This is a genomic window from Candidatus Uabimicrobium amorphum (genome assembly GCF_009002475.1).
Taxonomy (GTDB): domain Bacteria; phylum Planctomycetota; class Uabimicrobiia; order Uabimicrobiales; family Uabimicrobiaceae; genus Uabimicrobium; species Uabimicrobium amorphum.
In genome coordinates this window covers 7240996-7356338 of sequence record NZ_AP019860.1, presented here as the reverse complement: position 1 = coordinate 7356338, position 115343 = coordinate 7240996, and the positions used below count along the sequence as shown (strand labels likewise).

52 protein-coding genes, 1 tRNA gene and 4 pseudogenes (2 of these 57 only partly in view) are annotated in these 115343 nt (G+C 42.0%); 21 read left to right on the top strand and 36 right to left on the bottom strand.

What is annotated here, in order from left to right; genetic code table 11:
• From lepB to UABAM_RS25560, 11 genes and pseudogenes are all read right to left on the bottom strand, one after another.
• On the bottom strand, positions 1-830 hold the 5' portion of the coding sequence (lepB, locus tag UABAM_RS25610) for a signal peptidase I (RefSeq protein ID WP_151970846.1). The gene continues 469 nt to the left of window position 1, outside the view; 830 of the gene's 1299 nt are visible here — the first part of the coding sequence; its start codon is at positions 828-830; the stop codon falls past the left edge of the window.
• Positions 827-1615: a hypothetical protein gene (locus tag UABAM_RS25605; protein WP_151970845.1), complete on the bottom strand. Its 789-nt coding sequence runs from the start codon at positions 1613-1615 to the stop codon at positions 827-829. Before UABAM_RS25605 ends, lepB begins: the two co-directional genes overlap by 4 nt.
• Before the next feature lie 14 nt (positions 1616-1629).
• The gene (locus UABAM_RS25600) at positions 1630-3201 is read right to left on the bottom strand and encodes a serine/threonine protein kinase (protein ID WP_151970844.1); all 1572 of its coding nucleotides are present in this window, start codon (positions 3199-3201) and stop codon (positions 1630-1632) included.
• A gap of 288 nt (positions 3202-3489) precedes the next feature.
• Entirely contained in the window at positions 3490-4491 is a 1002-nt protein-coding gene (locus tag UABAM_RS25595; protein WP_151970843.1) for a tetratricopeptide repeat protein, read from the bottom strand.
• Positions 4488-5993, bottom strand: coding sequence for a hypothetical protein (locus tag UABAM_RS25590; RefSeq protein ID WP_151970842.1), 1506 nt, complete (start codon positions 5991-5993; stop codon positions 4488-4490). Before UABAM_RS25590 ends, UABAM_RS25595 begins: the two co-directional genes overlap by 4 nt.
• Positions 5994-6024: 31 nt before the next feature.
• The gene (locus UABAM_RS25585) at positions 6025-7068 is read right to left on the bottom strand and encodes a hypothetical protein (protein WP_151970841.1); all 1044 of its coding nucleotides are present in this window, start codon (positions 7066-7068) and stop codon (positions 6025-6027) included.
• A 108-nt stretch (positions 7069-7176) separates the two neighbouring features.
• Positions 7177-10293 (bottom strand): efflux RND transporter permease subunit, encoded by a 3117-nt coding sequence (locus tag UABAM_RS25580; RefSeq protein ID WP_151970840.1) that lies wholly within the window; start codon positions 10291-10293, stop codon positions 7177-7179.
• Between the two features lie 9 nt (positions 10294-10302).
• A complete protein-coding gene (nagB, locus tag UABAM_RS25575; protein ID WP_151970839.1) occupies positions 10303-11097 on the bottom strand; it encodes a glucosamine-6-phosphate deaminase in 795 nt (264 codons plus the stop codon).
• Positions 11098-11673 (bottom strand): annotated as a pseudogene (locus UABAM_RS25570) (peptide-methionine (S)-S-oxide reductase); the annotation flags it as partial. It lies immediately after the preceding gene.
• An 80-nt stretch (positions 11674-11753) separates the two neighbouring features.
• Positions 11754-12572, bottom strand: a complete 819-nt coding sequence (locus UABAM_RS25565) for an SDR family NAD(P)-dependent oxidoreductase (protein ID WP_151970837.1) — start codon at positions 12570-12572, stop codon at positions 11754-11756.
• A gap of 1 nt (position 12573) precedes the next feature.
• Positions 12574-15330, bottom strand: a complete 2757-nt coding sequence (locus UABAM_RS25560) for a protein kinase domain-containing protein (protein WP_151970836.1) — start codon at positions 15328-15330, stop codon at positions 12574-12576.
• Positions 15331-15453: 123 nt separating this feature from the next.
• On the opposite strand from UABAM_RS25560, the gene UABAM_RS25555 reads away from it, so the two are divergent.
• The 3 genes from UABAM_RS25555 to UABAM_RS25545 are packed head-to-tail and all read left to right on the top strand — an operon-like array spanning position 15454 to position 18811.
• Positions 15454-16734 (top strand): hypothetical protein, encoded by a 1281-nt coding sequence (locus UABAM_RS25555; RefSeq protein ID WP_151970835.1) that lies wholly within the window; start codon positions 15454-15456, stop codon positions 16732-16734.
• Between the two features lie 8 nt (positions 16735-16742).
• Complete coding sequence (locus tag UABAM_RS25550) at positions 16743-17768, top strand: zinc-binding dehydrogenase (RefSeq protein WP_151970834.1); 1026 nt, start codon at positions 16743-16745, stop codon at positions 17766-17768.
• Between the two features lie 35 nt (positions 17769-17803).
• Positions 17804-18811: a DUF1573 domain-containing protein gene (locus UABAM_RS25545; RefSeq protein WP_151970833.1), complete on the top strand. Its 1008-nt coding sequence runs from the start codon at positions 17804-17806 to the stop codon at positions 18809-18811.
• A 424-nt stretch (positions 18812-19235) separates the two neighbouring features.
• Here UABAM_RS25545 and UABAM_RS34280 read toward each other — a convergent pair.
• The 3 genes and pseudogenes from UABAM_RS34280 to UABAM_RS25535 form a co-directional block, all read right to left on the bottom strand.
• Positions 19236-19496, bottom strand: a pseudogene (locus UABAM_RS34280) (LLM class flavin-dependent oxidoreductase); the annotation flags it as partial.
• Positions 19432-19737: pseudogene (locus tag UABAM_RS25540) on the bottom strand (sodium:solute symporter family transporter); the annotation flags it as partial. The pseudogenes UABAM_RS25540 and UABAM_RS34280, both read right to left, overlap by 65 nt.
• Positions 19734-21077, bottom strand: a complete 1344-nt coding sequence (locus UABAM_RS25535) for an APC family permease (RefSeq protein WP_173013573.1) — start codon at positions 21075-21077, stop codon at positions 19734-19736. The gene UABAM_RS25535 and the pseudogene UABAM_RS25540, both read right to left, overlap by 4 nt.
• A 172-nt stretch (positions 21078-21249) precedes the next feature.
• Here UABAM_RS25535 and UABAM_RS25530 point away from each other — a divergent pair, with 172 nt between their 5' ends.
• Positions 21250-22212 carry a serine/threonine protein kinase gene (locus UABAM_RS25530; RefSeq protein WP_151970830.1) on the top strand — a complete coding sequence of 321 codons (963 nt, stop codon included), beginning with the start codon at positions 21250-21252 and terminating at the stop codon, positions 22210-22212.
• 16 nt (positions 22213-22228) lie between these two features.
• Positions 22229-22963, top strand: coding sequence for a DUF7873 family protein (locus UABAM_RS25525; protein WP_151970829.1), 735 nt, complete (start codon positions 22229-22231; stop codon positions 22961-22963).
• A 664-nt stretch (positions 22964-23627) separates the two neighbouring features.
• Here UABAM_RS25525 and UABAM_RS25520 read toward each other — a convergent pair.
• Genes UABAM_RS25520 through UABAM_RS25510 form a run of 3 tightly spaced genes read right to left on the bottom strand, consistent with a single transcriptional unit; the run spans position 23628 to position 28557 of the window.
• Entirely contained in the window at positions 23628-25538 is a 1911-nt protein-coding gene (locus tag UABAM_RS25520) for a serine/threonine protein kinase (RefSeq protein WP_151970828.1), read from the bottom strand.
• Positions 25539-25551: 13 nt separating this feature from the next.
• Positions 25552-27678, bottom strand: a complete 2127-nt coding sequence (locus UABAM_RS25515) for a serine/threonine protein kinase (protein WP_151970827.1) — start codon at positions 27676-27678, stop codon at positions 25552-25554.
• A 45-nt stretch (positions 27679-27723) separates the two neighbouring features.
• Positions 27724-28557: an SDR family NAD(P)-dependent oxidoreductase gene (locus tag UABAM_RS25510; protein WP_151970826.1), complete on the bottom strand. Its 834-nt coding sequence runs from the start codon at positions 28555-28557 to the stop codon at positions 27724-27726.
• Positions 28558-28876: 319 nt separating this feature from the next.
• Between UABAM_RS25510 and UABAM_RS25505 the strand changes: the two genes are divergently transcribed.
• From UABAM_RS25505 to UABAM_RS25495, 3 genes are all read left to right on the top strand, one after another.
• On the top strand, positions 28877-30310 hold the full coding sequence (locus UABAM_RS25505; protein WP_151970825.1) for a hypothetical protein: 1434 nt from the start codon (positions 28877-28879) through the stop codon (positions 30308-30310).
• Positions 30311-30386: 76 nt separating this feature from the next.
• A complete protein-coding gene (locus UABAM_RS25500) occupies positions 30387-32852 on the top strand; it encodes a GAF domain-containing protein (protein WP_229759437.1) in 2466 nt (821 codons plus the stop codon).
• An 8-nt stretch (positions 32853-32860) separates the two neighbouring features.
• Positions 32861-33466 (top strand): FHA domain-containing protein, encoded by a 606-nt coding sequence (locus UABAM_RS25495; protein ID WP_151970823.1) that lies wholly within the window; start codon positions 32861-32863, stop codon positions 33464-33466.
• 1 nt (position 33467) lies between these two features.
• Here the strand turns inward: UABAM_RS25495 and UABAM_RS25490 are convergent, their stop codons facing one another.
• Entirely contained in the window at positions 33468-34100 is a 633-nt protein-coding gene (locus tag UABAM_RS25490) for a TetR family transcriptional regulator (protein ID WP_151970822.1), read from the bottom strand.
• Between the two features lie 140 nt (positions 34101-34240).
• On the opposite strand from UABAM_RS25490, the gene UABAM_RS25485 reads away from it, so the two are divergent.
• Positions 34241-35941 (top strand): carcinine hydrolase/isopenicillin-N N-acyltransferase family protein, encoded by a 1701-nt coding sequence (locus UABAM_RS25485; protein WP_173013571.1) that lies wholly within the window; start codon positions 34241-34243, stop codon positions 35939-35941.
• 142 nt (positions 35942-36083) lie between these two features.
• Here the strand turns inward: UABAM_RS25485 and UABAM_RS25480 are convergent, their stop codons facing one another.
• Positions 36084-38024 (bottom strand): serine/threonine-protein kinase, encoded by a 1941-nt coding sequence (locus UABAM_RS25480; RefSeq protein WP_151970820.1) that lies wholly within the window; start codon positions 38022-38024, stop codon positions 36084-36086.
• A gap of 15 nt (positions 38025-38039) precedes the next feature.
• Entirely contained in the window at positions 38040-39941 is a 1902-nt protein-coding gene (locus tag UABAM_RS25475; protein WP_151970819.1) for a diguanylate cyclase domain-containing protein, read from the bottom strand.
• A 271-nt stretch (positions 39942-40212) separates the two neighbouring features.
• Here UABAM_RS25475 and UABAM_RS25470 point away from each other — a divergent pair, with 271 nt between their 5' ends.
• On the top strand, positions 40213-41433 hold the full coding sequence (locus tag UABAM_RS25470; RefSeq protein ID WP_151970818.1) for a hypothetical protein: 1221 nt from the start codon (positions 40213-40215) through the stop codon (positions 41431-41433).
• A gap of 58 nt (positions 41434-41491) precedes the next feature.
• On the opposite strand, the pseudogene UABAM_RS25465 reads toward UABAM_RS25470, so the two are convergent.
• Positions 41492-42456, bottom strand: a pseudogene (locus UABAM_RS25465) (NAD-dependent epimerase/dehydratase family protein).
• Positions 42457-42586: 130 nt separating this feature from the next.
• On the opposite strand from UABAM_RS25465, the gene UABAM_RS25460 reads away from it, so the two are divergent.
• The 3 genes from UABAM_RS25460 to UABAM_RS25450 are packed head-to-tail and all read left to right on the top strand — an operon-like array spanning position 42587 to position 48020.
• Complete coding sequence (locus UABAM_RS25460; protein ID WP_151970817.1) at positions 42587-43699, top strand: DUF819 family protein; 1113 nt, start codon at positions 42587-42589, stop codon at positions 43697-43699.
• A gap of 22 nt (positions 43700-43721) precedes the next feature.
• On the top strand, positions 43722-45158 hold the full coding sequence (locus UABAM_RS25455) for a pyridoxal phosphate-dependent decarboxylase family protein (RefSeq protein ID WP_151970816.1): 1437 nt from the start codon (positions 43722-43724) through the stop codon (positions 45156-45158).
• 24 nt (positions 45159-45182) lie between these two features.
• Positions 45183-48020 carry a bifunctional serine/threonine-protein kinase/formylglycine-generating enzyme family protein gene (locus UABAM_RS25450; RefSeq protein ID WP_151970815.1) on the top strand — a complete coding sequence of 946 codons (2838 nt, stop codon included), beginning with the start codon at positions 45183-45185 and terminating at the stop codon, positions 48018-48020.
• Between the two features lie 24 nt (positions 48021-48044).
• Here the strand turns inward: UABAM_RS25450 and UABAM_RS25445 are convergent, their stop codons facing one another.
• The 6 genes from UABAM_RS25445 to UABAM_RS25420 form a co-directional block, all read right to left on the bottom strand.
• Complete coding sequence (locus UABAM_RS25445; RefSeq protein ID WP_151970814.1) at positions 48045-49763, bottom strand: Kelch repeat-containing protein; 1719 nt, start codon at positions 49761-49763, stop codon at positions 48045-48047.
• A gap of 117 nt (positions 49764-49880) precedes the next feature.
• A complete protein-coding gene (locus UABAM_RS25440) occupies positions 49881-51728 on the bottom strand; it encodes a serine/threonine-protein kinase (protein WP_151970813.1) in 1848 nt (615 codons plus the stop codon).
• A gap of 3 nt (positions 51729-51731) precedes the next feature.
• Complete coding sequence (locus UABAM_RS25435) at positions 51732-54659, bottom strand: tetratricopeptide repeat protein (RefSeq protein WP_151970812.1); 2928 nt, start codon at positions 54657-54659, stop codon at positions 51732-51734.
• A 181-nt stretch (positions 54660-54840) separates the two neighbouring features.
• Positions 54841-55455 (bottom strand): ATP-dependent Clp protease proteolytic subunit, encoded by a 615-nt coding sequence (locus UABAM_RS25430; RefSeq protein WP_151970811.1) that lies wholly within the window; start codon positions 55453-55455, stop codon positions 54841-54843.
• Positions 55456-55467: 12 nt separating this feature from the next.
• Positions 55468-56892, bottom strand: coding sequence for a trigger factor (tig, locus tag UABAM_RS25425; RefSeq protein ID WP_151970810.1), 1425 nt, complete (start codon positions 56890-56892; stop codon positions 55468-55470).
• A gap of 119 nt (positions 56893-57011) precedes the next feature.
• Positions 57012-57084 (bottom strand) — tRNA-Gly (locus UABAM_RS25420).
• Positions 57085-57360: 276 nt separating this feature from the next.
• Here UABAM_RS25420 and UABAM_RS25415 point away from each other — a divergent pair.
• Complete coding sequence (locus tag UABAM_RS25415) at positions 57361-63399, top strand: hypothetical protein (RefSeq protein ID WP_151970809.1); 6039 nt, start codon at positions 57361-57363, stop codon at positions 63397-63399.
• 41 nt (positions 63400-63440) lie between these two features.
• On the top strand, positions 63441-64172 hold the full coding sequence (locus UABAM_RS25410) for a small multi-drug export protein (RefSeq protein ID WP_151970808.1): 732 nt from the start codon (positions 63441-63443) through the stop codon (positions 64170-64172).
• Here the strand turns inward: UABAM_RS25410 and UABAM_RS25405 are convergent.
• The 9 genes from UABAM_RS25405 to UABAM_RS25365 all read right to left on the bottom strand — a co-directional run bounded on the left by UABAM_RS25405 (position 64169) and on the right by UABAM_RS25365 (position 74754).
• Positions 64169-64666 (bottom strand): CopD family protein, encoded by a 498-nt coding sequence (locus UABAM_RS25405; protein ID WP_151970807.1) that lies wholly within the window; start codon positions 64664-64666, stop codon positions 64169-64171. The two genes, UABAM_RS25410 and UABAM_RS25405, sit on opposite strands and share 4 nt — an antisense overlap.
• A 223-nt stretch (positions 64667-64889) precedes the next feature.
• Positions 64890-65942 carry a M14 family zinc carboxypeptidase gene (locus UABAM_RS25400; protein WP_151970806.1) on the bottom strand — a complete coding sequence of 351 codons (1053 nt, stop codon included), beginning with the start codon at positions 65940-65942 and terminating at the stop codon, positions 64890-64892.
• 286 nt (positions 65943-66228) lie between these two features.
• Positions 66229-66486, bottom strand: a complete 258-nt coding sequence (locus UABAM_RS25395) for a hypothetical protein (protein ID WP_151970805.1) — start codon at positions 66484-66486, stop codon at positions 66229-66231.
• Positions 66487-66494: 8 nt separating this feature from the next.
• The gene (locus UABAM_RS25390; RefSeq protein WP_151970804.1) at positions 66495-68123 is read right to left on the bottom strand and encodes an ABC transporter permease; all 1629 of its coding nucleotides are present in this window, start codon (positions 68121-68123) and stop codon (positions 66495-66497) included.
• A gap of 12 nt (positions 68124-68135) precedes the next feature.
• Complete coding sequence (locus UABAM_RS25385) at positions 68136-69467, bottom strand: ABC transporter permease (protein WP_151970803.1); 1332 nt, start codon at positions 69465-69467, stop codon at positions 68136-68138.
• Positions 69468-69616: 149 nt separating this feature from the next.
• The gene (locus UABAM_RS25380) at positions 69617-71959 is read right to left on the bottom strand and encodes a vWA domain-containing protein (protein WP_151970802.1); all 2343 of its coding nucleotides are present in this window, start codon (positions 71957-71959) and stop codon (positions 69617-69619) included.
• 11 nt (positions 71960-71970) lie between these two features.
• A complete protein-coding gene (locus UABAM_RS25375) occupies positions 71971-72999 on the bottom strand; it encodes an ABC transporter ATP-binding protein (protein WP_151970801.1) in 1029 nt (342 codons plus the stop codon).
• A gap of 115 nt (positions 73000-73114) precedes the next feature.
• Positions 73115-73678, bottom strand: a complete 564-nt coding sequence (locus tag UABAM_RS25370) for a cysteine dioxygenase (protein ID WP_151970800.1) — start codon at positions 73676-73678, stop codon at positions 73115-73117.
• A 254-nt stretch (positions 73679-73932) separates the two neighbouring features.
• Positions 73933-74754, bottom strand: a complete 822-nt coding sequence (locus tag UABAM_RS25365; protein ID WP_151970799.1) for a M48 family metallopeptidase — start codon at positions 74752-74754, stop codon at positions 73933-73935.
• 334 nt (positions 74755-75088) lie between these two features.
• On the opposite strand from UABAM_RS25365, the gene UABAM_RS25360 reads away from it, so the two are divergent.
• The 6 genes in view from UABAM_RS25360 to UABAM_RS25335 are tightly spaced (at most 43 nt apart) and all read left to right on the top strand, a layout consistent with a single transcriptional unit that may run on beyond the window.
• A complete protein-coding gene (locus UABAM_RS25360; protein WP_151970798.1) occupies positions 75089-76921 on the top strand; it encodes a fatty acyl-AMP ligase in 1833 nt (610 codons plus the stop codon).
• A gap of 43 nt (positions 76922-76964) precedes the next feature.
• Entirely contained in the window at positions 76965-77219 is a 255-nt protein-coding gene (locus UABAM_RS25355) for an acyl carrier protein (protein WP_151970797.1), read from the top strand.
• Positions 77216-87997 carry a type I polyketide synthase gene (locus UABAM_RS25350; RefSeq protein ID WP_151970796.1) on the top strand — a complete coding sequence of 3594 codons (10782 nt, stop codon included), beginning with the start codon at positions 77216-77218 and terminating at the stop codon, positions 87995-87997. Before UABAM_RS25355 ends, UABAM_RS25350 begins: the two co-directional genes overlap by 4 nt.
• Entirely contained in the window at positions 87990-94376 is a 6387-nt protein-coding gene (locus tag UABAM_RS25345; RefSeq protein WP_229759306.1) for a type I polyketide synthase, read from the top strand. The genes UABAM_RS25350 and UABAM_RS25345 overlap by 8 nt, the downstream gene beginning before the upstream one ends.
• The gene (locus UABAM_RS25340) at positions 94366-113109 is read left to right on the top strand and encodes a type I polyketide synthase (protein ID WP_173013570.1); all 18744 of its coding nucleotides are present in this window, start codon (positions 94366-94368) and stop codon (positions 113107-113109) included. Before UABAM_RS25345 ends, UABAM_RS25340 begins: the two co-directional genes overlap by 11 nt.
• On the top strand, positions 113096-115343 hold the 5' end (the start) of the coding sequence (locus tag UABAM_RS25335) for a type I polyketide synthase (RefSeq protein ID WP_151970793.1). It continues 4637 nt past the right edge of the window; 2248 of the gene's 6885 nt are visible here — the first part of the coding sequence; it begins with the start codon at positions 113096-113098; its stop codon lies off the right edge, out of view. Before UABAM_RS25340 ends, UABAM_RS25335 begins: the two co-directional genes overlap by 14 nt.

Sequence of the window (115343 nt, the reverse complement as noted above, 5' to 3'; positions counted from 1 at the left end):
TTCGCGACCTCTTTGCTGTCGATCTCCAAAGTAACCAAGTCGTCGATATTGGAAAACACTAGTGAATGCCAGCTATTTTTTTGCCAGTTGGCTTTGAAGTGAACGGATTGTTTTTTTGTATCGTCTTCACCAATGTATTTGTGAAGTTGTCCCGCTTGCGCGGTATCAATCGTACATAAAAACCGATACTCCCCTTCGCGTAGTTCCAAACGAATGCTTCCTGTATCACTGCGCATTTTGAAACGTATGGCAAAACGGATTTCTCCTACACGCAGGCCTCCGCCCACAGGATATGCGTATTGTTGGCGATGAAAGAAGCGTCTATTATTGATCGGTTCGTAGCGATTGGTGACAACATGCTTGTATTTACACCACTCTAGTTTATTGGTGTTTATGCTATATTGCTGTTTGTCAATTTGCCATTTTTCGCTGTATTGCCAGTTCTCTTTAAAGGGCTGTTGGGGCTGGTATACGGGATAGAGTAGTTGGTTAACAACACTACTAGGTTTACGAGCAAGAATATTGTTTATGTATATTTCACCATTGCGAATGTGTACTTTTTCTCCAGGCAGGCCAATTAAACGCTTAATAAAAATTTGTTGGTTATTGTGCGGGTAAAAAAACACGATGGCTTCCCAACGCTTAGGTTTTTTAAACTCATAGGCGTATTTTTTGACCAATATACGGTCGCCACAGTTCGGGTCGCCAATGAGTGTTGCTTCCATGGAGCGCGTCATTACTTTGAAAGACTGAAAACAAAAATGATGAATCATTAGAGAAATAATGAGACCGTATATGGCGATTTCGGTGATGAATTCTGCTAGTTTCATGTAATAACTTTGTCGATAAGAGATAAAATTCCGTGTAAGAGGGGAAAAAAGTATATGACAACGACAGCGATGAGTTGACTGCTAAAAATATAACGGCGCGTTTTCCAAAAAGAGTCGTCTATTTCTCCGATTTCCAAATAGTGTGCGGCAAAGTATAGTATTCCAATGAGTTCGATGTTGATTGCGATGATGATGATGAATGTGAGAAACGTCGCCTGGCCACGTGATGTTTGTTCATGGAGAAGAGACCAAATGAGAACGGCCATGCCTATACTAAAAAGGGCATCAATGGCCATCGTCGCGTGTTCATCTTCAAAATAGTACGAAATGAACAGCACGAGTGCTGCAGTAATGAGTTGTGTCAGAGCTATTACGATGAAGAAGGTGATCTTTCCAGAGAATAACTGCGGGATACCAATGGTGGCTCCTAGACCACTGGGGAGAAAACATAGAAATAGTATCCATGCTGTCAGTAAAGGAAAAGTTACTGGTAGAGGAATATCCTCTTCTCCCCAACCGAAAAAGTAATCTAAAACTTTCGGAAGTCCCCAGGAAATGATAAGGCAAATAGCACTGAATATAGAGGCCAAAAACCAGCAAACAATGGGAGAGGCGCCTCGTGGTAGCAAGGTGAAATAGTAAACAACACAAGTCAGCGTACTTAAGGCAAATTCTCCATAGTATGTTACTTCCTCATCGAGAAGTAAGACCTCTGCTGCGACCTTTCCCAATGTTATTAGCGATTGCAAAACTATAAATAGTATGGTGATGGATGTAATGCTCATAGTCTATGCTTATATCAGTTGCGTATTTTTGTGAGTAAATACCATCCACACGCCCAACCCAATATAATGGCACTTATGGCCACTAAAATAAACCACTTGTGGCGTTTGAAAAAACGTCGTAGCTTTCGCCACCACATAGGGGTTTCGCGGATAGCAATCGGTTTACCATCTAGATAATTCTCGATATATGTTGCTAAAGCTTCTGCCGAGGGGAAACGATCTTCGACATCTTTGGAAATGCATCTTAGTACAATGTAGTCTAATTCGCGTGTTAAAAGTGGATTTATTTTACTCGGGGGAATTGGGTCGAGATTATTAATTTTATGGTATAGTTCGATACTCGAACGCCCGACAAAAGGTAATTTTTTGGTGATCATTTCATAAAGAATTACCCCTACACCCCATATATCTGTAGTGGCGCGAATGGAGTGATTTTCTCCACGAGTTTGTTCTGGTGCCATGTAAAAAGGTGTACCGATGATGGTATCGCTTTTTGTAAGGCGTGAACGCGAATCCATTATTTTCGCAAGACCAAAGTCGGTAATTTGCGGATGACCTTCCATATCGATAATGATATTTGCGGGTTTTAGATCGCGGTGGATAATCCCCTGCTCATGAGCGTAGTGAATAGCCCGCGACAATTCCGCGGCAATATTTAGCAAATCTTCCAAATCGACATTTTTGCGCTTTTGAATCAGTACGCTAAGAGGCACACCATCGATATAATCCATCGAGAAAAAATGGCGGCCTTTGAAGTCTCCTGCTTCATATATACTCACAATATTTGGGTGTCGTAAACGGCTTGCCGCATCGGCTTCGCGTAAAAATCTTTTTATGCGCTCAGGAGTTTCGTTTTCTTCGTTGAGAACTTTTAACGCCAGAATACGATCGAGTTTTTTATGTCGCGCTTGGTAAACAGTTCCCATTCCTCCGCTGGCAATTTCGCCTAAAATTTCGTAAGCACCAAACTCTTTGGGAAGAGATCTTCCTCTTTTGCGCTTTGGCGCAGGAGAAGCTTGTTTTTCAGCTCTCACATCGCTTAATGCTTTTTGTATCGCTGCGGAGCGGCGTGAGGACGATTGTTTTCCCTGTTCTTCAAAACGACCAGGTGAAAGAAATACTTTGGTTTTTTCTTTCCCTCTTGCTAGAGCCACGATGCGTCTATGGTAAAAAATTTGTTCTGCCGCTCTTTTGAGTTCGATAAAATCTTTACCTGTTAACACATTGTCTTGAACAAGTAATTCTGATGTGGAAAGTCCTTCACGTTTCTTTCCGGTTAGTTTTTTGCGATATTCCGTCACGACCTCTGGAGTAGTGAAGTTTCTTTTTATTGCTATTTGACAAAGTATAAAATCTATTTTGTCTAGGTCGTCTTGGTGTTCGACTCTTTCTGTCAGTTTGTCGATACAAACCGTCAATCCCTGTCCTTCTTCATCGGTAACAAGTCCGTCATCGATGATGGTTTGTAGTAGAGATTTGGGAGAATTGACATGCCATTTCAACAAAATATTGGAAAGATTTTGTGGAGAAACGGTGCCATCTGTCAGTAGCATTCTACTTAATAAGTAATCTTCTCGCCTTGCCATAATTTACTCGCATAAGGTTTACATTCATACAATAACCCCAATTGCATTGCCGATCATAATTTTAAATTTTTTGTTGCTACAACACTAAAGTAATTCTAAGTTGTCATCCCTGGCTTGACCAGGGATCCAGGCAATTACAATTTCAACTTTGTACTGTGGATTCCTGCGAAAGCAGGAATGACAACTCTGGGCTGTTAGTTTCCCGTGGAAGCGGGAATGGCATTGTCCACAACCTCATAACTATGAGTAGCTACATGGTACTTGCAATAGGGCACTTATTCGTGGAATTTAGCTAGATTCCCATTTCGCTGCTTGCTGTTCCATTTGTCGCGCTTTATTTGCGTTTTTCATTAGTTTAAAGCAAACCGCGGCACCTCTATATGCACGTGCCATATCATCGCTCGTTCCCGAATACATGAGAATAACGCGCATGTAGCAAAGCAAAGATTTTTTTGAATCATTTTCTGCGTTACCTTCGCGATAGTAATCACCCATTCCCACGTAGGCAGCACTTAAGACAAACGGGTCCTTGATGTTTTTGTCATTAATGATTTTCAATAGATGACGTTTGGCATCGCGATATTTTTTCTCACCAAGTAAACACAAACCGATGCGTACATTGGCCTTGTTATACATTTTGTGATCTTTTTCCAGGCCACCGATTAGAGACTTATACATTTGGACTGCTTTACCATAAGCCTTGCGTTTTTCCTCGCAAAAGGCTACTTTGTATTTGGCGTCGTATGCTTGGTCTTTCTTTTTGATCTGCGAATAGAATTTCGCGGCTTTAAAATAAGCTCCTGCAGCTCTACGCCAATCTTTGGCAGCAAAAAAAGCTTCTCCTTGGTAAAAGTAACATTCTGGTAGGTAACGTCCTTTTGGAAATTTGCTAATCACGTTTTTGTATGCACTTATCGCGTCTCTGGTTTTGCCTTCTAGACGGTAACTTTCGGCGATGCGAAATAAACAATGTTGCTCTGTCCAATCACGACTTCGCATGGCACGTTGGTAATCTCTACGTGCTTGTTCATATGCTTTTTGCGAAAAATACCCTTCGGCGATCTGAAAATCGTTGGGTACCTCTGATCGCTGAACTTCTTTGACACGGTGCTGTCCGACTTGTTGTTTGCTCCCTGCTCCAGCATCTTTAAAGTAGTATTCTACTTTGTCATAGGTTTCCTTGGTTACAACGACGTTTTTGCGCGTTGTACCATCATTGAAGAAAATGGTGTCACCAAAAACAAAGCTACTAAGTAAAACACATAATAAAATTGTCATTAACTTTTTCATGATTTTGACTTTCCATTAAAATTTTGTTTTTTTTCACACAAACGTCGGTGGTGAAAACAATTGGGTAAACGTAAAGTGTAAAAACAACACCGCTTATGTAGGCACTTGTTTTTAGGACAAAACATATCGGGAAGTTTTTTTTCAAATTCTATTTCTGATAGTATAAGTTCGGTCGTGACCGCAAATGGTATTTGCGAAGGTTCGCGATGTGCTTTGGGAGAACCGTGTATAAGTAATTTCTCTGATTGATGTAAAAACCACCCCGCGATTTCACCTATTGCTTGCAAGTTATCTGTTCTTACGTCCGCAAATTCTTTGTTTATGTTTATTTCTGCCATACGTATTTTGGAAGCTAGACGTCCTAATCTCAATTTTCGTAGTTTTCCAGTGCGATTTACGGATACGCTTATGTGCTGTTTATCTTCGTCGTGAAATACGGTTAAATCTGCTTTATCTAGCCACCTTGCCACTTTGGCAACAGCACCTATTTTTGCCGAAACAACCACCACTTTAGCATCGCGTAGTGTAAAGAGTTGTCTCTTTTCCTGATATTCGGCAATGGCATTGTACCAGTTTTCTTCGTGTGCGACGATATAGTCTAACAATAGAAAAATTTCATCAATGCACTGTGCTAGATCATCGCTGTGTTGTGCATAAAAACCACGAATGATATTAATGAGACTTACCGTTTCATCCATGGGAAACTTGGAGCTTAGCAAAAAACGTTGCGGTTTAATTTGTTCGACAAAATCAATAATTTTTCCCAGAGATTGTTTTTCTTGTAGCTGACAATAGCTAATCACCTCGGCAATAGTGTGCCATTGTTGTGTACCATCCTTAGGTTTGTCAAAGCTATAATTGTATTCTTTTTCTCCATATCTTTTGAAAAGATAACAAGCAAATAAAGTGCGTAGGTGAGCTTTTTTAGGTAAAAAAATAGTGTTCTCGTGAACGCTTAATACGCAAGAATCATTGTCAAAGAAGTCTTCACGTGTTGCGCTGTGTGCATGCTCTATTGCTTCAAAGATCTTGAAAAAAAATGTCGTAATGTTCTCAAACGAAGTTCCGAAATGAAAGGATGCTCCGCGGATTAAGTTCGGAAGCGCCATCAAGTGATCGATTGGATTTCGCGAACGTAAGGATTTTCCCAAGCTATCATGAATTCGTGCAAATTCTAGTAAACTTTCCAGTCGTTCTTCGTCGTGAACCCCTAAGTCTTTTGCGACTAAATTTGCGGCTGACAAAGTTTTTTTTTCTTCGCTGATACTATGTCCGGAGGGGTGTGTATCTAAACGTCCACCACCGATATCTACGGCTAAAATTCCCTCCGCCTCTAATTCGTCAGGAGTTTTACCACCAGGTAATCGTCCTGCGGGGCAAAATAAAATTTTTGCCTCTTGTAAGCCTTGGTAGCGATTGCTACCATACTTTTTGAGAAGATAACAACATAGCATTGCATCTAAATCAGGGTGTTCATGTGTAACTATTGTGTGAAACATCATGATTGTCAGCCTTCTAGTTTAAAGGATGAAATTAAAATACATCTTTTCTCGTTACGCGAATAACGTATTTACCTTTATTGAAAGGCAAAAATGGTATTTGTGAATTTACATCGCGATTGATATCGAAATAGGTCACAAAAGTGGCAATACTATAACGATGTCCATTTCCACTTTCTAAGGTTCCCAGTTTTACGATACCTTCAAAATAACCTTCGGTATCTACGATGGCCTTTGATTGTAATGTCCAAGCATCTTCATACTCACTGCGTGTCATGATATACATGCGCAGTGAATTGCGATCGTCTTCTGGTAAACTGTTGTACTGGGCAATTTTTCCCTTTACTCTAGCGCGTACACGGTCAATCGTACTTTCGGTTTTCGGTTGATCGACAATGACACCCACTTTAGGAAGTGATTCAAAATTGTTATCCCACCACTCGCTCCCGTTGTAGAGTTTATAGCCAATAAATACATTGTAGCCAATTTGTTCGTCTTTGCGATGTACAGAGACGCCGGTCTTACCTCCTACCTTTAGCATGGAAAATGGGCGATATTCTGCACCAAATTGTCCCATAACTTTTTCGTAGGCACGTATCGTAAAGCGCGATACCTTGATCATGGATACCACAAAATCTTTGCGGATAAGTCCGAGACTATTTTTTCCCATATACTCCACAAGTGGTTGGATGTCCACAAGCTCATATTTGCGAATGTCTTCTAAATCAACATTGACATGATGAACACTTTCTAAGCTCGGCCCTACGTTAAAGTTGTCTCCCAAAAATAACTTTAGCTTGTCGAAATCTTTGCGAGTGTATGTTAGAGTAATCGACTGGCCAGTATGTGATTCTGTTTTTTTGCCACCCCAAATATTTTTGATAAAAGTTCCCTGATCAAAGACATAGCCAAGTTTATCCTGCTTTTCATATAAACTCATTAGTTTGTGACCAGTGGCAACTTCAAAACGGTCTCGCTTTTCTTCTTCCAAATCTGGTTTAAAAATCGTACTGAGAAGCGAACACGACGTCAAGAAGATAAAAGACGTACATAAAAATATAAATTTGCGGCTAAACACTATTTCACCTTCCACTATAAATTACCAATATGATGCATGAGATTCATGGGTTATTCTATACGACATAGCAAGCAAGCGCAAGTTTTTTTCAAGCGGTGTAGTTAAACCTTACTTTTTTATGAAGACTCCTGTAATTAGACGTAAAAAAGTATTGCGTAGGTCATCAAAAAATACATAAAATATTGGCACGATTAATAATGTCAGAAGAGTTGACATTGTCAAACCACCAATAACCGTTCTTCCGAGAGGGTAATAAGGTGTGCCTGCAAACTCTGAAGTTCCTACGGCCATAGGGAGTAACCCAAACAATGTTGTTAGAGACGTCATCATGATGGGACGAAATCGCGCAAAGCTGGCTTCTAAAATTGCCTGCGAGCGCTCCATTCCTTCGTTGCGTAAACGATTTATGTAATCGACAAGTACAATTCCATTGTTCACCACAACTCCAGCAAGGATAATATTCCCCAGATAAACCATCATACTAATCGGTGTACTGGTGAGATATAAAGTCCAATATACACCTATAAAGGCAAAGGGAATGGACAGTATGATGGAAAATGGCAGTACGAAGGATTCAAATAAAAAGCCCATGAGTAAAAAAACAAGAACAACCGCTAAACCCATCGATTTCATAAAAGAGTCCTGGTTTTCCTCCAATTCAATAAAACGTCCTTCTTTGTTTATGGTATAACCGCGTGGTAATTTCAAGGTTTTGAGAGCTTTATCTATTTTTTCTCCCAAAATACCTAAATCACTTTTATTGGCGGTAGCGTTGATTGTGTAGGTCGTTTTGCGATCCGTCCTACGTATTGTGGCGAAACCTTTTTCGTATAGTATTTTGCCTAAGGTTCCGAGGGCCACTTCTTCTTGGTCGCGATTATACACCTTAACATCGCGCAACATGTCGGCATTGGCAACGAGCGATTGTGAAAATTGGATCTCGATGGGGATTTCATTGTCGTCTATCTGAAACTGTGAAATGATAGATCCACGTAATGCATAGGAAACGGTCGTTGCTGTTTGCCGTGGAGAAACATTGTAGCGTTCTGTTCTGTCGCGGTTTAGGTAAAGAATAATTTCTTCGGACTGTTCACTTTCTTCTACCCCTACATCTAATAATTCTGGAATATTGACTAGGAGTTTTTCTACTTCTCTGCCTATGTCACGTAAGGTTTCCGGATTTTCGCCGCGTAGTACAATGGGGACATCTCCTTCTTCTTGGTCCCCCCCACCACCACCGCCAGATTTTCGCCAATTACCACGTACGGCAACACCAGGTAACGGCGGAATGAGTTTCTGTATATCTTGGGCGATTTCGTTCGTAGTGCGTTTTATGTCGTCTCCTTTTGTAAACCAAAAACGAATGCGTGCCGAATCATCACGTGAAAAAGAGAGAAAATTGATGATTTCTAACTCATTTTTTTTGGCGAGAATGGCTTTTTCTATTTTAAGGAGAAGTTCACTATTTTTGTTGATGTCTTGGCTATCCGTAAATGAAAAGTGCACACGCATTTCTCGTTGAGAGCCCTGTTGTTGGTTGGTTACACCTATCTTTTCACTTATGTGCCATGTAGAATAAGCGAGTGGAATCAATATAAAACACAGTGTCTCAAAACGATGGGCCATTACCCAAGACAATGTGTGGTAGTAGGCACGACTACTTTTATAGACAATCTTTTCAAAAATAAAAAAGCGTTTTACTGTTTTTTTGCGCTTTTCCATCGTATATACCGCGGGAGGTATAAATACAAGGGCGACAATGAGGGAAGCGACCAAAGAATAACACACAGCTCCTCCCATTTCGATCATGAATATACTATCAGATCCGTCGGTCATTACCATGGAGGGGATAAAAACAACCAGGGTTGTCGAGGTCGCCAGTAAAATAGCAAGCCCCACTTCATTGACACCTTTTACGGCGGCGTCCAATAACGATAATCCGTTTTCGAGATGACGATAAATATTTTCCACGACAACAACGGCGTTGTCGAGCAACATCCCAACGCCCAGAGTAAACCCCATAAGCGAAATAAGGTTTAGCGTACCGCCGTAGGCATGCACCACCACTAATGCCATCATAAGAGAAACAGGGATGGAGAAAGTAATGACAAATGTCATACGTACACTGCGCAAGAAAAAAAATAATACCAGCACAGCAAAAAAAGCGCCCCACAGCAACGTTTCTTGCAAGTTGGTCAATGCTTCTTCGATCGCATCCCCCTCACTGTGCAAAAAAGTAAACGCAAATTTTTCAAAGCGAGGATCTTGTTCGTAGCTGGCAATAATTTTTTTTACTTTGCGACATACCTCTACGGTGTTGGCTCCTGATTCTTTGGAAATTTCGCAAAACATCGCTGGAAGAGTATTGATGCGTACTCGGAAACTGCGCAGACTACTGGCAAGAAATATATCGGCAATATCTTTTAGCTTTATTCCTTCTTTTACCGGAAAGTCGCGAATATCATTTAGCGAGGTAAATTTGCCTAGAGAACGTACCAAAAAGGTTCCGCGATCATCGAGTAGTTTTCCTTGGGTAAGGTTTAAGTTTGCATTGCGCAAACGCTGTACCAGTTGAAAAACATTGACATGATATGCTGCCACTTTGTCGGGAATTAGGTCTATATATATTTTTTTACTGTACGTTCCATGCAACTCGACGTTGGCAATGCCATCTTCTTGCTCTAAACGCATCAGAACCGTTCTCTCGAAAAGAGCGGAATAGTCTACTAGCTGTTTGAGAGACTCTTGGGGACTTAACGATTTGTCTTCATTCTTTAATGAGATTCCCAGATATTGAATGGGAAAATCTTGAAAATTGAATTTGCGAATGCGGTAGCGTGTAACATCTTCCGGAAAATCGACCATCAGTCGTTCCATGCGGTCTTGTAATTGATTGTACATTACATTTAGATCAGCGCTAGAATCAAAAAAAAGTCGCACCCGTGAGCCTGAACTCGAAGAACGCGACCGAATTTTTTTTACCCCTTGAATTGTTCCGGCCATTTCTTCAATGGGGCGTGTAATTTTTTTCTCTACATCGGAAGGGTTTGCGTTGTCATAACTTACGGAAATTGTTAATACCGGCCACGTGATACCATCGGGCATCATTTGTAGTGGAATACTTTTATATGCAATGACTCCGGCAACGCTAAATGCGACAAAAAACATGGTTACAGTTACTGGACGAAATATACTCCAGGACAAAAAAGAACGTCGCTCACTCATAAGATTTTCCTATTTTTCGTTGTGTAATTTTTGCAGTAGTTGCTGTTGCTGTTTGTAAACCCAGTGGTAGTAGTCTTTCATCTGTAAAAACTGCGCCGCTTCTTCGTCGATGATAAAAGTAGTATGCGGATGCATTTGTAAGGCGGAAGCTGGGCACCACGCACTTATTGGTCCCTCAATGGCTTGTTGGATAGCACGTGCTTTTTTTTCTCCAATGGCCAATAGGACAACGCGTTTTGCAAACATAATGGTACCAATCCCCATGGTGATGGCTAACGTGGGTTGGAACTCATCTGCGGAAAAGAAGCGACTATTATCTTCGATGGTTTGTTGTGCAAGTGTTTTTATTCGTGTCTGCGATCCGAGGCTCGATGTTGGTTCATTGAAGCCGATGTGTCCATTGCTGCCAAGACCGAGTAATTGTAAATCAATGCCGTATTCGCGTATCTTCTCCTCGTATTCACGACTTTCGCGAATGGGGTTTTGGGCAATTCCGTTTGGTAGATGTGTGTTTTTAGAGGAAATGTTTATGTATTTAAATAGATGTTGCTGCATAAAATAAGAATAACTTTGTGGATGCTCAGGGGCTAATCCAACGTATTCATCTAGATTAAAAGTAACCACATTTTCAAAAGACAATAGTTGCTTTTGGTATCGATCAACTAATTCGCGATACAATAAAATTGGCGTACTTCCGGTCGCCAATCCCAAAACAGCATTGTGTTTTTGGCAAATGGTTTCCTGGAAAATATCCGCACATTTCTTTGCGATTTGTTGTGGTTCTTTGAGAATAATCACTTCCATTTATAGATCTCTTTTTTCAAGAAAGGCAAGTATTTCTTGTTGTTTTTCCTGTGGCCAATTAAATTTGGGAAATTCAGCTTGTATTTGAGAAAATTTACCATAGCCGCGGATGTAACCATTTACTCTCGCCGCGACAGTAGAACGGAACAATGTTGGCATTAGATCGTCTTTATACACTTTGTAAAAGAGCATGAGCAAAAAAGGCGTGTGCTGCAACCAATATTTTTGATGGTAGTCTTCTGCCATGTAAAACGTAAACTTTTCGATGACTTCGACATACGACACCTGATATTTTTTTTTGTATGCCTTTTGTGTCTCTTGTACGATATGCGATTGTTCCTGTGTATGTGGAAAAATAGCGCTTTTGTATTGTCGCGAATATGGTGGACGGTCATGGCGACGACTTTTCCAAAAAACTTCGAGCAGGTCCGCGAAAGAAACTACTTGCGAATCGTAGTCCACTTCAAGTGTTTCAATGTGGTCTCCCATATTGCGATACGTTGGATCATCGATAGTTCCTCCGGCATAGCCTACTCGGGTACTGACAACTCCAGGGATACACCCAAACTGGGCATCAGGACCCCAGAATCAGCCCAAGGCGAATGTCGCTGTTTGTATACTGCTTTTCGCAGTGGTATCATTGACAGTGATAATGTTCATGTTTTTTCCTTACTTTTTGCCCATTTGGCACCAATAGCTAGACAACGCAGAACAACACTGGGACAAAGACGATATAGCCACCAAACGAATCTGCTAGAAAAGGGAAGCAAGATCACTTTTTTTCCGCGCGCAACTTTGCGTAGCATTAAAAAAACAAAGCGGTCCGGACTCATTTTCGGTATTTTTCGCCACATTTGTTCGACAAATTCTTCCGACATACCGACATATTTACTATTATGAACGATTTCGGTGTCGACAGCACTGGGGCATACCATGGTAACGCGAATTCCGTATTTTGCTGCTTCAAAAGCCAAAGCGCAAGAAAAGCCTACGATTGCGTGCTTACTCATCGAATACACCGTTACATCGGGAAAGGGAATGAGGCCTGCTAAACACGCAATATTTATTATGTGGCCTTGTTTTTGTTGTAGCATTTTTTGATATACCAGATGTGTTCCGTGGATAACACCTTTGATATTGGTGTCGATGATTCGATACCAATCGTCGATATTTAGACTTTTTATTTCTCCCGCAATTCCAATACCGGCATTGTTGAATAAGATATCTATGCGTAAAAACCTAGCGTAAATCTTTTCGATGACTTGCGAAAAATGATCAAAATCAGAAACATCGCATGCAAATGCTTGTTGCAAATTTTGGTTGATTTCTTGTATCGTTTTTTTGCAGGCATCGTAATTTATATCAATGGCAATCACAATGGCGGAGGTCTCTTTGCCTAGTATTTGGCAAACGGCTTTACCAATTCCTGAGCCTGCACCAGTTACCACGACTATTTTGTCGTAAAAATATTTCATCTTAACGGATTTTATCTAAGGCTTTTTGAGCTTCTTTTCCTGCACGTCCTTTTAGTAAAGCTTCGAGTTCAGGAATAAGTGGCACTGCCATTCGTCGCATGCGTCCAGCACAAATGGCTCCCCATTTACGAACGCTAACATTTGGATCGCGTAAAGCTTTTTCGAGAAGAGGTATGATCGTTGGGCATTTATAATCGTTTTCTGCTAAACCACGCAAGATCCACTCTTTGTCTGTTTTTATAGCGCGGTTATAAGCGTCTTCCAGCAAGTACTGTGTTGTTTGCGCATAACGCAAATCAATTTGAGCAAAGGCTTGCTGCGCATATGTATTGACGTAACTGTTTTTTTCCCGCAGAAGCTCTACAAAATATGCAGAGTTCTTTGGATGTATGGGGGTTATGCGCCCTAATATTTCATATATATCCTGACGCATTTCAATATTTGCTTTGCGCAGTTTGGGTACCAACGCTCGAATCCACTTTTCTTCATTATTGATTTCTTTTTTCAGAAAAGAAATCGCCAATCCGCGATTATATGAATTGTAATCGTCGAGAAATTCAATGGACAATCGAATAATATTTTCTTTGTCCACAGCAGAGGAGGCCAATACCTTTTTCAAAACCAGACGTTTTACATGAGTGGTACGATTTCTTAAAAGTTTGGTGAACGTTACGAAATTATTTTCAGTTAATTTGATTTTTTCTAAAATGGACTTTGCTTTATCGCGAATGTGACTGGAAGCATCAAATGAGGCGATAGACAGTAGACTTTCAATGATGGGGTTTTCTACTTTTTCTAATTTTTCCACGGCATCTAAACCTTGCCGTCTCTTATCAGAAAAGCGATTTTGCAACATTGCGAGAATTTCATCACTATCCAAGTTTTGTAATTCACCACCATTTATTTTTTTGCGAATCGCGGCGATGGCATCGTGTGCGTTTTCACTAATTACGGCCTCATCACGCCATGTTAAACGCTGCAATAGAGGAAGTACGTTTTTGGCCGATTCTCCTAACTCCGCCGCTTTTTTAATGGCGAGAACACAAGTTACCTTGTCATTACTTTGCAAGTCCTCGATAAGCTCGGCAATAATTTGTTCTTCCGCCTTAGCGTTTGGATCAAACATCGAAGGTACCTTCAAATTTGAAGGTACAAGCCACAAACTCATAAATATTGCGATGCCAATAAAATATACATTGGCGCGATCGCGATGTTTACCCCACCATGTTTTCAGACGATATGAATAAAATCCCCACTTTTCATCGTGATGATCATTTTGTAGTAAAGAATTGATCTCTTCCTTTAAGTCATGCAATGTTTCGTAACCGTAATCGGCACGAGTGTCTACCGATTTTAAGCAAATAAATTGCAATTGTCGCGGGATGGTTTTTTGTAAATGTTTTGGAAAAGATACTTCTTGTAAATCGGAACGTCGACGCAGTTTATTCATTGTGTCGCGGCGTAGGGCTGCTTTACCGGTGAGTAACTCAAAAAGTATATAACCTATGGCTACTAGGTCGTTGCGTTTATCTTTTTTGGAAATACGCAGTCGATTTGGCAAAGCAGAACTTAGTTGCTTTAAGCCATTTGCAGGTATGTGCGTTGGCTTGGTTTTCCTTACCGCAAATCCCATTATTTTTGGACAACCTTGAGGGTCCATAAATATATTTGACATCGACAAATTTCCGTGGCGAATGTTATAACTATGTGCATATTCAATCGCTGTGATCAGCGCTTGCACTAAGTATAATTTTTGTTGAATAGACAGATCATTCTCTTTGATATACATACGTAGAGGCGTAATTCTATCTACAGCCATGAACACAACGGTGTGTCCCTTGTGTAGCCCAATATCCTTTACGGGCAAGATATAGCGATGGCGTAATTTTGCCAAAGACTGAAGTGTGGATACACTGGCAAAAGAATATTGTCGGTGTAAGATAAGCGCTAGATGTCGATCATTCGTGTTGCGATTTTGGCAAAAATAAAGATTTCCGAGTCGATTGCGTGCATATAGTCCTTCAAAACGATATTGGTAAGCGATGCTCGAATTCATTGAGGTCCGCGAAGTTTGTCGTAGATGTGGATGTAAAACATGGGCATTATTTACCGGTACTTTTGGGGGCTGCGAATTGTGTATTTTCGAATCTTGAGAGTGCGGGACGTTCTGTGATGGGGGTGTCACAAACTCATTATTAAATAAATCTACCTGCTTTTCCTGTGGTTTCCATAAGTTATTCTTGGCGGGTTTTTCGCCAATATGAATTATTTGTCTTTGAGATAGTTTTTTCGGTTTTTCGATATTGGGTTGAATAAAATCATTTTTGGATAGAGGCCCTCTTTCCTCTAATCCCTCATCATAAACAAAGTTTTTCGCATCGGTGATAATAGCTTTCTCACACGATAAGTTCTCAACATTAGCACCTATCCAAATGGCATTGCTGACCTGCTTTTTTAATACTTGTTTCGCAGGCGGAGCTACCTCTAATGATTTCATTGTGGAAGATATTTTTGGTGTGAGTACTAAAAAATCATCGGGAAGTATCATTTGCCTATTCGCTACAACGATCTCTCCCACTACTTTGCATTGGTATACGGGAGATATTTTACTTTGTGCCGTATTTTTTTCTTTCGCAGTCCACAATAAATCACTAATATCTACAACTATAATTTCTGTTGTTGCAAACGAGTGCTTGGCAACTTCAGATCGGGTATCCATGTTTTGAATGGAGGCCAAAAAACGATTATTAACGGGCATTTTAGTATTATTCCCTTTTGCTTGAATGGTAGTTCTAAGCTCGAAAAACAGATGAGGGTCCTATTGTAAATAAGTAAAAGCTGCTGATTTATGTATTTAATTATAACATCAAAGGAATGAATAATGAAGTATAAAGTAGAACATTGCATTGATACAATGCATTACCAATCGACAGAATTTGTACAATTTGTACAACAAGATGTACGCCAATACCGAATCCAGCTCGAGGAAAAAATTCTAGACGACTTGATCAATTTAAAGGATATGGTGAGTCAATCGCAACTATATTACGAAGATCCGGATTTTAAAATTTCTTTTGACAGTATCGCTACGACACTCGACTACATTCATGAAGCAATCGGTAAGCTAGTTGAAAGTCGTATGATTCCAATGTTGCGTACGGAATTTTCCACAAAAGTCAATGCTTATGGAAAAAAAATTGCGGAAAATGATTTAAAAGAGGCTGTGTGCAGCATTGTAGATTCTTTTGCGCAACAAATGATCGAAAAACTCGATCATTTTATACAGCAAATAGATCACAGCAAAGAACAAACAAAAAATCGTTTTGAGAATTTTGAGCATGAATTAAAAATTTACAATAAACTCAACAAAGATATTCTAGAAGGCCAATTTATTGAAGAGGTATCTTTGCTTCATGCTCTAAGTAGTATGTTACAAGAATTAGCGATGGCGTTAGATATCTTTAAACAAGGAATTGAAAATTTAAAAAATACGCTAGAAAAATATGGAGAGCATGTCTACACAACATTCATAAAAGAAGTTGGAAAACGCCATACTAGTTTCATGTCATTTTTTGGCAAAAACAAAAAAGAAGAGAATAGCGAAAGTAAAGGGCAAACTCCTGTATCAAAGCGCGCGAAACGAAAAATTTCGGCGATTAAAAACATTGATACGATGCCCATGCCGGACTTTACCAGCAAAAAAGGTAAGAATTCTGCACAAATCGCTGTTGACTTTCCTTACAACAATAGCAAAATAATAGAAGTGATTATGCAATTTACCGTGGGCAAATACACGGCGCAAAAAGTAAAACTCGAATTGGAAACTATATTTCAAAAGAAAGCCATTTTCATATTGAGTGCTGCCGCAGGTGTGGACCTTGAACCTTTTAAAAAAGATGTGGTACACGATGTCATTTCCACAATGCAATTGGTGGTAAAGCGTCGTAGGGTACAGGTGCAAGTCCAAGAGGGTTTGCAAGTGCATTATTTATCAAAAATTGTTCCCAAAATACCATTTGCTGACGGCAACTTAAATTTTGTAAGCTATGAAAAAAATGGTAATTTGGTTTTGGAATATGTCGATTTGGCAGAAGAAACTGAAAAATTGGATGAAAGTAAGTTGCAAAAAACTCTTACAGAGTGTTTTGCAATCTTTGAATAGGTTGTTTGATGAAAAAAATAGAAGAGATTCCCCAAAAAGCACAGGCGGTTGTTCTAAAGAGTTATAACGAAGACCAAGCGGATGTCGAAGTTCAAGAGGTAGAAGTTCCGTTGCCTAAAGACGGAGAAGTGCTTGTCAAAATGATTGCTTCGCCAATAAATCCCTCGGACTTAATGTTCACTAAGGGACTGTACGGAGTAAAAAAAGAACTTCCCGTTGTTCCAGGTTTTGAAGGGTGTGGCATTGTTGTTGCCGCAGGAGGAGGTTTTACATCCAAATTCTTGTTAGGAAAACGCGTGGCATGTGGAGCAACAGAAACCGGTGGCGGTACATGGGCAAACTATATGCTAACAGGCAGTGATTATTGTATGCCGCTGAAAAAATTTGTCGCTGATCATGAGGCCGCGATGATGATCGTAAATCCAATGACGGCGTGGGGCATGGTTGATGAAGCGTTGGCTGGCCGCCACAAGGCAATTGTACAAACAGCAGCTGCCAGTGCACTGGGAAAAATGGTGATACGTCTTGGTAAACGTTTTTCCATACCGGTCATTAACGTAGTACGTCGTGAGGAGCAGGTGAAACTACTGCAAGAAAAAGAGCAGGCGGAGTATGTAGTCAACAGTAGTCGTGATGATTTTGACGAAGCATTGAGCGAATTGTGTCATAAATTGCATGCGACCATTGCTCTTGAAGCCGTTAGTGGAGAACTTTCGGCACAAATAGCCGCGGCGATGCCACGTAAATCGGAATTATTGGTTTATGGCGCTCTATCACGCGAAGCCGTAAACATCCATCCCGGAGATCTTATTTTTCAAGAAAAAACTGTGCGCGGTTTTTGGCTCAGTAAGTGGTTAAAAGAAAAAAGTTTGCTGCAAAAAATTAGTATTGCCGGTAAAGTGCAAAAACTTCTCAGTAGTGATCTCAGTACTCATATCCAACAAAAATCTCCGTTGGATGATATCCAGAACGCTTTAAAAACATATGAAGACAACATGACTGCGGGGAAGGTTCTATTGCAGTGCTCTCCATAATTTTTTTACTAACTAAAGAGAAATGCAGGGGTTTTATGAATAGATTACTTATTACGTTACTGTTTTTTCCGTTGTGTGTTTTTGCGGATGGAATTGTCGATATTACACCTAAAATTCTTCACCTAAAAACCATACGCGATACCGATGAGGTTACCGGTACGTTTACATTGCGCAATGTCAGCGGAAAAATGATGAACATTACTCAAGTGAAAACATTTTGTGGTTGTACATACATTGAGCCAAACACACGTAATGTTTCACCGGGCAAAAGCACAAAAATCACAGTGAAATACAGTCCTAAAGGCAAACAAGGTCCGCAAGAAACAGAGGTACACGTCTATACGAATTTGCAATCAAATCCTTTGGTACTACGTTTCGATGCCCATGTACTGCGCAACCATCACTTATCCGATGATATACTTTCTTTTGGTGAATTTCGCCGTGGTAAGCAAGTAGAAAAACAAATATGGCTTTCGCCGCTCAACTATCCCAATTTTCAAGTAAAAAATGTAACACTAAAAATTAATGAAGCAAATATGCGCAATCGTTTTACGGTCTCTTCCGGTTATGGTACCTATGATAAGCTTTATCCGGGAAAGCGACGTGCCTTTTGGGTAAAAGTAAGCGTATCCAAAGAGGTTTCTTTTGGCAAAGCTACCGGAAACTTGGTCTTTACCACTGACATTCCGCAAAAAGAAGTGATTAGTTTGCCATTCTTCGCCAAAATAGCGGGAGATATTAGCTTGAGCCGTGAACACATTGCTATGGGAATGCTGAGAAAAGGCAAGAAAGCATCGCGCAATTTAATGGTATATCCCACAGAGGAGAACGAAAGAGTCGTGGTTACATCGGTGAAGTGTTCTCTTCCGTTTATTTCCGCAAAGATTTTTCCAATTATTGAAAACCAGTACTATGAAATAAAATTCTTTTCGAAAGTTTCCGGAAGAGAAAAACGCGGGGAGTTTCGCGGTACGGTGACGATACAGACTTCAAATAAAAATCAGGCGGTGATTACGCTTCCTATACAGGGGTTTATTCGTTAGAGATTTCGGTAAGGTGGTGGTTCGTTTTGCGATTGGTGCCCTCACCATCGCCTTGTAGCTTTCAGCGGTGGAATGGTTGTGGTTGTAGGACTTTTGTTGTTGGGATTCGTTTTGTGATTGGTGCCCTCACCATCGTCTTGTAGATTTCAGCTGCGCTGAAAGCAACAAGTCTCATGCCTCTCCCACGGGAGAGGCGTAACACGTCTTAATTTGTTTCCATTTGTTTCCTGTAATGCATGTCACAAACACAACATTAATGGAGTAGTATATTACATCACTACTCTTGTTTCGCAACTCAAACGAATTTTGTTTTTATCAAAAGAGAAGCATTACACCTCTCCCTGTGGGAGAGGTATGAGAATAGCAGGTTACAGCACAGCTGTAACTGCTTATTCGATGGTGAGGGCACCAATATGAAAACGAACTACTTACGTTTGCCTGCCGCCAGTGGCGTTAGAGGTGGCTGTTTAGGAATGCGATTTTGGGCTTCAGGAAGTGAAATTGTTTTTAAATGCGGCAACACTTTTTCTGCGAAAATCTTACATTCGTCGATATGTGGATAGCCAGAAAAGATAAAAGCACGCATTCCCATATCTACATAGCGTTGTATTTTTTGTAGAATTTGCTGCGGTGTTCCTACCAATGCGGCACCACAGCCAGATCTTGCCCTTCCAATTCCCGTCCACGGCATTGATTTCAAGATTTGCCTGTGCTAGTCCATAAATATAGGCCGAGCCCATCATTCCCAAAAATTGGTATCCTTGAATGTTGGTGGCAATACTGGAAATCGCAATAGATGGCCAACGCAAACTACGCGAACATACAAAAAACTCTTCACTTGATATATCACCACTGTCCTTGGTGCGCAAAGCAACAAAAAATACTGCGGCAAAATAAGCAATAACTATTAAAATATCGACTGTCATACACTACTCCCGTGAGGTTTATTTTTTATCAAAAAATACAAAGGAAAGGTCAATAACACAATAAGTAAACCGACGATGGATTCCATAAAGCTATAATAACAGGTATTTACTGCGAGACCAATGGAAGACAACGTGAAGAAAACGGGGATCCATGGATACGCCCAGGCTAAGGCAATGGGTTGTTTTTTGCGAATGACAATGACGGCGATTCCCGCCAATGAGGTAAAAAGTAATCCGGTAAACATTACGTAAGTAAAAAGGGCATTATAACTTCCTTGCCCTAAAATAATCAGACAAATCGCCCACAAGCCTTGTATGGTAATAAAGTTGTGAGGTGTATTGTGCTTGGGGTGGAGTTTCGCCGGTAGGATGGGAAAAAGGCCATCCTTGGCCATCGCAAAGTAGGCTCTTGGACTAGCAAAAATGAGACCGTTTAATGTTCCGAGAGCAGAAATAACAATAGCAACGGAAATAAATATGCCACCATCGGCGATGAGTACATTCATTACTGTGTATGCAATTTGTGTTTCTTTTTGAATTTGTTGTATAGGTAGAGTGGTTAGGTACACGACATTGACCAAAAGATATAGGAATGTAACTACCGCCATACCTGATAGTAGAGAGATGGTAATGGTACGCGAGGTATTTTGTACTTCTTCTGCGGCAAAATTTAAGTTATACCAGCCGGAAAATGTCCATAAAATAGGGATCATTGCGAGTGAAAATTTACTAAAATCAGGGGCATTTACTAACGAGAGTGTTAAAGTTTGCGGCTTAGGCACAGTAAATGCGATGGCGAGAAATACCAAAATAGTTACGATAGATAATACAGTGAGAAGTACCTGGACTATGGAGCCTAAGCGTGCTCCAATATAGTTGATGTAGGTTAAAACAAGCACAGCGAATATGGCTGTGACTTGTCCTGCGGTTAAGGAGAAATCGTAAAAGTGCAACCACACCACATCGGCCCCAAAAAAGGACGGGAATATGTTGCCAAAATAATACGCAAATCCCATTGCTACAGCAGCAATGGAACCACATTGTAGGACTAAAAACAAAATGCAGCCATACCAAAAGGCCATCAATTCCCCAAAAGCTTCGCGTATATATATGTACAAACCACCAACGCGCGGTATTAACGAAGACAACTGTGCCATGGTAATGGCTCCCGTTGTGGCAATGGCTCCTCCCGTGATCCACGCAATTAAAATCCAAGTAGGAGACTCGATATAGGTAGCAATTTGCCCGGCAGTTAAGAAAATACCTGTGCCGATAATAATACCCACTACCATGGAAGAGGCGCTGCAAACACCCATCACTTGATCAAATTGTTTTTTCATATTTTTTTCCTCAAAAAATCGCATTATTTTAACACTTTGTGTTGTTAAGTAAACGCAATTTTTTTGTGTGATTATCACGGCAAAATTACTATAATTTAAATAAAACAATAGCAAGTTGCTGGGCATAGTCGTGTGTATTTTGTAGGTCGACTTTCAAAAAACGAGATAAAAAATGGATGGCAAATTTAAATTTGAGCAGCTAGGTCCTTACAAAGTTATCGAAAAAATAGGCTCTGGAGGGATGGGCATTGTTTACAGGGTAGAACATGCCGAAACACAAAAAGAATTCGCAGTAAAAGTTCTCAACATCCACCAAAAATTAGACCGCAGCGCCATTGAACGCTTTATTCGTGAAATTAACGTAACTTCGCGTTTACAGCATAAAAATATCATTAAACTACATGACAAAGGTGTCCACGACGGACGGGTACCGTACTTTGTGATGGACTATATCGATGGCGTTACCTTGACAGAGTTTTTGAATAACTCTCCGAGCCCCAACGCCATTGCGCGTATATTTGTGCACATTGCTTCGGCTGTTCACTATGCCCACCAACAAGAAATTATCCACCGCGATTTAAAGCCAGCAAATATCATGATGGACAAAAGAGGCAAACCCATTATCATGGACTTTGGTTTGGCAAAGTCATCCATTAGTGAAACGTTAACAGCCACAGGAGTTGTGATGGGAAGTATGCCGTATATGCCACCAGAACAAGCCGATGGGCAAAGACATGAAATTGACGAAGTAAGCGATGTATACTCACTAGGAGCTATTTTATATGAATGTTTGGCGTTACGGCCACCTTTTGTGGGGAACAGTTCTCCCGAAATTATCGCCAAAATATTCAATCAAACTCCCACGCCACCGCATAAAATCAATAAAAAAGTACCAAAAAAACTTTCGGCGATTTGTCTCAAAGCCATGGCGAAGAACAAACAGGATCGTTACCAGAACGTCGAGGCTTTTTCTCAGGATATTTATAATTTTTTAACAAACAAAAACACATCTGCTTCGTTAGTATCTACATCAACTGTACAACCTTTTGTTTTATGGATAAAAAAAAATCGAAAAGCTTTCATCATAAATATGATTGTAATTATTGTGATCATTGTGTTTATGATGCTACGCTAAAAATTACGAGGTTACTATGCCAAAATTAAATCAAATACTTGCCATCGAAAAAGGAATCAAAAGTCGCGTTACGGGTGCGGTTACCAAACTGCGCAAAATGATTTTGAAACCTGCCTTACTGAATGGCTTTAGTAAAACTTATGTAAAAAAAGATGAGGATGGTGACAATTTCCCTCCCGAAAATAATAAGGTACAACTTGTCGCGAGTGAGGCCATTGCCGATTTACAAAAACATCTCACCGAATTACTCGACGTGACATTGACAAAAGATGTTGCCAATTGTAGCGCGGTTGCGGATGTGGTTGTGGAAGGCAATGTGATTATGGAAAAGGTACCTGTTACCTATTTGTTGTTTTTAGAAAAAGAATTGGCAAATTTACAAAGCTTTGTCGCGCAAATACCCGTTTTAGGTTCGGAGGACGATTGGTTTTTCGATGAAAATAGCAACCTATACAAAACGCAGCCTACACTGACAAGTAAAACCAAAAAAGTACAAAAGCCCATAGTACTGTACGATGCCACTAAAGAGCATCCTGCACAAACGCAATTGATTACCGAAGACATTGTCGTTGGTCATTGGAGTACAGTAAAACAAAGTGGGGCGCTACCGATGCCGCGCAAGAAGCAAATACTCGAAAAAATTGAGAAACTAAGTAATGCGGTAAAGTTTGCTCGTGAAGAGGCAAACTCCACAGAAGCCAAACAGTTGTATATCGCCAATAAAATTTTTCAATTTATTTTAGATAAATAGTGCAATGATGGGCTATAATGAATCAAGAGTACAAGCTAAAATTTAAATTCAAGTTCAGAAAATAATGAGTAATAACATATCACAGAGACTCTTATTTTCCACAAGCTCAAACTATTACTCTAAGTTGAGCATTACTATGGTTGCATATGGCAATACAAGTAGACGATTTCTTTGAGGCAGGGGTTCGAATCCCCTCTTTTGCTCCATACAGAAGCAAAAAAGAAGCAAAAGTAGCTTAGAGGTAGAGCGCAACGATATAAGCTGATCTATATTGTTTAAACGCATATGGCAACAAATCATAGCACAGATACTGACGATATCATGCGAAGGCAGCATGAAGGATACTCCTGCTGCTCTCAAGACACGTTAATATACATGTGGGAGGAAAGGACGAAATAAGATTTCGCCTTTTCTCCCCTTTTTTTATGGGAATGTTATTTACTGATTGTTATGTACCTTTAACGGCAACAACTGATTTTTTCGTTCACGGTCACGGTCACGGTGACGATTACGATTTTCGACTTCACACGAGCTTTTAGAAACTTTATAGTACAAACCTACCTCATCAACTATGGGAGAGGCTTGTTGCTTTCAGCGCAGCTGAAATTGACAAGGCGATGGCGAGGCACCAATCGGAAAACGAAAACCTCACGGCAAGCGTACTTTAATCGTTCAATCTCTCCAGGGTTTTCTGAAAAATAGGTAGTAACCTGGTATAGACCTTGCATATTTTTTTCCCATCACTTTGCAACTTCTTACTTTTCTCGTAGTACTCTTGCTCCATAAAAGCCGACAATTTGAACAATTTGTTGTAAAATCTAGCCATATCTTGGATGTATTTTGGTTGAAGAGGGTTTAATTGCAATGCCTTTTCCAAACAACGAATACTCATTTTTCTATTTTGCGATGTGCGCTGTTGTTCGTCATAGTAATCAGCTAGAAGGTAGTATTTATGGGAAATTTCTGGTAATTTTTCCAACGCTTCTTTGGGTGTATCTTTTGACACCCTTATGGAAAGAAAACCGTTCAATTTAGATTTTCGCACTAACTCTGTGTGTTTTTTGATGGTCTTAACCGAGAAAGGTGCTGCGTGCAGAGGAGTGTAGCAAAAACAAACTTCTAAAAAACACTCCAAAAAGTACATTTTTTCACCCTTTGCGGCATAAGAGATTGCTTCACCAGAAACGCGCCATGCCGTTTTGGCCAAATCAACTTTTAGGTACAATTCCTGTTCTTTGTAACTTTGATCCAGTACATATCGTAAAGCCAACATCATTTTATTGAGATGCTGTGGCTTCCAATGTTCTCTAAAGAAAAGTAGTATTTTTAGCTGTGAAAGTACCAAATATGTTTGACGGCCTTTCGTGTAATCCCCCAGAGGGTTGAGTAAGTTATCGATTACACTTTGCAGATGATCGTTTTTATTTGACTCTAAACTTTTGTTGTGGATACGTAAAGTTTTGACTTGTTCTAATAGCTTGGATGTTTTGCCTTTTGTGGCGCGTAGCGTTTTCTCTAAGGAGGCAATTTTGTCACGCATTTGTTGTTCTGTGTTTTCATTTGTTCTCCACAGGAAATTGCTAGCGGTTAAAAGTACAATCACCATAAAAATCGCGAGAAACGTTGCTTGGATATACAGCTTTTTACTATTTTTGGGGGCGACAGAACTTGTTTTTTCGCCGAAGAAACGCTCGTAGTTTTTGGTTTTTTTCATTTTCTCATCAATGGCTTCGAAATTTTCCCCAATGATGTTATCGAAAATTTTCAGCATTTCCTCTACGGAGGTGATTCTTTTCTGCGGATCTTTTTTCAAGGCTTTGACGAGCAAGTTTGACAACACGATGGATTTGGCCTCTACATTGCTCAGTTTAGTGATGACGGGTGGCAATTTGTGGTTGTGAACCTTATCGATGGTTTGTATAAGTCCGTCAGCGTAAAAAGGAGAATGTTGTTCCCAGGAAAAAAACTGATAAAAAATAGTGGCCAACGAAAAAACATCGGTATTTTGCAAGGTATTTTTTGTCGAATCGATTTGTTCGGGACTCATGTAGGACGGTGTACCTACCATATGTCCGGTTTTGGTGATTTCGGTGAGTTCTTCGTTGGTCGACTTTGCGATCCCTAGGTCGAGAATTTTTGGCTGTAGATTTTCTTGGATCACAATGTTGGAAGGTTTCAAGTCGCGGTGAATGATGCCATTGTTGTGTAGGACCGTGATCGCTTTGCATATGTCGCGTGACATTTTCAATTGTTGTAAAAAATCAATGCGATTTTTACGTGTCTTGATGAATTCGTCTAGGGTTATTCCCTGTACGTATTCCATTACGATAAAGTACTTGCCTTGTAACTCGAAAAGATCGGTCGCCTGGACAATAAAAGGATGCTCTATTTGTGTCATAAAGTAATATTCGCGCTTCACCCGTGCGATTAATTCGAAATCATTTTTGGTGACGCACTCTTTTACCGCGACCAGTTTTTGGTCGTTGGTGTCGTGCATCAGATAAACTTTTCCCATACCGCCTTGTCCCAGGACCTTTTCAAATTTATAACGGTTGTGGAGTAGTTGCATCGTCATCCTCTGTAATCCTTTATCTTTTTTGTAGGCGGTCTAGGGTTTTTTGAAAAATAGGCAATAGTTTTACGTATACTTTACATATTCTTATGGCCTCGCGCCGTAGTTGATCGCTTTTCTTTTCATATTCCTTGTTTGTGAAGACGGATTGTTTGTATAATTTTTTATAAAATTTAGACATTTCTTGTATGTATGCCGGTTGATTAGAATTAAGTTGTAGTGCCTTTTCTAAATATTGGAGGCTCATTTTTCTGTCTTCAGTCGTTCGCTCTTTTTCATCGTAGTAATCGCTAAGAAGGTAGTATTTATGTGAAATTTCTGGTAGTTTTTCCAAGGTGTCTTTGGATGCGTTTTTTGGCACGCCAATGTTTTTAAAATTATATAATTTAGATCGTCGGGCTAAAGCATCATATTTTTTGAAGACTTCAGTTGAAAAATTGGCTTTAGATAGAGGTACATAGTTACAGCAAATTTCAAGAAAGCACTCCATGAAATACATCTTTTGGTCTTTATCGGCATAAGCAATTGCCTCTCCGGAAATGCGCCACGCTGTTTTGACCATATCGACTTTGAGATATAGTTCTTGTTCTTCATAACTGTTGCGCCGCACATAATCTAATGCCAATGAAATTCTACCGATGTGTTGTGGTTTCCAATGTTCCTTATATAAAAGTAGCGTTTTTAATAGCGAGAGGGTTTTACCGGCATTATCATTTTTCATATGGGTTTCAAGTACTACAGTTAATTTGTTTACGATCGTACTCATGTAGTTTTTATTCTGTAATGTTAATTCTTCGATCTGATTGTTTTTTTTGTCTAGGAGGTCTGAATAGTATTTTTTTTGGTCTTCTAGATTCTGCTTTGCCGTTGCTAGTTGATCGCTTACCGTTTTTAATGCTGTGTCGTCTCTCATGGTACTTGTCAGTAAACTTCCCAGCAAAATAATTACACCAATACAGGCCACCGCAACTGCAATGCGTAAAATTTGTACTTTTCCCTTTTTGCTAATACTCGCCCTGTCAAGTCTAGCTTCAATGGTTTCGCCACCCTGAAAACGCTGTAAATCCTCGGCCATTTCCATGGCGCTGGAAAAGCGAAATTCCTTTTTTTTGGCCATCGCCTTTAGGCAAATGCGTTCTAATGCTTCGGGAATTAAGTTGTTGAGTTCTCGCGGCGGCGTGGGATCGTCTTGGACGATTTTACGCAATACAACGAGGTGCTGCCCACTAAAAGGGAGTTGTCGCGTCATCAACTCATACATACTAGCCCCCAAGGCGTATATATCTGTTTGGTGATCTATTTCTCGCTTGTTCCCCTGAACCTGTTCTGGTGGCATGTAGGCAAGTGTGCCGAGCATGGCCCCTGTTTTGGTTAGACGATTGTCACTTTGCGATTGACGCGCCAAACCAAAATCCATGATCACTGGTTCGCCGTCTTTGCTAATCATGATATTCGCGGGTTTAATATCGCGGTGTATAATATCTTTCGAGTGGGCGTAGTCGAGTGCTCGTGCCACTTTTTCCATCACATAGGCGATTTTTTTTGCCGACATTTTGTCTTGCACATATTCACTAAGGGGTTTGCCTTCGATATACTCCATTGTGAAGTAATGAGTGTCGTCTTGTTGCCCAATTTCAAATATTTTGATGATATTGGGGTGACGGAGCATTTTCATGGCATTGACTTCTTGTTGGAAGCGTTTTAGTCCTACTTTGCTTTCGGCAACAGCGGGTAGCATCGTCTTTAAAGCGAATTTCTTGCCATTGGGATCTTTTGCTAAGTACACCGATCCCATTGCCCCCGAACCCAGAAGTTTTACGATGTCGTATTTTCCAATCTTCTTGCTTGCGCCCACAGAAATGGTTTGCGAGAATGACAACTCCAGTTCTTTTTCTTGCTGTCGCTGTTGTTCGATTTGTTGGTTGGCAACTGTTTGGCGAAATAAGCGTTCCTTTTGTTGCTGAATAGCCCTAAACTGATCGTCATGTAACCCGTATTTTTTCAAAATAGCCACAATGGGAACTTGCTTTTTTTCTTGCAGGAATTTTTGAACGACCTGTAAAATTTCCTGTTGCTGCTCTTTGGTGATGAAACCACTTTTGTGTGCAATATCGCAAATGTTGAAATAGTCTTGAGGAGTCATTTGTTTCTCCTAGTAGTTTGCTGTCGTAGATTGTCAAAATGGTCACTATTTTTTCTTCGCAAAGATATTTTTTTCTCTCTTGTAGTAAGAGCGTCCTATGAGTTCAGAAAGTCCCGGGAAAAAGCGGTATAGGCGCGACAAGATATGTGCATGTCCTGTGATGAGAATAATACCTTTATTTTTCTTTACACCTTTTACGATAACACGTGCGGCTTTCTCTACAGGATAGGGCGTTAACTGTATATTTTCACGTATTTCTTCTCGTGAAACGGCGAGCTGCTCTTCGTTGATCATTTCTGAATCGGTGACCATCGGCGTGTCAATAACTCCCGGACAAATAGCACTTACTTTAATGCCAAACTCACGGGCTTCGATCCGCAGCGATTTACAAATTCCCAAAACCGCATGTTTTGTTCCTGAGTAGGCTCCCAAATTCGGTGAAGGTATGATGCCCGCCAATGATGCGGTGTTGACGATATGACCAAATCCTTGTTTTTTCATCACATTGCACGCGGCATGTGTACCATAAATCACACCGCGAACATTGATGTCGAATAAACGATTCCATTGTTCCAACGACATCTCCATCATCTCACCCATAATGGCAATTCCGGCGTTGTTGAACATGTAGTCGATGCGACCATGCTGTTCAGCAACATCGTCTACTAATTTTTTTACCGCTTCTGCGTCACGTACATCAACGCTGTGAGCAAATGCTTTTCCATATTCATTGATGTTTTGTGCTGCTTTTTGTGCTTGCTCAAAATTAATATCGGCAACGATAATAGTCGCTCCCTCTTTGGCCATCTCTTTAGCAACGGCGTACCCGATTCCTGAGGCAGCACCTGTAATAATGGCTATTTTATCTTTTAACTTCATTTTTTTCCTCTGTAGCTACTTTTGTAAGTTAGGTAATAACTATGAAATCTGTTAGAATCGCGATTATTTTTTGCGAAAATTTATTTTAAGCGATAAATAATTTTTTTACCAATTTAATTTGTTAGCTTCGTGACAAAAAACTGTTGCGACGCTACAATAAAGTATCGGTACCCTGTTTACTGTACAACCTAAATAACAAAATCCTACGCATGACGGTACAGGTTTTTATTTATAAACGCACTTTGAGAAAAGGAGATGCAAGCCTCGATGATTTTTGATCTTCGTAGTGGAAACGATTCATCGATCTTGCGAGAAAACAATGCATAAAATTATTTTTATTCTAGTGCTTATTGTTATATGTGTAGAGATCTTCCTAGAAGACGACAAGCCTATGCAAAGGCTTTTCCGTGAAATCAACACAACAGATCGCAAAGTCTCGATGGCGGGATTAGAAAAGCTAAATTTTCTCTCTAAATCGGAAAAAAAAGATTTTGTGTCCGTACTTCTGTACGAAGCCAAAAAGGACGAGCATCATTTTACGCGCATGGGTTTTTTGAACTTATTACGGCGATACAAGCTAGTAAATGCCAATGATCATCAATTTGTCATGCCCATTTTGTCGTTTTCAACAGGAAAGGCACAGGCAAAATTAGTGAGTAAAATTTTAAAATTGATGATGAGTAAAAAAACAGGAGAGGTGATCGTAGAAGCATACAAAACAGACGCGATTACTTTTCCAGAGGCCGTAAAATTTTTAGGTGAAAATGAAGAAGCTCTTACGGCATTGGCAGATTTCGAACGCACGAAATTATCGCCGCGCAGTATTAATGAAATGGCCGCGGCAGCTATTGACAATGAACCTATTTTATTTGAGGCATTATTGTTAATGTACAATAGTAATGCTGCGGAAAGAAAACAAATTTCGACTTTTTTTCTCCATGCGTTGGAAAATAATCGTCTCGATGAAAAACAAGCGCTGCGGGTACTAAAAATACTCCACCGCAACATTAGCGAGGAGCAAATACCTCAATTTTTGGCGATCATACGCAAAAATTTACAAGATAAAAATTTAATTTTGGCAACCGTTCGCGCGTGTGCAATGTTACAAAGTAGTACAGACGATATTGCGATCTTGTTGAAAAAGTTAATGCAAGACAAACAAGTCACCGATAGTTTCCTGCGCACAGAAATAGAAATCAATATATTAACAGTGTTGTTACGCGTTCAAAAATATCAATCTTTTGCCGTAGAACATCTCATAAAAAATATGCGTTACGATCGTCAGTATGTGAAGTTACTCGTGGAGCAAACATCAGAGAATCCTCGGGTAGATGATGTTTGTTTTCGCTGGCTCGAAGCCGACAAAGAAAATGTACCGTCGTTAATTACAAAATTTTTAGCAGAAAAACAACATGAGCGTGCGTTCCTTGCATTTGTGGCGATTGCGGACGAACTGGTCTTTGTGGAGAATAAATATTATCAGTGCCGGAGAGTGTTGTCTGCCTTGAGTAAATACAAAGACAAAAAGCCATATGTTACAAAAAAGTTTATGCAATATCTTGAAGAAGTGAGCATTCGTCCTATCATAAAATGCGATATTATTTCGTACATACGCGATATGGGTGTGGAAAAAGTAGCGATACCTACTTTGGTAAAACTGCAAGCACAAAGTGTAGATTCGAGGGTTTTGGTGCAAGCTGAAATGACATTGCGACAGCTCGGATACAATACGGGAAGTGACGATTTGAAGTAACCTGCGTGATAGTTTCATTTTAATGAAACTACTGGCACAAGTATCATTTACGAAAAATACAGGGGAAATCAAGGTGATGGATTTGTCTTTGCAATCGAAACTATTTCGCAAAATGCAGAATGTAAAGCAGTTGTTGTTGAGTCTATCATCTCATGAAGTATCTTCGCTTTTGTTATCTGATTTTGTGAAACGTTATGTCGATACACATGACGATTATGTTGGTCCGTTGTACAAAATTGACTTTCAACTCCCTACGGATAAATGGGCGGGGATTGCCCAGTCACAATATGCGTTAACATATATGAAAATTATTCTTAGTGTAGAGCAAGACATACAGCGCAATTGCCCGTTGGGCGCTGTTATGCGAGATACGTTACAAAAAATAGAACTGGCGTTTCCCGATCTTTACAATATGAGTATATGGTCGTGCGATGTGCAAAATGTGGCTGATTTTACATGCCGCAGTGCTATTCACAATGCTGACAATTCGGTTAATGTGAGTTTCCCCTTTCGTCTGTTTGTCTTAACAGACATGTTGAGAAGTGCTAAGCATGTGGCATGGTTTTATCGACATGATACGATTAAGTGTTGTACACCACTTGTACATCAACAACAAATCGTAGGAGCTGTGTATTGTGAAATAGACAAAAAGGAAGCACCTTACTTCATGTGCTTTTTAGATATCATTGCATCGCTGTTGGGCCATTTGCTATCACTCACCACAACAAGCACAGATTTAGTTGTGGTGGAAAAGGCAGCTATTGAAGATAGATTTGAGGAATACCAGCGCAAGACAATGGGAAAACCGTCGTTAGAAGAAGAACAAAAGATGATCGACATTGCTCCTCCGCAGATGCAGGAAGAAGTAAAGAAAGTATCGCGCGAGACAAAGTCCATCGTCATCAAACCTACAGAGGCCAAACCTATAGAAACCAAGGTCGCGGAGCCAGCACTACCTAGCCGAACAATCATCAAAAGGATTCTACAAACGCAAGAAGCCGTCTTAACAGAAGATGCAAAGGGAGACTATGGTGATATGGCGGTTTCTATCGTCAATCAGAATATTGAGAGTGCAATTTCAGCACCCATTATCAAGGACGGTGAAGTCAAGGGGGTAATACACCTAGAAGAAATAAGGGTAAACCGGGGATTTCGCGCAAAAGATTTAACTTTGGTGAATATCGTCGCTACAAAACTCGCCAAATTCTTAGATCAGGTGCAACAAAGGCAAGGTGAGTATTTTTCCCAAAAGAAACGCGAAGAACCCCAAGAACAACTTGAGCAATCACCCCAAAAACCGCAAGTTTCTTTGCAACAGTTACGTGAAATGGCTTCTTATGTTTTGCAAAAAATAGAAAATAAAGAGTTTTCTTCACAGCAACTCGATGAAATTTTAGGCGATATGAACACCCAAGATTGCCAAAACTCCTATTGGAGTGCTATATGGAAAGTCTCTTTTTTCTTAGTGCGTTTTTCGCAAAATCCACAGCATATTGTCGATGATTTTATACGAGATCATCGTAAAGTTTCACCACCACTTTTTGAAGAGTTTCTTGGTGATGAAGCAATGCGTCCTGGTCCAATAGAGAGACTAGTCGCGCAATCCGCAAAGTTAAAAAAATGGATTCAGGCAACTCTTGGTTTAAAATTTATCGCTATTGCGAATATTATGGATACGCTCATAGAGTTTTTTACCAGTATGATAAAAAACTTTTTTCGCTCGTGGAAATTTGCCAAAAGCGTGCAACGACATATGGAACGTGAACGACTGGGCAATATGGCTCCAGCAATGGCAAACGACTGGCAACGAAATCGTCGATTACTGTCGCGTTATTTACGCATCGCTGGTTTTTCACCGCAAAATTCGCAGGCAACTTTTGCCCTAGAGCTGGCTTTAGATATCCGCCATAATTTAGATGAAAGTATCAGGGATTTGTCTTTGCTCACCGCAACGCAGAGGTCAAGCGTTGCCAAAAAATCATTATTCGAATTCATTGGTGGTTTTATTCCAAACCCCTTTGAAGTTTTGTGGGCATGGAAAGATATATTTATTGTGGTTTTTTTTATGAAATACAATCGCGAAGAAGTAGAGCATATGTATTGGCAGATGGTTGACAGTGGTCGGCAAATTGTATCCTTTCTCAACGAAGAACAAACGAAACCTGTTGCGGTGGAATTACAGTCATACGAATATGAACTACAATGGCGGATGGCTCCACAAAAAACCTACTCAGATCTTGACGAATGCATCGAGGCCAGTCGCTATCATCTACAACGATTGCTTCAGTCGATCGCGAGTAGTCAATTAATTACCCCTAAGAGCTGGACATTGTTAGATCTCATTCGCGAAATGAAGTTGAATCGCAGTAGTAATCAAGTAAATCCTTTATGCGATGTCGAATTGGAAAAGCGTATTCTCTGCGTTTTGAAACCATGGATGAAAACCACAGATTTACAACAGCTGCAATTACAACTACAGGACAATCTTCTATTTCGCGAGCGGTGTAAAAATGTCCAGCAATCCGCAAGTGCGTTTTTATAAGGGATGATATGATGTGTGCGCAACTCATTATAATGGATGGCCCAGACTCAGGTCGCCATTTCGAATTAGAAGTGGTAAACAATATCGGGACAAATGAAATTTGTAATATACGCCTAATGTCTCCGAATATTGATTACGTCGTTTCTATCAAAAAGAAGTCAAATTGGTTCATGATTTCATGCCCTGGTGCTTCTGGGGGAAAGACCTTAGTAAATGGACAACCCGTATATCGCGAGAGAAGACTGAAACATGGTGACATGATCACATTATCTGATACTATGTTACTTTTCGGGGAAGAATTGTCGTCATCTGCACTTATGAACACACATAATGCAAGTGAACCAATGATTACTTCGACGCAATCACTACATGATTTAAAATCATTGAAGGAGGAGTTACAAAATTTACCCATGTCATATGTTGGCATTGTGCAGCAAATAGAAGAAATTATTTTCCGCCACTTGAAGCAAGAGCCTGTGAATGTACAGGCCGCTTTACAAGAAGTTATTGAGGTACTGATACGTAACAACATAGGTGACAGAGGAACTATTTTTCTGAAAGAAGGCTCAAAATTGTGGCCTATCGCATCGGCATCCTATAAAAAGTTTCGGTGATTTACCTGAGCATCCCCGCCCATAAAATATGCAGTGTTTCGTGTAATTCTTTTTCATAGTTACTAGGGAAAGCGGTCCACTTTTCTTCTGCAAAAACTTGTTTGACATTTGGCGCCATGTATACCACATCCCACATACCAAATATAATGGCATAGGTACGCAAAAAAATTTGAATTCCGTCTTGGTGAGAAATACCGAATTTCTCGTGTAAAATTTGGCTGGAATGTTCTAAATTTTTTGCCAAAATCTGTTGATAAGAACGTACAACTTCCTTATCAGCGGTTCTTCCCAACATTCCACTGCACGCCGCCATTAACGGCAAGAAAAACTTGCTTTCCACAACATAACGAGCGATGGTTTTTGTGATGTCGCTTATTTGTGAATTTTTTTTGGTCACGGCGTTATTTATCTGTACAAATAGCGGGTCCCATTGTTGTTGAAACAGGGTGAGGTAGATTTCTTCTTTAGACCCAAAATATAGGTAAATTGTCCCTTTGGCAACTTTCGAGGCCGTGGCAATTTGTTGTACGGAAGCAATTTTTCCTTTTTGGAGGAGTAACTGTAGTGCTGCGTTTAGAATATCTTCTTTGCGCTTTTGTTTTTCATCTTTTGATCGGGCTCGTTGATTTTTCATAAAAAAATATTTGACAAATGACCGGCGGTCAGTTATACTTACTTTCGTAATATCGTTTACCGAAAAATGGTAGTAATTTTTCAACTTTGATGTCGCAAAAAACGACGACAACTCTAACAAATTTCCTCAGGAGTTTAGAGATGCATAAGAGTATCACAATTCTTGCTATTTGTCTATCTTTCTGTTTCGTAATTGCAAATCCTTACGAAGGTTTTGAAGATATTATTGATGCTTTTGACAAAGACGGTTACAGCATAGCCAAAGTGGCTAAATACAAAAATGGTCGCGGTGCACTTGCGTTCCATAGAACTGCTGTGAATTACGAAACGAAAAAACCCAAACGTTTGTTCTATTTAGAAGGTAGCGCATACGAAATGGGATACCTTATGGCCCTTTTAGCTCATGAAGATGTGGAAATTACTTGCAGCAAATTTATCGACGGAGTTCTCACTGACTTTCTCAATGGGGATGTGGGAACGGGCAATCGCAGAAACGCTCTGTTAGAGATTGTGAAATCTTTCGTTTCTGAAGGTGTAAAAAATGTTCGTCCAGACGTTCCTAAAGAGTACATAGAGGAAATGGAAGGTCTAGTTGCTGGTTGCAAGGAAATGAATCCAGGAACAGAGGTTTCGGTAAACAAACTACTTATGGTAAACGTTGGCTTTGACTGTATTTTGTCGCGTTTCTACACTTTGGATTTCTCCAATATATGGGGAATTAAACCAGAAGAAATCAATGGCCCGGTAATGTGCAATGACTTCTCTGTTTTTGGCGATGCCACTGTAGATCGCAAGCACTATTTTGGTCGCGATTTCATGTTTCCTACTGGAAATATTTTAGAATATCAGCTAGGTATGACCATCTACAACCCCACCGACGGACGTATTCCCCTAATTGCAGTAAATTCTCCAGGAATGGTCGGTAGCATAACCACAATGAATGCCTACGGTGTGGGAATGGCAGTGGATAACTTAGCTGGAAATAATTGCAACCCTGAGCGAGTGGGAATCAACTCTATTATGATGTTACGCCATGTTAGCCACAGAGCAAAAAGCGCTAAGCAGGCTGTTGACATTATGGTAGATGTACCACGCGGTGTGAGCTGGCTGTACTTTATTGCTGACGGAACCAATGACAAAGCCGTTGTTGTTGAAGCGGGAATGACCACTGAAAAGCTTGATTTTCCTGCGTTTGCCAATCAAGATTTTATGTGGGCGGGAATGCTACCTAACCAAGATTTTCTAGAACTACACGAAAACCAAAAGCATCGCAAAGGTCTGACATTTCGTTGGAATGACTACAAGTACCCAGAAGCGTTCATGAAGTACAACGCCGATATGTTTGCGTACTTTGGCAAAAAAGAGCATAAAAATATTTGGGGAACACGCGGTTATATCAACAAAGACTACAAAGAAAAGAATTGTCCTCTATACTACTTCTTCCCTCCACAACGCGAAGACAAAGACGATGTACTTATCATGACCAACTTCAGCATTGTGCCAAGTATGCGACTATGCGGAATGAATCCATGGACCATCAGTGTATACAAGAAACGTTATGACGACATGCAGTGGCGCTATGATGAACTTAATGTTCAGATTCTAGATGCCTATGGAAAAATTGACGAGGCCAAAGCGATTGAAATTGTCGACTACCTAGCTCCATATCACAAGTTTCCAAATTACTACGAAAAGATCAAGAGTAGTCCAGATGGACATAGCAAAATTATCAAGGGTGCTGTCTCATTGTGCAATATGACCGACCGCGTAATTCATACACACGTTGGTTATTATGCAGATGGTTGGATCAAGGCAACTTTGGACAATTATTTAAAGAAGTAGTATTTATCATTTACAATCTACAATTAGAAGTATTTACCTAAGATGAAAAAAGCTCCCTGTTGGGAGCTTTTTTTGTTTTGCGAGTTGGGTATATTTGACGGTGAGGTTCTTTTGGGCTAGATTGTTTGGCTAAATGTTTTTGTTACCAGTTGTTTAATACTCTTTTGGCTTTTGCGTGACCTAAATCGGCGGCGCTTTGTATTAGCTGCCGCGCCTTTGTATTGTTTTGTTCTACACCTATGCCTGATTTGTAAAAGTACGCGAGTCTATACATCGCTTCACTGTCGTTGTTTTGCGCGGCCTTTTCATACCAAAAACATGCCTGTTTTGCATTTTTATTTGTTCCACGTCCAAGTTCGTAACTTTGAGCCACAGCGAAGAAGGCCAGTAAATAGTTGTTTTTTGCCGCTTGTAGGTACCAACGAAAGGATTCTTGGGCGTTGGGCGATACACCATATCCGTTGTTGTAGAACTGAGCGATTCGATACATGGCGGCTTTATTCTCTAACTTTGCGGCTTGCATGTAGTAAGTAAAGACTTTGCCGGGGTTTTTGCGCACACCCAAACCACGCATGTATAAATTGGCTAAGTTGATAATCGCGGTGGTGTAGTCTAAATCTGCGGCTTTTTTATATAGCTGTGCGGCTTTGCGGTAGTTTTTTTCGACTCCTAGGGCTTCTTGGTACATGTAAGCTAAGTTGTTGATGGCAACAACGTGCGATTGGGCGCTGGCTTTTTCATACCAGTATTTGGCTTTTTGGTAATCGCGTTCTACGGCGAATGCGGTGTCGTACATATAGCCTAGCATATACAAGGAAAATCCATCGCTGCTGTTTTTGAGTTTGTTTATTTGTTTCTTGGCTAGAACTACGGCTTCTTGGGTATTCTTTTGCACACCTTCGCCAAAAAATATCATTTTCGCTTTTTGCACTAAGTAGCGGTAATTGTGTGGATCTATGGCTAGGGCTTTCTGTAGTTCTTGCCATGACTCATCGTATTGGCGACGTTCATAGTAATCATGTTGTGCTTTGGCAAAGTATTTTCTTGCCTGTTCTTGGGTTTGTTGATTTTGTTTTTGCTTTGGTTTTGGCGATTGTGGTGCGGTGTTTTGCGTTAGGTACATGCCGACGCTAATAAGCACAATTGCGATGCTAGCTACCGCTATATATTTGTAGTTATTGGATGCTGAAAAAGATGGACGTTGTAGTTTTTTTAATTCTAGATAAAGTGTTGTTGCGTCACAGCGTTTGTATGCCTTTTTTTGTAGAGCGTGCTGTAGTATCTGTGAAAGTTGGCGGTGCATGTTTTTCTCATTGCGGTTTTGGGCGGATAGATTTTTATGGATAGGTGGGAGTTGCATTTGCGCGATGTTGACCATCGTAGCAACTTGAGTGTCTGCGGCAAAGGGTGAGCGTTGTTGCCACAGTAACATTTGGTAGATGGTTACTGCAACGGAGAATACGTCACTTTTTTTTGATAGACCGGCGTCGACTTGTTCGGGGCTTAGGTATCCCGACGTTCCCAAAACAGTACCAGTGGCGGTCATTCTATCTGCGACAGCGATATCTTTTCCCAGTCCGAGGTCGAGAATTTTTATTTGCCAAGTACTTTTATCGATTAAAATGTTGGCTGGTTTTATATCGCGGTGAATAATACCTATTTTGTTGAGATCTTTAATTGTCGCAGCGATTTGCGTCGCCATGACCAAGCGTTTTGCGAGTGGTAAAGTGTCGCTACTGTGCAATAGTTCTTTCAGGGAAATGCCTGAGGCATATTCCATTACGATAAAATTTTGTTGGGCAACGTTAAAGAAATCATAGACTTTGACAACATTGGGATGGTTGATTTTTGTCAAAAGCTCGTATTCGCGAACAAAACGTTTTACAAGCATCGCTGTTTCGCGGTTGCTGTGCATGTGTTTGATTGCCACTTGGTGATGGCTGGTGGTATGGGCAAGATAAACACTGCCCATACCACCAGCACCCAACAATTTGGTAATTTTGTATTTGTTATTTAGAACAGTACCAGGAGAAATTTTGTTGGGCTGTTGTGTCAACCGATGTATGCTTTGAAAATCTACCATTTTTTTGAGCCGTTATTAAACATCTCTTTTTGTCATCCACTTTTGTGCAGTTGCTGTTACTTTAGAAACGTCACCTTCTGCCTCGATGTTGCTTGCACCAAAAGCAAGTCCTGTACCTTTTTGGTTGGCCTTTTTAGGATGAATTACTTTTTCGCCAATGGTGTTTTCTGCAAATTCCGAGGAAGAGTTGTAAACCTTAATTCTTTCTTTGTTAATGTCGGCAATACTTTTTGCGGCTTTTTCTAGAACAGCATTGACAAGTCCTTTGGTGAGAATACGTCCTACAATAACAAAGCTAAATTTGCTACCCTGTTCGCGAAAATCGCTAATGTGTAGACCATCTTGACTAAGTTCGGAGCGCAATGCCATTTCTGCTGCTGTGGCCACTTCGGCAAATATATTATTGGTTCCATTTGCCCCCATAATATGGTTGAGACCTGCAAGGTTTTTGAGTTTGGCAATTACATAAACTGCACGGTGTTCCCCTCCCATCGCGCCAACATGGGTAATGGCAGATTCGATGGTGCCGCTTAAACTACTTTTGGGTTGAAATCCGGTAACAGGATCTACAATGTCTTTGCGCGCTGATTTGAAAAGAGCTTTGGCGATGCTGTCATCTTCGATACCTTGTTCCTTGGCAAATTTAACAAATTCTGCTTCCTTGAGTTCCTCTTGGCTTTTCATTTCATCCTTTTTACGCCGCAAAGCGTATTTTAAAGAGCCAATGGCTTTGATCTGTTTGTAGATGTAATTTTTTGCGTTTACCTTGCCTTCGTCGTAAGTAGAGTAGTGATTTAGGGCATGCTCCAAGATAGCGCCGTTTGCAACATCTTTGGGTTGTAGACTGAATGATTTTATCATTCTTTTGTAGAACTTTTGTGTGAGATCTACATCAAATTTGTCCATCTTTCTTTTCTTTTTCTTAGGCGGAGCTTGGCTTTCTTGACTCTGGTCTGAACTTTGCTCTGGCTCGGGATCTTGTGTTTGCGGAGTATCTAATGCTGCGAAAGATTTTTTAAGTTCTACGATTTGGTCTGCGGTGGATAAGACATCACCAACATCACTCTCTCCGGTAATGGTACTTACGCCCCAAGTGATAGCGGTTCCATGTTGCGACTTGTGCTTAAGGTGAACAATAGAACCTACAGTGGTTCCTTTGACTTGCGTTTTGTTAATTTCAGCAAATTCATTCTCTGCAGCAGTGAGTTTTGCTTCGACCTCTTCGAGGCTGACTTCACCGACGACGACAAAACTAAATTCGTCCCCTCCGTGGCGAAAACTACCAACAAATCCTTTGCTGTTGAGTTGATTGATGTGCTTGTGGGCTTTTTGAGTAGCGGTTATCAGTATTTTTTCACCTTCACTGCGTCCCAATGCCTCATTCAAACCCCCGAGGTTTCTTACATCGATTTCCACGTAAAAAGCTTTCTCCGTTATAGAGTTACCAACATGTTCAATCGCTCTTACGACCGTTGGTTTTCTATCGGCCGCCACTTCGAATTTGGTTAAGGGGTCTTCGTCAGGAGTATCTTTACGTGCCTCTGCGTACAGTTTGTCAATTTGTTGAGGATCTGTTATACCTTTGGCTTTGGCTTCTTCGACAAATTGCTCTTTGCGAATTTCGCTTTCGCTCTTAAAAACGCCTTGGATGATAGGCGCTTTTGGGGTGTTGCGTTGTAGAAAACCATTGATTGATCTTCGCGAAAAAGATTGTTGTTTCCCGGAAAGAAGACGAGTTACAGCATCATTGCCCACCATTTTTTGCAATTGCATTATGTCGTTGTATTGCAAAGAACCTGGATCGCTTTCCAGTCGTTGGAAAACGTTTTGCGTATTTTTTTTGAGATTTTGCGAAAAGTTTTGCTTCTGTGTTTTTTGCGTTGGAATAGTTTTTGTTGTGTCATGCTTTTGATTCATGTGAGTAACTCCAAACAGTCAAGCGAAAAAGTGTACACCCAAACCAACTAAATAGCATTGCAAAGCCTTATGTTTTACAAAATGCTTTTCTGCGAAAAAGCATTTTTATTGTACCACACTCAACTATTTGTAACCAATAGATTTGTCTTGCTACAGAAAATTTCGTTCAAATACACAACAAAACAGTTTTTATGGTAGAACGCCATTCGGAACATATTGAATATTTGTTATAATTGATAAAATTGATTCAATAAAATAGGAGAATGTAATCATGCGAAAATTATTTTTACTGTTATGTCTTATTTTTAGTGTTTGTCTCCATACAGACGAAATTTGGCAACAGGGTGTTCAATTAGAGAAAGAGGATAAATGGCAGGAAGCAGGTGATTTTTATTTTGCCATTGCCCAAAAAAACGCCGACAACAAAATAAAGCTAGAAGCTTTTTTAAAAGCGAGAAGAAGTTACCACAAAGCCAACAATAAAATTCAAATAGCGGCGAGTTATTTTGGCGCATTGGCTCTTGATCCACAAAATAAAGCGAAGTATTGGAAACAGATTTGGCATATCGGTGAAGAACTGGAACACAAGAGAAATTGGCTAGTGGCCGCGAAATACTACGCGAGTTTTGCGCATCACACGCGCGAAGCGCAAATAAAAACAGCTTTCTGCCACAAACAAGTGGGCGAATACGTCAAAGCAGCAGACTGTTATCGTGAGATGCTAAAATCATGGAGCAAGCAAGAACAGCGTCGTTATATCCGTTGGGGAGAGGAAGCTGCCAAATATTATGAAGAGGGCGAAGAGTGGTTGTCGCGTGGTTTGGTCTATGAAATTTTGTACAAAAATACCGAGAATTCTTCTTACCTTATGAAAGCAGCAGAAGCATTTTCGCGTTCAAAAGATACGTTCAACAAGAGTAGTGAGACATACAAAATAGCAAGTCAAATAGAAAAAAACGCCACAAAAGCACGCCGACTATGGGATAAGCATCTGTATTACAAGTTAAAGCATGCCGATTTGCTATATGCAAAAGAAGGGAAAGACAATAAAATAAGTGCGGCACAAGAATATATTGCATATGCCGATGGTATGGCGCCGCGCGAGTATTATAAAGCTAGTGAGGTTTATTGGAAAGTGGTCGATTTGTACAAGGCTCTCGGAGGAACGGACTACTATGCACATGTTTATTTTCGCATGGCGAAGTTAGAGGAGTTACACAAAAATTTTTCTCAGGCGTATAACCAAGTTTACAAGGCGATTCGCGCCGAAGAAAAGACCGCAAAAGATATGGAGAAATTGCCATCTTCTCTTGGTAAATTACAGGAATATTTTACGGCGCTTTTGCAAATGTCAACCCACTCTGGACGAGAACAAGACGCATTGCGTAAGCAACAACAAACTATTGAGCGATTACGCCAACATTATGCAGGGCAAAGCGAGGCACTCGCGCTACTTGATGATCTGTATGCAACGCTTCAGGTGGAAAAGTAGTATCATTTCGGTGACGGCTACGATTAGGGTCACGGTCAGGTCTCGGTCGCGTTTTTTGTTACTGTGAATTTTTAGAGACCATGTTTTTTAAGCCTTGGGATACAGAAAATAGTGGTTGGTATCCCAAATCTTGTTGGGCATGGTCTATTCTTAAAGTGCAATGGACATCACATAAGCGGCGTGGCGCGTGATTGGTGGTTGTTTTTTTATGGCCAATATACGCCACAAAAATTCTATAATGCGTGCGGCACTACGGGCGACAAAACGCGGTACAGATTTTTTTGGCAAGTTAACACCTTGTGTTTGTAGCATCTGTGTTAAAAATTGGCGCATATCTTGGTCTTCATTGTCGGTAATGAAGTATTTTTCGCCTCCGGTTCCCTTTGTTAGTGCTAGAGTAATGGCATGAACTAAATTGTCTATGTATACTGTGGATGTTTGGTAGTGCCCGCCCCCAATCCATTTGAATTTCCCGGTTGCGACCATGTCGCGAATCGCGGGTACGATGGTTTTATCTCCTGGACCCCATATAAGTCGTGGGCGCAGGCATATAGTCGTGAAATGGGCATCATTGGCCATTACAACGGCCTTTTCTGCCGCGGCCTTTGTTCGCGAATAAAGAATCGGGGTTTTCTGGGGGTATGGATAATTTTCGTCGATGTTGCGTAAATGTTGCCCATGAAACAAAACGGCTTCTGTACTTATGTGAATAAAGCGCTTTACTCCAGCTTGTTTGGCTACGTCTAACAATTGTTGTGTACCAACGACATTTGCTTGCCAAAATTGTTCTTCACTTCCCCATTCTTCTACAAAAGCGGCACAATGAATTACCACTTCGCAATCTTGGAGGTCCTGTGCTTTTACAGAGCCGAGCGCACATTTTACAGGATGAGCACCTGCTTCGGAAACTACTTGTGCGCTTTGTTCCGATCTGGCCATCGCCATAACTTTGTGATTTTTTGCGAGACTTTTTGTCGTTGCTTTTCCCACAAAACCAGAAGCTCCGGTAATAAAAATTTGCATGCTGACCTCCATATTGAGTAATTTTCTTTTAGCACCGCGAACTATGCTATGCTAAAGTAGTAAGACTAAGGGCAAGCCCTAATTACAATATTCTTTTTGAAGTTCTCTAAACACATGATAGGTGTAGACCATGGAAAACACCATTATTATTGTACAAGTGAGTATATATTTTTTGATACCAATTATAGCACAATATTTGGTGCGTTTGCGTTTTTTTTCGTGGCTGGGTACTGTTGCTCTTTGTTATGTGGCTGGTTTTGCGATGAATTTAGTTGCGGTAAACTGGCGCATAGATGTTGCACAGTCTATTGCCGAGATAGTGATTCCGATTGCGATTCCACTGTTACTATTCAATTTACAATTTTTTGCATGGTTGCGTTGTACGCGCACGGTCATTATCGCATTTGTTCTGGCGACCGTAAGTGCCATCGCATCTACTTTGCTTATCGCGCCTTTTTTCTTACAAAGTCACCCCGAAATGTGGAAAATGGCGGGCATGTTTTTGGGGGTTTATACCGGGGGAACACCAAATGTCGCTAGCGTAGGTCTAGCTCTAGAGGCACAAGAGTCTACATTTACCATTGTCAACAGTGTTGACTTTGTGGTAAGTGCCGCTTACTTTGTCTTTTGCATAACTTTATTGAAACCCATTGTACAAAAATGGTTACCGCGTTTTGATCTCGACATTCCCGATCCCCACGTTGCGTCGTCGGAAAAATCCATTCCCCAAGCTATTTTTGTCGTTGTTTTGGCGGCAATGATTGTCGCCATTTCTTGTGGAGTATCGTTTGCGCTATTTGCCAAAATCAATGTACCATTTGTGATGTTTGGTATTACCGCCCTGGGAATGGCCGCTTCGCTAGTGGAAAAGATACAAAATATCCACGTAAGTACTTATCTTGGGGATTATTTTATCCTCGTCTTCTGCGCAGCGATGGGGAATGTTACGAATATAAGCAAAATGTTAGAACAGGGCGGTAGTACGCTTTACTATTGTATACTTGTCGTTAGCACGACGGTGTGTATTTATTATGTGCTGTGTTTCGTTATGCGCATTGATGTAGATACGGCCATCATTACGTCAACGGCGGCTATTTTTGGACCGGCTTTTATTGCTCCTGTTGCGCAGGCAATCGGCAATGAACGCGTTGTGATGTCGGGCTTAACCGCTGGTTTGCTGGGGTATGTGGTTGGAAACTATGCTGGAATTAGCATAGCTTATTTATTGTATCAATTTAGCTAAATAAAAATGAAAGGATTTACCATTGAAGATTCCACAACAAGGATTGAGTGCACAAGATGTAATGCAACAACTAAACTCTTATCGTCAACAGGACTTGAATTGGCGTGATGGAAAAACGTTTAGTTATATATATGATGCTGGACAGGAAGTGGAAAATATTTGTAAAGAGGCTTATCTGGCGTTTTTGACGGAAAGTGGCCTTGATCCTCTCTCTTTTCGCAGTTTGCTAAAATTAGAAAATGATGTGGCGTCGATGGCGAAAAATCACTTGCGTGGAGACGACGAAGTTGTGGGAACTTTCAGTAGCGGCGGAACGGAAAGTATTATTCTCGCGGTAAAAGCAGCGCGAGATTATGCGCGTCATGAGCGAAATATTACGCAGGCGGAAATTATTCTCCCGGTAACCGCGCACGCCGCTTTCTTCAAGGCAGCAGATTATTTGGGCATCAAAGCGATTACCGTAGATGTGAATCCCGAAACGTATAAAGCCGAAACATCAAAAATCGCCGCGGCAATTACTGAAAATACTGTACTTTTGGTCGGTTCTGCTCCTTCGTACGCTCACGGAGTTATCGATCCTATCGCTGAAATCGGACAGCTAGCTCTAGATCGTGGTATCTTGTTCCACGTCGATGGCTGCATCGGCGGATTTTTATTACCTTTTATGCGTAAAATGGGTGTCGCCGTACCTGATTTTGATTTTACGGTTCCAGGCGTAACGTCTATCTCAATGGATTTCCACAAATATGCCTATGTGGTGAAGGGAGCGTCCATTGTAATGTACAAAAACAAGAATCTGCGTAAATATCAGTTTTACGCGTGTACGGATTGGACCGGATATCCAGTAGTAAATCCCACCGTGCAAAGTTCAAAATCAGGTGGCCCTGTGGCAAGTGCTTGGGCAACGATGAATTTTTTGGGAGAAAACGGTTATCTCGATCTAGCGCGTCAATTACACGAAGCGACGCAAAAATTTGTTGCCGGGGTGGAAAAAATGCCTGATTTACAGGTAATGGGAACGCCGGAAATGACACTTGTCGCGGTAAAATCAGACACCATCAATATTTTTCACGTGGTCGACGAGATGAAAGTACGTGGCTGGCATATCCAAGCACAGTTAGCCGTTGGTGGTCACAAGGAAAACTTTCATCTGACGATCCAACCTTCGAACGTGGCCAAGATGGATGAAATGTTAGTAGATCTCGAAGAGAGTGTACGTGCCGTGAAGGAATTACCTCTTTCGCCTATTCCGCCACAGCTACAGAGTTTACTGGGGGCTGTTGCCTCTGGAAGCGTTCCTCTAGATAATTTGGGCGCACTTTTACAAAATGCCGGAATACAGGGCGACAAACTCCCCGAACGCACGGCGGTCATCAATAGTTTGCTAAATCATTTGCCATGTGCGATCCGTACACAAATACTTCTCAATTTCTTCAATGAGGTGTTTCGTAGCGAATAAGTACAATGTCTGAGGAAAAATACAATGACAATTAACAATAACCCTCCTTGTTTTTTGAAATCTCCAGATGGCAAACAACAAGTGGGGCCTTACACTTTCCATCAAGTCTACCAATATTATGCCAATGGTAAAGTAAAGACGGATCATTTAATGTCTCTTGATCGCAATAGCTGGCACAATGTGGGGCAAGTTTTTGCCTCACAAGATGCCATGCGTAGATTTATTCAGTCGCAACAAGCAACAGTGTTTACCGATGACAATATCGTTTTAGGACAAGAAGACAAAAATAATCTCGATAGTTTTTGTGCACTTTTTGAAAGCAACGATGAACCACAAAAAGTGGATACGTTGATTGCAAGTAGTGTCGAAAACCAAGATGATGGGATATTTGGCGATTATGAAATTCTCGGAGAACTCGGTCGCGGTGGTATGGGGGTTGTCTACAAAGTAGAACATCGCCATATGAAAAGGACAATGGCACTAAAAGTGTTGTTGACCGAATCGGCATCCGACAAAGATGTAAAACGTTTTGTTCGTGAAGCCAAATTAACGGCAGCACTCATGGACAAGAGCAAGAAAAAAGAGTGCAAGAACATCGTAGAGATATACCACTACGGAGAAACGCCCGCACCACATATTGCGATGGAGTATGTGGAAGGGCAAACTCTAGGAGATTTTCTTCGCAAAAAACGCGGTAGGCTCTCGGAGCGCGAAGCGGCGAAGTTGTTTTTGCAGATATGCGAAGGACTTACCTACGCCCATGAAAAAGAAGTCCTTCACCGTGACTTAAAGCCCGGAAACATACTCATTAACAACGAAGGTGTTGCCAAAGTGATGGATTTTGGCTTGGCAAAGCCGTTTTCTCTGGAAGAAGATGAAGCGTTGTCGGTAAAAGGGGAACTGATCGGTACACCACAATACATGTCTCCGGAACAGGCTTCGACAAAGAAAGAACTCGACCATCGCAGTGACATCTATTCTCTAGGTGCGATCTTTTACGAAATGTTGTGTGGAAATCCGCCATTTAAAGGCGAGGGCAATACTCTGTCACTACTTTTTAAAATCATTCGCGAAAAAATCACACCTCTAAAAGAAATAAAGCCCGATATCCACGAAGATTTGCACCTAATTACCATGAAATGCCTGGAGAAAGATCGCGACAACCGCTATCGTCGTTGTCGGCACATCGTGCAAGATCTACGCAAATTTTTGAAGAACCAACCGATTTCTCTGCGTCCTCCAGGACTGTGGGAAAGAGTTGTCGTCAAGGTGCGCGAAGAAAAGAAACTGGTGCTGGCCGTGGCTGTTGCAATGTCTATTATGTTTGTTTTTGTGGGACTAGGGACGCTGATTCGTGTGGAGCAACAAAATGCGCAGGCAGAAAAACAATACATGGAACAGTCCGCTAGATTTCACAACCGCGACTTTACCACCGACTTTTCGCAGTGTGTAAAAAGTAATAAAGGCAGAGTGGAATATTTATGGATACAGGGTATTGTTCATTTGATTAATGGTAGGATTACAGAAGCGCAGAAAAAGTTTGATGATGTTTGGTCGATTAAGGTGCCCGCAGGACAAGAAAAGAACAAGTTAATTATCTTGCGCACAACTTGTGCGGTCATGCTCAAAAACAACGAGAAAGCGAAAAAAATCTTTGCTGGTTATAATAAAAAATACCTAGTGGATTTGACTGTGAATGAGTTCACCAGAACCACATTTAATGTCGCATCGTATCGCGAAGATTTTTCTAGAGAAAAAGCTAGGTATTTTCTGATTATTTCTCTATTGCAAAAAAGTCAAAGTGCCCATGCATATGGTAATTTACTATTTAATAAAAGTGACGTGGAAGATGCTGTTGCCAGAGATCTGACACGCAAATATTACAATGTTAAACATCTGTTAGACTCTCCAACACCGTGGATAAAGTCGATGATGGATACAGCGCAAATTACCTTTTTGGAAATGCAGGATATTATTTGCCAAATAGGAGGGGTATGGCTTTGTGACATGAGAAGTGCGTATTGGTCGCATTTACCTCCGAATGTTCAAGGTCAGTATGCAAGTTTCTATCAAAAAGCATATGCAAAAAGCATCGGGAAAAGTGTTTTACGTACGGAAAATATTGCCAGTTGTGACTTTAAATTTTCGCTCATTCCACCAGGATATTTTCGTATAGGTGATCCCCATTCTACATTTGAAGATGGCCCGGCATTTGATCATTACTTTGAAAAACATTTTTGGATATTACAAAATGAAGTAACCCAAAATCAATGGGTTGCTGTTATGAAAAGACTACCTAAAGCATATCAATCTTCCAATAATAAAGTAGAAAAAGATTTAAACGCTCCCGTTACTCAATTTACCTATCAAGAACTTGGTAGATTTTTTAGCAAATCCAAATTTGAACTTCCTCATGAAATCCAATGGGAATACGCGTGTCGTTCAGGCACTACCTCAAAATGGTTTTGGAAAAAGTATGGCGAAAAGTCAAATATTGAAAAACAATACCTGCTTTACGAAGGATACGACCAACTATCTATGCCCATCAGATTCAAAATTAAAGACTGCAAAGAAAATAGCTGGGGATTATATCAAGTGAGTGGAAATGCTTCTGAACTGTGCTCTAATGTATATATAAAGTATCGTCAACTAATAAGAAATAAACGCTTTACAAGTAATTATAAATTGAGGCTATTTAATAGTCAAAAAGACAGAAAGGTATTAATTGTTATGAGAGGGGGCTATTTGTATGCAGATAGTCCAGAACATTGTTCTTCAAGCAGTAGGATTAATATTACTATTGGACAATTAAATGATAGGCCTAATTTTTTGTTGGGCTTTAGATTACTAATGAGTGAATAATCACCCATTAGTAATTATTTGTGATTATGGTAACTCAAACTTTACATAACCCAAAAATGGGATTAAAAAGCTTTTGTCGGTAAAATTCCATTCAAAAGTATTCTCTGTAGAAGAGGTTTCTTCGTCACCTTTGGCAAAAGATGGAATTTTGGAATGCCAGCGCACAGGATTTCCTGGTAAGGTAACACTGTGTTGTGCAGGATCTTTTTTATTGTTTGGTGGGCCAATCGGAAACAAATACACCACTTTTCGTGGAGCCGCTTGTCCTTCGATACTCACCTGTACATTGCGTACAGTTTTTTGTTTCGGTTTGTGTCCACCACCGCATAATTGTTCAATAATGTTGTTCGGGTTAATGCTATGTTTACCAGATTTTCCGTGTTTGACGGCAAAGATTAAGGTCTTCACTTTGGTAAAAGACGCGGTCAAAGTTTGTCCGTTTTCGTCTTTTGTTGTTTTACTGGCAACTTTGCATAGTCCTCGTAGTTGACGTTTTTGGATATGCTTCCATGCAAAACGAGCCACGCGCGGATGAAGACGCATAACTTTATCCATATCCTTCAAACGCTTTTGTACGTCGTTACCACAACGCTTTTGGCAGATACCAGAACCGAGAATTTGTAGTTGTACCTTGGGGTCGTTCCACTCAAGGGTAATTTCTACGTTTTCTTGTTCTTGTTCGTACTCCACGATGAATAGTGCGCAACGGTCAGAACCGAGCGTACCTATTTGTGCCTGTACTTTTTGGTCGTTTTTAATGCCTTGTGGAGCATAACGAAAAGTTTTGTTTAGAGGCAACAACTGTGCGTCAAGTCCACCAAAAATAAAAGCATCGATATTTTCGTTACGTTGGGTAGGGATGTTAGGAAAACTCGCGGTACCATTGTAGAAAGCAATGGGCGAATCTTCGCGCTGCTTCCAGGTAAAGGTAGTTAGGTCAAATTCCCAAGTTTCTTGAGAAGAAACGTCACCCTCGGTGAGTCCTCCAAACATAAATAATGACGCGCCATTTTTCGCCATGGCGTGTAGAAAACGCGCTTCAGGTTCAGCTCCTGGAGGCAAGGTAACGGGAAACCATTGGTCTTGGTCGATGTCGTACTGCATAATACTTCCGGTGGGATTTCCCTGAGCATCACTACCAAAAAATACCAAGATCGATTTTCCTTCGGCAGCAACGGTGTGAGCCAAACGACCACCTTCAAAGTTTGTGGCTTTTTGTGACCAAATACCTGTTTCAGGATTGAATTCCCAAATGCTTGCATCCAAAGTTCCGTCTGCTTGGATACCGCCAAATAGATAGATTTTGCCATCCACGGCCGCAGTACGGTGAAACATGCGCTCTGGCGGTGCGAATGATTGTGACACTTGTTGCCAGGTGTTGGTGGTGAAGTCAAAGCTATGTAGATCGTTGAGTAAACGATTGTTGGCATCGCGTCCACCGAAAACGTACATTTTGTTTCCCACGACTGTGGCGCTGTGTGCTTTACGCGGAGATGGGGGATTTGTATCGTCTACTTCTTCCCAAAACTCATTTGTAAATTGCCACATATCGTTGAAAAAAGCGTCGTCACCTGTAATGTCTTCGCCACCAAAGACATACACCTTACCGCTAAAAACCACCGAAGTGTGCGCTGCACGTGCTGGTGGGCTTACTGCGATATTTACTTCTTGCCATTCCTCTGCCGCTCCCCATGATGAACCTATGAGCAGGAAAATAGCAAAAATGATAAACAATTTATTCATAATTCGAATTCCTGACTAAATTTACTGAGATTTTCAGTTATAAATTTATCTTAGCATATCTAGTTATTTACATAAAGCTTTATATTGTAAAAAAAATATGAGTTTACGATAAAAAACTTATAACAATTTACCCAAGGTAAAAGCAACCACGGCAATGACTACTGCGGCAACCATGGCGCGTGGATCGCGCTTAACCTTTTGGCAATGGTCTTGGACGGCCATTTTATCCAGTTTTTCTTTTAAACGTCTTTTCTCTTGTTCGTCATCTATGTCACCGAGTACGCGTTCGGCGAGATTGAAATCTTTTTGACAAATCCCGACTTCGCAGTACAAAATCGAACCTTGGCGTTTTCCTTCCACAGCTTCAGGGTTTTCAGGCCAAATACGTAAGGCTTCGTTAAAACCAAACAATGCCCTGGATATCGGGCAATATGGATTGGGAATTTTTTTGCGTACTTCTTCTAGGTTATTTTTGCCATTGGTTAATTCTTTTAGAACATCGTGTGCGATATCTAAAAATTCTTGTGCTTCTTTGGTGATGTTGATGCTTTCCCAGTGATTTAAAAATTTGTGGATGGCGTCTTGTAGTTCTTCCATACTACGATAGCGGTCTTCGGGGTCTTTTTGTAAGGTTTTGTAGCAAATGTTGCGCAACTCTTCGGGAATACGATCATCTATTTCGGGAATATGTCCCTCTGAAGACAGGCGAATACTCTCCCAAATAGTGTTGCTATGATGTGGAGCTTTGCCCATTAAAACATAATACAAAATGCCGCCTAGTAGATATACATCTGTCCATGGGCCTATTTTTTTGCCTTCGCCGTTGGATAGCTCGGGGGACATATAGTTTGGTGTACCCATGGGCGTATCGATAGCCGTTTTGTGCAATGTGGGAGCATTTTCACTTTTGTCCAAACTAACGGCAATTCCCCAGTCCATGAGGAACACTTCGCCAAACTCTCCGACCATAATATTTGCAGGTTTGAGATCGTTGTGTATAATTTTTTTGCTGTGGGCATAGGCCAGAGCATCACTGACACGCAGTAGAATTTCTAAATGCTTTTGGATGTGGTCGGGTGTCCCTATTTGTTGTTTTTCGTCTTTTAGTAGTTGCCTCCAACTCTTGCCGCGTACTAATTTCATGGTTAAGAGTGGGTTGCCTTCGGTGTCCATGCCGAGTTCATGAATTGGGATAATGTTGGGGTGGTCGAGAAAAGCGGTGACGCGTGCTTCCATGACAAACTTTTTTTTATTAGTTTCGTCATCCTGGTCGTGTAAACGTTTTATGGCAATTTCGCGTCGTAAACTATTTTGTTTTCCTTTTAAAATAACTCCCATTCCACCGCGGGCAATTTCTTGGTGAACTTGCAAAGAAGATAAACTGTTATTTTGTGTCGGGTCTTCACAGCGTATTTTGTTTACATGAGAATCTACAGGCAGTACAACGGTGTCGCCTTCTAGGTAATTCTCCGCCGAAGAGTCGTTGATGGTAAATTCATTGACCATTTGTGGAGAATCCATGTCGCTAATCGTTATATTCGACACGCGTACGTCGGCAACGGTGTCCATGGTTTCATCTATGTCTTCATGGGAAACATTTCCGTGAATCTCTTCGGTTTTATCTGCAACAGTGGCGATGGTTTCATCGAAAAATGTATCGGGACGTTTTACATCGACAGAGGCAATCGTTTCTTCTCCAAAAGCATCCGATTGCTCTCCACCGACCGTCATAGGCTCCGTGGCAGCCATATCGTCTATTTCGCCACTGTCAAAACCACTGATGTCAATCATTTCGTTGTGTTGTATGGGTTGTAGTTTACTGTTACCGATATTGTCAATCTTTACCGTGGGAAGATCATGCAGCGATGTATTGGCCACTTTGTCTATTTTGTAGGTAAGCTCAGGGTTTTCAACCGCAACATTGCCAACAATAGTTTTCCAGGTATTGTGCAATTCGCTATTCACAGTTTACTCCTTTTTGGCTTGTTCTTTATAAATTTGGAGATGTTTCACTGATAGATCTGTTTTGCCAATTTTGTGATAAAGCCCTGAAAGTAAAAAGTGGGCCTCTTTGTACTTGGGTTTATATTGCAATGCTTTTTTTAGATGTTCAACTGCCGTTTCATAATCGCGACGTTTTTCGCAAATAACCGCTAGCCAATAATAGCTTAAAGGAGCATTGGCCGTAATAGAGATAATCGCGCGATGTATTTTCTCTGCGCGAGGATAATCTTTGCGCCGCACGGCATTTTCGGCTTTTTCCGCTAAAATTTTGAGGCGTATTAGTTTGAAGTTTTCCAGTGATTTTTTGAGGTCTTCAATGCGTTTTTGGATGCGTTTTTTTTCTTCTAAATCAGACGTCAGGGCCACAAACTTCTCAAAATGTTCTACGGTTTGCTGATATTTTTTTTGTGCTTGGTACTCGTAAGCAATACCTAGCTCGACTAGTGCAAAACCTTCTTTTGCACGCGGATCACTTGGATCGATACTCTGCACCTTTGTGTAGTGGCTGCGCGCTTTTTCCCATTCTTTGGTCTTTAAGAAAATAGTTCCAATGAGCAAATGGGCTTCTAAATGCTGAGAATTGTGCTTGATTGCTTGGTTAAGCGCTTTGATTCCCTTGTCGGCCTCTTTGTTGTTGAGAAGTTCCTTGCCTTGTTCAAAATATAAAAAACTCAGGTATTTTGCGTCTGGCTTTGAGAGCTTTTCAAAATTTTTAATTGCCTCAGCAAATCTTTTTTCCTTGGCGAGAATTTTTGATAAACGCACAATGGTTGCCGCAGAGTATTTTTCGCGTAGTTTTTTGTATAGCTCTTTTATGACACGGTCGTTTACCACCGAGAGTGCGGCTTGGATATATGCCGCTTCTTCATCAGCGATAGGATCTATCACTTTTTTGGCCTCTTCCCACTCTCCCATTGCCGTTAAGGTGATGGCTAGATAACTTAAAGCTTCTTTGTGTTTGGGAATTAAACGCAGTATGCGTTCATAATGTTCCTTGGCCTCACTATATTTTTTTAGCTTATGATAAATTTTACCACTTTCTAGTAGTGCGTCCACATAATTCTCGTCGAGAGCCAATACTTGTTGTAGCCTCTTTAGCGCTAGCTTGAACTTGCCGTGTTGCATGAGTAGTCTGGCTTGTTTGACGTATTTCTCCTGTGCTCCCACAATGACTTGGTTTTGTTTTATGCTGTTGTAGTAGAGTTGCGCTTTGCGAAAGCGAGGGAATTGTGTCGTTATTTTTTGTAGAACGGAAAGTGCGGTAACGTAATCTTCTTCCAGGTGAAATAACTGCGCCTGCTGGAAGGCAATTTCAATATTTTGTGGGTATTTTTCCATGGCGTATTTTAGCCATTTACGCACTTTTGTGAAGTTTTCTTTGTTGTTGGTGCGCAAGTAGGTTGCGATTAAAAATTGCAATTCTACTAAATTGTTATCGCGCGACTGGATATATTTTGCACATTGTTGTGCGGCTTTTTCCAGTTCACCTTCATCATTGGCAACGTAGGCTTCCAGTAATTTATATTGTGTCGTTGCTTGTGGGATTTTTTGCATAATTTTGCGTGCGGCCAACGCATAATTGACATGAAAATAAAATCGCGAGATACGGTACAGGTGATCAATATTTTTCGTATCACAGGAAACGCTTTCGTCGTCTTCTATTTGTGAAACGACGTTATCTTCCGAGTTTTTGCCATAAACTGCGAAAGCTTCATTGCAATAGACAAGACTCCACGCCGCACTATTTACCAGGGTACGACATAAATCCATGGAGTATGGTAGACGATGGTCGATGATGGCACTATCAAAATCGTAACGCTTTGCTATTTCATCCCACTCTTTTGGATCGTGGCGCATAATCGTTGATGTATTGTAAATCGTATTGGGATATTTTTGCTGAAGATCGATAAAAATCGGTTTTTGGAGTTGAAAACTCAAATATCCACCACAGGAGATATCATTGTAGGATCGCGCGAAATTTGTTTCCACCAAAGTAAGGCGCGGTGGCTTTTGCATTTGCGATACATGAACAATGTGCCATCCACATGTACACAAATAAAGAACTGTGAGTGCTATTGTTACGCGCTTTGTTGGCAATGACAGATGATTTTGTAAAAGCAAACCACACATAAAAATAGTGGTAAGTGCCCATACTGGGTAAATAAAACTAAGGACGACAAGTAGGAATACTAACGACACTTTTTTGACATCTTGGTAGTTTTGCATAAGGATGGCGAGAATGAGCAACCACCACATCGGGGAAGAAAAGAGGGCAATATTGGTGATAGACCAGTTTGCTTCTAAGGCCGGTACCCATATCGATATAGGGTGTGGAGATACAAAAGAGCATAATAGTGTTCCCACGGATATATAAATTGCATGACGAAATCGGTGTTGCGACCACAGGACAATAAACATCACAAATGGCACAAATACAAAGCTCGGATGAAGATTTGCCCAAAGTATTTGTAGCGGTAACATCAGCCACAAAAGCTTGCTACGTGTGAAGAGTATGGCTAAGGCAATTAGTATAAATAGTATGCTGTGTTCGCTACAAGAAAGAGTAGGGTATATCGCTATCGTAAGTAGAGCGAACAAGGCGGGTTTTAGTCCAAAAACCATAGCAAAGGCGGCACTCCACATGAGTACGGTGAGAATTGCCCAACCAATCTCTCCCCAAAGTTTGTAACCCGCGTATATCACTGTGTCATATAACCAGTAAAGATTTGGTTGGTTTTCATTGTGACTAAAGGAAATTTGTTCGTAGCCGAGTTGTTGCGTACCTTCTAGAGTAATACGTCCTTTACTCATATGTGAGTAAAAAGTGTCGTCAACAACAGGAGAGATAAAGAAAATAGCAGAGAGTAAGAATAGTACAGTGAGATTTCTCATGGTAGCTCCAGACCAGACATATACCGTATGTTGTAGATAAAAATTTTTGATACACCTGCGGGCGACGAGCTTTATGCCGAAATAAAATTAACCACAGATGACTCAGAGAAAATGACAAATTTGTCTTTTAATTTTTTGAGTCTTCTGTGGTTAATTTCAAAGATAGACGTTCAATTACTTTTTAATTTTCGTCTTCTTGCGCTTTTAAAGTTCCTACAACTTCATCAACAAGTCCATAGTCTTTTGCTTGTTGTGGAGACATGTAGAAATCTCGATCAGAGTCTTTAGCAATGACATCGACATTTTTGCCAGTATGTGTTGCCACAATGCTGTACAATGTATCTTTTAAACGTAGTATTTCTTCAGCATTAATCAAAATATCTTTTGCTGTACCGCGCGCACCACCCCATGGTTGGTGTAGCATGATGCGTGCATTTGGCAGCGCATGTCTTTTTCCTTTTGTTCCTCCAGCGAGGAGTATCGCACCCATGCTCGCTGCCTGACCAATACAGTATGTCGCCACATCACATTGCACAAATTGCATTGTGTCGTAAATAGCTAACCCTGCAGTGACCGATCCTCCGGGTGAATTGATATATAGACTGATGTCTTGTTTTTTGTTTTCCATTTGCAGAAATAGCATTTGCGCAATTACAAGATTGGCAACGTGTTCATCTATACCTGAACCAATGAAAATAATACGATCTTTCAACAATCTGGAAAATATATCATAAGGGCGTTCGCCACGGCCTGTTTGTTCAACGACCATCGGAACATTTAAATAATTCCATGTCATGCGTAAGAATCCTTATTTTTTACTTTTCTTTTTGGCGTCTTTTTTCTTTTTGTCACTACCACTTTTTTTGTTATCTGCCTTGTCGCTTTTTTTATCGCTTTTTTTCTTGTCGCTCTTTTTTTCTTCTTTTTTTTCTGTCTTTTCGCTTTGCTTGACTTCTACTTTAGCATTTTCGCGTAAAAACTCAAGTACTTTTTGATTCTTGAGTTGTCCGTAAATATCATCTAGCATACCTTGCTGTTCGAACAATTTACGCAATTGGTGTGGCCATTGTCCACCGCCTTGATAACGAGCTATTTGATTAATGTAGTCGTCAATTTCTTTACGAGATACATCAATATTTTGTTGTTCGGCGATATGATTAATTAAGAATATTTCGCGTAGTTGATTTTCCACGTCGCTGCGTATTTTTTCGGCATCGATTTCTTTTTCTATTTCTTCTGCACTTTTTTCTTCGCGCTCGAGTTTTTTCTTTTGCTCTTCGATGCTGGCATCAACTTGTTTTTGCAAGAAACTTTCTGGCAACTCGATTTTTGTGTTTTCACCTAGTTGCTTGATGAGGTCTTGCTCTACTTTCGCGTTGAGCTGTTGTTCTTTACTTTGCTTTATTTCCGCGGTGATTTTTTCTTTGAGATCGTCTACATTCTCCGCGTCCATTTCTTTGGCAAATTCGTCATCGAGTTCTGGTAGTTGTGTACGTTTAATTTCAACTACTTTTACGCTGAGCTTTGCTTCTTTGCCGCGATGATCTTCCTGTTCGAAATCTTCGGGGATAGTGACATCTTTTTCGAAAGTTCCATCAGCACTGTGACCGATTAAATCTTTACTTTCTAGGTGTATTCCTGCGACAAAAGGATGCTCTACCGAAACATTGACACCCTCTTTTTTGTAAATAGAATCTTTATCGCACAAAAGTTCTACATCACAAATTAGGAAGTCTTTGTCTTCTGATTTCCCGCCTTCAACAGGTGCCCATTCTGCCTTGCGTTCGCGAATCTGAGTCAAAACTTCTTCCAATTCTTCATCGCTAATTTGCACGTCTTCTCTTTCGGCAGTTAAACCTTTGTAATCATCTTCTTTTAGGTCAATTTGTGGGTGTGTTTCCATCTCTAATTCGAAGACAAATTCCTGATCTTTATCCAATGTTATTTGGTTAGGATCTATTTTGGGCTCTTCAAGTGGCCGAATGTTGTGTTTTTTCGTTAAGCTTTCAAAGCCCTCTACGAGATAATTTCTTTTCATTTCGTCGAGAATAGCGCTTGCAAAGCGTTTTTCGATGATTCTCTGTGGGGTTTTTCCTGGGCGAAAACCAGGAATGACAGCATCTTTTTTGATTTCTGCCATTTTGGAGTTATAGTCCTTTTTCACGTCATCAACTGACTTTGAAATTTTGATGGATTTGTGAGAAGGGCCTATATCTGTAATTGTAATTTCCATACTTTTTACCTTGATGATTAAAAATGGAGGGTTAATAGTGTCTTTTTGATTACAATTGATATCTTAAATAAATAATTAGATGAGGTTTTGAATTTTAATTAAGGGATGTGTAGAATTAAAGCGGGTGATGGGATTCGAACCCACGACCCCAAGCATGGCAAGCTTGTGCTCTAGCCGCTGAGCTACACCCGCGCAATTCAGGAGTGAATATATACCAAACATAAAAATAAAAGTCAATAGGAATAATTTTTTTTTTTACGTTTTTTTTTTTCACATTGGTGGAGTATAATGATGCTTAGCCAGATAAAATCTGGAAAGTGACGTTTTTGGACATTTGAAAATATGTTTGATATTTTCGCGCAAATTTAAAGGGAGATTTTGAACAAGGTCTCAATAAGTGGCACACCTGACTATACAAAAATCATAAGTGAAGGTACTTTTGTATTACTTTGCATTTTGGAATTTACAATGGACGATAGAAAAAAACAACGCATCATCTCCTCTTTTCCATTTCCCATCGGTTACGTATACCAAGTTCTTGCGGTAACGGAGTTAAAAGGCGAAAATCCTTTATGGCTAATACTACGTAGTAGTGATATTCTCCTTAAGGTAGTCGGAACAATTGCTCTTAGTGACTATTTACAAAATCGCGAGAAGTTTTCCGACAGTGAAATAAATCGTTGTGCACTAGACATGGTTGAACAGAATTCACTGCGGACTTGGCATACTATGTTAGAAAAGTTGACTAGGAATATTGTAGACAACAATGAGTTTTACGCTGTTCAAGAAATAAAAGATTTACAAACACCTTTTTTTGAACTTCCACAAGAACTAGGAGGCGAAACATACACATGGTTGCAAGTAATGGACTTGTTTGTGCAATTGGGAGAAGAGTTATTTGTCGGCAAATACCGCCTTCATACACCGCCCTTAGAAACGTTAAAGCTTTACAGTAGTTTACTTGAACAAGCGTATTGCTATTGTAAATTTTTAGAAAAATATGGTGTTTATGTTCTTGTGAGTAAAGACGAACGCAAAACAAGAGGATTTTTGTGTTGTGGTACAAAGAGTAAACCGATTGGTATTCGCGGTATTTCCGATGAAAAGTGGTTAAACTACAAAGGCCGACCTTTTTTATCCTACAAACAAAAGCAAAACGTCTCTTTGTTTCCATTTATCGCAGCTTTGGTACAACAAGTGGAAAGCAAAAAAAGTTTTTCCGATTTATTGTTTTTTGAAACCCTTGGTTTGCACTCGATGACGTATTTTAGCTATCGGCATTCGCGTATCGTCGATTATAAAGAGTGTTCGTCCAACGCTTTATTTTTGATGCAAAAAGACATTCGTTGGTTGAAAAAAGACGCCGCTCCGGTGAATATCACTCCTCCTAAAGAGAATACGCACGACTACACAATTGATAAGTGGACAACTGTTTATTATAAAATTTTCGCAAATAGCCATCAAAAGCGCTATGCATACATCAGTTCCGAAAATGGAACAGGAAAAACTTCCATGGCACGTCTTTTACAAGACCATGAGAGCCTACTTCGTGAAGAGATCCCGGCGCTTTCGCGTACCATTATTGTTTATTTTTTCTGTGACCATGAAAATTATTATTCCTATATTGATTTTTTGAAAAGTATTTATGCGCAAATACTGCAAAAAGTGTTTACGTTATCCGAAGAGAAAATAGAAAAGCGCATAGCAAAATTACCATACGATAGCGAAGCGATGCTGATACACCTGTTTGATTTGATGGAAAAAGCCAACAAAGAAGAGCTTGCCGTTTACAATAAAAATTTGTTGATCGTTTGCGATGGTCTATTCTCTATACCAGAGTACATACAGTATGTTAAATTAATTACCCCAACGACATTGCCCTCCAATATTTCGTGTTTATTTTTTATTGCCAAGAACGTTGAGTCGTGTTTTTTACGTTTTTTACACACGCGAGAAGCACCGATTGTTTCTTTAAATCACTTACAACCATTTTCGTTTACCGGTAAAGAAATTCTGGAATATATTCACCACTATGCTCCCTCTTTAGATGTACATAAGAAAGATTTAATACGTGAAAAATGCCGTGGTAATATGGCTTACGCTAAATTTTGCTTAGAGGCATATAGCAAAAAGTATCTGCAAATACATAGCGATTTACCCGAGAATATATACGATCTTTTTATGGTGGTGTGGAATAATTTACCCTCGGATAACGATTTTTTAGCGCAACGAATGTTGATTTTAGCGGCCATTTCTCAAGAAAAAATAACCGACAACATGGTTGCCGAAATTTTCCGGGTGAGTAAAGATGAAATACGACAAGTAAAGTATAGCATTAATATTTTTCTCAAGCACAAAAAGCTTGGTTATACCACACAACGCATATATCGCGATTGTATTTTACAATCATTGAGTTCTTATGACAAAAAATGCTTCTATGGGGCTTTGGCAGACTATCATGCGCGAATTGTCGAGCAAAATTTGTCACTGGCAACACCTCACAGCTTACTACACCTTGCACATTATTATAAAGAAGCGCAAAACCATTCATTGCTTTTTTCACTGGCGTTTGATCGTGAATTTCGCCAGGAGAAACTACGAAGATTTAAATCATATCTGTTAATTCGTCGCGATTTGTATCTAGCGATGCAGGCGTGTACGGAAGACAATAACTGGCAGAAGTTATTTGAATTGAGTTCCGAATACTCACGGATTGTCCATCAATCATTACGGGGCGTTACACATACTTTTCGTTACGCAGAAGATGGCGATTACACCGCCGCTGTAGAAATGGCGAGAGGAATGAATGATGCTATTGATGTTTTTACGACTCTTTTGGTCATTCTCGTGTTGGCGATAGAAAATGAAGACTACCAAGAAACCGATTTCATTTTTGAAGCCCTTGAGGGAATTAAAGACACAAGTATTGGCTATGTTGGAGCTGGTTTAGAACCTTTTGTCATTTATGTGTTGCAAAAAATATCCCAGACCGACATTTTACCAATCCACACCATTATCTCCAAACATGGCTTAATCGAAGCAAACGCCGTTTCACATTTATTTGATATTCTTGCACAGGTAAACTTCACCGAGAATCAGTTACAAATATTTATCAGTAAGATAGTACAAACGAGTACACAGCTAAATTCGGAAGAAGAAAAGTATCAAGTGATTGCAGAAGTGATACCAGTGCTGTATGAGATAAATTCCTTCGAGCAATCCCCCGAAGTTTGGCAATGGATCACCACTTTGGTCAATTCGATTTCTGATACGCTCATCCAAATAGATTGCTGCATTGTGATTGCCAAAACAGTGCCTAGTGAACATTACATGGATGTTCTCAAGCCTTACATCGAGAGTTTTGCTACGCGTGTAGAGCAAGATATTGTACTTATTGCAAAATACGCGCAATTACTCGGTAGTATGGATGAATTACAAGACGCCAAATACCAATTAGAACGAGCATTTATTATTATCAATCAGCAGAGCGAAGAGCAGCAATATCAATCGTATCTTAAATTAATTACCATTATTAGTGAAATAGGCACATTTGACGAAATGCGTGTGCACTGGAAACGTCTATTTTCTGCCTCGCAAAAGGAAATTACTTGTGGTGCACAAGAAAGATTAATCAGCGAAGTCACCATTTACTTCGCGCAGGTACAAATGTGGGATCACGTTCTTTCTTTACTTCCACAACTACAACTCCTAAAACTCGAAGTGCGCACCAATACTTTTTTCCATCTCTCTCACCATTTAAAGGGAATTGTAGAAAATTCTGCACGACAGTATTGGGACGTTATTTTAGAAGAAACAAAGTCACTTAAAGACAATAAGAAGCGTTTAACGATACTGTCCAACGCCGCAGATGGTTTGTTTCGTTTGGAAACGCTTGCTAGTGACGCCATATGGAAAAAATATCTCGCCGTATGTGACTTGTTGAAAGATGTTGGCCATGATGAAGACAAGAATAAAGCTCTTTCGTACCTAGGATGTAAAATGGCGGACAATGGCTATGCCAAAAATGCGCAAACAATTATTTCGCGATTGTCGTCTCCCAAGTATCGTTCTAAGCCATTGTCAAGGCTTTCTTTATATAAAGTTAAGCGCCGTCACTTTGACGAGGCTCTTAAGCTCACCGAAGATATTGTCAACGCCTATGAACGCTATGACGTATATTTAAACGTACTAGAAAAAGCCACAACGGAAAAAATCAATTTAATTGTGGGTATCATTACCAACGACGTACAATCGGGAAATTATGAGAGTGCTCTGATCTTGAAAATTATTGATCGCCTTCTCAATCCTTTGCAAATTGACAATACAAAAAATATTTGGCACGAAGTCTTTTCTTGGATTCCGCATTTAAGCCTGCGTGACAAAACGGCAACCATCACAAGAAGTGTCGAAAAACTTAGTGCCGTATCTTATTATGAAAAAACAAAATTACTATGGGTATACATCTTTAAAGCGACAGAGGAACTAGATTGCGTTGTTACCAAAGGTGAGTTGTACGTTCAAATTTCCAAAGCTTTTGCAGGGTGGAGCCAATTGCAGGAAACAATCAAATATCTGGACATGGCCTTAGGGTGTTGTGAACGCATGGAATTGAATACGCGTACATACCATTTGGCAAAAGTGGCAAATTATTTTCGTGAAATCGGTGAAGAAACTCGGTGCAGTGATATTCTAAAGACAATTGACAAGGAGATTTGGGAAAACAGAACGCAGATTCATAATGTATACGAGTACATTGTATACTTATTCAACAGCAACTGTGTAGATTTAGCACAATCGCTTTTAGAAAAAACAATATTGGTAAACGTAGAATTATGCGAGGAAACGCCAGAAATAGACATTTTGACGCGCATCATGTCATTGTGCATCGAAGCGCAAGATTACGCACTGGCACGTGGGCTGTTTTTCCAAATACTGCCAAAGATGTACAAACGAGGACAGGAAAAGGTCTCTCAGTATGAATTTTTGCAACTGTTACCTAAAATGAAAGAGCATGTGGATATTGTCGAGTTGTGGAAACATGCGGAATCGGTTGTGCTAAATTTTAGCAAAGTTTCTCTACAACAAAATTATCTTGAGGCTCTTGGGGATGTGGTTTTAAGTCTTGATAACTACGAGCAAAACAAGGAACTATGGGGAAAGTTACTCAGCGATGCACAGTACGTTGGTAAAGGAGTACAGGCCATACGTGCGGTGACGATTGTCGCTAAAAAAATGCTACTCATCGCACCATGGGAAGACTTTGCCGAAAGTTTTGACTTTTGCCTCGATGTGCTCGGAGAACTAGAGTCCGAGTATGAACAAGCCGATGCGCTGCAATTTTTAGCGAAATCTATTCTTATTGCCTCTGATTTTTCGGTGGGAAGTGACACATGGCAAAAATTCCGCCGCATACCAGCCTCTTGGAAAAAAGAAGATTGCAAAAATAGCGCGTATGCTTCTATGGCAAAGGCACTCATCGAAAATGCCAATGTTGGTATGAAGAGAATTTTCTTCTCCGAAGCAGAACAATTGGCAAATCGTATATCGAAATCACAACAAATATGTGAAATTTATCTACTCATCGTCGATAAGTACCATCAGTGTAACATGCTGCAAGAAGTAAGCCGCACCATGGAAAAAACAATTGATATGGGAGAGGGGCTTGGAAAATTTTATCAATCGACCATTTTACCACAAATCATTTTTTCATACGCAAAAATGGACATGTGGGAAAATGTATGGCCTCTTTTAAAGGGAATTATTGACAATACATTGCAAATGAACTTACTGTTTGACTTTGCCGAAATTGTAGAGGACCGCAAAACTGTATTGGAAAAGGTCATGGCGATTATCGAATCTGCGGATCGTCCCACAGGATTTTACTTCATCAGTTGTATTCGTTTGGCCAAATACATACAAGGCAAAGACAATATTGATGCGATGATGAAAAAAGCTATTGATTCTTGGAGCGAAATAGTAGACGACAACAGTAAGAGAGAAGCGATTGACTCTGTGGCCGATGTTTTAACGCACATAAAATTGCCACAGAAAATGTGGCGTCAGTTACTAGCCGCAGTCGACGATATAGAGATAGAGACCTATCGTTTTTGGGGATTGCAAAAAATAGCATTTACTCTTTTGCGAACGCCAGATGATGGTCTTGTCGAAAATATTCTTGATAAAATTAGCGCTCCTGAAATAAAAATACCTATTCTCGAAGAATATGTAGAAAAAATTTACGAAACCTCTCGCGAAAAAGCATTGGATTTTGTACTGACATCTAGTGGTGAGGAACGTATACGCCTTGCACGTAGAGTCGCTAGTAAGGCTGCAATGAACAAAGATCGTGAAACACTACTCTGTATTTTGGTCGAATGCCCAGGAAGTTTTTCTTTAAATACACTGGTGATTAGCGAAATATTGAGAATCACTTTGCATACGACGGATAAAGATTCCTTTCAAAGTATGCTAGCAACAACACTAAAAATTTGGGAAATTCATGTATAGATAACTTAGTAATGGGATTTATTTTCTAGAAAGTCGAAAAAATGTCTGAATCCACAACTGAAACAGTGCGACCTGCTCCGAGTATTGTACTGCAAATATTTATTTTTATCGCTCTTGTGGCGGTTACCAAGTTGGTACTCGTGGGGGTCAGTTATGTTTACAGCACAGAACACTCCGTACAGGTAGGGTATCTCGCTGTGATGTCTTTCTTTGGCCTGGGTAAGTTTGTTATTTTCGCTCCGGTGGTGAAAAGCTTAGACGTTGATATTTTATTTAACTCTTACGAACTTGCGGCCATGGTGATTTATATGGATACGGCGGTTGCTTTTCTCATCGTATACAATTTTCACTTACTCAAAAAAATATACTTTATTGGTGACAAACTACAGCACATACAAGAAGATTCATACTATTTGTTGCAGTCAAGTAAGTGGATGTACGATTTCGCCATCATCGCGATTGTGCTATTTGTCAGTTTTCCCATCGCTGGTACCGGGGCGATTGGTGCAGCGTTTTTAGCCAGTATCCTAGGCTTTTCGCGTTTAGTGTCTATTTTTTGGATTTTTGTTGGCTCAGTTCTCGGATGCTTTAGTCTGGCTTTTGGGGCTGTTTATTTTAAAGCCAAACTAAAAGTCTTTTTAGAAAGTCCGATATTTTTCTTCACCTCTATTGGGGTATTTGTATTACTGCTGTTTTTAGCGGGGTGGAAAATGAAACGCATGATCGCCAAGCAACGTGAGCTTGAAAAGGAAAACGGCAAGGCATCGAGTTAACCTCCGCGCACAAATTTTACCGCAAGAAATACAACAATTAGTCCGAATAAAAAGATAATGCGTCCTATATACGAAGATATACGGCGCATTTTTTTTGTCTGCGCATCCTCAGGGTTTTGTTGCAACAGCGCAATTGCCTTGGGACCCCAATGAAAGTCGTGTAAAAAGCTACCAATAAACACCGCAGCGACAAAACACAGTTTGATAAATAGCGTCTCTCCATACAATTCACGCCAAAAATCCCATGTGACGATTACTTTGCCAAAACGGAACATCATCAAAAACACTCCACTAATAACAACACTACTGAGAACGAACCACGAAACAGCACGAAGTCGCATGACGATATCGGCAAATAGTTGTGGATAGAAATCGCGATAGGTATCTTTTTTGGCAATGGGAAGCAAAACGAGTACCAAAAAGAAGTTTGCCCCCAGCCAGATAGTAACACCAAGGATATGCCACCAAACTAAGAATAAATAAAGATGATGCATGTTTTTTCCTAAATGGTAAAAGTTGTTAATCGCAAAAAGAAATGTATCTTTTACGAAGTGCGTTGTAGAGGCGGACCTTGTGTCCGCCCGTTCGAACAAATAAAGATAGATTTTCGTTTGAATCAGAGGACCTAACTTTACCAATATGATGTGAATAATTCGTACTCAGAAAGAGTATCTATATATCTTGGGGGAGAGGGCGGACACAAGGTCCGCCCCTACATTACTTAGGTGCTTTTTCAATAAAAAACAGTGCGGCGTCGATATTCTCGGCAACAACACGGTCAATTTCGGCACCGTGAGGTACCTTGGAGCGTCCAACTTCTACAGCGAGAGAAGTGGTTTTGTGACGCCAGTGATAGTAATCACAACTCGAACCTTGGGCAACGTAAATCACCTTGGAGATTTGTCCGTAGATGTAGCCATTGTATTTGGCCATTCCCTTGGCAATTATGTCGAAATCTTGTGTTTTTGAAGGACTTTGCTTGGTGTACGCCCATGGATACATATACATACGTCCCGATGCGTGGTAATCAACACTGGCATCAAAGTTGTGCTGGGTAAATAAATCGCGTAGTCCTTGAATACAAGGAATCGATTTGTGCTGTGGATCTTGCGGCCATGGATAATCGCGGTTAGGGTCTGTCCATCCTACATATCTTTGACGTCTGGTATATCCGTCAGGACTTACTACGGGGATAAACCATATTTCGCGATTGTTGACGAGTTCGGTAATTTCCTGAATCGCTCCGTTACCTTCGATGACTCTTTTCATAATCGCCAACATCACTTTGACAGTGATGAGTTCGTCCCCATGAGTTGCTGCGGTTAGTAGAACCGAAGGTTCATTTTCGTCTTCGTTGACATTGTCGGTTACTTTTAGCGCTAAAAGAGGATAGCCGCTTGTGGAGGAACCATATTGTTCCAGTTTGACAAATTGAGGATAGGCGTCTTCCCATGCCTTCATTTGATCTTGAACTTGTTGGTACGTGGGATATTCGTCAAGACGTTCTTTGGAGATTTGTTCGTGAATGTCTTTTTCAATGATCTTCGCCGTACTACCAGCAATTTCTTCGGCTTCTTTAATGTGAACGCTAGGAATGATAATTTCCATCACATTACCGTTGACCGCACGCACTTCGTAAAGTGTCGCCAACTGCATCATTTTTTCGCTATTTGATGCCTCAATCTCAATGCGGCTCAAAATTGGTGTTGTTTGTTGGGTTTGTGCACAGATGGTGACCATCAATACCATCAGTATAACAAGAGTTCTCATATAACCTCCCTAAAAGTTTTAAATTTTATATATCTATACTATAGTAAATTTTCGGGGAGACTACCAGTACTTTGTGATTTCTTGAGGTGTAGGAATTGGTAGGTTGACTTAGGATAAGAGTTTCGTTTTCAGATGGGTGCCCTCACCATCACCTTGTTGCTTTCAGCTAAACTGAAAGCAACAAGTCTCATGCCTCTCCCACGGGAGAGGCGTAACACGTCTCAATTTGTTTTTATTGTTTTATTTTATTGCGTCAAGGAGGCGTATCTAAAACCAATTGTTAGGCTTACGAATCTCTGGTGAAATCTATACAGTTGTTGATATGAACAGGGGTTTTAAACGTCGGAGTTTTGCCAACGCTACACAAAACTCCGTCTTCGTCCATTCTTTTGCAGTACAAGCAAAAGGCACATTTAAAACCCTGGGTGTTACGACGCCGCACAGGTATATCTAACCTTGCCTTTTGCTCTTTGGTTTTTGCCAACCAACGGATAACGGCAAGGATCAGTAGTATCGGAATAATGAGTTGCCATACGATAAACATAAAATCCTCTACGATCTAACGGCTTGCGCAGGCTCTATTTTTGCCGCCATGCGAATGGGAGTAAAAATGGCTAGCCATGAACAAATGAATACAGCACCTACGATTGTGGCAATGTATGTTTCGGGTAGCCCAAACTCGATGCCTGTTCCTTCAAATTTGGCAATGCTGTTGATCCACGTTCCCGCTTGCATTCCGGTATAACGTCCCAGAGCCACACCAAAAGGTGCGCTGATTAGGGTGATGAGTGCCGACTCAATCATAAACAAAAGTGTGACCAATGTATTGGAAGCACCGATGGCCTTTAGTAGACCAATTTGTTTTTGTTTGCGCTGCACACTGGTATAGAAAGTACTGAAGAGAACGATACCTGAGAGGAGTACAATGAGCGAAAATATGGCGATCGTTGCCGCAAGATAGAATTGCTCTTGATTTTCAAAAGTTTTTAGCGCCTTTTCAAGAGGCGATGAGGCAAATAGCCCCATCGTACGCAAACGACTGAGTACATCGCGAATGTATTTACGATTTTGTAAGTAAACAGTTGCTTGCATATGCTCACTTGAAAATTCAAATTTATCAAAAGAATCCCATGTTTTTACATCGGGCATCTCTTCGACGAATTTGAGTGGCACAACTTCTTTTAAACCTTCATAGGCACGGATGTCAGCGTCTATTTTGTCTAAGGATTTTTTGTTTAAGAAATCTCCATTGTAAGAACCAAAGACCAAGCGCTCTTCTAGCCGATCCTCTACTTGCCAGCTTTCTATATACACTTCTATTTCGTATAAATCTACTTGTTCCTCGATATCTTCAATGCTATCTTCTGCGGCCATGAGTTGGTCTTCGTCGAGAACGTAGTAAGCAATGCGAATATTTTTCTGCGGAGCTACAAGAGGTTTGTTTTCAAAATCGGTAATGAGATACTGAAAATCATTACGCCACTTTGTGGTTAAATTGTAAAAATCTTCGGTTAAGATGTAAGCTGCGCGTGGCAAATTTTCAATAACCCCACGTACAGGCACTGGCAATTTCAACGGAATAGGTGGTCGAGCTTCGTTATCAACAACCTGGATGAAAAGATGCTTGGGAATCGTAGCGCCTTGCCAGGTAGTTTTATCTCTAGGCGAGGCTTTTTGTTTAAAATAACCTAATCTTTGCAAAAAACGCCACGACACAATAATGCCTGCTTCGTCAAAGCGAGACTGTAATTCCTCTTTGTTTTGTAAAGAAACAATCGTATCGTTGATATCTATGAGTTCAAGATCCTCTATTTGCGGATTGGTGGTTGTCCCTTGAGGTAAGTTTTTTTTGGGAACAAAGTTTCCTTGAGCATTGTAAAAAGGTACGCGAGTTGCCACGCGCTTGGACATTTTTTCAACACCTGTAACAGCAAGGATGTCTTTTTCCTGGCTAGAAATATTGCTCTGCAACATATTCTGTGTTTTAAAGACCTCTATGTTGAGAGGTAAATTGTCGAGGACTTGTGTGGTGTACTGTTTGAACGAGTACAACAAACCAGTCAGTGATATAAAGATGGTGATTGTCACTATGATCGAAAAAATACTAAGGAAGGAAAATATTCTATCGGTTTTTCCCAAAATAGAATTCCAGCAATAACGAGCAAGATAGCCCCACTTCATATTTAATATCCTTTAATTTGCTCTAATGACCGTATCGGCATCGACTTTAACTGCCATGCGAACAGGTATAAATGTCACCAGTAGACAAAACAATAAGCCATAACCAAATATAAATACCAGATATTGTTCCGGCATCGAGAACACGTTGGTGTCGAGTTTCTCTTTTGCGTATTGCGAAAGCTGTGAGCCAAGTAAGACACCACTTGCGATTCCAACGCTAATCGCTAGAAAGCCAATGTTGAGTGCTTGTAAAACGAAAATTTTGGTGACCAACCATGAAGATGCTCCACAAGACTTGAGAATGCCGATTTCTTTGCGTTTGCGTAATGTCAGAGCATAAAATGTGGCAAACAAAATAACTCCGGTAAATAGGAAAAGCGCAAAACAAATACCACTGGCCGCGGCAATAAAAAAAGTTTCTTGCTGTTGGTAATCTTGCAAGAAAAACTCTAAAGCGGAGGAGGCACGAAGTCCTAAAACGCGAATTTTTCGTAAAACGGGCAGTAGTTGTTGGCGGTCGTCGACGTAAACAGAAACATGGGTGTCGGCGCTTCGCTGAATAGAAGGTGGCGGAGTATTTGTGGGTTTTTGATCGGGGAATAATGGCGAGCCATCGCGCTTTTTGAGGTGTGGCATAAAGTTTGTATTCCATTGTAATCCCAACATTTCGTAACACTCTTTTGTCACCAAATAACGCCCCAAAGTTTTATCATCAACGATACCGATTATTGGTAGATCAAATATCATGGGCATTCCTCCTAGCCCTTTTTCTTTAATACGCACGCGAATGGTCTTCGGTAGTGGAATGTGTTTCCAGGTTTTTTCTTGTTCCACATTTACGGCCTCTGGCAAATATTTCAGCTGTTTTAACATGCCGAAGGGAATGATAATGCCTATTTCATCATATGCGCTGTCTTTTATTTTCGATTTGTCTAGGAAAGTAACGCGGGCGTTGTTGCGTACATCTTTGAGGTTTTCGAGTATGGGATCTTGTAAATCTATTGTTTGTCCACTAGCTTTCTCAAACAGCCCTCCTTTTTTTTTGTAAAACACAAATAAAGTGGGCTTCCACCAATGACTAGACTTGACATTGGCTAGTTTTGCCAGAGACTCTCTTTGTTCTTGACTAATCTTACTTTCTTCATAAGAGGTTGCTTCGATCGCTAGTCCTGCGGCATCTATTTTATTTTCTCTATTATCTTCAAACGACTGAAGTCCACCTAACAAAAGAACAAGAGTGGTTACGGAAACAACAATTGCAATGATGTTGATTAAAGTAAAGGGACGGTTCGTTGTGTGCCAGATATCTTTCCAGGAATATCTCAAAATATAGGTGTTTTTCATGTGTTTTTATACTTTACAAAGTTAACTAAAAGTTCATGAATGACAATGTTGGTTTTAAAGTAGCCGTGACCGTGATCATTGCGTTTACATTGGTCACGGTCACGATGATAACAATAGTTACGGCTACGAATGAACGATTTCGTTAAACCTTATGGAAAAAGTTCAATTTCAATCCACGCGTATTCCAATTCGTTCTCGCGTTCTTTCCACCATCTTTTGCGTCCTTGCGTCTTGAGATTACCATTTCCATCTTTGATACGTTCTTTTTCCTTGGCTGATAAAACATCGTATAGATAGTTGGTGTTGGCGCTGAGATTGCGCAGTAAGTCTTTACGAAAACCTGGATCACGTGCCTTCTCGACAAAGTCGTCTAGGGTGTAACTGAGTAGACCGTTCATAAACGGTAGACCAGTGTGTTGTTTCATCAAACTGTCAAGAGGTTCTGACGCGGGAACAGAATCAATACCCAGGGTTGTTTTCAACAACGTTTTCCATATTTCCAAATACTGCTCGGGTCTTGACGCTTGCTCTAACTCTTGTAGTAGGGCAGATAAAAATCCCAATAAGCGACTTAGCTCCATTTTGTTCATTAGAAGATACACTTGCATTTGGCGAATATTTGTTTGCGGGTTGTATTCCCACGTCCAACCCTTGTCGTAGTAGACACCACCTTTTTTGAAATCTTCGAGTGAAATGTCTTCTTTTTCAATGAACATTTTATTCATCGTCGGAACACTATGATAATGCACCGTAGGGGATACCTTTAACAATGTTCCCGGAGCTTTGGCTTTGATATACAAACGAAATAAATCTTTTTGTTTGCGTTCGTTGAATTTTTCCCACTTGTCTTTGTAACGTCTACTGATTTGTTCGACATCTAAACCGTGTTCCAAGTCACCAATAATTTGCTGGCGTACGCGAATCTGTTCTTTGATACCGTTGAAAACAACGCCAAGGAGTTCTTCGAGGTTATTTTGAATATCACCTTCCGAATAGTTCCATGCAGGAAAAATACCACCACGACCTACTTGCCCATTTATCGCAGCTATTTGCTCGACAAACGAGTTGTGGTTTGGGTTTGCTTCAATGTTATGCGGCAGTTGAATACCGTGTAATTCTGCGTCGTGGAGTTTCAGAGCTTCGACAATGTCTTTTTCTTCTAGTTTGGAAACATTTTTCTTCGATGTGGAGTCGGCCGCATGATTTCCCGAGTATCCGAGAACAATAATATGACGGCTACTGCCTTCGCGCCAGCGTGCACGTTTGTTCATCGCCACGTCGATCGCATAAAATAACGACTTGCGTTCTTCTTTTTGTCCGTAGAAATGCGGTGTTTTAAAGCGTCTTTCAAAACGCTTGATGTTGTCTGTCATCGAATGAAGTCTTACGACTTGTGGTTGAAATATTTTTCCGCGTTGATAACGGTATGTTTGCAGTTCACTAAAGTCACTGAAATAAATCAAGCCCACTTTCAAATCTACGGCTTTGTCCCGTGGTCCGTCTTGCTTTTTTATTTTCGCAATGGATTTGCTGATCGCGCGTTGGATTTGACGACGACTGTTTTGACGACTGCTGGCATCGACAAGAAACATGATATCTACCTTAGATAGCATTTCTCTCTTTTCTTTTATACGCGAAATGACTTCTTGTAGTTCTGAGCCCTTATCCCCGCCCAAAAACGCCACTTGAAACAGACGTTTATTTTCTTGACTCTTACTCTGTAGTAGCGGATAACGCGGCATGTTATAGCGCCATACAGTGCTTTCCAACTCTTCGTTTACGACCCCGTCTAGTTCGTAGTTTTTTGCGGCATCTTCGTTGACAAAAATTTTGACGAGACCGTTTTTGTCTACTTTTTCTTGCTGTATACGTTGCCAACGACTTGTTCTTTCATGTCCTACCGCTTGGCGTGTGTTCCACTCGCGACATGTTTTTTTGTGAATCCACCCTAGAATTTCGTCGTTACAATACTCCAGGTCAACATTTGGAGAGAGACCAATTAAGTAGTAGTCGCCGACGACTTTATAGATATAGAAAAAAGTAAACATGGGAGTTTTACCCATTTCTTCTGCATCATTATCTGGGGCATTAAAAACAGGTATACGATTTTCGTGCTTGTTGTCAAATACAATGGCTTTACGAAATATTTTAAACCTTGTTCTCAGAGCTTCTGGGTTGAGTAGTAGATACTCTTTTTTTACCCAACCAATACGCTTGGCAAGAGGTAGATCTCCTGCTTCGGGAATTCCCAGATAACATTCTGTCGGTGTTTCTTCGTAAACATAGTATGCGGAAAACATATAAAGACGTTCGCGACCCGCTTTTACATTACCTTGGATAACAGCGGCAACCATTGGGTCTCCGTATTCATTAATAATTGGTTCGCTTCCCCAACGTGGGGCACGTTTTCTCTTTATGCCATTGTCTGCGATAAGAGATGTGCTTATGTATATCAAAATCAATAAAAATGACAACTTATGTACGAAAGACATTTTATAACTCCTTAGCTAGGACGGGATCTTTTCTTTTTACTGAGCTCTTTACCTGTTAACTGTTTAACTAAGACCATGGTATTTTCTGGAGAATGAACAACTTGGTTTTTGAATTCTCCCCCTTCCATCCATACAAAGCGTTCACAGTATTGTCTGGCTTGACTGTGGTTGTGCGTTACAAAAATAACGGTAACTTTTTCTTCCGCGGCAGCTTCAAATAAAGCATCCATTACCATTTGCCCCGTGTCGTAATCGAGACTTCCCGTGGGTTCATCTGCAAAAATGACTTTTGGCGAATGAACCATCGCGCGCGCTGCGGCAATACGTTGTTTTTGACCACCGGAAAATTGATTGGGTTTTTTATTAAAGAAAACTTTTTTGCTTTTTAATTCATCTTTTGTCATAAAACGCGAAAGGATAGAAGCGGCTTTTTCTGTACACTCTTTATTTGGTTTCTTTTGCAAGCGCAGAGGCAAAGCGACATTTTCCAAAGCGCTTAGATGACTGAATAGATGCGACTCTTGAAAAATAAAGCCAAATTCTTTTTTGCGCATTTCGTCGCGTTCTTTACTACTCAGATCTTGGTAACGCGTGCCTTTGTAATCTATATAGCTGCCTTGATCTGCCGTGACTAACAATCCTAAAATATTTAAAAACGTCGATTTTCCAGACCCTGAAAATCCTAAAACAGCAAGTATTTCCCCGTAGTAGATATTGAGAGAAATTCCTTTAAGAGCATAAAAGGTTCCCTCTGGTGTTTTGTAGTGTTTGTAAACATCGCGAAGAGAGAATAGCTTTTTTTTGATAACTCCTTTTTTCTGGGCACTATCTCTATACTGACGTAACTGTGCTTCTAAGAGTTGAATTTCCCCTTCACTCAAAATTTTCTCTTCTTGAAACCGCGTAAGAACCTCTGGAACGCCAGCATTTTCCATTGTACGTAGCATCCGGTTTATTTTGCCGATAGATTCTTCAGGAATCCATCCTTGTTTACGGGCCTTCATTATGACTTGTCGAATTTCAAACAGGCTATTTTTCATGAATAAATGTCCTATTGGTTATTGTGCATGACGTAACGGTTACATGCAAGGGCAATAATTTTATTTGTGGTGCGAAAAATGTACTTCTACAAATCACATCCCAGAGTATACTACCCTAAGAAACTTTTTCTCCGTCAACTCTTTCTCCATTGATAGAGCTGTAACTCAGTTTACGTGAAGTCACTGTTGCTGTTTCACGACAGTAAATGTTACATGTCTCTATTGGATATGCGTACAAATGCAGTGTTATCGCTGGCTTATCACTGTGATTGCAAATTTGATGCAGACAGATTTCGTCGTTGATGTAAGCTGTTTTCGTAGGGGCACAACCCACTCTTTCGCCTTCTTTTATTTGCCAATCACCAGACTCATTGTCTTTTATACAGTGGTATTGAATTTCCATGATGTCACCGGAGATAACGTGCATCCAACAATCTTGACCTTGGTGATTGTGAATGGGACTTGTTTGGTGAGGCGGCCAACACAACACCATCAGTTCGTATGCTTTGGTTCTTTTCACCAAGTTGCGGGTGTAAAAATCTGGCTTCCAATGGCAATATTTTTCGATACTTTTTGGATCTATTGCCAAAGAATTCATTGCCTGAGTGTATACTTCGAAATCTTTAAAGTTGGGGTTTAAAGTCTCTATTAATTGTTCTAAGCTATCAATCTTTTCCATAAGCAAAATCACTTTATAAAATAATACAAAACATAAACATGACTTTTTGGGCTCTATATAATATATGACATAAAAAACACATAAACATTCAAAAAACTCGTTTTCTCGTGATAACTTTTTTAGAACCCGATTTTGATAACAGCTAAAACGATGATGTTCGTTAATTTGGGTAAAATTTACTGAAAAACACAGTTCATATCAAGTGCATTTAAAGTTTTTTAGATTATTCATAGAATTTCGTAAAGAAATGTTTTTTAAAAACGATCACCCATTCCATACTTTTGTGGTGCTCTATCATAATACTTCATGGCTTCTGGCAATTGCGATTCGAGATCCTGTATACGACGATCATGCGATGGGTGGGTCGACATATACTCTGGACCACCTTCTCCCAACTTTTTCATATTTTGCCATATTTGTGGAGCAGCACTGGGGTCATAACCTGCTGCCGCCATAAGTACAATACCAAATTCGTCGGCTTCGCTCTCATTTCCTCGCGAAAAGGGAAGAATAACTCCATATTGGGCGCCGGCACCCAAAGCTCCCATGACAGCTGCTTTGGAAGTTTCATCACCAAATACATCCGACACACTCACCGCAGCACCGACTAAGGTGACAGCTCCTGTGGTTACTAACTGTGTTGTAACGCGTTCGTTTCCATGTCTAAGAAGCGCATGGCCAATCTCGTGTCCCATAACCGCCGCTAAGCCTGCTTCTGTTTCACAAATGGGCAAAATACCAGTGTAGATTCCGATTTTACCACCAGGCATTGCATAGGCGTTAGGTGTTTTGGGATCGTCGAATAAATTCACTTCCCACTCGAAGCCTGCAACTTCATCAGGATACATTTCTTTGCATTTTTCAATCAGTCGTTGTGCTACACGATGAACAATTTCAGAGGAACGTTGGTCTTTACTGACCGGAAGTTGTTTCTTTTGGTCAGCATAGCTCTCTGCTCCCATTTGATTCAACGTGCTGTCAGGCATAAGTGTAAAGCTCGAACGTCCCATGACATTTGTGGAACAAGCCAATAAAGACAGCGAAACTGCCATGCATAAAACAACTATTTTCTTCATAATACTTCCCTCTTTAAAATGTAAAATAAAACTATAACTGGATTTTAGTGAATAATCGGGTTTTGCGTGAATAAAGGAATGCTCTTATTCGCAGAGTAATTTATTACTAAGTTTATGTAAAGACTACATAAAAAATTATGATTAGAATTGCACTGAACAGGAAATATTTTAACAATAAATTTGCAAATTTATAAATGTTTTCTGGTTAAGAGAAAAAATTTGTATTTGTTTCTTTCATGAAAATTTTATTGAAGGTGTTTGTGAATTACTGTACAATTATCCTACAAACTAGAAAAAACAACAATAAGAGCATTTTTGAGGAGCTCATAACTCAATGGAAAATAGTGTATTGCAAGTAACAAATTTAGTAGATTTACTTTGCAAGAGAGGTTCACTACACCCTGAAAAATTAGTGTTTAAGTTTTTACGTGATGGTGAAGATGATGTGGTTGACATCACCTATGGAGAATTAGACAGGCAAGCGAGAGCGGTAGCCGCTTTTTTGCAAAAATCACAAATGACGGGTAAGCACGTTCTTCTCTTGTATCCGTCTTGTATTGAATATATTGTGGCTTTTTTCGGCTGTCTTTATGCCGGCACTGTGGCCATTCCTGCGTATCCTCCTGATCCCATGCGACTGCGTAAAACACTACCGCGACTACAAACAATACTAGACGATGCGCAATGTTCTATGATTTTGACGTCGTCTCAGGTGTTATCCTTTTTTAAAAAAATAGCTCTTGCTCAATCTATAGGTAACATACCTATTTTAGGAAAATTAGGGAAGAAAATTTCTTCGCGCTTTGATTTTCCAAATGTCGATATGAAAAATATCGAATGGGTTCCGACGGACAGTATGGACCAAACTCTGCACCAAGAATGGCAAAATCCAAACATCTCCGAAGAAAATATCGCTTTTTTGCAGTATACGTCCGGCTCCACGGGAGATCCCAAAGGAGTAACTCTTACACATGGTAACTTAATGCACAATGAGAAATTCATTGCCGAATATTTTGGACCATGTTCGGTGGTGGTGAGTTGGCTACCTCTATATCACGACATGGGACTTATTGGCAAAATACTTCAGCCAATATACCAAGGTAACCACTGTGTCTTCATGTCGCCACTGCATTTTCTGCAAAAGCCCTTGCGTTGGCTGCAAGCAATATCGAAGCACAAAGGGACGACGAGTTGCGCACCGAATTTTGCTTACGATTTGTGTGTGCGCAAAGTAAAGCCAGAACAAAAAAAGGAATTAGACTTAAGTTCATGGTATGTGGCCGCGAATGGCGCAGAAGTTATTCAAAAGAGTACTCTCGATCAGTTCTACGAGGCTTTTAAGGAATGTGGTTTTCGCAAAACATCATTTCTCCCCTGTTATGGTCTCGCGGAGGCAAGTTTGATTGCCAGTGGTATTAAGCACAATGAAGAACCTAAAATATCCTACTTTAACAAAGAGGATTTACTTTCTAACGGAGTTACACCATGCAATTCCGAAGATAAAAATAGTACTCCTTTGGTGAGTTGTGGAGTAACACAAAGAGAACAAAAAATGATCATCGTGAATCCCGACACAAAAGAACTTTGTGAAGAGAGAGTGATTGGTGAAGTGTGGTTGTCTGGTCCAAGTATATCAAGGGGGTATTGGAACAAACCACAAGTCAATGAAGAGGTTTGTCAAGTACAACCACTCAACTGGCAAGGGGATGAACAGTTTTTGCGCACGGGAGACCTAGGGTTTTTACACGAAGGGCATCTATATGTCACTGGACGTCGCAAAGACCTTATCATTATAGGCGGATGCAACTATTACCCTCAAGATATTGAAAAGACAATAGAGTTGTGTCATCCCGCGGTACGCAAAGGATGCGTGGCCGCTTTTTCATGTATGGTGGATGTCGAAGAAAAACTCATTGTGGTGTTAGAAGTTAAGGATGTACTTGCAGATACTGGTCGCTTGAAGAGTATCTTATCCAAAGATAAAGACAAGTATCCTGTGGATGACGTGAGCAAGAAAATACGGCGTGCTATTAATGAAAATCACCAACTTGCGGTGAAGGATATTGTGCTTTTACCTCCGCGAACCATTAGTAAAACTTCCAGTGGGAAAATACAACGCAGCGTTTGCAAAGAGAATTATTTAAAAGGGAAATTACCTCGTATATAAAAGGGGTAAGGAGTTCAGAGTATAAATGGAAAAAGGATAATTCATGGATAGAGAGAGATACACGAAAGAAGATATCGAAGAATGGTTGGTAAAAAAAGTCGCAGAAATTATGGAAGTCGATCCCGATAATATTGACATAGAAGAACCATTTGCCAATTACGGTGTCAGTTCCGCAGAGGCCCTTGGTTTATCTGGAGAATTAGAAGAGTGGCTCAATACGCGACTTTCTCCTACATTGGTTTTTGATTATCCTACCATTCAAGAAATGGCACAATACCTATCTGAGGAAAAACAGTGACAACACACAATACCGAAAATCACATAGCCATTATAGGAATGGCTTGCCGTTTTCCTAAAGCTAACAATATAAGAGAATTTTGGCATCTTTTACGTAACCAAGGTGATGCCATTTGTGAAATTCCCAAAGAACGTTGGGACATAGACGCTTTGTATGATTCGACGCCGGGCACACCTGGAAAAATGTATACGCGTTGTGGTGGATTTATCAAAGGCATCGATTTATTTGATGCCAAGTTTTTTAAAGTTGCTCCACGTGAAGCAATCCATATTGATCCACAACAACGACTACTACTTGAAGTTACATGGAATGCATTTGAAGACGCTGGTATTGCCGCAAGTAGCCGCCAATATAGAAATACAGGTGTTTTTATTGGTATCTCTGGTTGGGACTATGGACGTTTGCAAATACAAAATCTCGACTATATCAACCACTATATGGGGGTGGGAAGCTCTCTTAGTATTGCAGCAAACCGCATTTCATACACTTTTGACTTGCAGGGGCCAAGTATCGCTATCGACACAGCATGTTCTTCATCTTTGGTGGCGACACATATGGCGTGTGAAAATTTACGTAACAAAACTTGCGATATGGCGGTCGCCGGTGGCGTGAACCTCATTATTTCTCCTGAGCCAACAATTAATTTTTGTCAGGCAAAAGCCTTGGCGAAAGATGGACGTTGTAAGACTTTTGATGCGAAAGCCGATGGCTATACACGATCAGAAGGAGCGGGAGTTGTTATTCTCAAGCCACTCTCACAAGCGATTATCGATAACGATAAGATTTACGCAGTCATAAGAGGTAGTGCGATCAATAACGACGGCTTGACAAATGGCATTATGGCCCCGAATGGATTGTCCCAAGAAAAAGTGATTGCCGCAGCGCAAAAAAATGCAGGTGTTCGTGCGCACGAGATCCAATATGTAGAAGCTCACGGAACGGGAACTCTCTTAGGAGACCCCATCGAAGTACAAGCTCTAAATAATGCTTTAAGTAAAGATCGTACAGACAAGTGCCGTGTGGGATCAGTGAAAAGTAATATAGGTCATTTAGAATCGGCAGCAGGGGTAGCGGGTCTTATAAAAACCGCTCTCACAATACATCATGGGGAAATTCCGCCGAACTTGCATTTCAATGACCCCAATAAATATATTCGTTGGGACGAAATATGTCTAGAAGTGCAAACAAAAATGGAGCCATGGAAGAACGAAGATAAACTAGCGGGACTTAGTTCTTTCTCTTTTGGTGGAACAAACGTACACGCCATACTACAAAATAATCGCGTTGCGCAACAAAAACAGACGCCAAATCGCAAAACGCACCTGTTGCGTCTATCGGCACATAGTGAAGAAGCGTTGCAGCAAATGATGGAAGATTACTGTGTTGCTTTGTATTCTCAATCAAATGATGCACTAGGTAACATTTGTTTTTCTGCCAACACCGGACGTGGTCATTTTCCCCATCGTTTGGTGGTGGTCGGTGACAGCTTGGTCGATATTTGCGAACAACTGACCGATGGTGTTGAGGAACAAATTGCCAATAAATGTAAGCGAAAAAAACCTAAAATAGTGTGGATGTTTACCGGGCAAGGATCTCAGTATAAAAAGATGGCGCGCCATCTTTATGAAACAGAGCCCTCATTTCGCGCCGACTTGGAATATTGTCAAGCCCGCTTAAAGCTGGAAACAAAACTGCTAGACGTGATCTTTGGCGAAACAGATAGCGAGTTGATCCACCAGACTCAGTATACACAACCTGCGTTGTTCTCGATAGAATACGCTCTCGCCAAACTATGGTTGCGATGGGGTATAAAACCCGATTATGTTCTTGGTCACAGCATTGGAGAATATGTTGCGGCGTGTATTGCCGGAGTGATGAATATCGACGACGCTTTGTGCTTAATCGAAGCGCGCGGACGTTTGATGCAATCCTTACCTGCTGGTGGTGGTATGATAGCGGTCTTTGCAGAAGAAAAGACCGTCGTCGATTTATTGAGTGATTACAAATTAGATGTTGCCGCCGTTAATGCGCAACAACAAGTTGTTATGGCGGGTTTGATTGAGGACATTGATAAGTGCATACCTCTCTTAGAAGAAAATAACATTCACTGTAAAAAACTGAATGTTTCGCATGCGTTTCACTCCTATCTAATGGACCCGATTGCCGAAGAATTTCAAAAGCTTTTCACTAATATTACTTTGGAAAATCCCAAAATAAATTTCATTTCCAATTTAACAGGAAAAATGGAGAAGCATTTAATTACCTCTCCGGAATATTGGGTAAAACATCTACGTGAACCAGTAAGATTCTTTGACGGCATTCAGGTAGTGGAAAAAGAGAAAAACAAAATTCTGATGGAGATTGGTCCGCAGCCATCACTGATTAGTTTAGCAAAACGTTGTGTCAATCGTCAGCAGACGCAATTTTTACCGTCTTTACGCAGTGGTAACGACAATGAAATACTCACAACCGTGGCACACTTATATGTCAACGGATTTGATATTTGTTGGGAAGAGCTGTACCCGGCCCAACAATACAACTGGGTGGACTTACCTCTCTATCCTTTCCAACGTGAAAGATTTTGGGTCGATGAAGAGAAAATACGTGAAAAAACCGTGAGCTACGGCAGTAAGAATTTAACGCAGTTCTTGTATGAAACCAAATGGGAACATCGCGAAAATAAATACCTACAAGTGAATAGTAAAATAATCGATAGCCATTTATTGATATTTGCCCACGATGAGGAGTATGGCAAAACGATCGCGGAGTCTATGCCCAACCACGTGGTTACTCTTGTCGTAAAGGGACAAACATACAAAAAAGTGGACGAACATTTGTACCACGTTGCCGAGAATTCGCTGGAAAGTATAGAGTTTTTACTCCGTGACGTTGCTCACCAGAAAAAATATAGCATTATATATTTGTGGCCTTTGGCATCGTTACGTGAAGAGCATCCGACAGAAGTTTACTATAAACACAGTCAGAACTTTTTGTATTTGTTGCAGGCACTACAAAAGCTACGCAATCAACCACAATGTTTATGGCTTGTGACACGCGGGGCGAAGTTTGTGGAAGGTAATGTGGAAGTATTCCCCGGACAAGCCGCGATGTGGGCCATGGCCCAGGTGGCGTCACTCGAAAATCCTAAACTGTGGATTGCCAAGCTCGACATGGACACCGCTGTTGATCAACACGAAGCAGAACTTTTGAGCAAAGAAATTTTATACAGTGACGAAGAGAAACACATCGCAATTCGCAATCACGAGCGCTACATTGCGCGACTCACTGCCTTCGATGGAGACAAAGACTCCGAAGGCAGCATCAGTTCTTCCTCTAGCTATTTGATTACCGGAGGCCTTGGGGGATTAGGACACAAAGTGGCAAAGTGGATGGCGAAAAAAGGCGCGGGCCACATTTACTTAACGAGCCGCCGTCCTATGGACGAAAATATTCAAAAAATACTAGACGCGTTGCGTAGTGAAAATACCGCCGTCACTTTTATACAAGGTGATATATCAAAAAAAGAGGATTGTGACAAAATTTTTGCACAAATCGAAGACGGTCCACTTTCTTTTAAAGGCGTTTTTCACGCCGCAGGTGTCCTCGAAGATAATTTCATCATAAAACAAACTTGGGAAAGTTTTGAGCAAGTATCTAAGGCCAAAGTCGATGGGACATGGAATTTGCACGAGGCAACAAAAAGTATGCCTCTTGACTTTTTTGTGTTGTTTTCCTCTATCTCTTCACTGCTCGGTTCGCTTGGGCAAGTAAATTATGCAGCGGCCAATTCATTTCTCGATGCCGTGGCGAATTATCGTGAAGCAAGATCATTACCAGGGGTTAGTGTGCATTGGGGACCATGGTCTGAAATAGGTATGGCGGCGGATTTAGAAAAGAAACACCGCGAAACAGCACCTGAATTAAAGTACTTAAATCCAGAAACGGGTGTACAGTTACTCGACGTGATTAAAACCGTGCGTGGTAAGCTAGGTGTTTTTGACATTGAGTGGGAAAAGTTGGGAAACCGTTTTCGCGAAGTAAATGGGCGTTTTTTAGGAAAATTACTTCCTGATTTAGAATTGACAGAGTCGCGAGCACCAGAAAACGACTTGATCAAAACGATACGCGAGACCCCACGTAAACAAAGAGAGAATGTTCTCATTGAATATATGCGTACCGAAATCGCCAAAATTATGGGACTTAAGAGTAAGGAAAGCATTACTCCTGACCAAGGACTTTTTGAAATGGGAATGGATTCCCTGATGGCCGTGGAACTGCAAGGCAAACTGGAATCATCGTTTGGTCAGTCGTTTTCCTCTACGATGGCATTTGATTATTCGACAATAGGTGATATTGCACGATATGTAATAAGAGAATGCTTTGCCGATGATACCAAAAAACAAGTGGACGTTGTTGAAGTGCATTCCGATGGCAATGTCGACGAGCCGATCGCCGTGATTGGTATCGGTTGTCGTTTTCCCGGTAGTGATACACCCGAAGAATTTTGGGATGTGCTTGCCAATTCACAGGAAGTGCGCTGTGAAGTTCCCCCAGATCGTTGGGATGTAGACGAATACTATGATGAGTCTCCTCAGGCATCGGACCGTATGTACACGCGTCATGGTAGTTTTCTCGACAAAATAGATATGTTTGATCCCGAGTTTTTTGGAATCGCTCCTCGCGAAGTTATTACCATGGATCCCCAGCAAAGACTTTTACTTGAAGTGGCGTGGGAGGCACTGGAAAAAGCAGGTTATTCACCAAAAAGTCTAGCCAATACTACCACGGGTATATACGTTGGTATTGGTAGTAGTGACTACTTTCAACAAATACTAAATATTGTTGAAGTTGACCCATATGTGGGTACAGGTCTCGCTTTTTGCGTGGCGGCAGGGCGTATTTCTTATGTACTGGGGCTGCAAGGACCGAGTATCGCTGTGGATACCGCGTGTTCTTCTTCGTTAGTTACTCTGCATCTGGCCTGCCAAAGTTTGCGCTTGCGAGAAAGCGATATGGCGGTTGCCGGGGGAGTGAACCTTATTATTGCACCACATGCAAGTATTTATCTCTCTAAAGTAAAAGCCTTGTCTCCGGACGGACGTTGCAAAACGTTTGATGATAGCGCCAATGGCTACATGCGTGGTGAGGGGTGTGGTATGGTTGTCCTAAAAAGACACTCTGATGCAGTGCGCGATGGAGATAATATCATGGCGGTGATTCGCGGTTCGGCGGTAAATCACGATGGACCGAGTAGTGGACTAACTGTTCCCAACGGTATTGCCCAGCAAAATCTGATAAAACAAGCGCTAGATAGTGGTAAGATTCATCCTAAAGAAGTGAGCTATGTAGAAGCGCACGGTACAGGGACACCACTTGGAGATCCCATTGAAATTAAAGCGTTGGCAAACGTATTGGGGCAAAATCGCTCCCGTGAGGACTTGATTGCTGTTGGATCGGTAAAAACTAACATTGGGCACCTCGAAAATGCGGCGGGTATCGCTGGTTTCATTAAAGTAGTATTGGCCTTGCAGCATAAGAAAATACCTGCACACTTGCACTTTTCGCAACCCAATAGTCGCATTCCATGGGATTCGATACCGATTCATATCCCCACGGAGTTGAGTCCGTGGCCAAAGAAAAATATGGTTGCGGCTGTGAGTTCTTTCGGACTCAGTGGTACCAACGCCCATGTTGTCGTTGCCGCTCCCGAGAAAACAGAAGAACCAAAAAACTCTCAGGAAAGGCCACTGCATATTTTATGTCTTTCCGGTAAAACGACGTATAGCTTAAAAGATATTGTCGCAAAATATATTGACTACCTTTCCGAAAATGACCCAAAGGTAGAAAATTTGTGCTTTACGACAAATGCTGGGCGTTCACATTTTGAAAAACGCATTGCCGTTGTCGGAGATAGTACAGCGCAGATTTTACAAAAACTTCAGCAACAAAAAATTGACGAAGACGACAGTACATACGCGCCAAAGAAGAAAACTGTGTTTTTATTTACTGGTCAAGGCTCACAGTACACCGGAATGGGCAAAACTTTGTACGAAACATGTCCGAAGTTCAGCGAAACTCTCGACAAGTGCAATGCGATTCTCAAAGAATTTCTTCCCGAAACACTACTCGATGTATTGTTTAGCGAAGAAAAAGCTCCTCTTCTTAACCAAACGTTATATACACAGCCCGCTCTTTTTTGCGTAGAGTATTCGCTAGCAAAACTCTGGGAATCGTGGGGGATACGTCCCGATGCAGTTATGGGACATAGCATTGGTGAGTATGTCGCGGCATGTCTTGCGGGAATATTTTCTCTAGAAGATGGTTTGCGCCTAATTGTTCACCGTGCGCGTTTGATGCAAGAACTTCCGGAAAACGGTACGATGGTTGCTGTGCGTGCTGATCGCGATGAAATTTGGGATGAAATTAAAGAAAAGCTAGACAAAATAGATATTGCGGCGATCAATGGACCAAAGAACCTCGTTCTTTCGGGAGATAAGAAAGTTCTCGAAGATATCGTTACTGTATTGAACACCAAAGAGATTAAATCACAATACTTGGCGGTTTCCCATGCTTTCCATTCACCGCTTATGGAACCAATGCTCGATGCTTTTAAAGAATGCGCAAACTCGATTGAGTACCATGCGCCTGAAATTACGATTATATCTAATTTAAGTGGTAAAGAAGCAAAAATCGATGAGATGACAAGTGCCGATTATTGGTGCGAACACATCCGCAGTGCTGTACAATTTCGCAGCTCGATTAAAACATTAGACTCTTTAGGCTTTGAAGTATTTTTAGAAGTAGGGCCTTCGGCAACGTTGTTGGCCATGGGGCGCGGCTGTGTTCCTAATCACAAAGGTCTATGGTTGCCTTCGCTACGTAAAGGAAAAAATGATTGGGAACAAGCCCTTTCGAGTGTAAAAGATCTGTATGTAAACGGTATTGACATCGATTGGGCAGGCTTTGACCGCGGATATAAACGCCAGCGTATGTCTTTGCCTACATACTCTTTTGACCGCAAACGCTACTGGATCGATCAAAAAGACAGTCTACCATTCATGCAGAATGTGGTATTTGAGGCGATACTCGATTTAAACAACCGTCCAACAATCAAAGACCATCAACTTTACGGTTTAGTTGTCTATCCAGGAGCAGCGTATCTTGAGGATGTTATGGCCGCTGCGGTAAAAGTATTTGGTCATGGTCTTCACGAGCTTTATGACGTAGCGATTTATGAACCACTCATCATGGAAAGTGACAAAGTATACTACACACAAATTGTGATTTCCAAACTCAGTTCCCAAGAAGCGAGTTTTGTTTTCTCAAGTGTGGAGGACCGTCGCGATATTGATTCCATTCGTCAACATGTCTCGGGTAAAATCAAAATCGTTTCAGAAATCAATGAAATTGCAGACAGCACTGATGTCTCACAAATACAAGCGCGTTGTTTGGACTCGATTTCAGGAAAAGATTGCTACGAGAAGTTACACAACCAAGGCCTACAATACGGACCAAATTTTCAGAGCATCGATACGCTGTATTACAATGAAAAAGAGGTATTTACCAAACTACACTTACCGGAGAATTTACTACCGCAGATACAAAATTATTACATTCATCCGTCGTTATTAGACGGGGGATTTCAGAGTTTTTCTGCATGCTTAATGGATAAAGAAGTGAATGAAAATGACATCTTCGTGCCCATTGGTCTAGAAAGATTCAGTTTGTATTCTTATGGAGTAAGTAATGTGTGGTGCCATGCACTACCGAAAAACGTTAGCGACAATGCCGAGACCTTGGCAGGTGACATTAAGTTTTACAATGAAGATGGACAATGTGTCGGCGAAATTGTCAATTTTCAATTCCGTCGCACCAATCGCGAGATTTTACAGCAAAGCCGTGCTAAGATACAGCAATATCTCTATGGGTTAAACTGGCAAGAAGTGAGTAGTGAAGCCTCTACAAATGTTTTTCATAACCACACTGTGATTACTAATAACGCTGCTTGGGGAGAAAAAATGCTTTCTCAGGGACAAGACAATCAGCTTGTGGTTTTGCATGACGATCAACAAAAACGCGGTGAACATTACTACGCAGATGTAACGAATAAAGAACATGCACAGTGGTTATGGGATAATGTTTTCAGCGAACAACGTTCTTTTATCTACTTTTATGATACAAACAATGCCGTGGAGCAAAATAATTACAATAGTCTTCTTTCTTTGCTGCATATTCTCGATGAAAAAGGTATTGCCAACGATTGCGAATTAGTACTCGTCACTCAGGGAGCACATAACATAAACGCCGAAGAGGCTGATATTCATTTATTATCGCACGCTACAGTGGCGGGAATGGCCAAAGTCATCGCGATGGAATATCCCAAACTCAAATGTCGTTGCATTGATATGGATCACATAGAAGTAGAAGAACAAACACAGCGTATCGCAGAGGAAATAAAGAGTGATCGCCCAGAAACAAACGTTGCGTTGCGCAAAAATACAGCGTACGCTCCTCGTCTGCAACAATACGATAAATTGATGGTGAAAAAACAACGTTTGGCATTGCCTCCTTCAGAGTCATACAATTTACATATCGAAGAGCGCGGAGTGTTACAAAACCTGCAATTTGTCGAAGCTAAACGCGTAGAACCGCAGGGAGAATTTGTCGAAATAGAAATTTCCTCTACTGGACTCAATTTTCGCGATGTCATGAATGTTTTGGGAATGTATCCTGGAGATCCTGGACTTCTGGGGGCGGAGTGTTCCGGAACAGTTGTTGGCGTAGGAGAAAATGTAACGCGTTTTAGCGAGGGAGACGAAGTACTCGCTATCGCCGCAGGAAGTTTTGGTAAATTTGTGAATGCTCACCAGTCGCTTGTGGCCAAAAAGCCAAAAGACATGACATTTGCGGGAGCGGCGACGATCCCCATCACATTTTTAACTGTGTACTATGGGTTTTACCATCTGACAAAGATACGTAAAGGTGACCGTGTACTCATTCATTCTGCCGCAGGAGGTGTTGGACTAGCGGCGGTACAAATCGCACGTCGTGCTGGGGCAGAGATATTCGCTACTGCGGGTAGTGTGAAGAAGAGAGAATATTTGCGTTCTCTCGGTGTGCACCACGTTATGGATTCGCGTTCGATGGATTTCGCACAGCAAATGCGCGAAATGATCGACAATGATGGTCGCGGAATGAATATCGTTCTCAACTCACTTGCTGGCGAATATATACCGCGTAGTATGGAGTTAATGGCTCCTGAAGGAGTGTTTCTCGAAATTGGAAAAGTGGAGATCTGGTCACAGCAGCAAGTGACCGACTTTAGATCTGACATCAAATATATTGCTTTCGACCTAGGAGACGTATGCCGTGACGAACCGCTCTTTGTACAAGATATGTTCGATGAAGTAATGGAACTTTTTGCCCAAGGGGAATTGCAACCGTTGCATCATAAAATTTTTGAATACCAAGAGGCCGTACTCGCTTTTCGTTATATGGCCCAAGCGAAACACATGGGGAAAATTGTACTTTCGCAGGATTACAACCCTATTCGCCCAGATGGTACATACATGGTGACGGGTGGTCTTGGGGCGCTAGGGTTTGAGATTGTAAAAACCATGGCGTACGAAGGAGCGCGTAATTTCGTGTTGTTGGGACGTTCTGCTCCACGACCAGAAATTTCACAGGAAATGCAAATACTCGAAGAGCAAGGGGTGAGCTTTGTCACTGCCGAAGTAGATGTTGCCGATGAAGCGGCACTCACAAAGGTATTTCACGAAACGCTTGCAGGGCTACCACCGCTTTGTGGAGTGATCCATGCCGCGGGTGTTCTCGATGATGGAGTGATATCGCAACAAACATCTGAGCGATTTGCCAAAGTCATGGCACCAAAGGTTCACGGAGCATGGAACTTGCACAAACTGACGGAAAATATACCACTAGATTTTTGTATATTGTTCTCTTCTCTGGCTTCATTGGTCGGATCTCCAGGACAATCGAGTTACGCAGCTGCCAATGCATTTCTCGATCATTTAGCATACTACCGCTCACAAGCAAATCAACCCACATTGAGTATCAACTGGGGACCGTGGGCAGAAATTGGTATGGCAGCGAGTAGTAAACAAAATAGCCAAGCATGGGGACTCGATACGATCAATCCGGAAAACGGTAGCAAAATATTTCTCGAATTATTGCGTTCTATTGAATCGCAGGTGGCGGTGCTACCGGTAAACTGGTCGAAATTTTTGCCACTTTTTGCGCACAATATGCCATCGTTGCTACGCTCTGTAGAGGAAAAACTCAACAAAAAATCTACAGAAGTTCGCGAAAAATCCAAGAAACAGGCGGAATCGATTGTGCAACAATTGCACGGCTTACCAAAAAAACGTGCACGCGAAATATTGGTAAATCATATAAAAGAACAAGCGATACAAATTCTCGGTTTGGACGCTTCTTTCTCTCTCAACATACATCAACCTATTCAGGAATTAGGTCTGGACTCGTTGATGGCACTAGAACTAAAGAATACCTTGTCGGCAAGCATCGGCAAAGATTTACCGGTGACATTACTGTTTGATTATCCGACAATCTCTGCAATTGTGGATTACTTAGGGAAAGAAGTACTAGATTGGGACGAAGAACAAACCAAAGAACAACAAGAAGAAAAAGAAGAACCACAAGAAGAGTTGGGGGATTTAACACAGGACGAACTTGACAAACTCATTGAACAAGAACTAGACGAAATAGACAATTTAATTGAGGATGAAGATAATGAGTAATGGCAAAGATCAGCAGTTAGCCGCTTCAAAAAAAATGCTATTGGCACTAAAGAAACTAAAAGAGCGCGTCAAGGAATTAGAGACAGAGAAAAATGAACCGATTGCCATTATTGGTATGAGTTGTCGTTTTCCCGGAAGTAATAATTGTGGTGAATACTGGAATGTTTTGCAAAATGGAATCGATGCGATAAGTGTTGTTCCCAAAGAGCGTTGGGATATAGACAGTTATTATGATCCAGATCCCGACGTTCCTGGAAAAATGTACACAAAATACGGTGGTTTTGTGCACAATGTAGACAGTTTTGATGCGCAGTTCTTTGGCATTTCGCCACGTGAAGCCGTGAGTATGGATCCGCAACATCGTCTGTTTTTGCAAGTGAGTTGGGAAGCTTTGGAAAATGCACGGCAAATTTCACCACGATTGCGCAAAAGTCGCACGGGAGTTTTTGTCGGAGCAAGCACCAATGACTACTCACATTATTTTTTCGGGGGGCACGACTCGGATACGATCGACGCTTATTTTGGAACGGGGAACTCCCATAGTGCGATTCCTGGACGTCTTTCTTATTTATTAGGTCTTCAAGGTCCGAGCTTCGCGGTAGACACAGCCTGTTCTTCTTCACTAGTTGCACTACACCTCGCTTGTCAGAGTTTGCGAAATAAAGAATGCGATTTGGCACTTGTTGGCGGTGTGAACTTGACGCTGGTTCCGTTTACTACCATCAATTTTTGTAAAGCGCGAATGATGGCTCCCGATGGCCGTTGTAAGACATTTGACGCTGCTGCCGATGGTTATGTACGCGGTGAAGGCTGCGGAGCGATTGTCTTAAAACGTTTATCTCAAGCGCAGAAGGACCGCGACAAAATTCTCGCTGTGATCCAAGGCTCTGCGGTAAACCAAGACGGCGCAAGTGGTGGACTTACCGCCCCCAACGGCCCCTCACAAGAGGCCGTGATATTGGAAGCGCTGGAAAATGCGGGATTACAACCACAAGACATCGATTATGTCGAGGCTCACGGAACAGGTACTTCGCTGGGAGATCCCATTGAAATTCAAGCACTGGCCAACGCGCTGCGCAACAAAGGTGGAAAAGAGCTGATTGTTGGCTCTGCCAAGACAAATATAGGTCACCTAGAGGCTGCGGCGGGAATCGCTGGGGTGATTAAAGTTGTCTTAAGTTTGTACAATGAAAGGATACCACAACACTTACACTTTAATAATCCGTCTCCCTATATTCCATGGAATGATATTGCGATTGAAGTCGCCAAAGAAGGACAAGCGTGGCCCAGAGGAGAAAAGCCGCGATTTGCCGGAGTAAGCTCTTTTGCATTTATCGGTACCAATGCTCACGTGGTTATTGGCGAAGCTCCACAGTTACCAAAAGATGACAATGAAGTGGACCGCAGTTTTCATGTTCTTAGTCTATCGGCAAAAAAAGAGCAAAACCTCAGTGTTTTTGCCGAAAAAATACACAAGGACCTACAGCAAACATCGTCAAGTCTAGCAGACTACTGTTATACAACAAATACAGGAAAAGGCCATTTTTCGCATCGTTTAGCAATTGCCGCCACGGACAAACAGGAATTAGTGCAGCAACTTTCTAAATTTATCGCCAAAGAGCCGATGAAGTTTTCGGGAAAGGTATCCGCAAGAGATAACAAAGTGGCTTTTCTCTTCACTGGACAAGGTTCTCAATATCCAGACATGGGAAAAGAACTATACAACTCTTGCCCCGTTTTCCGGCGTTATATGGACAAATGCGATGCAATTTTACAAGAAGAAATAGGCGAATCGCTTCTCAATATTCTCTACGGAGATGATGAGGAGAAACAACAACTCATTCACCACACAAAATACACGCAACCAGCGCTGTTTTGCATTGAGTACTCTCTGGCACAAATGTGGATTTCTTGGGGAGTAGAGCCACATATGGTTTTAGGACATAGTGTGGGAGAATACACTGCGGCGTGTGTTGCCAAAATTTTTGACCTGCAAAGTGGACTGAAGTTGATTGCCAAACGCGCGCAGCTGATGAATGCACTTCCGCAAAATGGGGGAATGGTGTCTATTTATGCCACGAAAGAGCAAGTGGCGGAGCTATTGAAACCCTTCGCGGTGGATGTCGCGGCGATCAATGGACCAAAAAGCACCGTGGTTTCCGGTGAAAAAGAGCAGTTACAAAACTTGCAACAAAAACTAGACGAAGAAAAAATTCGCTATCAGGTTTTGCAAGTTTCTCATGCGTTCCATTCACGGCTCATGGATTCCATTCTCGACGAATTCTCCTCTGTCGCCAATAATATCAACTATGCATTTCCCGAAATTGCCATTGTATCCAACGTAACCGGTGAAATTGCCGAGGCCGAGACCATATCCAACGGTGTCTACTGGACAAAACACATTCGTGAAGCGGTGAATTTCGCAAAAAGTATGGAAACGCTGCAAGAACAAAAATGCAATGTCCTTGTTGAGGTAGGACCGACCCCTATATTGTTGAGTATGGGACGTTCGTGCATTAAAGCCAAAGACCTTTTATGGTTACCATCCCTACGCAAAAATAAATCGGATTGGCAGCAAATCACCGCGAGTATTGCGCAAATGTATGTGCAAGGGCTAGAAGTCGACTGGCGTGGTTTCGATCGCGACTATGTGCGCTATACAACGCATTTGCCAACGTACCCTTTTACCCAGCAACGTTATTGGGTTCAACAGCCTACACGTAATATTGCTGCGCAGCGTGGAACAATTCATCCACTGTTGCAGAGTAAATTTACTTCACCAACCATTTCTAACACGATTTTTCAATCGCAAATAGGGACGTCTTTGTGGCCTGAAGTAGAGGATCACAAAGTTTACGGTTGGAAAGTACTTCCCGGGGCTGCATACGCGGAAATGATGTGTGCGGCGCAAAAGCATATCGAAAAACCGTTGGCCATCAAAGACCTACAAATTCTAGAACCTCTCATTTTGGAAAATGAACGTTCTCTGCAAATGATCTTTTCTCCGCAAAGTGAGTCGTGGGAAGTGTATAGTAGTGAAGACGAAAAACAGTGGCAACTACACGCTGTGGCGCGATGTGCACAGCCAAAAGAGCAACAAACCGCCAATTTGCAGACGATTCGCAATGATTGCCATATCAAAATGCCTTGCGAAGAGCTATACGCATTTTTAGGAAAACTGGGGTTTGACTATGGACCAGCATTCAATCTACTCTCGGAACTATCACACAATGGACGTGGTGAGGTAGTTGCGCGTGTGACGGTTGATGGCTCTAAAAAGTTTTGCTTAAATCCATGCGCTCTTGACGCCTGTTTCCAAGCTTTTTCTTTGGCACTTTTTGCTGAAGAACAATCGGCGCAAAACGTTTACATTCCCGTTGCAGTAGAACGTTATGCTATTTTTCATGAAAATATAAGCGACTTCTGGGTGCATATTAAATTACGTGACGGAGCAGCAGGTGAAACATATAGCGGAGATATGCAGTTGATGACAGAAGCAGGCAAAATTGTCGCGGTTGTGGAAGGATTTACCATCAAAGCCGTTTCACAACAAATGTTGGAAAAACACCTCAACCGCGATGTTGATGAGAGTCTGTTCTTTATTGATTGGCAGCAACGCGACCTGACAACTTCGGAAAACGATGACAGACCACTGGTCGTTTTTGTTCAGAGTGAAGAACAGCGACAAAAAATAACGGAAGAATGCATCTGTGTAATTGTGAGCTCGGAAAACAAAACGCAAGACGCGAACATTTTTTGTAATCCACAACAAGACATTGACTGGATATGGGAGCACGTACCCGCGAAGGCACATTTGATGTATTTGTGGCATGACAACACACAAGCGTTACACTCAAATGCACTCACATTGTTACAACTACTGCAAAGTATGGCACAACACAACAACGCCTACAAACTGACACTGGTAACTCAAAACGCACAATGTGTCATCGATCACGACAAAATCGATGTGCAAGCGTCCTACGTGTGGGGATTGGGTAAAGTAATTAGTCAAGAGTATCCGCAGCTCAATTGTCAAATGATTGATGTGGACAACCTGGATATCGAAAAAATTTGCTGTTGTAGTACTTTGTGGAGTAAAGAAAAACAGATTGCATTGCGCGAAGAATGTGCCTATGTGGCGCGCTTGACAACCATAGACAATGAAAAAGATTTGGTTTCTGTACCGCAGAGTGAAGCGTATCGACTTTCCATTGACGCAAAAGGTAGTATCGATAATCTGAGTTATCAGTCGTTTAACAAGCGCACACTCCAGGAACGAGAAATTGAAATAGAAGTGTACTCTACCGGACTTAATTTCCGCGATATTATGAACGCTCTAGGCTTGTACCCTGGAGATGCGGGAGAACTCGGTGGTGAATGCTGTGGTCGTGTCGTGAGTGTCGGTAGCGAGGTTGACGATTTGCAAATAGGCGATGAGGTTTTGGGAATTGCCGCAGGTAGTTTTGCAAATCGCACTTATACACATCGCCATCTCGTGGCCAAAAAGCCACAGGACATGACATACAACGAAGCGGCAACAATACCGATTACTTTTTTAACCGCTTATTACGGGTTATGTAAACTGGCATCGTTGAAAGACGGACAAAAAGTTTTAATTCATTCTGCCGCTGGTGGGGTGGGATTGGCAGCGGTACAAATTGCCCAACATTACAACGCGGAAATTTTTGCCACTGCAGGTAATGAAGAAAAACGCTCTTTTCTCAAGTCTTTGGGCGTGCAACACGTCATGGATTCGCGTTCTTTGAAATTTGCCGAAGAAATGGCTGGAGAACAAATCGATATCGTACTCAATGCACTCGCCGGAGAATACGTGGAAAAAAGTATGCGGCTTCTCAAAAAAGACGGCCACTTTCTAGAGATCGGTAAGACCGATATTTGGAATAATGAACAAGTGTCGGCTGTTTCACCACAACTTCACTATTTTGCCTTTGATCTCGCAGAGATTTGTGAAAAGAAACCTCAGTTGCTGCAAGAAATGTTGCAACAAATCATGGCGATGTTCGATAAAAAAATTCTTTGTCCTTTGCCACATCGAATATTTTCTCGCGAACAAGTCATCAGTGCTTTTCGCTATATGGCACAAGCAAAGCATATCGGAAAAGTTGTGGTGTGTGAAAAACAAAAAGAAACCTACATCTCCGACGCATCGTATATGATTAGTGGTGGACTAGGAGCTTTGGGGTTGGAATTTGCGCATCTATTGGCGGTGAGCGGGGCCAAGCATCTCGTACTCGTTTCACGGCGTGAAGATATTTCCGAGGTTGTAAAACAAATCGAGAAAATAGAGCAAAGTGGTGCAGAAGTGACCATAATGCGCGCAGATGTAGCAGATAAAGAAATGTTATTTGCCGCTTGGGAAAAAGTGGCGGAAAATATCCCACCGTTGCGTGGAATTATTCATGCCGCAGGAATTCTCGATGATCAATTGCTTGCGCAACAAACTAGTGAAAGTTTTGCGCGCGTTTTACGTCCCAAAGTAGATGGTGCATGGAATTTACACTTACTCAGTGAGAATATGCCTCTCGATTTCTTCGTCAATTTTTCGTCTCTTGCATCGGCCTTAGGCTCAGCTGGACAAGGTAACTACGCTGCGGCAAATGCATTTCTCGATAGCTTGGCATTTTTGCGCCGTCAAAAAGGTTTGGCCGCGACGGTAATCAACTGGGGGCCGTGGGCAGAAATTGGTATGGCCGCTGATTTGAGTAAACGTGGGCAAGATGTGTGGTCGACGATGGGGATTAATACCATTTCTCCACAGCAAGGACGGCAAATGTATCAGACAATCAATCACTTGACACAACCACAAGTGATCGCGATGCCCATTGATTGGACAAAATTTGCACAGACATTTGCCGAAGAACCGTTTTTTGAAAAGATCGTTTCTGTCGCGAAAACGAAAATGAGTCACCACGAAAAGCAGGAAAGTAAGTTACTCAAAGAATTAGAAGAAATGCCTGTCACACAACGTTACGACTTTTTACGTAATTATGTGGTGACAAAAGCAGAGAGCATTCTGGGTCTTAGTGCGTTAGACACGACACAACCGCTCCAAGAAATGGGTTTAGATTCACTAATGGCCATTGAACTAAAAAATACTTTGGAGATGAGCGTTGGCAAAACGCTTCCTGCAACAATGTTATTTAATTATCCCACAATTGAATTGATCGTTTCTTACATTGCCAACGATATTTTAGATATTGAGTTCGCACAGGAACAGGACGACACGACACCGCTTGAATCTCAAAAATCAGATCATGCCGAACAAGTGGAACAAATGTCCGAGGATGAGGCAATGGAGCTTTTGAATCAAAAACTCAGTGCGTTTAACAACGAGGATGAAGACGATGACGAGTGAAAAAAAACCAGAAGCACCACTATCTCCGATAAAAAAAGCACTCATTGCTTTAGAGGAAATGCAAGGTGAGCTAAAACGCGTAAAAAACGCCCAACGTGAGCCAATCGCCATAGTTGGGCTTAGTTGTCGTTTACCCGGAGGAAATAATTCCCCGCAGCAACTATGGAATTCTCTCACCAACAATCAAGACGCCATTAGCGAAGTTCCCAAAGATCGTTGGGATATTGAGGAATATTTCGATGAAGATCCCGATGCGCCGGGAAAAATGTATACGCGCTATGGCGGTTTTATGTCGGATATTTCCGGCTTTGACGCAGAATTTTTTGGGATTGCACCACGCGAAGCCATGCATATGGACCCGCAACAACGCATTCTTCTCCAAGTTGCGTGGGAAGCTCTAGAATCTGCGTATTGTGACATGAATGCCCTCAACAATAGCAACACCGGTGTATTTATTGGAATATCGAGCAATGAATACGCACAAACTTGCTTGCATCCGGAAGAACCAGAGCGCATCAATGCCTATTTAGGTACGGGAAATGCGCTGAGTGCTGCCGCAGGACGGTTATCGTATACGTTTGGCTTACAAGGGCCAAGTGTATCGGTGGATACGGCGTGTTCTTCTTCTTTAGTTTCACTGCATTTGGCATGCCAAAGTCTGCGCAATGGCGAATGTTCTATGGCGATCGCTGGTGGTGTAAATGTTATGCTCTCACCAATGACGACGGTTACCTTTTCTAAAGCGCGTATGATGGCTGCCGATGGTCGTTGTAAAACTTTTGACGCCCGTGCCAATGGTTATGTGCGCGGCGAAGGTTGCGGGGTGATTATTCTCAAAAAGTATTCCGATGCACTGGCGGATAACGATAACATCCTTGCGGTAATCAAGGGTTCTGCGATCAATCAAGATGGACGCAGCGGTGGGTTTACTGCACCGAATGGTTTGTCCCAGGAAAAAGTGATTAAAAAGGCATTGCGTGCTGCGAAAGTAAAGCCTCACATGGTGGAATACATCGAGGCTCATGGAACGGGCACATCCCTGGGAGACCCGATCGAGGTTCATGCTCTTGGGAGTGTCTTGCAAAAAGGCAGAGAAAATCCGTTTCTGATGGGATCAATTAAAACAAATATTGGTCACCTCGAAGCGGCGGCGGGAATCGCGGGTGTGATTAAGGTGGTACTTGCTTTGCACAATGAGATGCTTCCAGCAAGTCTTCACTTTCAAAAACCAAACCCATACATCACCTGGGATCAAGTTCCCGGAAAAGTCGTGACACAAAACACCACGTGGCCGCGTGGCAAAAAAGAGCGTATTGCGGGAGTGAGTTCTTTTGGTTTCACCGGGACCAACGCTCACGTGGTCATTGGCGAAGCGCCACAGAAAAAAGACGGGGAAGCATTACGCGAAAATGCACGACAATTGTTGTGTGTTTCGGCAAAGAATGCCCAGGCATTGCAAAATAGTATTCGCCAATTGCACGACGCTTGTAACGATGCGACGCGCATCGATAGTCTTTGTTATTATTACAACACGCGCAAAGCCCACCTCAATTATCGTGTGGCGGTTAGTGGCGAAACAAGCGCAGAACTACAAAAAAATTTACAGAAATATCTCGACAAAAAGTCCACGATCGCGAAGCACAAAGACAGCGTATGGTTATTTACCGGACAAGGTTCACAGTATTTTGCGATGGGAAAAGAGTTATATGCGAAAAATGAAACATTTCGCCGGCACTTTGATCATTGCCTACAGATTTTGCGCGATGTTCTCGATAAACCACTGGAAGAAATTGTATGGAACAGCGACACCGGCGAAATCAATGAGACAAAATACACGCAACCTGCACTGTTTGCCATCGAATACTCCTTGGCAAAAACTCTACTCGATGAAGGGGTAAAACCTAAGGCCGTATTAGGCCACAGCGTTGGTGAATACGTGGCCGCGTGTATTGCCGATGTTTTTTCGGTAGAGGACGGGTTAAAACTCATTGCCAAGCGCGCGCAGTTGATGCAGCAGTTACCGCAAAATGGAGCGATGTTGGTCGCATTTACCGATAAGGATAACGTCGAAAAAATTGTCCTTGGCCAGGAAGATAAGGTCGCCATTGCCGCATACAACGGACCAAAAAACATTGTGATCTCCGGAGAAAAACAGGCGGTTGCTGCCATAGAAAAACAGCTACAAGAACAAGAGATTCGTGTAGAAATGCTCACCGTGTCTCATGCCTTTCATTCACCACTAATGGAACCGATGCTCGAAGAATTTGCGGCGTGTTTTTCCGGTGTAGAACTGAAGTTACCGAAAATAAATTTGATTTCCAATTTAACCGCTAAGCCCGCGGGACAGGAAATACTTTCTGCCGACTACTGGTGTCGTCACATTCGCAATGCAGTACGTTTTTCAGAATCCATTGAGTACCTTGTGGGCAACAAACACAAGTTATTTGTCGAATTAGGTCCAGCACCCATTTTATGTGGCATGGCGCGTCGCTGTGTGAGTAGTCGAGACATAGAGTTTTTGCCGACACTACGTAAAGGTAGAGAGGAACTAACGCAGTGGCTAGATGCTTTGGGTAAATTGTACACTTTTGGGCTGAATTTAAATTATAAAACCGTGTACCCGCATCAAAATTATCCCAAGGTGACTCTTCCGACATACCCATTTCATCAACAAAAATATTGGGTAGAAGACCCCGTATATCACAAAAAACACGTCCACTACCGCAGTGGTGGGCATCCATTCTTACAACAACAAATTTTTACCGCCAACGGACAAATTATCTTTGAATCACTGTTGAGTACCAAAGAATTTTCCTATTTAAAAGACCATGAAGTCTTTGGTGCGGTCATTTTTCCAGGAACGGGTTATTTGGAAATCGCTTGCTCTGCGGCCAAACAGATTTTTGGTGATGTGGCGGTGGATGTCAAAGATTTTTCGATCTACGAACCGTTACTGTTAAATAATGAAGGGCTCACTTTGCAAGTGGTCGTGACTCCACAAGACGAAGAGAGTGCCACGTTTGAAATCGTGAGTTCAACAACGGATGAGCAAATCTATAAGGCATGGAAAACTCATGCAACGGGAAAGATCGCTAGTGGTGAATCTCCACAAGTCGAAAAATTAGAGGTAGAAGGACGTGATATTCCCCGCGAAGAATATTACAAAGCACTTAGTGACATTGGTTTAGACTACGGAGAAAATTTCCAAACGATCCGTAAACTACAAACAACAGAAAATCATGTATTTGCGCAGATTACTGCGCAAGAAAATGACGCATACCACCTGCACCCTGCGGCCCTAGATGGTTGTTTGCAAACTCTCGCAGCACTCTTGCAAGAACGCGACGAAGTGTTCGTTCCTATCGCGGTACAAAAATTAAGTGTTGTTGCCGATATTGTGGGGGAAATACACTGTCAACTCACGTTAACCGGAAATACACAACGCGAAATTGTCAGCGCCGATGTTACATTGTGGGATCAAGAGGACAACCTGATCGCTGTCTTGCAAAAAGTGCAATTCAAACGCAGCAAACGCGGTAGTCTGAAAGCAGGAGATTTAAAGGTACTCGACGCGCTGTATACCAGTGATTGGGCAATTTACACGCCCAAAGTGTCTGAAAATAAAGAGCAGTATTGGTTAATTTTCGGCGATAATAATCTTGCGTTACCCAATAAAATAACGGTTCTCTTTGGTGAAGAGCGCAAATGTGAAGACGGTCGTTATTTCATACGCAGAGGCGAAAAAGAAGATATAGAATGGTTGTGGCAGCAACTGGAAGCACAGGCTTTGAACGTGGTTTATTGCACCAGCAAGTTCATTCACACAACTGGCGATCACACCGCATGGGCACAGCATTTAGAAAAACAAGTTTTCGATTTATTGCATATCGTGCAAACCGCGCAACAGAACAAAAAGGTTCAGCGTTTATTCACCGTAACCCAAAGTGCCCAACAAGTGGAAATCAATGATAATATCAATGTTTTAGATGCGCCATTGTGGGGCATGATCAAAACAATGGCAGTAGAGTTGCCTGAAATGCACAGTACATGTATTGATATTGCCAATAGCAACGACGATCTGTTGTCAAACGTTTTACAAGACGATAGCGAAGAGCAACAGTTCGCTATTCGCGATGATAAGGTGTATGTCGCACGTCTTAATAAATACGATAAATTGTATCGCGACTATCTCACTATACCGCAAAGCGAGGCCTATCAACTCGACATTCGCAATAAAGGGGTGATTGAAAATTTAGAGCTGATCCCCCAGCAACGTTGTGAGCCACAAAGCGGTGAAGTGGAAGTTGAAGTACGCGCTTCGGGACTCAACTTTCGCGATGTCATGAATGCCTTGGGATTATATCCTGGCGATGCCGGAGCAATGGGTTCTGAGTTTTCAGGTACTGTGGTACGCGTGCATGCGGATGTCAAAGATGTCAAAGTTGGTGACGAAGTTTTTGGTATTGCCGCTGGAAGTTTTAACCGCTACGTAGTTGCGCAACGTCCTCTCATTGCTCATAAACCCGACAATGTTAATTTTGCCGCCGCGGCGACAATACCAGTGACATTTCTCACAGCGTACTATGGTCTTAAGAACTTAGCGAATGCCCAAAGTGGACAAAAGATACTCATTCATTCTGCCGCCGGAGGAGTGGGGCAAGCAGCAATGCGCCTGGCAAAAAGTTTTGGCTTAGAGATATTTGCGACGGCAGGAAGCGACAGAAAGCGCGATTTGTTGCGCCAACAAGGGGCAAAATACGTTTTCAATTCACGTACGTTGGATTTTGCGGAAGAAATACACCAAGCAGGTCACAAAATGGATATTGTGCTCAATTCTCTTGCAGGAGAATATATTCCGAAGAGCATGGACCTACTCAAAAGCCAAGGGTATTTTGTCGAAATTGGCAAAGTAGAAGTGTGGGACGAAGCTCAAGTAAAAGCACATCGCAATGATGTTACGTACACTGCATTTGATCTTGCCGAAGTTTGCCGTGAAGAACCGCAGACTGTGCAGGCAATGTTTCGCGATATTTTACAATTGTTTGCCCAAGAAAAAATTGATGAACTAGGATACCGAGAATTTTCGTTACGCGAAGCAAAAATGGCTTTTCGTTATATGGCTCAGGCACAGCATATCGGTAAAGTTGTTCTAACGCAAAATCCACAATGGAATATTTCCACCGAAGGAACCTATGTTATTAGTGGTGGATTTGGTGGTTTAGGAATGAAAGCCGCTGAATGGTTAATTTCTAAAGGAGCGCAAAATATTGCTCTTCTTGGTGCAAGTGCCATTGATGACAAGCGTCGCGAAAGTGTCTCTTTTCTAACAGCAAAAGCCAGTGTATCGCTACACCAAGTCGATGTAAAAGACGTGTCCTCTCTCCGAGATGAAATGCAGAAATTACCGAAACCAATCAAGGGTGTTATCCATGCAGCAGGTGTCATTCGCGATGGACTAATACTGCAACAAACACCGCAAAACTTTCGCGACGTAATGGACGTAAAAATTCACGGTGCATGGAATTTGTGGTCGACGACACACAACGAACCACTTGACTTTTTTGTGATGTACTCATCCATTGCCGCGGTGATGGGTTCTCCTGGACAGGCCAACTACGCCGCAGCGAATGCTTTTTTAGATGCGTTTGCGCATAAATTGAGTTCTGCAAAAAATAGTCTGGCGTTGTATATGCCAGCGACGAGTATTAATTGGGGACCGTGGGCGGAAGTGGGTATGGCGGCACGTACGGCGGAAAAGCGCAAAGGATCTTTTGGTATCGAAGACTTGAAGCCGGACACTGCGATGGCCATTTTTGAAAACTTAATTACCCAACCATGTCCGCAAGTGGTGGCAATGTCGGTATCGTGGCCGCAAATTGTCAAAGCGCAAAAGCGCGTATCACCATTCTTGCAAAACGTCACACGTGGTATTGTCCAAAAGAAACAAGCACGTTCGTCGCAACTCACGACACAGCTGGAGAAAATACCTGTTAGCGAACGACGTAATTATCTGTTGCAATTTGTCAGCGAGCAAGTGAGCAATATTATGGGTGTTGATCCCGAATCACTGCAACTGCAACAGCCGTTACAAGAACTCGGACTAGACTCGCTAATGGCCGTAGAATTAAAAAATGCCGTCGAGCAAGAATTGGACCAAGAGCTACCCACGACATTGTTGTTCGACTATCCCAATATCGAAGCAATTACCGATTATCTCGTTGAAGACGTATTTGCATGGTCTGAGCAGCAGGATGTAAAAGTGGAAATACCTGTCACCAAGCCAAGCACAGATAACGAAAAAATTGCTGTGGTCGGTTTGAGCTGCCGCTTTCCCGGAGCAAAAGACAGCGAAAGCTTTTGGAAAATGCTCGTCGAAGGTGTCGATGCAATCAGTGAGGTTCCACAAAGCCGTTGGGACTTAGAGGAATACTACGACCCTGACCCTGATGCTCCAGGCAAAATGTATACCAAACACGGCGGATTTGTTGACAACGTGGAATTGTTCGACGCAGCGTTTTTTGGAATTGCTCCACGCGAAGCCGAGAGTATGGACCCGCAACAACGTCTATTTTTAGAAGTAAGTTGGGAAGCTCTGGAAAATGCGGGAGAAATGAAGGCTCAGTTGCGCAATAGTCGTACGGGTGTTTTCGTGGGAGTGTCTACGCGTGATTATGCGGATTTATTTACGCGTTCTAATGATCCAAGTAAGATACACGCATATCTGGGAACGGGTAATGCCTTTAGTGCGATCTCGGGGAGATTGTCGTATCTACTTGGTCTCCAAGGACCGAGTATGTCCGTAGATACCGCATGTTCCTCGTCTTTAGTGGCAACACACCTTGCGTGTCAAAGCTTACGCAGCGGTGAGTCTAATTTGGCCGTCGTTGGTGGGGTGAACTTAATTCTTTCCCCGAGTACAACTATTAATTTTTGTAAAGCGCGGATGATGGCCGATGATGGACGTTGCAAGACATTTGATTCTAAGGCCAATGGCTATGTACGCGGTGAAGGTTGTGGCGTGGTCATTTTAAAACGCCTAAGCGATGCGATGGCCGACAATAACAATGTTTTAGCGGTAATTCACGGTAGTGCGGTGAACCAAGACGGTCCAAGTGGTGGGCTAACGGCACCTAACGGACCTTCTCAAGAAAAAGTAATACGCGAAGCACTGCACATGGCGAATGTCGCAGCAAAAGATATCCAATATATCGAAGCCCATGGCACGGGAACTTCATTGGGCGACCCGATTGAAATGCAAGCACTGGGTAAAGTATTGGCAAAAGACCGCGAACAGCCTTTTTGCGTAGGATCACTCAAGACCAATATTGGTCACCTCGAAGCCGCCGCGGGTATCGCCGGACTTATCAAAACGGTTTTGTCGATTCACCACCGCAAAATACCGGCGCACCTACATTTTCATGAACCAAGCCCCTATATCCCGTGGAAAGAGATTCCCGGAGAAGTGGTGACGGAACTGCGCGATTGGCCACAACCACAAAATCGCTTGGCAGGCATTAGTTCCTTCGGTTTTACTGGAACAAATTCCCATGTGATTCTCGGAGATGGTGTGTCGCAGAGCAGCACGCAACAACAAAAAACCTCACCACTACTTTTTACTCTTTCTGCGCATAATGAGACTGGTCTTCAAGCTTTGGCTGCGAGATGGCACGACAGTATTGCCAACAATGATTTTTCTCTGCGCGACATTTGCTATACGGCAAATACTACGCGGATGACTTTCGCACATCGCTTGGCGTGTTGGGTAACTTCCAAAGAGGAGTTACAAAACTATTTAGCGCAGTACAGTGCCGGTGAGAGAAATCGCACACTGAGTTATGAAAAAACCACAAAGAATATTGACAAAGTGGCGTGGTTATTTACTGGTCAAGGTTCACAGTATTCAGGGATGGGGAAAGACCTCTACGAAAAAAACCGTGCTTTTCAACAGGCAATAGACGAGTGTGAAGTTATTTTTCAACGAGAAACCTCAGAGTCCTTACGCGATATTGTATTTAGCGACAACACCGCGATTCACGAAACAAAATACACGCAACCAGCTCTGTTTGCGATTGAGTATGCGCTGGCCAAAGTATGGTTGAGTACTGGCGTTACTCCTCAAGCAGTGATGGGGCATAGTATTGGAGAGTTTGCCGCGGTATGTGTTGCCGGAGTTATGTCCCTAGAAGACACATTAAAATTGGTGATTGCTCGTGGACGCTTGATGAGTGCTCTTCCCAAAAATGGGACGATGGCGGTTATTTTTAGCGACGCGACAACCGTCGCTGCGCAAGTGGAAAACTATGAAAATGTGGCGATTGCGGCAAAAAATGGCCCGCAAAATACGGTGATCTCAGGGGAAAAGGAAGCGATTGACGCACTATGTACACATTTTACCGAGCAAAAAGTACGTGTGGAACCGCTGACGGTTTCGCATGCTTTCCATTCACCGCTGATGCAACCGATGATCGCAAAGTTCAAAGAAATTGCGAAGAAGATAACCTATCAGGCACCACAATTGGCGGTTGTGGCGAATGTAACGGCAAATTTCGCTGACGAAAACACCTATAACGCGGACTATTGGTGTGAGCATATCTTGCAGGCGGTGTGTTTTCATGAAAGCATTACGCGTTTGCACAAGCAAGGTTACAGCACATATGCCGAAATTGGTCCAGCTCCGGTACTTTTAGGGATGGCACGGCGTTGTTTTCCAGCAAAGGCTAAGGTAAATCTTTTGCCATCGCTACGTAAAGGCAAAGATGAACACGCTCAGTTGTTGAAAAGCGTTGCTGATATTTATACCAAGGGCTATGCGATCGACTGGAAAAAAATATATGAAGAAAAAGGCCACATATGTCCTCTGCCAACGTACGCGTTCCAAAGAAAACGCTATTGGCTAGATTTACAACCAGCGGCAGGGAGTAGTGTTGGTGGTATCAATCATCCGTTTTTACAACAGCAGTTCTACAGTGTTTCTGGCCAGCAGCTTTTCGAGGGCGAAATTAGTCTTGGCAAACAAAAATTTCTTGCCGGACACAAAGTGTTTTCGCGTGAAGTTTTTCCGGCAGCTGGTTTTGTCGAATTGCTAATGAAGGTGGGCAAACTGGTTTATAATGAGGAACCTTTCTGTATAGATGATTTGATCGTTGGCGAACCTCTGGTACTTCGCGATAAGCATATCGTACAAATTGCGTTGAATGCAAACGCAAATGGTTACGATTTCGAGGTGTTTAGTCGCACAGATGAAGACTGGCAACAACATGCATTTGGTAAGATCACACAAGATCGCGATGCATCTGTCAAAGTACAAGAATGGAGTGATGGCGAAGTCTTAACAAGCGATGTGTATTACGAAGAACTCAACAAACTCGGTTTACAATACAGCGACGCATTTCAAGGAATCAAAACGCTAGAAGTACGCGATGAACGTGTACGTGGGCATATTGCTTTGCAAAAGTCACATACCTACGAAGTGCACCCTGCGCTTTTGGATAGTTGTTTGCAGACAATCGCCGCGAGCTTGTACAAGGGAGATAGTAATCATAACGTTTATGTACCAGTACGCTTTAAAAAGATTACCTTATACCGCAATGCTGTACAAGAGTGTCAGGTACAAATGCAGTTAAAGAGTCAGTCACCGACAATGGTTAGTGCGCAGTTTGTGTTGTACGACTCTGAAGGAGTGATTGCACAAATTGACAGTGTCGAATTCCACCGGGTAAGCCGCGAAAGTTTACAACGCGAAAGCTACCAGCATATGTTGTATAAGAGTGTGTGGCGCAAAGAAATTGTGGCGGATACACAACAGGTTGCCGGTGATTGGTTGTTGTTTGCTCCAGGAGAAAACGATGTAACGCAACAACTCGTCGATAAAGTTCGGTGTGTGGCATATGTGGGAGAAAAAAGCGAAAAACGCAACGAGATACTCTACGTAGCGGACAATGAACAACAGATCGCGCAGCTATGGGAACAGCTTCCCGAAGAGATTGAAAACGTCGTGTATGTCGGAAACAACAACGGTACGATACGCCCCCTTGTACATTTATTACAGACCAAAAAACGCAAATTACAAAAAGTATGTGTGGTCACCACCGATAGTGTGAAAGTTATTGCGGGTGATCAGGTAAATGGTGTGCATGATGCCACACTTTGGGGGATGATGAAAACTCTAGCGGTAGAACAGCGTGATGTGGACTACTGTTGCATCGACATCGATGCAACTTGTGACGCAGAGTTGTGGTGGAAAATACTTACGCAAAAGAAGTCTGAGTTGCGATGGGCAATGCGTGGAGAAGACTCGTATATCGAACGTCTAGAAAAATACCATAGCGGTCACGGGCAGCAATTGACACTTCCCGTGGCGGAGAATTATCATCTTACGATGGACGCCCAAGGAGTTATCGATCATTTGCAAGTTCGCGAAAAACAGCGCAGTTCTTTAGGGGAGCACGAAGTTGAAATTGAGGTAAAAGCCGCAGGACTGAATTTCCGCGATGTGATGAACGTGTTGGGACTTTATCCCGGAGATGCTGGAAAACTTGGTGGTGAGTGCGCGGGAATTGTCACAAACATCGGAAGTGCGGTGAAGAATTTTGCCATAGGAGAGCGCGTATGTGGTATTGCCTCGGGGTGCTTTAGTAAATATGTCGTTGCCCACGAATTATTGATTTGTAAAATCCCCCAACATATTGAATTTGCCGCAGCAGCAACGATTCCGATTACATTTTTAACCGCACACTACGCTTTTGACCGCGTGGCAAAATTACAGCGCGGCGAAAAGGTACTCATCCACGCTGCAGCCGGAGGGGTAGGACTTGCTGCTATTCAGCTCGCTAAAAACATTGGTGCCGAAATTTTTGCCACCGCGGGAAGTGACGAAAAACGCGACGTACTACGTGAGTGGCAAGTCTCACACATTATGAATTCGCGTTCTTTGGATTTTGCACAGCAGATAAGCGATGAACAACACAACATTGATGTGGTTTTGAATTCGCTTGCCGGAGAGTACATTCCAAAGAGTATGTCGTTACTCAGTAACAACGGACGCTTTGTCGAAATCGGCAAAGTGGAAATTTGGGACAATGACAAGGTAAACGCTCTACGCAGTGATGTTAGCTACACTGCGTTTGACCTTGCCGAAATGTGCAGTGACACACCACATCTTGTGCAAGAGATGCTACAAGAGCTGATGGTATTATTTGCAGCAAAGAAATTGCAACCTCTTCGTCATACCAACTTCTCTATACAAAATGCCAAAAATGCATTTCGCTATATGGCACAGGCGAAACACATCGGAAAAGTGGTCATTACACAACAACAAAGTGCATGGAATATCTCCACAGAAGGTAGTTATGTCATTAGTGGTGGTTTAGGTGGGCTTGGTTTAAAAACTGCACAGTGGTTGGAGAGTGAGGGAGCGACGAGTATTGTACTCCTGAGCCGTAGCGCTCCAAATGAACAGCAACAGGCGATACTTAACAATTTTAGCGCCAACATTAAACACATGAGTTGCGATTTGAGTGACAGCGAACAGGTAAAAACTGTTTGCGCACAAATTACCCCGCCAATTACGGGTATTTTTCATAGTGCGGGAGTTCTGGACGATGCTCTGTTTCCGCAATTGACCGCACCGCGTTTTTCTAAAGTATTTGCTCCTAAAATACAAGGTGCATGGAATCTGCACCAGGCGACGGCCTCTTATGATCTCTCCTGTTTTGTAATGTATTCGTCGATCACTTCGCTGTTGGGTTCGCCTGCACAGAGTAATTACACCGCCGCCAATGCTTTTCTCGATAGTCTTGCTCACTATCGCGTTTCGCGAGGTTTGAAGGCCACAGTAATCAACTGGGGGCCATGGAGTGAGGTGGGGATGGCAACGCGTAGTGATGCACGACAACGCCGCGCCTTTGGAATTAAAGATGTTTCACCTGTGGCGGGGATGAATATCATGCATTCGTTATTGGCACAGGATGCCTCACAAGCAGCGGTTGTTGATATTGATTGGCGAAAATATATAAAACAATTCCCACAACAAATACCACAATATTTGGAAAGTGTAACGCGGGGTTTACAGCAAAAACGCGTCGAAGGTGCGACTTCGGAATTTGCCAAATCGCTGGAAAATATTCCGCTTAGTGAAAGACGCTCGCATGTTGTCGAATTTTTAAGTGGAGAAGTGGCAAAAGTTCTCGGACTAGACGCCAACGAGGTAGAACGCGAGCAAGCCCTCCAAGAAATGGGATTAGATTCGCTGATGGCCGTTGAGTTAAAGAATGCCGTAGAAACGGCAATTGGCAGTGAACTTCCCACAACCTTACTGTTTGACTATCCGAATATTGAAGCGATGGCCGATTACTTGGTGACCGATATTTTTGCATGGCAAGAAGAGCAGCAAGTTGTTGTCGCGCGTCAGAGTGTGGAGAATGAACCTATCGCCATTATTGGCCTTAGTTGTCGTTTCCCAGGCGCAAACAATATTGAAGAATTTTGGCAACTTCTCGTAGAAGGTAAGGACGCGATTAGCGAAGTTCCTGAATCACGTTGGGATCTAGAGGAATACTATGACCCTGATCCCGATGCTCCGGGCAAAATGTACACTAAGTTCGGTGGCTTTATTAGCGATGCCGCTCAGTTTGATGCCGAGTTTTTTGGCATTGCCCCACGTGAAGCTTCGAGCATGGACCCACAGCAGCGCCTCATTCTCGAAGTGAGTTGGGAGGCATTGGAAAATGCCGGAGAGACCAACTTACAAGATAGTCGTACCGGTGTCTTTATGGGGATTTCCACACGCGATTACGCCGAATTATTTACGCAACACAGTGATCCGACAAAAATCCATGCATATCTAGGAACAGGAAATGCCTTTAGTGCTGCTTCAGGAAGACTATCGTATATTCTAGGTCTGCAAGGACCAAGTATGTCGGTCGATACCGCATGTTCGTCATCTTTGGTGGCGACACATCTCGCTTGTCAAAGTTTGCGCAGTGGCGAGTCAAATTTGGCGATCGTCGGTGGGGTCAATTTAATGCTATCTCCGGCGACGACAATTAATTTTTCCAAAGCGCGCATGATGTCTGCCGATGGACGTTGCAAAACATTTGACGACAGTGCCAACGGTTATGTACGCGGCGAAGGATGCGGAGTTGTTGTACTAAAACGCCTATCTCAAGCGATCAGCGATGGCAATAAAATTTATGCGCTCATCAAAGGAAGTGCGGTGAACCAAGACGGTCACAGTGGTGGACTGACGGCTCCGAATGGTCCGGCACAGGAGAAAGTGATCCGCGAAGCACTACATGAAGCCCAAGTTGCGGCAAAGGACGTTTGTTATATCGAAGCGCATGGTACGGGAACCTCTTTAGGAGACCCTATTGAACTGCAAGCATTGGGTAAGGTTCTAAGCGAAGAGCGCCAAGAGCCTTTTGTTGTGGGGTCACTCAAGACCAATATCGGCCACTTGGAAGCCGCAGCAGGAGTTGCAGGACTTATTAAGACAGCTCTTGCCCTACATCACAGTAAAATTCCTGCACATTTGCATTTTACAAAACCAAGTTCTTTCATACCGTGGAAAAACATTCCGGTAGAAGTGGCCACCAATATGCGTGACTGGCCACAACAACGCAAGAAGATTGCCGGAGTGAGTTCCTTTGGTTTTACCGGAACAAACTCACACGTTATTTTGGAAGAAGCTCCACAATTTGTGCCTCAGACCACGGAAAAATCGTTAGATATATTGACCATTTCCGCGAGAAACGCCAAGGCATTGCAAGAAAACGCGTACCGCTGGCTCAATTATATACAATGTAGCGAAGACGATTTGTCAGATATATGTTATACCGCCAATGTCGGACGCGAACATCAAAATCATCGCTTGTGTGTGACTGCCAAAGACCATTCGTCGTTGTGCGAAAATTTACAACTATTCTTAGAAACGGGAAAAGCACGCAATGTGTGGAGTGGAAACAGCAATAAATCCATTGATAAACTAGCGTGGTTGTTTACCGGACAAGGTTCGCAGGCGCAGAAAATGGGCGCCGAACTTTACAAACAGGAACCTATTTTTCGCGAAGCTTGGGACGAGTGCGTTTCTTATCTCGACAAAGAGCTTCCGGTTTCACTACACCAAGTTGTGTTTGGGGAAGACGATCCGCATCTCATTCACAATACACAGTATACACAACCAGCGTTGTTTGCGATTGAGTATGCGCTAGCAAAATTGTGGTTATCATGGGGAGTGACTCCGCAAGCGGTAACGGGACACAGCATTGGAGAATTTGCTGCGGCGTGCATTGCCGGGGTGTTTTCTGTCGCAGAAGCCGCAAAACTTGTGACCGCACGCGGCAAACTCATGGCCGCTCTTCCACAAAATGGCAAAATGGCGGTTATTTTTACTAGTGCGGAGCAGGTAACAGCAGACCTCGATCATCCACAAGTAGCGATTGCGGCCATCAATGGTCCCAAACTAACGGTAATTTCAGGAGATGGTGACGGAGTAACGGCACTTTGCGAAAAGTATACAAAGCAAGATGTGCGGGTGGAAATGCTCACTGTTTCTCATGCATTCCATTCGCCGTTGATGAAACCAATGATCGATGATTTTCGCAAAGTGGCAGAAACCATCCATTACCAGACACCGCAAATAGCCTTTGTTTCGAATTTAACCGGAGAATTCGTCCATGAATTTTCCGCCGATTACTGGTGTAAACATATTCTCGAAGCGGTGCGTTTTTACGATGGCATGCGCTTTCTACAAAAACAAAAGTACCAAAACTTTATAGAAATTGGTCCTGCCCCCGTACTTCTAGGTATGGGGCGTCGCTGTTTACCAAAGAGTAAAGGTTTGTGGCTGCCGTCTTTGCGCAACAATCAACCACAACAAATGCTCAAGAGCTTTGCACAACTATATACCAATAACTACAACCCGCAGTGGCAACAGATATATCGCGGCGGAAATATCGTACATGCGCCAACGTATGCTTTTCAGCGTAAACGTTATTGGCTAGATGTCTCTGCTTCACGTCATGTGGTCACGAGTAGCCAAGGTCTTCATCCACTTTTAGGTGAACGACTACAATCACCGCTCATTAGCGGTCATGTATTCAATTGCCAGGTGAGTTTATCAGGACAGCACAAATTTTTCCGCGACCACAAGGTCTATGAAATGATCATTTTACCGGCAAGTGCTTACTTGGAGACGGTGATTGCCGCAGCCCACGAGGTGGTAAGTGAAGATGCGTGGCGACTGTCCGGAATTTCGTTACAAGAACCATTGGTGTTTGAAAAGGGCAAAGACTACGGTTTGCAAACGGTGTTACAATCCAATGAAAAAGGCTTTGATGTAAAAATCTATAGCCAAGATGGTGACTGGAAAGAACATTTGCGCGCCAACATTGAACATGTTACACAACCAATACCAGCACAAGAATTGCCACATTTACAGAAAACGCGTAGTGTCGACATGACGGACAGCTACCAGCAACTAACACAATTGGGTTTAGACTATGGCCCGATGTTTCGTGGTGTCACACAAATTGACGCTTGCGAGAACGGTTTCGTGGGGGAAGTACATTTGCCAAGTGATCAAAGTCATGATTACTATTTACATCCGGCGCTTCTCGACGCGTGTTTTCATGTTTTTGCCGCGGGAATCGCCGAAGAAGATCGCCACAATGTGTATATTCCTCTGAGCATAGATGCGATTACCTTCTATGAGCGCGCAACAAAAAAGGTAATCAGTCATGTTGTTCCGCAGCCGTCGTCGTCGAACGATATGTTCGCGGCCAACATTGGCATTTACAGTGAAGAGGGGCGTTGCATTGCCCTACTTGAAGGCTTTCGTGTACGGCGTGTCAGTCGCGCGGTTGTCCACGGTGTGTGGGAACGGCAATTCTACGATTGGTGGTTTGTTCACACTTGGCAAAAGCGTCCAGGAGAAAGTAGCAAAGCGGAAATCACTGCACATGATTGGTTTGTCATTGGCAATGAAGAACCTATGGCTCAAAAATTGACAGCGCTTTTACAAGAAACGCAAGCAAAGGTGAGCGCGGTAACAAACGTCACAGAGTTAGAAAAAAATGAGGTGTGGAAACAATCGCAATTGCGTAAAATTGTCTTTGTGGCTCCACAGTGCAAACTAGAAGAACAAAACATCTTTGTATTGCAACTTCTACAACAGATGAGAAAAGATAAGGGTAAGTGCCAACTCAACATCGTAACGCAAAATAGTGTTCGTGTAGAGGACGAAAACAACTCGATTTTCTCGATGTCACTCAATGGTTTTGCCAAGGTAATTTCCTTGGAGCATCCCGAGTGGAAATGTGCGACGATAGATGTCGATCCACAGGAAGTGAATCATTTACAAAATATTGTCGACGAGTGCTTGCGCGAAGAGCACGAACAGGTGGCCTATCGCGATGACGAGAGATACGTTGCGCGCGTTGTGCCGTATGAAACATACATAAAACAACAAAATTTATTGCACATACCCGATAGCGCGTATCGTCTAGACATGAGCAAAAAAGGGCAACTCAAAAACTTGACATATGTTGCCGGAGAGCGTTATGCACCCGAGCAAGGCCAGGTGGAAATTGAAGTGATTGCCACAGGCCTCAACTTTCGCGATGTGATGAACGCCTTGGACTTATACCCCGGAGATGCTGGACACTTAGGCGGCGAATGTAGTGGACGCATTGTTGCGATAGGTGAAGGCGTCAACGAGTTTAGCGTAGGCGACAAAGTCATGGCCATCGCACCGGCGAGCTTCGGTAAATACGTGACCACCGCGGCGTACCTTGCGGTGAAAAAACCACAAAACGTTTCTTTTAGCGCAGGGGCGACAATTCCCATCACTTTTCTCACCGTGTATTACGGTTTGTGGAAATTGGCGAACTTACAGGCGGGCGAGCGCATTCTAATCCACTCGGCGGCGGGAGGTGTCGGTTTGGCCGCGATCCAATTTGCGCAACATGTTGGCGCAGAAATTTTTGCTACAGCGGGAAGTGAACGCAAACGTCAATTTTTACGCGATTTAGGCGTAAAACACGTGATGGATTCACGCTCTTTAGACTTTGCCGCGCAAATAAAAGCAAGTACTGGTGAACGCAAAATCGACGTAGTGCTTAATTCGCTCGCCGGAGACTACATCAGGCGTAGCATGGAGCTACTAGCTCCACAAGGGCGTTTTGTGGAAATAGGCAAAATGGAAATTCTCGATGACGCGCAAGTTAAGGCTGTTTACGATGATATTCACTATTACAATTTTGACCTCGCAGAGATGGCAACAAACGATCCGCAAATTATGCGTGAGATGTACACACGATTAGAACAAGACTTTACCAAGAAATACTTCCGCGGTTTACCACATAAAGTTTTTTCCAAAGAAAAAACCGTACATGCCTTCCGCTACATGGCACGCGCCAAGCACATCGGAAAGATTGTGGTTTCGGGACGCAGTGAGCGTGAATTTGCCCTGCAAAGCGACGCCACATATATCGTCACTGGAGGATTGGGTGGTCTTGGGCAATTGTTGATGAAGTGGCTTGTGGACAATGGTGCGAAAAACATTGCGTTGTTCAGTCGTCGCAGTCCAGGAGAAGAACAACAACAAGATATCGCGCGCTGCGGTGAAGAGAGTGGTGCCCATATAACGTGCTTTGCCGTAGATGTCTGTGACCAAGATTCACTGCGCGACACCATCGCGAAAATTAACGATACATTGCCACAGATTCGCGGAGTTATCCACGCCGCGGGAGTCATTGACGATGGTTTTATCAACCAGCAAGATGAAGAGCGTTTCTACAAAGTTCTACGTCCGAAGATGCGCGGTGCATGGTATTTACACGAATTGACACAGAATTACGACCTGGACTTTTTTGTGTTGTTTTCATCCATTGCTTCGTTTATGGGCTCACCAGGGCAAGCGAACTATGCGGCAGGGAATGCGTTTCTCGATGGATTGGCACATTATCGCCATTCGCGAGGACTACCGGCGACGAGCATTAACTGGGGACCTTGGGGAGAAGCAGGGATGGCCGCCGCTGCGGAAAAGAGTGGAAAAGGTATTTGGCAAAAACGTGGTATCGAAAGTTTGAAGTCACAACAAGGTTTGAAAATATTGGAATTACTTATTTCCAAAGGGCATGCTCAGATAGGTGTGATCGCCAACAACAAACAAAAATTCATGGAACAACTGGCAGCGCACCAGCAAATGAGATGGATGGATGCGCTTGTGGCTCAGGCCAAAAAACAATTCGCCACAAAAACCGTGGCAGCGCCCAAAGCAGAAATTCTCGACAAATTGCGCAAAGTAAACTCCAACAAGGAGCGCCACGAGATGTTAGTAAACTACATCCGCGATGAGATCGCCAAAGTTCTAGAACTCGAATCAGGGGAAGACGTGGCACCTGATATGGGATTTTTCGATTTAGGGATGGACTCGCTAACGGCGATGGAATTTAAAAATATCTTAGAAAACAACCTAGGCTACACCCTGGCCACATCTTTGGTCTTTGACTATCCGACGATTGAGTCTTTGACGAGTTACTTAATTGCGGATATCTTTGGCGAAACTGAAGACAATGTCGCGACGGAAACGGCGGTGGAAACAACAATGACCACACCAATTACCGTAGAGGAAGAACAGCAAGATTTTGACGATTTATCCGAAGAGGAACTCATGGATCTATTGGAAAACGAGCTAAGAGAAATCAGAGAAGGGAACAACGATGACCGAGCGTAAAAACTCCAAAGAACTGCTCAAAGAAGCACTGATTGAAATAAAGAAAATGCGCCAAAAAGTGCGCGAGTGGGAAAGCGCTCCTAGCACACCAATTGCCGTTGTAGGAATGAGCTGCCGTTTTGCCGGAGACGTGGACACTCCACAAAAGTTATGGCAAATGCTACTCGACAAGAAAGACGCGGTGACCGAAGTTCCCAAAGAACGGTGGAATATCGACGACTACTACGATCCCGATCCCAATGCTCCGGGAAAAACCTATACGCGCTGGGGAAGTTTTGTCAGTGACGCCGATAAGTTCGATGCAAGTTTCTTTGGCATCATTCCCAATGAAGCGCGAATGATGGACCCACAGCAACGCTTAATCCTTGAGACGGCATGGGAAGCCTTAGAAGATGGTGGGCAGGCTCCCGAGTCATGGAAAGATGAACTTGTCGGAGTGTTCCTGGGAATCAGCAATAATGATTACGAACGCATTTATAACCGTATGGAAAAACGCGATGTCGACGTATATTCCGGAACAGGAAATACTTTTAGTGTGGCGTCGGGTCGCCTATCGTTCTTGCTAGGATTCCAAGGACCCAATGTCGCAATTGATACGGCATGTTCCTCGTCATTGGTCACGGTACACATGGCCTGCCAAAGTCTGCGTAACAAAGAATGCAATATGGCACTCGCGGGTGGGGTGAGCTTACTACTCAGTCCGGAAGCGACAATTTATTTTTCCAAAGCGCGTATGATGTCTCCCGATGGACGTTGTAAGACATTTGATGCCAAAGCCAATGGTTACGTTCGCGGTGAAGGCTGTGGTTTCGTGGTGCTAAAGCGCCTTGATGATGCGATCGAAAGTCGCGACAATATTTTGGCGGTGATTCGTGGCTCTGCGGTAAACCACGACGGAAAAAGCAGTGGCCTTACGGTTCCCAATGGCGTTTCACAACAGTTGGTCATTCGCAATGCACTCCAAAGCGGTGGAGTTTCGCCTCAAGATGTGAGTTATGTCGAATGTCACGGAACCGGAACATCGTTGGGAGACCCGATTGAAATTCAGTCTCTGGCCAAAGTTTTGGGACGCGATAAGGAACAAAGTCCCACTCTGAAGGTGGGATCTATTAAAACGAACATCGGGCACCTCGAAGCGGCAGCCGGAATCGCGGGTCTCATTAAAGCAGTGCTGTGTATTCAAAACAAGTATTTGCCCGCGCATTTACACTTTGATACACCAAGTCCGCATATTGCCTGGGATCAATTTGCCATTGATGTGACCAAAGACGGTGGTGAATGGCAAGATACCAAGCGTATCGCTGGGGTGAGTTCTTTTGGATTTAGCGGAACCAATTCGCACGTTGTTGTTGCGGAAGCGCCGTCGGCCAAACGCGGTGGTATATGTTGCGAAGAAAATTTATTCATACTCTCGGCAAAAACCCAAAGTGGATTGGATGCCATTGTGCAAAAATACGCAACGTATTTACCGAATACCACGCATTCACTCGCCGATATATGTTATACCTTGCAAACCGGACGCAATCACTTTAAATATCGTTTGGCCATTGCCGAAAAGGACACCGCAAAGATTACCGAAGCCCTGCAAAAAATGGCTAGTGGAGAAACGGTGCGCACAGTGAGTATTGGCAAGGAGCAGCGCAATAAAGGTGTGGTATTCTTATTTACGGGACAAGGTTCGCAGTATCCACAAATGGCGCAGCAATTGTACGAGACACATCGCGTTTTTCGCGACGCCATCGACGAATGCGCGAAGTACGCAGACCAGTATTTGCCACAACCACTGACAAAGATTCTCTACGACACCTCATGTGAAGTGGACATCAACGATACCGCTATTACCCAACCACTGTTATTTTGCATTGAGTATGCTTTGGCGCAATTGTGGATGAGTTGGGGAATTCGTCCAGCGATGGTGATGGGACATAGTGTAGGCGAGTTTGCTGCGGCGTGCGTCGCTGGAGTATTCTCTGTGGAAGATGGGATTAAGCTCATCAATGAACGCGGACGTTTAATGCAAAGCTTACCTCGTGACGGTAGTATGGTGGCTATTTTTGCCAGTGAGCAGGAAGTGCAAAGTGTTGTCGATAAGTTCAAAGATGAAGTGTCCCTCGCTACGGCGAACGGCCCCAAGAACAATGTGATTTCGGGAAACAGCGAAGCGATTAGCAAAATTTGCCGCGAGTTTGAAAGCAAAGGTGTTGGCTACAAAAAATTGACTGTGTCACACGCCT

What these genes read in the sequence shown, in the direction of transcription:
- UABAM_RS25605 (WP_151970845.1), bottom strand. Translation starts at nt 1,615, where the DNA reads ATGAGCATTACATCCATCACCATACTATTTATAGTTTTGCAATCGCTA.
- UABAM_RS25600 (WP_151970844.1), bottom strand. Translation starts at nt 3,201, where the DNA reads ATGGCAAGGCGAGAAGATTACTTATTAAGTAGAATGCTACTGACAGAT.
- UABAM_RS25595 (WP_151970843.1), bottom strand. Translation starts at nt 4,491, where the DNA reads ATGAAAAAGTTAATGACAATTTTATTATGTGTTTTACTTAGTAGCTTT.
- UABAM_RS25590 (WP_151970842.1), bottom strand. Translation starts at nt 5,993, where the DNA reads ATGATGTTTCACACAATAGTTACACATGAACACCCTGATTTAGATGCA.
- UABAM_RS25580 (WP_151970840.1), bottom strand. Translation starts at nt 10,293, where the DNA reads ATGAGTGAGCGACGTTCTTTTTTGTCCTGGAGTATATTTCGTCCAGTA.
- nagB (WP_151970839.1), bottom strand. Translation starts at nt 11,097, where the DNA reads ATGGAAGTGATTATTCTCAAAGAACCACAACAAATCGCAAAGAAATGT.
- UABAM_RS25565 (WP_151970837.1), bottom strand. Translation starts at nt 12,572, where the DNA reads ATGAAATATTTTTACGACAAAATAGTCGTGGTAACTGGTGCAGGCTCA.
- UABAM_RS25560 (WP_151970836.1), bottom strand. Translation starts at nt 15,330, where the DNA reads ATGCCCGTTAATAATCGTTTTTTGGCCTCCATTCAAAACATGGATACC.
- UABAM_RS25555 (WP_151970835.1), top strand. Translation starts at nt 15,454, where the DNA reads ATGAAGTATAAAGTAGAACATTGCATTGATACAATGCATTACCAATCG.
- UABAM_RS25550 (WP_151970834.1), top strand. Translation starts at nt 16,743, where the DNA reads ATGAAAAAAATAGAAGAGATTCCCCAAAAAGCACAGGCGGTTGTTCTA.
- UABAM_RS25545 (WP_151970833.1), top strand. Translation starts at nt 17,804, where the DNA reads ATGAATAGATTACTTATTACGTTACTGTTTTTTCCGTTGTGTGTTTTT.
- UABAM_RS25535 (WP_173013573.1), bottom strand. Translation starts at nt 21,077, where the DNA reads ATGAAAAAACAATTTGATCAAGTGATGGGTGTTTGCAGCGCCTCTTCC.
- UABAM_RS25530 (WP_151970830.1), top strand. Translation starts at nt 21,250, where the DNA reads ATGGATGGCAAATTTAAATTTGAGCAGCTAGGTCCTTACAAAGTTATC.
- UABAM_RS25525 (WP_151970829.1), top strand. Translation starts at nt 22,229, where the DNA reads ATGCCAAAATTAAATCAAATACTTGCCATCGAAAAAGGAATCAAAAGT.
- UABAM_RS25520 (WP_151970828.1), bottom strand. Translation starts at nt 25,538, where the DNA reads ATGACGATGCAACTACTCCACAACCGTTATAAATTTGAAAAGGTCCTG.
- UABAM_RS25515 (WP_151970827.1), bottom strand. Translation starts at nt 27,678, where the DNA reads ATGACTCCTCAAGACTATTTCAACATTTGCGATATTGCACACAAAAGT.
- UABAM_RS25510 (WP_151970826.1), bottom strand. Translation starts at nt 28,557, where the DNA reads ATGAAGTTAAAAGATAAAATAGCCATTATTACAGGTGCTGCCTCAGGA.
- UABAM_RS25505 (WP_151970825.1), top strand. Translation starts at nt 28,877, where the DNA reads ATGCATAAAATTATTTTTATTCTAGTGCTTATTGTTATATGTGTAGAG.
- UABAM_RS25500 (WP_229759437.1), top strand. Translation starts at nt 30,387, where the DNA reads ATGGATTTGTCTTTGCAATCGAAACTATTTCGCAAAATGCAGAATGTA.
- UABAM_RS25495 (WP_151970823.1), top strand. Translation starts at nt 32,861, where the DNA reads ATGATGTGTGCGCAACTCATTATAATGGATGGCCCAGACTCAGGTCGC.
- UABAM_RS25490 (WP_151970822.1), bottom strand. Translation starts at nt 34,100, where the DNA reads ATGAAAAATCAACGAGCCCGATCAAAAGATGAAAAACAAAAGCGCAAA.
- UABAM_RS25485 (WP_173013571.1), top strand. Translation starts at nt 34,241, where the DNA reads ATGCATAAGAGTATCACAATTCTTGCTATTTGTCTATCTTTCTGTTTC.
- UABAM_RS25480 (WP_151970820.1), bottom strand. Translation starts at nt 38,024, where the DNA reads ATGGTAGATTTTCAAAGCATACATCGGTTGACACAACAGCCCAACAAA.
- UABAM_RS25475 (WP_151970819.1), bottom strand. Translation starts at nt 39,941, where the DNA reads ATGAATCAAAAGCATGACACAACAAAAACTATTCCAACGCAAAAAACA.
- UABAM_RS25470 (WP_151970818.1), top strand. Translation starts at nt 40,213, where the DNA reads ATGCGAAAATTATTTTTACTGTTATGTCTTATTTTTAGTGTTTGTCTC.
- UABAM_RS25460 (WP_151970817.1), top strand. Translation starts at nt 42,587, where the DNA reads ATGGAAAACACCATTATTATTGTACAAGTGAGTATATATTTTTTGATA.
- UABAM_RS25450 (WP_151970815.1), top strand. Translation starts at nt 45,183, where the DNA reads ATGACAATTAACAATAACCCTCCTTGTTTTTTGAAATCTCCAGATGGC.
- UABAM_RS25445 (WP_151970814.1), bottom strand. Translation starts at nt 49,763, where the DNA reads ATGAATAAATTGTTTATCATTTTTGCTATTTTCCTGCTCATAGGTTCA.
- UABAM_RS25435 (WP_151970812.1), bottom strand. Translation starts at nt 54,659, where the DNA reads ATGAGAAATCTCACTGTACTATTCTTACTCTCTGCTATTTTCTTTATC.
- UABAM_RS25430 (WP_151970811.1), bottom strand. Translation starts at nt 55,455, where the DNA reads ATGACATGGAATTATTTAAATGTTCCGATGGTCGTTGAACAAACAGGC.
- tig (WP_151970810.1), bottom strand. Translation starts at nt 56,892, where the DNA reads ATGGAAATTACAATTACAGATATAGGCCCTTCTCACAAATCCATCAAA.
- UABAM_RS25415 (WP_151970809.1), top strand. Translation starts at nt 57,361, where the DNA reads ATGGACGATAGAAAAAAACAACGCATCATCTCCTCTTTTCCATTTCCC.
- UABAM_RS25410 (WP_151970808.1), top strand. Translation starts at nt 63,441, where the DNA reads ATGTCTGAATCCACAACTGAAACAGTGCGACCTGCTCCGAGTATTGTA.
- UABAM_RS25405 (WP_151970807.1), bottom strand. Translation starts at nt 64,666, where the DNA reads ATGCATCATCTTTATTTATTCTTAGTTTGGTGGCATATCCTTGGTGTT.
- UABAM_RS25400 (WP_151970806.1), bottom strand. Translation starts at nt 65,942, where the DNA reads ATGAGAACTCTTGTTATACTGATGGTATTGATGGTCACCATCTGTGCA.
- UABAM_RS25395 (WP_151970805.1), bottom strand. Translation starts at nt 66,486, where the DNA reads ATGTTTATCGTATGGCAACTCATTATTCCGATACTACTGATCCTTGCC.
- UABAM_RS25390 (WP_151970804.1), bottom strand. Translation starts at nt 68,123, where the DNA reads ATGAAGTGGGGCTATCTTGCTCGTTATTGCTGGAATTCTATTTTGGGA.
- UABAM_RS25385 (WP_151970803.1), bottom strand. Translation starts at nt 69,467, where the DNA reads ATGAAAAACACCTATATTTTGAGATATTCCTGGAAAGATATCTGGCAC.
- UABAM_RS25380 (WP_151970802.1), bottom strand. Translation starts at nt 71,959, where the DNA reads ATGTCTTTCGTACATAAGTTGTCATTTTTATTGATTTTGATATACATA.
- UABAM_RS25375 (WP_151970801.1), bottom strand. Translation starts at nt 72,999, where the DNA reads ATGAAAAATAGCCTGTTTGAAATTCGACAAGTCATAATGAAGGCCCGT.
- UABAM_RS25370 (WP_151970800.1), bottom strand. Translation starts at nt 73,678, where the DNA reads ATGGAAAAGATTGATAGCTTAGAACAATTAATAGAGACTTTAAACCCC.
- UABAM_RS25365 (WP_151970799.1), bottom strand. Translation starts at nt 74,754, where the DNA reads ATGAAGAAAATAGTTGTTTTATGCATGGCAGTTTCGCTGTCTTTATTG.
- UABAM_RS25360 (WP_151970798.1), top strand. Translation starts at nt 75,089, where the DNA reads ATGGAAAATAGTGTATTGCAAGTAACAAATTTAGTAGATTTACTTTGC.
- UABAM_RS25355 (WP_151970797.1), top strand. Translation starts at nt 76,965, where the DNA reads ATGGATAGAGAGAGATACACGAAAGAAGATATCGAAGAATGGTTGGTA.
- UABAM_RS25345 (WP_229759306.1), top strand. Translation starts at nt 87,990, where the DNA reads ATGAGTAATGGCAAAGATCAGCAGTTAGCCGCTTCAAAAAAAATGCTA.
- UABAM_RS25340 (WP_173013570.1), top strand. Translation starts at nt 94,366, where the DNA reads ATGACGAGTGAAAAAAAACCAGAAGCACCACTATCTCCGATAAAAAAA.